The sequence below is a fragment of the Actinoplanes auranticolor genome (assembly GCF_018332655.1).
In the GTDB taxonomy this organism is placed as follows: Bacteria; Actinomycetota; Actinomycetes; order Mycobacteriales; family Micromonosporaceae; genus Actinoplanes; species Actinoplanes auranticolor.
The window spans coordinates 1-104,941 of sequence record NZ_BOQL01000072.1 but is presented as its reverse complement, the minus strand read 5'-3'; the positions used below and the strand labels follow the sequence as shown (position 1 = coordinate 104,941).

The 104,941-nt window shown below is 72.0% G+C and carries 85 protein-coding genes and 3 pseudogenes; 32 read left to right on the top strand and 56 right to left on the bottom strand.

Annotated elements, in window-relative coordinates; genetic code table 11:
- The coding region (locus tag Aau02nite_RS39705; RefSeq protein WP_212993805.1) for a cellulose binding domain-containing protein at positions 1-381 on the top strand (381 nt) is incomplete at its 5' end.
- A 49-nt stretch (positions 382-430) separates the two neighbouring features.
- Here the strand turns inward: Aau02nite_RS39705 and Aau02nite_RS39700 are convergent.
- From Aau02nite_RS39700 to Aau02nite_RS39670, 7 genes are all read right to left on the bottom strand, one after another.
- Positions 431-829 (bottom strand): SGNH/GDSL hydrolase family protein, encoded by a 399-nt coding sequence (locus tag Aau02nite_RS39700; protein WP_212993804.1) that lies wholly within the window; start codon positions 827-829, stop codon positions 431-433.
- Between the two features lie 3 nt (positions 830-832).
- The gene (locus Aau02nite_RS39695; protein ID WP_212993803.1) at positions 833-1,324 is read right to left on the bottom strand and encodes an SGNH/GDSL hydrolase family protein; all 492 of its coding nucleotides are present in this window, start codon (positions 1,322-1,324) and stop codon (positions 833-835) included.
- Positions 1,321-2,145 (bottom strand): carbohydrate ABC transporter permease, encoded by an 825-nt coding sequence (locus tag Aau02nite_RS39690; protein ID WP_212993802.1) that lies wholly within the window; start codon positions 2,143-2,145, stop codon positions 1,321-1,323. Before Aau02nite_RS39690 ends, Aau02nite_RS39695 begins: the two co-directional genes overlap by 4 nt.
- A complete protein-coding gene (locus tag Aau02nite_RS39685; protein WP_212993801.1) occupies positions 2,142-3,071 on the bottom strand; it encodes a carbohydrate ABC transporter permease in 930 nt (309 codons plus the stop codon). The genes Aau02nite_RS39690 and Aau02nite_RS39685 overlap by 4 nt, the downstream gene beginning before the upstream one ends.
- 4 nt (positions 3,072-3,075) lie before the next feature.
- The gene (locus Aau02nite_RS39680) at positions 3,076-4,446 is read right to left on the bottom strand and encodes an ABC transporter substrate-binding protein (protein ID WP_212993800.1); all 1,371 of its coding nucleotides are present in this window, start codon (positions 4,444-4,446) and stop codon (positions 3,076-3,078) included.
- Positions 4,447-4,467: 21 nt separating this feature from the next.
- Positions 4,468-5,421 carry an alpha/beta hydrolase gene (locus Aau02nite_RS39675; protein ID WP_212993799.1) on the bottom strand — a complete coding sequence of 318 codons (954 nt, stop codon included), beginning with the start codon at positions 5,419-5,421 and terminating at the stop codon, positions 4,468-4,470.
- 177 nt (positions 5,422-5,598) lie between these two features.
- Positions 5,599-6,588 carry a LacI family DNA-binding transcriptional regulator gene (locus tag Aau02nite_RS39670; RefSeq protein ID WP_212993798.1) on the bottom strand — a complete coding sequence of 330 codons (990 nt, stop codon included), beginning with the start codon at positions 6,586-6,588 and terminating at the stop codon, positions 5,599-5,601.
- Positions 6,589-6,895: 307 nt separating this feature from the next.
- Between Aau02nite_RS39670 and Aau02nite_RS39665 the strand changes: the two are divergent.
- Positions 6,896-8,167, top strand: a pseudogene (locus Aau02nite_RS39665) (cellulose binding domain-containing protein); the annotation flags it as partial.
- Between the two features lie 40 nt (positions 8,168-8,207).
- On the opposite strand, the gene Aau02nite_RS39660 reads toward Aau02nite_RS39665, so the two are convergent.
- The 3 genes from Aau02nite_RS39660 to Aau02nite_RS39650 all read right to left on the bottom strand — a co-directional run bounded on the left by Aau02nite_RS39660 (position 8,208) and on the right by Aau02nite_RS39650 (position 12,878).
- A complete protein-coding gene (locus Aau02nite_RS39660) occupies positions 8,208-9,197 on the bottom strand; it encodes a LysR family transcriptional regulator (RefSeq protein ID WP_212993797.1) in 990 nt (329 codons plus the stop codon).
- 13 nt (positions 9,198-9,210) lie between these two features.
- Positions 9,211-9,996 (bottom strand): AbfB domain-containing protein, encoded by a 786-nt coding sequence (locus Aau02nite_RS39655; RefSeq protein ID WP_212993796.1) that lies wholly within the window; start codon positions 9,994-9,996, stop codon positions 9,211-9,213.
- 914 nt (positions 9,997-10,910) lie between these two features.
- Positions 10,911-12,878 carry a right-handed parallel beta-helix repeat-containing protein gene (locus Aau02nite_RS39650; RefSeq protein WP_212993795.1) on the bottom strand — a complete coding sequence of 656 codons (1,968 nt, stop codon included), beginning with the start codon at positions 12,876-12,878 and terminating at the stop codon, positions 10,911-10,913.
- 404 nt (positions 12,879-13,282) lie between these two features.
- Here Aau02nite_RS39650 and Aau02nite_RS39645 point away from each other — a divergent pair, with 404 nt between their 5' ends.
- Both Aau02nite_RS39645 and Aau02nite_RS39640 read left to right on the top strand, forming a co-directional pair.
- Complete coding sequence (locus Aau02nite_RS39645; protein ID WP_212993794.1) at positions 13,283-14,692, top strand: NADP-dependent succinic semialdehyde dehydrogenase; 1,410 nt, start codon at positions 13,283-13,285, stop codon at positions 14,690-14,692.
- 26 nt (positions 14,693-14,718) lie between these two features.
- The gene (locus Aau02nite_RS39640; protein WP_212993793.1) at positions 14,719-15,330 is read left to right on the top strand and encodes a YdeI/OmpD-associated family protein; all 612 of its coding nucleotides are present in this window, start codon (positions 14,719-14,721) and stop codon (positions 15,328-15,330) included.
- 244 nt (positions 15,331-15,574) lie between these two features.
- Here Aau02nite_RS39640 and Aau02nite_RS39635 read toward each other — a convergent pair whose 3' ends face one another.
- Positions 15,575-16,231 (bottom strand): alpha/beta fold hydrolase, encoded by a 657-nt coding sequence (locus Aau02nite_RS39635; protein WP_212993792.1) that lies wholly within the window; start codon positions 16,229-16,231, stop codon positions 15,575-15,577.
- 107 nt (positions 16,232-16,338) lie between these two features.
- Entirely contained in the window at positions 16,339-16,740 is a 402-nt protein-coding gene (locus Aau02nite_RS39630; protein WP_212993791.1) for a hypothetical protein, read from the bottom strand.
- A 79-nt stretch (positions 16,741-16,819) separates the two neighbouring features.
- Between Aau02nite_RS39630 and Aau02nite_RS39625 the strand changes: the two genes are divergently transcribed.
- The 3 genes from Aau02nite_RS39625 (at position 16,820) to Aau02nite_RS39615 (ending at position 19,618) form a co-directional block, all read left to right on the top strand.
- On the top strand, positions 16,820-17,296 hold the full coding sequence (locus tag Aau02nite_RS39625) for a glycoside hydrolase family 9 protein (RefSeq protein ID WP_212993790.1): 477 nt from the start codon (positions 16,820-16,822) through the stop codon (positions 17,294-17,296).
- Positions 17,297-17,358: 62 nt separating this feature from the next.
- A complete protein-coding gene (locus Aau02nite_RS39620) occupies positions 17,359-18,642 on the top strand; it encodes an O-antigen ligase family protein (protein WP_246595799.1) in 1,284 nt (427 codons plus the stop codon).
- The gene (locus Aau02nite_RS39615) at positions 18,635-19,618 is read left to right on the top strand and encodes an aminoglycoside phosphotransferase family protein (protein ID WP_212993789.1); all 984 of its coding nucleotides are present in this window, start codon (positions 18,635-18,637) and stop codon (positions 19,616-19,618) included. The genes Aau02nite_RS39620 and Aau02nite_RS39615 overlap by 8 nt, the downstream gene beginning before the upstream one ends.
- On the opposite strand, the gene Aau02nite_RS39610 is transcribed toward Aau02nite_RS39615, so the two are convergent.
- The 3 genes and pseudogenes from Aau02nite_RS39610 to Aau02nite_RS39605 all read right to left on the bottom strand — a co-directional run bounded on the left by Aau02nite_RS39610 (position 19,597) and on the right by Aau02nite_RS39605 (position 20,640).
- On the bottom strand, positions 19,597-20,043 hold the full coding sequence (locus tag Aau02nite_RS39610; RefSeq protein ID WP_246595798.1) for a pyridoxal-phosphate dependent enzyme: 447 nt from the start codon (positions 20,041-20,043) through the stop codon (positions 19,597-19,599). The two genes, Aau02nite_RS39615 and Aau02nite_RS39610, sit on opposite strands and share 22 nt — an antisense overlap.
- A pseudogene (locus Aau02nite_RS47590) lies at positions 20,032-20,267 on the bottom strand (pyridoxal-phosphate dependent enzyme); the annotation flags it as partial. The gene Aau02nite_RS39610 and the pseudogene Aau02nite_RS47590, both read right to left, overlap by 12 nt.
- 94 nt (positions 20,268-20,361) lie before the next feature.
- Positions 20,362-20,640: a DUF4190 domain-containing protein gene (locus tag Aau02nite_RS39605; RefSeq protein ID WP_246595797.1), complete on the bottom strand. Its 279-nt coding sequence runs from the start codon at positions 20,638-20,640 to the stop codon at positions 20,362-20,364.
- A gap of 597 nt (positions 20,641-21,237) precedes the next feature.
- Between Aau02nite_RS39605 and Aau02nite_RS39600 the strand changes: the two genes are divergently transcribed.
- A complete protein-coding gene (locus Aau02nite_RS39600; RefSeq protein ID WP_212993817.1) occupies positions 21,238-21,993 on the top strand; it encodes a DUF4142 domain-containing protein in 756 nt (251 codons plus the stop codon).
- Positions 21,994-22,126: 133 nt separating this feature from the next.
- On the opposite strand, the gene Aau02nite_RS39595 is transcribed toward Aau02nite_RS39600, so the two are convergent.
- Entirely contained in the window at positions 22,127-22,606 is a 480-nt protein-coding gene (locus Aau02nite_RS39595; RefSeq protein ID WP_212993788.1) for an anthrone oxygenase family protein, read from the bottom strand.
- Positions 22,603-23,292, bottom strand: coding sequence for a hypothetical protein (locus Aau02nite_RS39590; RefSeq protein WP_212993787.1), 690 nt, complete (start codon positions 23,290-23,292; stop codon positions 22,603-22,605). The genes Aau02nite_RS39595 and Aau02nite_RS39590 overlap by 4 nt, the downstream gene beginning before the upstream one ends.
- A gap of 40 nt (positions 23,293-23,332) precedes the next feature.
- Here Aau02nite_RS39590 and Aau02nite_RS39585 point away from each other — a divergent pair, with 40 nt between their 5' ends.
- Positions 23,333-23,977, top strand: a complete 645-nt coding sequence (locus tag Aau02nite_RS39585; protein ID WP_212993786.1) for a TetR/AcrR family transcriptional regulator — start codon at positions 23,333-23,335, stop codon at positions 23,975-23,977.
- Positions 23,978-24,289: 312 nt separating this feature from the next.
- On the opposite strand, the gene Aau02nite_RS39580 is transcribed toward Aau02nite_RS39585, so the two are convergent.
- The gene (locus Aau02nite_RS39580; protein ID WP_246595796.1) at positions 24,290-25,654 is read right to left on the bottom strand and encodes an RICIN domain-containing protein; all 1,365 of its coding nucleotides are present in this window, start codon (positions 25,652-25,654) and stop codon (positions 24,290-24,292) included.
- 281 nt (positions 25,655-25,935) lie between these two features.
- On the opposite strand from Aau02nite_RS39580, the gene Aau02nite_RS46990 reads away from it, so the two are divergent.
- Positions 25,936-26,640 carry a GntR family transcriptional regulator gene (locus tag Aau02nite_RS46990; RefSeq protein ID WP_281421154.1) on the top strand — a complete coding sequence of 235 codons (705 nt, stop codon included), beginning with the start codon at positions 25,936-25,938 and terminating at the stop codon, positions 26,638-26,640.
- Between the two features lie 7 nt (positions 26,641-26,647).
- Here the strand turns inward: Aau02nite_RS46990 and Aau02nite_RS39570 are convergent, their stop codons facing one another.
- The 4 genes from Aau02nite_RS39570 to Aau02nite_RS39555 form a co-directional block, all read right to left on the bottom strand.
- Positions 26,648-27,193, bottom strand: a complete 546-nt coding sequence (locus Aau02nite_RS39570) for a hypothetical protein (protein ID WP_212993785.1) — start codon at positions 27,191-27,193, stop codon at positions 26,648-26,650.
- Positions 27,190-28,809, bottom strand: coding sequence for a serine/threonine-protein kinase (locus Aau02nite_RS39565; RefSeq protein WP_212993784.1), 1,620 nt, complete (start codon positions 28,807-28,809; stop codon positions 27,190-27,192). Before Aau02nite_RS39565 ends, Aau02nite_RS39570 begins: the two co-directional genes overlap by 4 nt.
- A 140-nt stretch (positions 28,810-28,949) precedes the next feature.
- Complete coding sequence (locus Aau02nite_RS39560) at positions 28,950-29,804, bottom strand: helix-turn-helix domain-containing protein (RefSeq protein ID WP_212993783.1); 855 nt, start codon at positions 29,802-29,804, stop codon at positions 28,950-28,952.
- 52 nt (positions 29,805-29,856) lie between these two features.
- Entirely contained in the window at positions 29,857-30,732 is an 876-nt protein-coding gene (locus Aau02nite_RS39555; RefSeq protein WP_212993782.1) for an oxidoreductase, read from the bottom strand.
- A gap of 92 nt (positions 30,733-30,824) precedes the next feature.
- On the opposite strand from Aau02nite_RS39555, the gene Aau02nite_RS39550 reads away from it, so the two are divergent.
- Positions 30,825-31,709: a fructosamine kinase family protein gene (locus tag Aau02nite_RS39550; RefSeq protein ID WP_212993781.1), complete on the top strand. Its 885-nt coding sequence runs from the start codon at positions 30,825-30,827 to the stop codon at positions 31,707-31,709.
- Between the two features lie 41 nt (positions 31,710-31,750).
- On the opposite strand, the gene Aau02nite_RS39545 is transcribed toward Aau02nite_RS39550, so the two are convergent.
- A complete protein-coding gene (locus tag Aau02nite_RS39545; RefSeq protein ID WP_246595795.1) occupies positions 31,751-32,692 on the bottom strand; it encodes a YihY/virulence factor BrkB family protein in 942 nt (313 codons plus the stop codon).
- A gap of 118 nt (positions 32,693-32,810) precedes the next feature.
- Here Aau02nite_RS39545 and Aau02nite_RS39540 point away from each other — a divergent pair, with 118 nt between their 5' ends.
- Complete coding sequence (locus Aau02nite_RS39540) at positions 32,811-34,349, top strand: DUF11 domain-containing protein (protein ID WP_212993780.1); 1,539 nt, start codon at positions 32,811-32,813, stop codon at positions 34,347-34,349.
- A gap of 55 nt (positions 34,350-34,404) precedes the next feature.
- Here Aau02nite_RS39540 and Aau02nite_RS39535 read toward each other — a convergent pair whose 3' ends face one another.
- The 7 genes from Aau02nite_RS39535 to Aau02nite_RS39505 form a co-directional block, all read right to left on the bottom strand.
- Positions 34,405-34,629, bottom strand: coding sequence for a DUF302 domain-containing protein (locus Aau02nite_RS39535; protein ID WP_212993779.1), 225 nt, complete (start codon positions 34,627-34,629; stop codon positions 34,405-34,407).
- 3 nt (positions 34,630-34,632) lie between these two features.
- Positions 34,633-35,250: a hypothetical protein gene (locus Aau02nite_RS39530; RefSeq protein WP_246595794.1), complete on the bottom strand. Its 618-nt coding sequence runs from the start codon at positions 35,248-35,250 to the stop codon at positions 34,633-34,635.
- Complete coding sequence (locus Aau02nite_RS39525) at positions 35,247-36,623, bottom strand: hypothetical protein (RefSeq protein WP_212993778.1); 1,377 nt, start codon at positions 36,621-36,623, stop codon at positions 35,247-35,249. Before Aau02nite_RS39525 ends, Aau02nite_RS39530 begins: the two co-directional genes overlap by 4 nt.
- Positions 36,620-37,414, bottom strand: a complete 795-nt coding sequence (locus tag Aau02nite_RS39520) for an ABC transporter ATP-binding protein (RefSeq protein WP_212993777.1) — start codon at positions 37,412-37,414, stop codon at positions 36,620-36,622. Before Aau02nite_RS39520 ends, Aau02nite_RS39525 begins: the two co-directional genes overlap by 4 nt.
- Positions 37,415-37,441: 27 nt before the next feature.
- Positions 37,442-38,242, bottom strand: a complete 801-nt coding sequence (locus tag Aau02nite_RS39515) for a cupin domain-containing protein (protein ID WP_212993776.1) — start codon at positions 38,240-38,242, stop codon at positions 37,442-37,444.
- Entirely contained in the window at positions 38,239-38,787 is a 549-nt protein-coding gene (locus Aau02nite_RS39510; protein ID WP_246595793.1) for an RNA polymerase sigma factor, read from the bottom strand. The genes Aau02nite_RS39515 and Aau02nite_RS39510 overlap by 4 nt, the downstream gene beginning before the upstream one ends.
- A gap of 67 nt (positions 38,788-38,854) precedes the next feature.
- Entirely contained in the window at positions 38,855-39,244 is a 390-nt protein-coding gene (locus tag Aau02nite_RS39505) for a winged helix-turn-helix transcriptional regulator (RefSeq protein WP_212993775.1), read from the bottom strand.
- Positions 39,245-39,369: 125 nt separating this feature from the next.
- On the opposite strand from Aau02nite_RS39505, the gene Aau02nite_RS39500 reads away from it, so the two are divergent.
- Positions 39,370-39,855: a nuclear transport factor 2 family protein gene (locus tag Aau02nite_RS39500; protein WP_212993774.1), complete on the top strand. Its 486-nt coding sequence runs from the start codon at positions 39,370-39,372 to the stop codon at positions 39,853-39,855.
- 82 nt (positions 39,856-39,937) lie between these two features.
- Here the strand turns inward: Aau02nite_RS39500 and Aau02nite_RS39495 are convergent, their stop codons facing one another.
- Complete coding sequence (locus tag Aau02nite_RS39495; protein ID WP_212993773.1) at positions 39,938-40,888, bottom strand: PaaX family transcriptional regulator; 951 nt, start codon at positions 40,886-40,888, stop codon at positions 39,938-39,940.
- A 247-nt stretch (positions 40,889-41,135) separates the two neighbouring features.
- On the opposite strand from Aau02nite_RS39495, the gene Aau02nite_RS39490 reads away from it, so the two are divergent.
- On the top strand, positions 41,136-42,479 hold the full coding sequence (locus Aau02nite_RS39490) for an extracellular catalytic domain type 1 short-chain-length polyhydroxyalkanoate depolymerase (protein WP_212993772.1): 1,344 nt from the start codon (positions 41,136-41,138) through the stop codon (positions 42,477-42,479).
- 34 nt (positions 42,480-42,513) lie between these two features.
- Positions 42,514-43,782 (top strand): CE1 family esterase, encoded by a 1,269-nt coding sequence (locus tag Aau02nite_RS39485; RefSeq protein WP_212993771.1) that lies wholly within the window; start codon positions 42,514-42,516, stop codon positions 43,780-43,782.
- A 38-nt stretch (positions 43,783-43,820) separates the two neighbouring features.
- Here Aau02nite_RS39485 and Aau02nite_RS39480 read toward each other — a convergent pair whose 3' ends face one another.
- From Aau02nite_RS39480 to Aau02nite_RS39465, 4 genes are all read right to left on the bottom strand, one after another.
- Positions 43,821-44,681: a carbohydrate ABC transporter permease gene (locus Aau02nite_RS39480; RefSeq protein WP_212993770.1), complete on the bottom strand. Its 861-nt coding sequence runs from the start codon at positions 44,679-44,681 to the stop codon at positions 43,821-43,823.
- Positions 44,678-45,646 (bottom strand): carbohydrate ABC transporter permease, encoded by a 969-nt coding sequence (locus tag Aau02nite_RS39475; RefSeq protein WP_212993769.1) that lies wholly within the window; start codon positions 45,644-45,646, stop codon positions 44,678-44,680. The genes Aau02nite_RS39480 and Aau02nite_RS39475 overlap by 4 nt, the downstream gene beginning before the upstream one ends.
- A 6-nt stretch (positions 45,647-45,652) precedes the next feature.
- Positions 45,653-46,948 carry an extracellular solute-binding protein gene (locus tag Aau02nite_RS39470; protein ID WP_246595792.1) on the bottom strand — a complete coding sequence of 432 codons (1,296 nt, stop codon included), beginning with the start codon at positions 46,946-46,948 and terminating at the stop codon, positions 45,653-45,655.
- A gap of 459 nt (positions 46,949-47,407) precedes the next feature.
- Positions 47,408-48,646, bottom strand: a complete 1,239-nt coding sequence (locus Aau02nite_RS39465; protein WP_212993768.1) for an alpha/beta fold hydrolase — start codon at positions 48,644-48,646, stop codon at positions 47,408-47,410.
- A 193-nt stretch (positions 48,647-48,839) separates the two neighbouring features.
- Between Aau02nite_RS39465 and Aau02nite_RS39460 the strand changes: the two genes are divergently transcribed.
- The 4 genes from Aau02nite_RS39460 (at position 48,840) to Aau02nite_RS39445 (ending at position 52,730) form a co-directional block, all read left to right on the top strand.
- A complete protein-coding gene (locus Aau02nite_RS39460) occupies positions 48,840-49,961 on the top strand; it encodes a glycoside hydrolase family 12 protein (protein WP_212993767.1) in 1,122 nt (373 codons plus the stop codon).
- Between the two features lie 55 nt (positions 49,962-50,016).
- The gene (locus Aau02nite_RS39455; protein WP_212993766.1) at positions 50,017-50,475 is read left to right on the top strand and encodes a hypothetical protein; all 459 of its coding nucleotides are present in this window, start codon (positions 50,017-50,019) and stop codon (positions 50,473-50,475) included.
- An 84-nt stretch (positions 50,476-50,559) separates the two neighbouring features.
- A complete protein-coding gene (locus Aau02nite_RS39450; RefSeq protein ID WP_212993811.1) occupies positions 50,560-51,771 on the top strand; it encodes an acyl-CoA dehydrogenase family protein in 1,212 nt (403 codons plus the stop codon).
- A gap of 329 nt (positions 51,772-52,100) precedes the next feature.
- On the top strand, positions 52,101-52,730 hold the full coding sequence (locus tag Aau02nite_RS39445) for a TetR/AcrR family transcriptional regulator (protein ID WP_212993765.1): 630 nt from the start codon (positions 52,101-52,103) through the stop codon (positions 52,728-52,730).
- 14 nt (positions 52,731-52,744) lie between these two features.
- On the opposite strand, the gene Aau02nite_RS39440 is transcribed toward Aau02nite_RS39445, so the two are convergent.
- Positions 52,745-53,341 carry a TetR/AcrR family transcriptional regulator gene (locus Aau02nite_RS39440; RefSeq protein WP_212993764.1) on the bottom strand — a complete coding sequence of 199 codons (597 nt, stop codon included), beginning with the start codon at positions 53,339-53,341 and terminating at the stop codon, positions 52,745-52,747.
- Between the two features lie 139 nt (positions 53,342-53,480).
- Here Aau02nite_RS39440 and Aau02nite_RS39435 point away from each other — a divergent pair, with 139 nt between their 5' ends.
- Both Aau02nite_RS39435 and Aau02nite_RS39430 read left to right on the top strand, forming a co-directional pair.
- Positions 53,481-54,038: a hypothetical protein gene (locus Aau02nite_RS39435; RefSeq protein WP_212993810.1), complete on the top strand. Its 558-nt coding sequence runs from the start codon at positions 53,481-53,483 to the stop codon at positions 54,036-54,038.
- A 1-nt stretch (position 54,039) separates the two neighbouring features.
- Positions 54,040-55,482 (top strand): dihydrolipoyl dehydrogenase family protein, encoded by a 1,443-nt coding sequence (locus Aau02nite_RS39430; protein ID WP_212993763.1) that lies wholly within the window; start codon positions 54,040-54,042, stop codon positions 55,480-55,482.
- Position 55,483: 1 nt separating this feature from the next.
- Here the strand turns inward: Aau02nite_RS39430 and Aau02nite_RS39425 are convergent, their stop codons facing one another.
- The 3 genes from Aau02nite_RS39425 to Aau02nite_RS39415 all read right to left on the bottom strand — a co-directional run bounded on the left by Aau02nite_RS39425 (position 55,484) and on the right by Aau02nite_RS39415 (position 65,811).
- Positions 55,484-56,335 carry a chorismate transformation FkbO/Hyg5 family protein gene (locus Aau02nite_RS39425; protein WP_212993762.1) on the bottom strand — a complete coding sequence of 284 codons (852 nt, stop codon included), beginning with the start codon at positions 56,333-56,335 and terminating at the stop codon, positions 55,484-55,486.
- A gap of 77 nt (positions 56,336-56,412) precedes the next feature.
- Positions 56,413-63,990 carry a type I polyketide synthase gene (locus Aau02nite_RS39420; RefSeq protein WP_212993761.1) on the bottom strand — a complete coding sequence of 2,526 codons (7,578 nt, stop codon included), beginning with the start codon at positions 63,988-63,990 and terminating at the stop codon, positions 56,413-56,415.
- Positions 63,991-64,119: 129 nt separating this feature from the next.
- Positions 64,120-65,811: a serine/threonine protein kinase gene (locus Aau02nite_RS39415; RefSeq protein WP_212993760.1), complete on the bottom strand. Its 1,692-nt coding sequence runs from the start codon at positions 65,809-65,811 to the stop codon at positions 64,120-64,122.
- 182 nt (positions 65,812-65,993) lie between these two features.
- Here Aau02nite_RS39415 and Aau02nite_RS39410 point away from each other — a divergent pair, with 182 nt between their 5' ends.
- Together Aau02nite_RS39410 and Aau02nite_RS39405 are read left to right on the top strand one after the other, a co-directional pair.
- Positions 65,994-69,902: a Pls/PosA family non-ribosomal peptide synthetase gene (locus Aau02nite_RS39410; RefSeq protein ID WP_438841221.1), complete on the top strand. Its 3,909-nt coding sequence runs from the start codon at positions 65,994-65,996 to the stop codon at positions 69,900-69,902.
- Positions 69,899-71,236 carry a M1 family metallopeptidase gene (locus tag Aau02nite_RS39405; protein ID WP_212993809.1) on the top strand — a complete coding sequence of 446 codons (1,338 nt, stop codon included), beginning with the start codon at positions 69,899-69,901 and terminating at the stop codon, positions 71,234-71,236. Before Aau02nite_RS39410 ends, Aau02nite_RS39405 begins: the two co-directional genes overlap by 4 nt.
- Before the next feature lie 27 nt (positions 71,237-71,263).
- Here Aau02nite_RS39405 and Aau02nite_RS39400 read toward each other — a convergent pair whose 3' ends face one another.
- The 4 genes from Aau02nite_RS39400 to Aau02nite_RS39385 form a co-directional block, all read right to left on the bottom strand.
- Positions 71,264-71,563 carry a hypothetical protein gene (locus Aau02nite_RS39400; protein ID WP_212993758.1) on the bottom strand — a complete coding sequence of 100 codons (300 nt, stop codon included), beginning with the start codon at positions 71,561-71,563 and terminating at the stop codon, positions 71,264-71,266.
- Positions 71,564-71,611: 48 nt separating this feature from the next.
- Complete coding sequence (locus Aau02nite_RS39395; RefSeq protein WP_212993757.1) at positions 71,612-72,064, bottom strand: hypothetical protein; 453 nt, start codon at positions 72,062-72,064, stop codon at positions 71,612-71,614.
- A gap of 126 nt (positions 72,065-72,190) precedes the next feature.
- Positions 72,191-73,390, bottom strand: coding sequence for a fumarylacetoacetase (gene fahA / locus Aau02nite_RS39390; RefSeq protein WP_246595791.1), 1,200 nt, complete (start codon positions 73,388-73,390; stop codon positions 72,191-72,193).
- Positions 73,387-74,220 (bottom strand): hypothetical protein, encoded by an 834-nt coding sequence (locus Aau02nite_RS39385; RefSeq protein ID WP_212993755.1) that lies wholly within the window; start codon positions 74,218-74,220, stop codon positions 73,387-73,389. Before Aau02nite_RS39385 ends, fahA begins: the two co-directional genes overlap by 4 nt.
- A 219-nt stretch (positions 74,221-74,439) precedes the next feature.
- On the opposite strand from Aau02nite_RS39385, the gene Aau02nite_RS39380 reads away from it, so the two are divergent.
- On the top strand, positions 74,440-75,189 hold the full coding sequence (locus tag Aau02nite_RS39380) for a FadR/GntR family transcriptional regulator (RefSeq protein ID WP_212993754.1): 750 nt from the start codon (positions 74,440-74,442) through the stop codon (positions 75,187-75,189).
- Here the strand turns inward: Aau02nite_RS39380 and Aau02nite_RS39375 are convergent.
- From Aau02nite_RS39375 to Aau02nite_RS39350, 6 genes are read right to left on the bottom strand one after another with little or no spacing between them, the layout of a single operon-like run.
- Positions 75,137-76,183, bottom strand: a complete 1,047-nt coding sequence (locus Aau02nite_RS39375; protein ID WP_212993753.1) for an aldo/keto reductase — start codon at positions 76,181-76,183, stop codon at positions 75,137-75,139. The genes Aau02nite_RS39380 and Aau02nite_RS39375 overlap by 53 nt on opposite strands.
- Complete coding sequence (locus Aau02nite_RS39370; RefSeq protein ID WP_212993752.1) at positions 76,180-77,001, bottom strand: amidohydrolase family protein; 822 nt, start codon at positions 76,999-77,001, stop codon at positions 76,180-76,182. The genes Aau02nite_RS39375 and Aau02nite_RS39370 overlap by 4 nt, the downstream gene beginning before the upstream one ends.
- Positions 76,998-78,161: a mandelate racemase/muconate lactonizing enzyme family protein gene (locus tag Aau02nite_RS39365; protein WP_212993751.1), complete on the bottom strand. Its 1,164-nt coding sequence runs from the start codon at positions 78,159-78,161 to the stop codon at positions 76,998-77,000. Before Aau02nite_RS39365 ends, Aau02nite_RS39370 begins: the two co-directional genes overlap by 4 nt.
- Before the next feature lie 28 nt (positions 78,162-78,189).
- Positions 78,190-79,101 carry a carbohydrate ABC transporter permease gene (locus Aau02nite_RS39360; protein ID WP_212993750.1) on the bottom strand — a complete coding sequence of 304 codons (912 nt, stop codon included), beginning with the start codon at positions 79,099-79,101 and terminating at the stop codon, positions 78,190-78,192.
- Positions 79,102-79,105: 4 nt separating this feature from the next.
- Positions 79,106-80,038, bottom strand: coding sequence for a carbohydrate ABC transporter permease (locus Aau02nite_RS39355; protein ID WP_212993749.1), 933 nt, complete (start codon positions 80,036-80,038; stop codon positions 79,106-79,108).
- Positions 80,035-81,399, bottom strand: coding sequence for an ABC transporter substrate-binding protein (locus Aau02nite_RS39350; RefSeq protein ID WP_212993748.1), 1,365 nt, complete (start codon positions 81,397-81,399; stop codon positions 80,035-80,037). Before Aau02nite_RS39350 ends, Aau02nite_RS39355 begins: the two co-directional genes overlap by 4 nt.
- Before the next feature lie 93 nt (positions 81,400-81,492).
- Between Aau02nite_RS39350 and Aau02nite_RS39345 the strand changes: the two genes are divergently transcribed.
- Genes Aau02nite_RS39345 through Aau02nite_RS39335 form a run of 3 tightly spaced genes read left to right on the top strand, consistent with a single transcriptional unit; the run spans position 81,493 to position 86,352 of the window.
- Positions 81,493-82,521, top strand: coding sequence for a zinc-dependent alcohol dehydrogenase (locus tag Aau02nite_RS39345; protein ID WP_246595790.1), 1,029 nt, complete (start codon positions 81,493-81,495; stop codon positions 82,519-82,521).
- Entirely contained in the window at positions 82,518-83,273 is a 756-nt protein-coding gene (locus Aau02nite_RS39340; RefSeq protein ID WP_212993747.1) for an SDR family oxidoreductase, read from the top strand. The genes Aau02nite_RS39345 and Aau02nite_RS39340 overlap by 4 nt, the downstream gene beginning before the upstream one ends.
- Positions 83,274-83,319: 46 nt before the next feature.
- Positions 83,320-86,352: a M14 family metallopeptidase gene (locus tag Aau02nite_RS39335; protein WP_281421151.1), complete on the top strand. Its 3,033-nt coding sequence runs from the start codon at positions 83,320-83,322 to the stop codon at positions 86,350-86,352.
- A gap of 48 nt (positions 86,353-86,400) precedes the next feature.
- Here Aau02nite_RS39335 and Aau02nite_RS39330 read toward each other — a convergent pair whose 3' ends face one another.
- Complete coding sequence (locus Aau02nite_RS39330; RefSeq protein ID WP_246595789.1) at positions 86,401-88,800, bottom strand: RICIN domain-containing protein; 2,400 nt, start codon at positions 88,798-88,800, stop codon at positions 86,401-86,403.
- A gap of 229 nt (positions 88,801-89,029) precedes the next feature.
- On the opposite strand from Aau02nite_RS39330, the gene Aau02nite_RS39325 reads away from it, so the two are divergent.
- Together Aau02nite_RS39325 and Aau02nite_RS39320 are read left to right on the top strand one after the other, a co-directional pair.
- A complete protein-coding gene (locus Aau02nite_RS39325) occupies positions 89,030-90,517 on the top strand; it encodes an arabinofuranosidase catalytic domain-containing protein (RefSeq protein WP_212993746.1) in 1,488 nt (495 codons plus the stop codon).
- Positions 90,518-90,789: 272 nt separating this feature from the next.
- Positions 90,790-92,427: a glycoside hydrolase family 27 protein gene (locus tag Aau02nite_RS39320; protein ID WP_212993745.1), complete on the top strand. Its 1,638-nt coding sequence runs from the start codon at positions 90,790-90,792 to the stop codon at positions 92,425-92,427.
- Positions 92,428-92,433: 6 nt separating this feature from the next.
- Here the strand turns inward: Aau02nite_RS39320 and Aau02nite_RS39315 are convergent, their stop codons facing one another.
- On the bottom strand, positions 92,434-93,075 hold the full coding sequence (locus tag Aau02nite_RS39315) for a DUF998 domain-containing protein (RefSeq protein WP_212993744.1): 642 nt from the start codon (positions 93,073-93,075) through the stop codon (positions 92,434-92,436).
- Between the two features lie 48 nt (positions 93,076-93,123).
- Between Aau02nite_RS39315 and Aau02nite_RS39310 the strand changes: the two genes are divergently transcribed.
- Both Aau02nite_RS39310 and Aau02nite_RS39305 read left to right on the top strand, forming a co-directional pair.
- On the top strand, positions 93,124-94,266 hold the full coding sequence (locus tag Aau02nite_RS39310) for a glycosyltransferase (protein WP_212993743.1): 1,143 nt from the start codon (positions 93,124-93,126) through the stop codon (positions 94,264-94,266).
- Between the two features lie 59 nt (positions 94,267-94,325).
- Positions 94,326-95,567, top strand: coding sequence for an SGNH/GDSL hydrolase family protein (locus tag Aau02nite_RS39305; protein ID WP_212993742.1), 1,242 nt, complete (start codon positions 94,326-94,328; stop codon positions 95,565-95,567).
- Between the two features lie 90 nt (positions 95,568-95,657).
- On the opposite strand, the gene Aau02nite_RS39300 is transcribed toward Aau02nite_RS39305, so the two are convergent.
- Complete coding sequence (locus tag Aau02nite_RS39300) at positions 95,658-97,031, bottom strand: CE1 family esterase (RefSeq protein WP_212993741.1); 1,374 nt, start codon at positions 97,029-97,031, stop codon at positions 95,658-95,660.
- 266 nt (positions 97,032-97,297) lie between these two features.
- Here Aau02nite_RS39300 and Aau02nite_RS39295 point away from each other — a divergent pair, with 266 nt between their 5' ends.
- Positions 97,298-99,013 (top strand): hypothetical protein, encoded by a 1,716-nt coding sequence (locus Aau02nite_RS39295; protein WP_246595788.1) that lies wholly within the window; start codon positions 97,298-97,300, stop codon positions 99,011-99,013.
- Between the two features lie 6 nt (positions 99,014-99,019).
- Here the strand turns inward: Aau02nite_RS39295 and Aau02nite_RS39290 are convergent, their stop codons facing one another.
- The 4 genes and pseudogenes from Aau02nite_RS39290 to Aau02nite_RS39275 all read right to left on the bottom strand — a co-directional run.
- Positions 99,020-100,447: a glycoside hydrolase family 10 protein gene (locus Aau02nite_RS39290; protein ID WP_212993739.1), complete on the bottom strand. Its 1,428-nt coding sequence runs from the start codon at positions 100,445-100,447 to the stop codon at positions 99,020-99,022.
- A 31-nt stretch (positions 100,448-100,478) separates the two neighbouring features.
- Complete coding sequence (locus Aau02nite_RS39285; RefSeq protein ID WP_212993738.1) at positions 100,479-102,818, bottom strand: beta-L-arabinofuranosidase domain-containing protein; 2,340 nt, start codon at positions 102,816-102,818, stop codon at positions 100,479-100,481.
- Between the two features lie 93 nt (positions 102,819-102,911).
- On the bottom strand, positions 102,912-104,414 hold the full coding sequence (locus tag Aau02nite_RS39280) for a non-reducing end alpha-L-arabinofuranosidase family hydrolase (protein ID WP_212993737.1): 1,503 nt from the start codon (positions 104,412-104,414) through the stop codon (positions 102,912-102,914).
- Between the two features lie 56 nt (positions 104,415-104,470).
- Positions 104,471-104,941, bottom strand: a pseudogene (locus tag Aau02nite_RS39275) (RICIN domain-containing protein); the annotation flags it as partial.

The window sequence follows — 104,941 nt, the reverse complement described above, 5'->3', positions numbered from 1 at the left end:
AACGCCCTCAACGCCGGCGGCAGCACCAATCCCACCACCCCGCCGCCGGTGACTCCGCCGGTCACCACGTCGCCCCCGCCGCAGACCGGCGCGGGCTGCACCGCCACGGTCTCGCTGAACAGCTGGACCGGCGGCTACGTCGCCACCGTGCGGGTCACGGCCGGCTCGTCGGCGGTCAACGGCTGGACCGTCAATGTGACGCTGCCGTCCGGTGGCGCTGTCACCGGCGCCTGGAGCGCCACCAACACCGGCACGACCGGGACGGTCAGCTTCCGGAGCGTCGACTACAACCGCCAGATCACCGCGGGTGGCAGCACCGAGTTCGGGTTCCAGGGCACCGGCACCGGTCCCGGCGCCACCCCCACCTGCACCGCAGGCTGAGTCAGCGATCCCTCCGCCGGCCCGGGTCTCCCGGGCCGGCGGAGCCTTTTCACCCGATCGCGCCGGACGAACGGGCCGGGCGGGACGAACGGGCCGGTTCGGCCGGGCGACCCGCGGCGCCGGCCAGGTGCTGCACGATGGTGGCGAGGATGAGCCGCTGACCGGCCGGGGTCGGGTGCACCCCGTCCGGCTCCAGCAGGCCCCCGGGCCCATGGGCCCGCGTGACGTCGTGCAGGCCGACGGACCGGGCGTCGATCCGGCCGATCCGGGCCGCGATGTCGGCCACCGTGGCCGGGTCCCAGCTCAACGGGAGGCCCGCGAAGAAGGTCCGGGCCGCCGGTCCGTCGACGGCCGGCGGGGTGATCAGGGTGACGCCGGCTCTCAGCTCGCGGGTGATGAGGTCGACCAGCGCACGCAGGTTGCGTTCGGTCTCGCGACCGGTGGCCATGGACTATCCGGGCGTCCGGCCGTGCCGCCGGGCGTCGTTGGTGCCCAGCATGAGCAGTACGTGGGTGGGCCGGGCCGCCTCCAGCAGGTCGAAGCGTTCCAGCACATCGGCGGTCGTGTTGCCGCTGAGCCCGAGATTGTGCAGGCCGTAGCGCCCCGGGCCGGCTGTCGCGACGGCCGCGGTGAGCACCTCGAACCAGCCGATCCGGTCGGCGGTGATCGAGTCGCCGACCGCCACGACCCGGTCTCCGGCCCGGAACGGCAGCGCCTCGATCGCCGCCCGCGTCCCGGCGTCGGCGAGCAGCTCCGCCGCGGCCCGCCCGGCCTCGGCCCGCAGGGCCTCGATCCCGGCCGCCACCTCCGCCGCGGGGACGGCCAGCATGCCGGCCAGCAGGTCGAGGTGGACGGTCGCGGCCACCGGGTGGCGGGCCAGCATCGGCCAGTTCTCGGTACGGGTGTAGCGCAGGAACTGCCGGCGGTCGTGGTCGGTGGTCATCCCTTGAGCGAGCCCTGCAACAGAGCGGCGACGAAGCGGCGCTGGAAGATCAGGAAGATCGCCAGAGTGGGCGTCAGGATGAGCAGCGAGCCGGCGCAGAGCAACGGGATGTCGGTGCCCCACTGACCCTGGAACGCGCCGAGCGCACCGGCCATCGTCCGTTTCGCCGGGTCGTCGACGAGCACGATGGCGAGCAGGAACTGGTTCCAGGTCCAGAGGAACAGCAGGATGCCCAGCGACGTCAGGGCCGGCCGGGCCAGCGGCACGTGCACCCGCCAGAACAGCTGCCAGGTGCTCGCCCCGTCGATGCGCGCGGCCTCGGAGAGTTCATCGGGCATGGTGATGAAGTGGGCCCGCATCCACAGCACCGAGAAGGGCATGAACAGGCCGATGAGCGGCAGGATGATGGCCCACCGGGTGTTCAGCAGGCCCATGTCGCGCACCTGGTAGTACAGCGGGGTGATCAGGCCCTCGAAGGGCAGGGTGAGCCCGAGGACGAAGACCAGGAAACCGATCCGGTGCCCCGGCATCCGCAGATGCCCGAAGGCGAAGCCGGCCATGGTGCCGAACAGGACCGAGACCGGTACGACGCCCAGCACGATCAGCGCGCTCGACAGCAGCAACCGCTCCATGTTCGCGGCCTGGAAGGCGTCGATGAAGTTGCCCCACTGCGGGCTGCTGGGCCAGGACAGCCCGTCGGGATAGGTCCCGGAGGGGTGCAGGGCGGTGACGAACAGGCTCACGAACGGCAGCACGGTCAGCACCATGAGCAGGACGAGCAGGATCCGTCCGGTCAGGGTCTCGCGACGGGTGACGATCATCGGGTGCCGTCCCTGGTGAGCCGCTGGATCGGAAGGACGCAGAGCAGGACCAGCACGGTGAGGGCGACGGCGAGCGCCGAGGCCATGCCGACCTCCCGCTCCGCGAAGGCCAGGTAGTAGATCTCCAGGCCGGGCACCATGGTGGCGTTGCCGGGGCCGCCCTGGGTGGAGACGTAGATGATGTCGAAGCTGGCCAGGGCCGAGATGACCGTGACCGTGACGCACACGCCGATCTCCTGGCGCAGGCCGGGCAGCGTGATCGAGCGGAACTCGCGCCACGGGCCGGCGCCGTCGAGCCGCGCCGCCTCGTACAGCGAGTTGTCGATCTTGCTCATGCCGGCCAGCAGCAACAGGGTGCAGAGGCCGATCTGGACCCAGGCGCCGATCACCCCGACCGCGGGGAGCGCCGTACCGAAGTCACCGAGCCAGGCCCGGGTCAGCGAGCCCAGGCCGATGCCGGAGAGCAGCTGGTTGATCAGGCCGGTGGTGGAGAGCAGCCAGGTCCACATGATGCCGGCGGCCACCAGCGGGATCACCTGGGGCAGGAACAGCACCGTCCGGGCGACCAGGGCCAGCCGGCTCTGAGCGATCTGCCGGATGGTCGCCGCGACCGCCAGTCCGAGCAGGACCGGCACGAAACTGAAGAACAGGATCAGCTCGAACGCGTGCAGGATCGTGCCGGACAGCTCGGGGTCGGTGACCAGCCGGACGTAGTTGTCCAAACCGGTCCAGGTGGCCGCGCCGATGCCGTTCCAGTCGTAGAACGAGTACTGGACGGTGAGCAGCAGCGGGCGGATGACGAAGGTCAGGTAGACGACGACGGCGGGCAGGGCGAAGAGCCACCCGAGCCGGGCCGGGCGGGGACGGCGCTTGCGCCGCTCCCGCCCGGTGACCGGCTCCACCGTCGCGGCGAGAGGTCCGGCCATCAGGTCAGCCCTTGACCTGACTCTCGTAATCCTTCTGCACCGCGGTGAGCAGTCCCTGCGGCGTCTGCTGACCGGCGGCCAGCTTCTGCAGCTGCGGCGTCCAGCTCTTGGCGTAGATGGCGCCGGTGGCGTTGGCAATGAAGTCCATGGCGCCGTTGTCCTTGCCGATCGTCGCCCCGGCGGCCAGGGTGCTCGCCGTGACGGTGTCCTTGCCGACCGCGGGCATGTACGCGTCGGTCGGGCCCATCGGGTGCGAGCCGCCGACCTGCACGCCGAGGTCGCGCGCCTTCTGGTCGGTGGCCACCCAGTTGAGGAAGAAGGCGGCGCAGTCGGCGTTCCTGGACTTCGCGCTGATGCCGTAGGTCAGCGGGGCCGACATGGCAGCCTGCTTGCCGCCCGCCTGCGCCGGTGGCATGAGGAGGAAGCCCGCGTTGCCGGCCATCTGCTTGTCGAGATTGCCGGATTCCCAGTCGCCGCTGAAGATGAACAGGTTCTTGCCGCCGATGAAGCGGCTCATCATCATCGCGTAGTCCTGCGAGTTGATGTCCGGGGCCAGATAGCCCGCCTTGATCCACTTCTCCAGGTGCTGGGTGGCCTGGAGGTTGCTGGGCGTGTTGATGGTGGCGCCCTGCTTGTTGAAGATCCAGTCGTTGATCGGGGCGGTCTCGCCGTACGCCGCCATCAGGTTCTGCAGCGGGAACGCGAGCCCACCGGTGGCGCCGCCGTTGAACTGGTTGATCGGGGTGATGCCGGCGTCCTTGGCCTTCTGCAGCACGGCGTCGAAGTCGGCCAGCGTCTGCGGCGGCTGGGCCATCCCGGCCTGGGCGGCGAGCTTCTTGTTGTAGAAGACGCCGGTCATGCTGAAGTTGAGGCCCATCGCGTAGAGCGGGCCGGCGCCGCGCTCGCCGTTGCTGCCGAACCGCATCTGCTCCAGTTGCGAGGCCGGCCACTTGTCCCAGCCGTACGCCGTGGCGTAGGTGTCCAGGTTCAGCAGCAGGTTGTCCTTGGCCAGCTCCGACATCTGCGGGATGCGCATGAGGTCCGGCGGGTCGTCGGACAGCACGCGCGGGGCGTTCTGGGTGATCACGGCGAACTGGTCCTCGCGAATGTCCCACTTGACGTTCGGGAACTGCGCGGTGAACGCGTCGGCCAGGGTCTTCGGCAGGGGGAAGCCGGTCTCGAAGTATCCCTTCAGGGTCACCGGCTCGGTGCCGCAGGTGGTCTTGACGGCGGCCGGGGCGCTGGTGCCGGTGGCCGGGGCGTCACCGCCGGGCGCGCTGCATGCCGCGGCGGCCAGCGCCCCGGAGAGAGCCAGCATCGCGAACAGGGGCCGGGAACGACCGGCTGGACGCCGGCCGGACGTGGTGCGGGTCATGAGCACTCCTCGGTGGACGGGTCAAGCGGTGAGCGGGAAAGAACGAGCTGAGGTGTGCAGGCGCCGGAGGGCGGTGACGACGTCCTGCTGCCAGGTCGCGGCGGGCGGCCAGGTGCCGGTCAACGCCAGCGATCCGTGCACCGCTCCCGGATAGATCTCGAACGACACCGGAACTCCGGCGTCGCGCAGCCGGTGGGCGTACCGTTCGCCCTCGAGCCGCAGCGGGTCGTGCTCGGCGCTCATGATCCGCGCGGGCGGCAGGCCGGTCAGGTCGGCCGCGAACAGGGGCGAGACGATCTCGTCGCGCCGATCGTGCGCCGGGCCGAGGTAGAGGTCGCCGCAGAGCCGCATGTCGTCGACCGTGATGCCGTAGTCGTCGGAGATGCCCGACCGGCGCATGGTGTCCAGAGTCAGGTCGAGCGGCGGCACCTCGAGCAGTTGCAGGGCGAGACGCGGGCCGCCGCGGGCCCGGGCGAGCAGCGTGACGGCGGCGGCCAGGTTCGCGCCCGCCGAGATTCCGCCGACGGCGACGCGTTCCGGGTCCGCGCCGAGCTCCTCCGCGTGCTGCACCGCCCAGCTCAGTCCCGCGTAGCAGTCCTCCAACGGCACCGGGAACGGGTGCTCAGGCGCCAGCCGGTAGTCGACCGCCACCACGACGCACTCCGCACGGCGGCTGCGGTCGTGACACATGGCGTCGTTGACCTGCTCGTCGACGGAGCCCAGCCAGAAACCGCCGCCGTGCAGGAAGACGTAGAGCGGAAACGGACCGGGGCCGGCCGGCCGGTAGACCCGGACCCGGCTGTCGCCGACGGGGAAGTCGCGGACCTCGACCGGGGCCACGGGCGCGCCGAACCGGGCGAAGAGCTCGTCCGAACCCCGGTGGATGGCCGCTCGCCGGTGCGCCACGGGCGCCTGGGGGTCACCGGAATCCGGCTTCGTCGCCAGGAAGATCTCGACCGCGTCGGCCAGTCCCATCGCCACTCCCTCGGTGCCGGGCGCCGCCGCCCGACGGGTTCGTCACACGAACGAAACATCAGCCGGTCAGCCGTGTCAAGAGTTTTTGTAAAAGCACTTTTATGGCGTCACCGCTGGTCAGGCGTTCCGGCGACCCCCGCGACCAGTTAACAGGCCGGGCCGGGACGGAACGGGGCTTCAGGTGGTGGAGCGTCCGACCAGGTGAACGTCGAGCACGGTCGCCGAGCGCAGCGCGGACCCGCCGATGTGCCCGAGCAGGACGCCGAACGCGGTGCTGCCCGACTCCTCGAACGGCTGGCGGATCGTGGTCAGATCCGCCGCCGCGGCCGCCTCCCCGTCGTCGAAACCCATGACGGCGACGTCCTGCGGCACCCGCAGGCCGCGGTCCCGGGCGGCCAGCAGCACACCGACGGCCAGCACGTCGTGGTGCGCCATGACGGCCGACGGCCGCTGGGCCGCATCCAGCAGCCCGGCAGCGGCCCGGCGGGCGTCGTCGACCGAGTTGCCGCTGGTCGCGACCACGACTTCGGCGCCGGCCCGGACGGCGGTGTCGCGGAACCCGGCCAGCCGCTTGACCGCCTGCGACTCGTAGTCGGAGACCTGCCGTTCCAGCAGATATCCCAGCCGGCGGTGGCCCCGCTCCAGCAGATGCCGCGCGGCGGTCCGGCCGCCCTCGTCGTCGTCGATCACGACCCGGCTGAACAGGTCGCTGTCGGCGTCGACCACGACAGTGGGCAGGCCGCGCTCCCGCAGCCGCCCGGCGATGCCCGGCTCGATCTGCAGACCCATGACGATCAGACCATCCAGCCGGCCGTGGATGGGCATGCTGGCCAGCGTGGGCGACGACGTCAGCGCCGCCGACTCGTGGTCGAAGACCAGCACGTCGGTCTCCAGCTCCGTCGCGGCGGTCAGCACCCCGGACAGCCGGCGCAGATAGGAGCTGTAGGAGGTGAAGGGGGCCATCACGCCGATGCGGCCGGTGCCCTGCCGGGCCAGACTGACCGCCTGGACCTTGGGGGTGAAGCCGAGCTCGTCGACGACGGCGAGCACCCGGGCCCGGGTGGCCGCCCGGACCTTGTCCGGCTTGTTGAGCACGTTCGACACCGTCGAGATGCTCACCTGGGCCCGCTCGGCCACCTCGTAGATCGTGACCCGATGTGCTGCCACCGCCGCCTGCTCCCGTCCCGTTCGGCGGGTCGTGGCGGCGCGAGCGCCAGCAGCTGCCGAAGCGCTTTGACGAAAGCAGTCTACAGACGGGCTCCGCGCCGGGCGGGGTGTCGGCGGCCCGCTCGGGCCCAGCCGCGACGGCGGTTGGGAAAGCTATTGAGAAACGACAATGCCCTTTTTCATTTTACGGTCGGCTAATCGTTACGGTGACCGATTTCAGCAAGTCACCGCCGCACCTTCTTGAGTGGCCGGAAAACGCCTGGCAGCATCCGTTTGGAAACGCTCCCACGAACGGGAAGGACCCTCGGTGCGACCATCGATAACCATCAAGGCGGGCCTGCTGTGCGCCGCCGTCGGCCTGGCCGCCGCCGGGGTGGCGGCCACCCTGCCGGCGCACGCGGCGGCGGCCGGATGTTCGGTCAGCTACACAGTCACATCGCAGTGGCAGGGTGGCTTCGGCGCCGCCGTGGCCGTCACGAACCTCGGTGACCCCGTCAACGGCTGGACGCTGGGCTGGTCCTACAGCGCCGGTCAGCAGGTCACCCAGGCCTGGAACGCCACCGTGACCCAGAGCGGCGCCCAGGTGACCGCCAGGAACGTGAGTTACAACAGCACCATCGCCACCGGCGCGACCGTCTCGTTCGGCTTCAACGGCTCGTCGACGGGCAGCAATCCCCCGCCGGCGAGCTACTCCCTCAACGGAGTGGTGTGCACGGGCGGCACCACCGACCCGACCACGCCGCCGCCCACCACCCCACCACCCACCACGCCTCCGCCCACTCCGGGGGCCAGTGCGGGATGCGGGCGGGCACCGGCGCTGACCACCGGCACGCACACGGTGCAGAGCGGCGGCAAGAACCGCAGCTTCATCCTGCGGGTCCCGGCCGGGTACGACCGGAACAACCCGTACCGGCTGATCTTCGCCTTCCACTGGCGCGGTGGCACCGCGACCGAGGTCAACTCGGGTGGCACCAGCGGCACCGCGTGGTCGTACTACGGCCAGCAGGAGCAGTCGAACAACAGCGCGATCCTGGTCGCGCCGCAGGGCCTCAACGGCGGCTGGGCCAATGCCGGCGGCGAGGACGTCACCTTCGTCGACGACATGATCCGGCGGATCGAGGGCGACCTCTGCGTCAACACCGGGCTGCGCTTCGCGACCGGCTTCAGCTACGGCGGCGGGATGAGCTACGCCCTGGCGTGCGGCCGGCCGAGCGTGTTCCGGGCGGTGGCGGTCTTCTCCGGTGCCCAGCTCAGCGGGTGCTCCGGCGGCAGCCAGCCGGTCGCCTATCTCGGCATCCACGGCATCAGCGACTCGGTTCTGTCGATCTCGCAGGGCCGCGCGCTGCGCGACAGGTTCGTCGCGAACAACGGGTGTGTCCGGCAGAGCCCGCGCGAACCGGCGGCGGGCAGCCGCACGCACATCACCACCGCGTACGCGGGCTGCCGGGCCGGCTATCCGGTGGTGTGGGCCGCCTTCGACGGTGGTCACCTGCCCGGCCACGTGGACGGATCCACGGTGGAGAGCGGCGTCACCACCTGGACCAAGGGTGAGGTCTGGCGGTTCTTCTCGCAGTTCCGGTGAGCCCGCGGTGAGGCGGCCGGCGGCGACGTCGACCGCCTCACTCGCCCTGGCTACGGCGCTTTCCCGGGGACAGGGTCCGCCCGGGCGGGCGGGCCCGGCACGACTGGGCGGCCTGGGCACCGCTGTCCGCCTCGCCGGTCAGGCCGCGGGCGGCGGTCACCACCAGGTCGCGCAGCCACCGGTGCGAAGGATCGTGGGTATGGGCGGGATCCCACCACAGGGTCTCGACCACCGGCGGCAGGTCGAACGGCACCTCGAGGATCCGCAGGTCCGCCCCGGCGACCCGGACGGCCAGCCGCTCCTGGATCAGGCAGACGTGATCGGTGCCCCGGACCAGCTCGGGGAGCAGATGGAACCCGCCGACGGAGAACCGCGCCTCGGGCGTCAGCCCGCGCGCCCGCAGATCGGTGAGCACCGGATGGTGCGCCCGCATGTCCTGGTGCACCACCCAGGGCAGCATCGCGAGCTTCTCGACGCTCAGCTCACCCCGGACGGCGGGATTGTCCGCCGCGGCCAGGCACACCCAGCGGTCGTGGAACAGCGTCGTCCCCGCCATGCCGGGCGGTGCCATGCTGCGGGGCAGGACCAGCCCGTCGGGTGCACGCGTACGGCTCGGCGTGCTCGCCGGCAGGTGATCGAGGCGCAGGCGGGCGACCGTCGAAGCCCTGCGCACCGCCCGCATCAGCGGCGGGCCCAGCACCGCGGCCGCATAGTCGGAGGCCAGCAGGACGAACTCGCGCTCGCACGCCTCGGGATCGAAGCCCTGCGCGGCGGTGAAGGTCCGCTCGACCAGTTGCATCGCCGCCGCCGAGGTCGCCCGCAGGCCCACGCCCAACGGGGTCAGCTCGTAGTTGTTGCCGACCCGCACGAGCAGCTGATCCCCGAAGTGCCGGCGCAGCCGGGCCAGCGCCTCGCTCATCGCGGGCTGGCTCAGGCCGAGCCGCCGGCCGGCCCGGGTGACGTTGCGCTCGGCCAGGAGAGCGTCGAGGGCCGCCAGCAGGTTCAGATCGATGCTCGCGGTTCTCATCCGCGGTCCGGGCTCAAAGGCCCGGCACGGCGCGGAACTTCTGCGCCGCCGCGGTGGCGGGCCGGCTCAGCAGCACGGACCGGCCGTCGGTGGTGAGGAGGCGGTCAGGGAAGTTGCTCGACCGCAGCACGAAGTCGCCGCCGGAACCGGCCCGGCGCGGGCAGAACGTGGCGTCGGCCGCGAAGACCTGCGACGACTCCCGGGGGTGCAGCACCGCCACGAAGTTGCGGTGGCGCACGAACCGGCCCGGGAAGTTGACCGATTCCAGCGACACACACCGGGCGTCGGCCAGGCCCCGGTGCAGGACGAAGGTGGCGTCCGCCCGGGCCGGGGCCGGGCTGCCGGGACCGATCGCGCTGAGCCGCATCCGGAAGTCCTGGTGCCGCAGCCGCAGGCCGGCCGGGCCGGTCGCCACGAGGCTGATCCGGCTCCCCGGCCCGGGCAGCAGCCGCGCGGGCGGGCGGGCGGCCGGGGGCGCGGACGAGGGGTGCCGGGCCACCGGCAGGGGCTTACCGGTGGCCGCGGCGGTCGGGGGTGGTGAGGGTGACGGCTTCAGGGACGGTGAGGCGGACTGCAGCGGAATGAGCGCCGGTGGCGGGCCGTCCACCGGCGGAGCGATCCACGCCCCGCTCGCCTCGCTCGGCAGGCTCCGGCTCTGCCGGCGCTCGATCACGATCACCAGTGTCATCGCCAGCACCGCGAGCACGGCCCCGGTGACGATGATGGCCGAGCCGCGGGGCGGGGCGGAGGACCGGCCCGCTCGCGGTCCGCGGCGGCCACGCGGCTGTGGATAGGACATGGGGTTGTCTGGTCTCCCGGATTACCGGCCGTCACCGCGGCGCGGCCAAATGGTGATGCCCGGCAATATTCGGCGATGGCGCGGCGGAAAGCAAGAGCGGGCGAACCGTTGTGAGCGCTATCAGAGGTGTCGATCCGGGACATCGGAAATGCCGATACCCGGGCCGTGAAAATCATCGATGAACGGCCGGATATCACGCCACGGCCTTGGTAGCATCGTCGCTCGCCTGCCGTACGGAGGTTCGGATGCGCCTGGCCCGCACGCCTGCGGCGGCGATCGCGCCCGCCCGGTGACCGGCCCGGACGTGCTGTCACTGACCGGCGCCGACAGCCACCGGCTGGTCCCCACCCCGGGCGTCGGCCGCCCCGCCATCGGCCCCGTGCGGCCCGGCCGGCCCCGGCCCGACCTCGTGGTCTTTCCCGCGCTGGCGGCGGCCCGGTCCGTGGACGTCAGCGTGGGTCCGATGTGGCAGCCGTTCGACTGCGCGAGCCTGCTGGAGTTCCCCGAGCTCCGGCGGCTCGCCCTGCACGGGCGGTTGGCCAACCTGCCGGCGCTGGCCGGCCTGCGGCACCTCACCGGTCTGCAGCTGCGCTTCAGCCCCGACCTGGCGGAGCTGCCGGCGCTGGCGACCTGGCCGCGGCTGGAGCACGTCATCGCCTGGAACGTCGACGCCGTCGCCGGGCGGCGCCTGCGCGGGCAACTGCGGCCGGAGTTCCGGGACAGTTCCGTCTCCAGGCTGCGGACGGCGCAGTGGTTCGCCACCGAGTACGGCCTGCCGTTCGCCGGGTGGCCGTCGCGGCCGGCGAGCACGCCGAGGCGGCCCAGGAGTGGTTCGATACCGAACGGGACTTCTGAGCCCGGTGGTCACGCGATCGGCGGGCCCGGCGCGAGGGCCGGACCCGCCGGATCACGCTCTACCAGATGCGTACCCGGGACGGGCCCGACGTCAGGGCGGCGACCGGTCCGGCCGCGGCCGTGTCGCCGGCCTTGCGCCGCTGACCGGTCAGATCCACGTCGATGACAGCCGGGCTGCCGTCCGGCTCCTCGAACTCCGCGTCGGCGAAGCGGACGCGCGGCAGGTCACGGCCGCCGACCACGCCGACGCGCGCCTGGTCGAACTCGGCCGGGAAGTTCGTCTCGAGGTAGACGGCGTCGCCGTCCTCGATGACCGACACGGTCGCGTCACCGAGCACCTGCGGGCCGGTCTCCCCGGCGAACGGGCGGGCGCCGGCGGCGTAGACGTTGTCGCGGGCGTAGACCGGCTGGACCACGTCGAGGTAGCGCTGGTGGTCGCCCGGGGGCTGCGCCTCGATGCGGGCCACGTACTCCTCGAAGGACGCCGGGTGGGCGTCGTAGCCCTCGAGGCCGTAGGCCGGGGCTTCTCCGCCCTGGCCGCCGTCGCCGTACGCGGCCGCGATGTCACCGCCGAGGAAGACGTTGCCGATGTAGCGGTCGTCACCGCCGCGGATGAACGCGTAGCCGGCGACCTGGGTGCTGTGCGGCCGGTGGTACGGCGTGGCCCGGTCCATCACCGCCTCGAGGCGCAGCGTCCCGGCGAACAGGTTGCCGACGAACGCGCCGCCCTGGCTGAACGACTCGAACGAGGCGCGGGAGCCGAACACGTTGTGGTCGACCAGGTAGGGGCCGTGGCTGACCTCGACGAACAGGTCCCGGTTGTTGCCGTAGTAGACGTTGCGGGAGACCCGGGTGCCCTGGGTCTGCCAGTCCAGCCAGGTGCCCATCGAGCAGTCGTGGATGCGGTTGTGCCGGATCACCACGTCGATGGCGGCGTGCAGCTTGATGCCGCCGATCTCGTAGCCGTAGAACTCGCGCTTGAGCGCGATGTTGTAGATGTGGTTGTCCTCGATGGTGGAGAACACGCAGCCCAGGTGGCCGACGATGCCGTTCTGTCCGCAGTCGTGAATGGTGTTGCGGCGCACGATGTGCGAGCCGATGTGCTCGCGGTCCCAGCCGATCTGCCGGGCGGCGAAGACCGACTCCAGCTGGTACTGGTAGCCGGGCTTGTCGCCGCGCTCGGTGGAGTAGTTGTGCCCGGTGGACCGCTCCTTGCCGAGGGAGATCGCCGAGCACTTGGCGTCGTGGATGTGGTTGTCCTCGATGATCCAGCCCTTGGCCCAGTTCGGGCCGATCAGACCGGGCTGGTCGGCGGTCGGCGGGGTCCAGGGGGTGGCCGCCTGGGCCAGCTCGAAGCCACGCACGGTGATGTAGTCCAGGTGCGGGACCAGCGGGTAGAACACCGACCGGCGCACGTTGACCTCGGTCAGCTCGGCGTTCGGGTCGGCGCCCTGGAAGTTCGCCCAGATGGTCGTCTGCTCGGCGCCGACCTGCGCGTACCAGACCAGGCGGGTCTGCTCCGGGTCGCGGACCCGGTCGGCCAGCCCGGTCCAGTCGTCCAGCACCTCGGTGCGCAGCGGCGGATCGTCGAGCTCGGCGCGGCCGGCCACCTCGTGGAAGCTGCGCCCGTTGAGGTAGACGTCGCCGAGGTGCTTGTGCGGCGCGCCCTCGGCGTAGACGACCCAGTCGCCGGTGACCTCCTCGGCGAACGGGTTGAAGTCGCCGAACAGCGTGTTGGGCACGTCCGCGCGCCACACCGTGCCGCCGTCGGGCACCCAGCCGGTGATCCGTTCCGAACCCTTGATGATCACGTGCTCACCGTCGGCCGCGGTGTAGGTGATGCGCCGGGTGTCGCTCAGGCCGCCGCGCGCCGGCGTCACCCATTCCCGGTATTCGCCGCCGTGCACGACGACGGTGTCGCCGGGACGGGCCGTGGCCGCCGCCCGGTTGATGGTGCGGAAGGGCTGCTCGGCGGAACCGTCGGCGTCATCGGAACCGGTGGTCGCCACGTGCAGGACAGAGGTCATCTTCGGCAAAGCCCTTCTGGCGTCCGGCCCCCAGGAGCCGTCGGCGGACGAGACCACGCCAACGTAATAGCGTGAAACATTCGGTGTCAACGCCGAAACATTCCGATAGTTTACCGGTTACTTCCGGTCGTGTGCCGGCTTCGTCCACTCCTGCGACCTTTCCGGCGGCGGCCCGCGACAGGTGGGTGAAGCGGCCGGCGAAGGGAGCGGGATACGGCCCGATCGACGAGCGGCGGCCGCGGTGGTCGCGGGGGCGCCCGGGTGACGTACCGCCGCACGCGGCCATGGTCGAGGCAGCCGACAACGGCACCGTCGAACGGGACGCGCTCACCGCGGCCGGCGGACCCGCGATTAGCGGGTCCGCCGGCGGGTAGGGCTCCCGGGGACCAGAAAGGGGCGCGACCATGCCGATCGCGACGACCAACCCGGTCACGGGTGAGCTGCTGAAGACCTTCGACGCGATGGCCGAGGACCGGATCGACCAGGCGATCGGCCGGTCCGTCGACGGCTTCCGCGCTCTGCGGCAGACCACGTTCGCGCAGCGCGCGGCGTGGATGCGGGCGGCCGCGGACCTGCTCGACGCCGACTCCGACGACGTGGCCGCCCTGATGACCCTGGAAATGGGCAAGACGCTCGCGGCGGCCAGGGCCGAGGTGGCCAAGTGCGCCACCGCCTGCCGCTACTACGCCGAGCACGCCGAGCGGTTCCTCGCCGACGAGCCGGCCGAGCCGTCCGAGGTCGGGGCGGTCCGTGCGTACGCCCGCTATCAGCCGCTGGGCCCGGTGCTGGCGGTGATGCCGTGGAACTTCCCGCTGTGGCAGGCGATGCGGTTCGCGGCGCCGGCGCTGATGGCCGGGAACACCGGGCTGCTCAAGCACGCGTCCAACGTCCCGCAGACCGCGCTGTACCTGGGTGAGCTGTTCGCCCGGGCCGGCTTCCCGGCCGGGGCCTTCCAGACCCTGCTGGTCGGCTCCGACGCGGTGGAGCGCATTCTCACCGATCCCCGGGTACGGGCGGCCACGCTGACCGGCAGCGAAGGGGCCGGCCGGTCGATCGCCGCCATCGCCGGGCGCGAGCTGAAGAAGACGGTGCTGGAGCTGGGTGGCAGTGACCCGTACGTCGTCCTGCCGACCGCCGACCTGGACCGGGCCGCCGAGGTCGCCGCCACCGCCCGCTGCCAGAACAACGGCCAGTCCTGCATCGCGGCGAAACGCTTCATCGTGCACACCGACGTCTACGACCAGTTCGTCGACGCGTTCGTGGCGCACATGTCCGCCCTCACCGTGGGTGACCCCATGATGGACACCACCGACGTCGGGCCGCTGGCCACCGAGCAGGGCCGCCGGGACGCCGAGGAGCAGGTCGCCGACGCGGTCGGCAAGGGCGCGACGGTACGGTGCGGCGGCCGGGCCCCGGAAGGCGCCGGCTGGTGGTACCCGCCGACCGTGGTCACCGGCATCACGCCGGACATGCGCATGTACGCCGAAGAGGTGTTCGCGCCGGTGGCCGGGGGGTACCGGGCCGCGTCCCTCGACGAGGCGATCGAGCTGGCCAACGCCACCTCGTACGGACTGGGCGCGAACGCCTGGACCGGCGACCCGGACGAGCAGCAGCGGCTGGTCACCGAGCTGGAGGCGGGTGCGGTCTTCATCAACGGGATGGTGACCTCGTACCCGCAGCTGCCGTTCGGCGGCATCAAGAACTCCGGGTACGGCCGCGAGCTGTCGGCCGCCGGCATCCGCGAGTTCTGCAACCTCAAGGCGGTCTGGGTGGGCGACGGCGGGAAGGCCGACGTGGACGCGGCCACCGAATGACGGCGATGCGGTACTAGCCTGCGGTGGTGGCCGGAACCGAACTGGACGAGTTGATCGTGGCTGACGGCGCGGCGCTGCGCGCGTGGCTGACGGAGAATCACACCACCTCTCCCGGCGTGTGGCTCGCCCTGACCAGAAAAGGCGGCTCGGTCACCACGCTGACCTGGCAGCAGGCGGTCGACGAGGCACTGTGTTTCGGCTGGATCGACGGGCAGGCCCGCAAGCGTGACGAGGAGAGTTCCTGGCGGCGGTTCACCCCGCGCCGGTCCCGCAGCATCTGGTCCCAGCGCAACGTCGCCAACGTGGCCCGGTTGGAGGCGGCCGGGCTGATGCTGCCGGCCGGCCGCGCCGCGGTGGACGCGGCCAAGGCCGACGGGCGGTGGACGGCCGCCTATGCACCGCCCTCGGAGATGGAGGTGCCGGCCGACCTGCGCGCCGCGATCGCCGCCGACCCGGCGGCCCAGGCGATGTTCGACGTGCTCACCCGGACCAACGTCTTCTCCCTGATCGGCCGGGTCAATGCGGTCAAGCGGGCCGAGACGCGCACCCGGAAGATCGCCGAGTACGTGGCGATGCTGGCCCGGCACGAGACGATCCACCCGCAGCGAGCCCGGCCGGCGGAACCGCCGACGTCGTGACCGGGTGTCGGTGGCGTCGGCGTACCGCCGCTGATCCAGACCGGGCAGGCCGGTGAGGGCGGCGAAGTAGCGGCCCGGGTTCGCGATGACCCCGACCACGGCGGCGGTGATCCCGGTCAGGGCGGCCGAGACCGCACGGTCCCCGCGCAGCTTCTCGACGTACGGGGCGCCGAAGGTCTGCAGGGAGATGGTGAACCAGGTGCGCACGGCCGCCCGGAACGGCACGACGTCTGCGATCATCGGGTCAGCGCAGGGCTCGCACGAGGGCGGCGAAGCTCGTCGCGTCACACAGGTGCGGGAACCGGCCACCCAGCCGGGCACCGGCCCCGCCCTGGGCACTGAGCTGCAGCGGCAGCGCCTCCGGCCGCGGCTCGCTGTGTGCCGGCCGCGCCAACCAGGACCGGTAGCCGTCGCGCAGAGCGTCGTCGTGCCGGGCGACGGCGAACTGACGGTAGAGCTCCGGTACGCCGCTCAGGTCACCCGGGGCCGGATCCCGCGCGGTCTCCGGCAGGTCGGCCGCCGGGTCCTCGAACGTCAGCACCGCCTGGGTGGCGTACGCGGCGGCGAACGCCTCGGCCAGGCGGGCCGACTCGGCGTGCCCGACGATCACCGGGGCCCGGTGCAACGCCAGCCCGTTGATCAGGATGGCGAGGTCGTCGGCCAGACGGGCGACGCCGTAGTCGTCCCGGGCCGCCGACTGGCCGTGACCCGGCAGGTCGACGGCGATGGCGGCACAGCTGTCGCCCAGTTCGGCGGCGACCGGCCACCACATGGTGCGGTCGTAGAACAGTCCGTGCAGCAGGACGACCGGCCGGCCGAAGCGGCCCCAGCGGTCGTAGACGAGGCGGTTCTTCGGGGTTCCGTAGGCGTGGGTGGTGCGGCGGGGCGGTTGCGGGTGCACAGGGAATCGTCTTCCTGGAGGGCTGCGGGACACGAAGGTGACGCCGCCGGTGCGTACCCCGGCGGGCCCGATGTGAAGCCTCGGTGCGGTGCGCGGAAAGCGCCCTTCTACACCCGCAGAACACCCAGCAGACTCAGACTCCCGTCGCGTGGCGCGACGTCGGCGGGCGTCGCCCGGACACCCGGGCACAGCGCTCCGGCGTGCCCGGTGACCGTGGCGGTGAACGTGGTGTGACCGGCCGGACGGGCCCGTGGTGACAGGTTCGGCGCCCGCTCGGCGCCGTGCTCGTGCCCGTGCGGGGACGTCTCGCCGGTATGCGCATGCGGGAGGCACGCCAGGTCGGCGGCGGTGACCCGGTGCCCGGCATCGGCGTCGTGCCCGTGCCGGTGATGGCCGCTGCCGGCGGAGAACAGCACGCCTGCGGCGAGCAGCAGCAGGACCAGGGCCGCGCCGGCGAACCGTCCCGGCCGCAGGCCGGGCCGGAGCATCCGGAACGGGTACGCGGCCACGTCAGTAGTTAACCAGCCGGGACGGCTCTCCGCCCGTTGTCACCCGGGCCGGGGCGGGTGGAACGCCGGGTTCCCGGCAGTGCACCGCATCGATCTGACCTCGCTGACCAGGCCGGGCACGTACCGCCTCCGCGTCCAGGGACCGGTCACCGCCGAATCCCCCGCTTTCCGGGTCGCACCCGCCACCGAGTTGTTCGCTCCGCTGGTGGGCAACGCGCCGGCCTACTTCCAGGCACACCGGGGTACGTCGCTGGTGGTGGCCGCGGGTACGACGGTCCCCCGCTGCCCGCACGACCAGATCGCCGGTCTCACCCCCGGCTCCCCCGCCCCCGGGATGACCGGTGCGGTGGTCAACGGGCCCAACCGGGCCGACCGGATCCGCGACCCGATCGAGAGCCGCGGGCGCAGCTCGTGCTCGACCGGCGCCTTCGCCGCGTTCGACCGCGAGGACACGCACTACACCGACGACGAGCGGGTCTCGGCCACCACCGAGCCGTCCCTCGACTTCACCGCCACGGGCATGCTGGCCTTCGCCCTCACCGCCCGGGGCCTCTGACCGGCGACGCGCGGGCGCCCTCGGCTGGTGCGGCAGGGCGCCGATGTTCATAGGATGTCGGGATGTCGCGGGCGGATCGAGGCGCTGCGCTGCCGCTCTGGCCGCTGTACGCCATGTTCGGCGCGATGCCGCTGTGGTGGGTCCTGGGTGGACTGCAGCTGTTCTGGCCGTTGTTCGGGCTGCTGCTGGCGGTGGTGCTGGTAGCCCGCGGGCGGATCAGTCTGCCGGCCGGGTCGGCGCTGTGGCTGGTGCTGCTGGCGCTCGTGCTGGTCAGCGTGACCCGGCTGGACCGGGCGAGCGGGTTGTTCATGTTCTCGCTGCGGCTCGGCTTCCTGGCCACGGCGTTCGTGGTCTACCTGTACGTCTACAACGCCGGCCGGGACGGCGCCCCGTGGCAGCGGCTGTTCGAACCGCTGTGCCTGTTCTGGCTGGGTATGGTCGCGCTGGGCTGGATCGGCGTGTTCAAGCCGACCTTCGCCCTCACGACGCCGGTGGAGATGCTGCTGCCGGACACGATGACCGGCAACCGGGGCATCCGCGCGCTGGTGCACAGCCACGCGACGGAGTACAACCCGTCGGGCCGCAACCCGTACTACCGGACCGCCGCGCCGTACCCGTACACCAACAACTGGGGCACCGGGTTCGCCGTCCTGGTGCCCTGTGTGGTCGCCTATCTCAGTTCCGTCCGTACCGGCGCCCTGCGGGTCGCGGTCCTGATCTCCCTGCCGTTCGCGCTGGTGCCGGCGTTCCTGACGCTCAACCGGGGCATGTTCATCGGGCTCGGCGCCGGGTTGCTCTACCTCGGCCTGCGCGCGCTGCTGCGCGGTGACGTGCGCCTGATCGCCTCCATCGGGGCGGTGGGCGCGCTGGCGTGGGTCGCCACGCTGGTCATTCCGGTCGGCGACCTGATCGCCAACCGGGTGGAGAACACCGATTCCACCCGGGACCGGGCCGACCTGTACGTGCAGACGGTCCAGGCGGTCCGGCAGTCGCCGTTGCTGGGCTACGGCGGGCCCCGGCTGGCCGACACGACGCACGCCGCCGAGCCGCTGGGCACGCAGGGACAGGTCTGGCTGCTGATGTACGGCCACGGCATCCCGGCGCTGCTCGTCTTCATCGCCTTCTTCCTGATGATGGTGTGGCGTACGGCCGCGGCGGTCAGCCCGCCGGGCCGGTGGCTGAGCGTGATCCCGGTGATCGCGCTGGTGATGACGCCGTTCTACGGCTTCACCGACATCAACCTGTCGGTGATGTTCTTCGGCATCGGGCTCGCCCTGGCCGCCATCGACGGCCCGGTCAACCGGGAGCCGGCGCTGAAGTCACCGGTGCCGGCAACCAGTGCGTGAAGGACAGCCCGCCGTCGGTGTGCCGGGGCCGGTCGCGCTGTCGCTGCGGGCGCTGGGGGCGGCCGGGGAGCGATGGCTGGCCGAGCTTCCCGGACTGCTCGCGGGCCTGGAGGCCGACTGGTCGATCACCGTCGGCGCCGGGCTGGACGGCGGTAGCGCCTCGTACGTCGCCGAGGCGGTGACCCATGACGGCACGCCGGTGGTCGTCAAGGTCTCGCTGCCGCCCGGGATGGCGGAGTTCGCCCCGTTCGAGCGGCAACTGGCTGCCTTGCGGCTGGCGGGTGGTGATCCGTACGTCGCTCTGCTCCGGCATGACGAGCCGCGCCGGGCTGTGCTGCTGGAGCGCCTCGGCCGGCCGATGGCGAGCCTGGGCTGGCCGGCCGCGCGGCAGCTGGACGCGTTGGCGCGTACCGCTGCGCGGGGTTGGCGCCGGGTGCCGGACGACGGCCGGTTCACCGGCTGGGTGGAGGCGGCCCGCTGGCACGCGGGCTTCGCCCCCTCGGCGTGGGAGGAGCTGTCCCGGCCGTGCCCGGAGGCGGTCATAGACCTCGCGGTCCGTTGTGCCGCCGCGCGGGAGGCCGCCTTCGACCCGGGCCGGGCGGTGCTCGTGCACGCCGACGTCCACAACCTCAACGCTCTGCGGGCACCGGGTACGGGCTTCCGGCTCGTGGACCCGGAGGGGCACGTCTCCGAACCCGCCCACGACCTCGGGGTGATCCAGGCCCGTGGCGTCCAGGGCTGGATCGACGAGCTCGCGACCCGGGACCCGCGGCACGTACGGGAGCTGGTGGCCCGCAGCTGCCGGCGCGCCGGCCGGCTGACCGGGGCCGACCCGGAAGCCGTGTGGCAGTGGGCGTTCGTCGAAATGGTGTCCACGGGTCTGTTCCTGCTGCGGCTCCGCCGCCACACCGAGGCGAGGACGTTGCTCGCCGTGGCCGGTAAGCTGGCGGGGGCTCAGGTGGTCCGGCGGGGATGAGTGACGCCCCGGGTCCAGCGGTGGTAGGCGTCCGGGTCGACGTTGCTGCCGCAGATGATGGTGGCCACGTGGCGGCCGGCGAAGCGGTCACGGTCCTCCAGGACGGCCGCGACGCCCAGGGCGGCTGAGGGCTCGACGACCAGGCCCGCCCGGTCCAGCAGCAACCGCATGCCCGCGACGATCGACGTCTCGTGGACCAGCGCGGCGTCGTCGGCCACCACGAGCAGGTCGTCCAGGACGTCCGGGATCGGATACCGGCCGGCGACGCCGTCGGCGATGGTGTCAGCTCCAGCTCCGCGCCGAGCGCGCGGATCCGATCGAGCTTGGCCGCGGGCGCCCGGTGTGACGCCACGACTGTCACGTCGAGGCCCCGGCGACGCCCCGACCAGGCGAGGGCCTGGCCGAGGTTGCCGGCGCTGGCGCACACCACGGCGTTGCGGCCCTGCCCGGTCAGCCGGCCGGCGACGAGTTCCGTGCCGCGGCCCTTGAAGCTGCGCACCGGGTTCGCCGTCTCCAGCTTGATGCTCACCATGCAGCCGAGCTCGGATCCCAGCGCGTCGCCCTCGTACAGCGGGGTGTCGAGGAAGACGGGGCTGATGTCCCGGCGCGCGGCGCGGATCCGGGCCAGATCGAGTCGCGTCGTGACCATGCCCGGCAACCTACCGCGACTCCGGGGCGATCTCGGTGCCGACGACACCGGCCGTGACGGCGACCGGTGTCGTCGGCGCCGAGGCGCGGGCCGGTCAGGTCGTGGTGGTCTGGGAAGCCGCCAGGATGAAGACGAAGGCGACCCAGAGCACACCCAGCACCGTGAAGACGATGCCGAGCCAGAATCCCGCCGTGGCCAGGCCGGTGCCCTGCTCGCCGGTCTGCCGGATCTGCCGTTTGGCGACGGCGCCGAGCACGATCGCCGCGGGCGCGAAGATGAAGGCGAACACCAGGGCGAGGATCGCCATGACGTTGGTGCCGGCCACCGTTCCGCCGGGGTGCTGGGCCGGGGTGTTCATGGGCTGCGCTGCCATTGTCCCTCCTCATTGTCCATTGCGGACCACGCATACCCAGCACCACCGTTTTTGAAGCCTGCGCGGTGGATTGTTCAGCCCGGAGCCTTGCGGCTGAGGTGCTCCCAGGCCCGGTACTCCTACGTGCGGGCCTGGTCCAGCTCCTGGACCAGGTCGTACGAGGCCGAGCCGACGATCAGCCGCGGCGGCGGCCGGCCCTCAGCGAGGGCGCCGACGGCGTGAGCCTGCCCGACACCGGTGACCTCAATGCCGATCTCCGCACCGTCATGCGGGCCACCGTCGCCGAGTTCGCCGACCCGGGCTTCGAGTCACCCGTCCGGGCGCTCAACCTGGAGATCATCGCCGGCCCGGACCAAGCCAAGAAGGATCGTCTGCGCAGTGCACAGCGGGCGGGTCACGGACGCCGACCTCGACCTCGTGCTCGAACCCTGACGTCGGACCGAACTCGGCCGGCGTTGATCCGAAGCGGGTCGCGCTACGTACCTCTGCTCACCAGGGACCGTTCCACGACCAGGGCTGGAGGTTGACGTGTTCGCCGTCGATCGGAAATCGCGGTGGCGTCGCCACTTGTCGTCCGCAGGTTTGGCCGCCGTGGCCATGGTTCTGCTCGACCCGCAGATGGCACGGGCCGAGCCGGGCGTACCGGAGCCGCCGAACGGCCTGCTGACCGACCGCGGCAAGGGGGCCGTCTCCGACGCCGACCGCGATTTCGCGGTCAAGGTCCGGCTGGCCGGGCTGTGGGAGATCCCGGCCGGCGAGATGGCCCAGGAGAAGTCGGACGACCGGCGGATCCGGTCCATCGGGCGCGACATCGCCGATCAGCACGTGGCGCTGGACAAACTCGTCCGCGACGCGGCGAAGAAGCTCGACGTGCCCCTGCCGAACAAGCCCAACGCGGACCAGCAGGGCTGGCTCGCGGAGATGCGCGAGGCCGAGGGCAAGGAGTTCGACCGGATCTACATCGACCGGCTCCGCGCGGCGCACGGCAAGATCTTCCCGGCCATCGCCACGATCCGGGCCAGCACCCGCAACGACACGATCCGCAAGCTGGCCCAGCGCACCAACCAGTTCGTGATGACACACATGACCCTGCTGGAGAGCAGCGGCATCGTCAATTTCGCCGCACTGCCGACGGCGCCACCGGTAGCCGCGGCGAGCGAACCGGCGAGTGCGATCCAGGCTCAGCCCGCCGGGTCCGCGACGTCGTTGTCGGTGGGCGGCACGCCGGTGCTGGCCTTCGTCGTGGTCGCCCTGGCCAGCGCGGGCGTCACGTTCTTCATCCTGCGCAACGTCATGCAGAACTCCCGGCGGTCGTCCTACCAACGACGGCGAGCCCGCTACTACGAGACCTGATCTGCCCGGAAGCACGAAGCCCGTCGGCGTCGCGAGTGAAGCGGCGCCGACGGTTGCGTCGAGCGAGCTGATCGACCAGGCGGCTGCCCAGGTCCTCATCGGTTTCGGCGAGGCCGCCCGGGAGTCCGGTGGATCAGGCGGCGAGGAAGCGGACGAGCGTCCACACCAGCAGAGCGCCGGCGGCGCCGACGGTCACCAGCCGTACGTGGTTCAGCCTCACCCAGCGTCGCGCCAGGACGGCCTGCCGGTCCGGCGGGACGTCGGGGGCGAGGAACAACCGCACGTTGACCCGGGTCACGATGAAGACGGTGACCGCCGCGCTGACGAGGCAGAGCACGACACTCAGCGCGAGAGGCAGGTGGCTCACCTCGGGGACCTGCCGGCCCGCCACCCCGGCGGCGACGGTCACCAGAGCGGTGAGCGGCGTGGCGGGTATGTAGTACCGGACCGGGCTGCCGGGAGCCAGGAAACCCCCGCCGAGCTGCAACGGCCGGCCGGCCATCGATGCCCAGCCCGGTGCGAGGACCGTCGCCTCGTAGAGATTGCCGAAGAACCAGTGGGCATGGCCGAGCACCGCGAGGGACGCCAGGACGACGAAGAGGCCGGGACTCATGCGGTGTGGCCGACGCGGAGCAGCGTGATGCCGTACGCGACCAGCCAGACCACCCACATCAGCCAGCCGGCCAGGCCGAGCAGAGGGGCCGGGCCGGCGCCGTCGACGGCCAGCGGGGCGAGGATGGCCGAACTGAACAGCAGCCCGGCGGCCACCAGCCCCCAGGCGCCGTGCCAGCCGCGCAGGAGGCCGCCGCGCCGGCCACCGATGGACAGGCCGAGGAGGGCGAGCGCCAGGAAGGTGCCGTTGAGGACGAACAGGCCGTCGTGCAGAGGCCACAGCACCGAGGCCGCGACCGGCCCCTGCGTGCTCGTCGAGGCGAGCGCGAGGCGGGTCGCCACGACGGCGGCGAAGGTCGTGTTCTGCAGCAGCAGCCCGGCCAGTCCGACCAGCGACCACGCCTCGCCCCGGTCTCGCTCGGACCGCCACAGGACACTGCAGACGCCGGCGCCGAACACCGTGGCCAGCACCCAGGCCGCGGGAGTGAGGGCGGACGCGATCGCGGCCTCCCGTCGCCGGTCACCGAAGAACGCGGTGACCTCGCCGAGGTCCGCACCGGTGGACGGCAGCCCGGCCGGCACGGCGATCAGGTTGCTGGTCATGATGAGGGCGGCGAAACCGAGGGCGGCGAAGCCACTGATCCGCGAGAAAGGGATCGCCCGTGACCCGGCAACCTTACGCGTCATATATTCATTATAAGAGGCGTAAACCACGAGAGGGCAAGTCATGACCGCGGAGACGGGTGGCCGGCGCTACGACTCCTTACGCCGTACGACGCAGGCTCTGCAGACGCGCGCCGAGATCGCCAGGGCCGCCCGCGGGCTGTTCGTCTCCCGGGGCTGGGCGCAGACCACCGTGCGGGACGTGGCGCGGGAGGCCGGGGTGTCCGTGCCGACCGTGTACGCCACGTACGGCAACAAGACCGGGCTGGTCCAGGCCCTGGCCGACGCGGCCGACCTGACCGCGGACGCGGCGCAGATGCTGGCGGAGCTCGAAGCCCCGGACGCGGGCCCCGGACGGCAACTCGCGGCGATGGCCGGTTACGACCGGCGGCTGTTCGAGCGCGCGGGCGACGTCATCGCCCTGGTGCGCGAGGCCGGTCGCACCGAACCCGAGCTGGCCACCGTCTACCGCGACGGCCGCCGGCGCGGCGACCAGACCCGGGAACAGGTGTTCTCGTCCTGGCCGGCGGGCGTGCTGCGGTCCGGCCTGGACGTGCCGACCGCCGTGGACATCTACGCCGCTGTCTGCACCATCGATGTCTTCACCACGCTCACCGGGGAACGCGGCTGGACACCCGGTCAGGTCGAGCGGTGGTGGGGCGAAGCCCTGGTCCGCGAGCTGCTCGAGCCCGGGGACCAGGGTCGCTGACCGGTCAGCAGGTGGCCTGGTAGGGCAGTTCGGGGATGTAGCGCTGCCAGCCCGGTCTGGTCCCGGAAGATCCACAGTGCCCCGCGCCGGTGCCACGGCTTCGCCAGCCGGTGCAGGCCACGCTGGACCGCGGGGGGCGAGCCGTCCGGCGGGGGCATAGCGGTAGGAGATGAACCCGTCGAACGGCATGACTGTCCCCGTCATCCTCGGCAAATGACGGGGACCGATTCTTCACGTCACCGGATCACCGGTGAACCGGCCGAAGGCCGGGCGTCGCAGGGACGCCCGGCCGTCACCGGTGGCGCGGACCGATCAGAGCTTGCCCCAGAGCTGGTTCGCGGTGGCGGCGCAGTCCCAGAGCTGGAGCGCGGCGCCGTTGCTGCCGACCCAGTCCTTGATGTCGACACACCGGCCGGAGGAGACGTTCACCAGGGTCCGGGCCGAGGTCAGGGTGAACCGCTGCACCGGGTTGGTGTTGCAGTCGGCCAGCTGGATGCGGGTGCCGTTGGCCAGCGCGCCACCGGCCGGGTCCATGCACTTGCCCATCGCCCGCACGGTGCCGTCGGACTGGAACGCCCACTTCTGGGCGTCGGTGCCGTTGCACTCCCAGGTCTGCAGGAGCGCACCGGTGGTCGCCACACCGCCCGGGATGTCGATGCAGCGGCCGCTGAAGGTCGACTGCAACATCGTGGCTCCGGTGGCCGGCGGCGTGGTGGTCGGCGGGTTGGTCGTCGGCGGCACGCCGGGGTCGCAGTCGTTGGTGCTGACGACGTTGTCAGAGTGCGTGGTGCCCGCGGACCGGAAGCCGCTGATCACCGCGTTTGCCTGCGCCGGGCTCAGCACCTGCTTCTTGGCGTGATACACGTAGTCGACGGACTGGAGCCAGGTGCTGGTGCCCCCGGCGTGCCCGGCCAGGTCGATGAACCACTGGTTGAAGTCGATCGACATGTTCTGCCGGGGGTAGACCTTGCCGGAGTGGTCACCGACCAGCGCGCCGTCGATGTAGTACTTGATGTGTCCACCGGAGACGGTCGCCATCACGTCGTGCCAGCCGTTGATGCTGCGCTGCTGCTGGCTGTGCTGGTTGTCGGCGTACCAGGGGTCGGCGACGTAGGTGTACCAGGAGGTCTGGTAGTTGATCGGTCCCGCCTCGCCCCAGCCGCCGTTCGGCAGGTACTCGGAGAAGTCCAGCTCGGAGTAGGTCGGGTCCATCGGCGCGGCCAGCGGGGAGATCGTGTAGAACGTCTGGTTGACGTGGTCGCCGTCGGTGCCGCTGGCCGGGGCGTCGGAGAACTTGATTCGGGCCAGGTACGTGCCCTCGAAGAACCGCCGGTTGCTCTGCGAGAACTCGGCGTGCGACGTGCCGGCGGCGGTGCCGTCGGTGACCGCCTTGAGCTGGGCGACCTTCTGCCCGTCGACGGTCGGGAAGGACACGTTGTCGGCGAGCCACCGGGCCCCGGCCACGCCCGGGCCGCCGGCGTTGCTCCGGATGCTCCAGCCGCGCTGGCCCAGCGCCGCGTCGGTGCGCGAGGAGTAGTTGAAGTCGTCGAAGAGGACGCCGCAGCCGGCGGCGGCACTGCTGCTCGGCGCGGCGGCGATGCCGATGCCGGTGAGGGCCGCGGCGGTCGCGGCGATGGTCGCACCGATGGCGACCTTGCGGGTTGACGTCAGACCCATGGGGGGTGGGCTCCTTCGGGTGAGAGGCGCCGGTGGGCCTGGGGGTGCCCGCCGGGATGGTGCGCGGCGTTCGACTCCCGCCGAACTGACCAGTGGTCAAGGAACCGACCGCCCGAACACCGTCGTCCATGCCAGAGGTCCACGTCAATACCTATTTGTAAGGTTTCCTTTTTTGCACGTCATGAAGGGCTCGACAGACCCGCCGGAGAACCGCGACACTGTCCAGGGCAGACCACTGGACAACTTCGGGCGACTCGCTCGCCGGGACGATCGGGGACGCGGTGCGGCGTGCTGAGGTACGGGACAAACTGCGCCAACTGATCGACACCCGCGCCCCCGGCGACCCGATGCCCTCGGAACGCTCCCTCTGCGAGCACCTCGGTGTCTCGCGGCCGACCGTACGGGCGGCCATCGACGACCTGGCCCGCGACGGCCTGCTCGTCCGCCAGCACGGGCGGGGCACGTTCACCAGTCCCCAGAAGATCTCGCAGGAGATCCCCGCGGCATCCGGCCTGCCCGTGCCACCGGCCGACGGCGACTGGCTCAGCGAGATCCTGGAATGCCGCACCGAGTCGGCGGGCGCGCGGCTCGGCCAGCGGCTGCACGTCTCCCCCGGCGACGACCTGCGCTATGTCAAGCGCCGGCGGATCGTGGACGGCGAGCCGATGGCCCTGGAGGAGATCCGGCTGCCCGCGGCGCTGGTCCCGGGCATCACCGCCGGGGACTTCGTCGCCGGCTCGCTGTACCGCCTGCTCCGCGAGCGCTACGGGGTCGATCCGACGGACGCGGTCCAGACGATCGCGCCGACGGTCACCGACGCGGGCGAGGCCCGGCTGCTGGGGGTGCCGCTGTACTCACCGGCTCTGCTCTTCGAACGCACCACCCGCGACGGGACGGGCCGGGTCATCGAGTTCACGCGCTCGATCTACCGCGGCGACCGCTACCAGATCACCAGCCACCTCAAGCTCGGACCGAATTCGGGCTGACCGGGCCTCAGGGGGTGTAGACGATGGCCATCCGGGTCAACTCACCGTTCTCGGTGGCCACAGCGACCATGGCCTGCTTGTTGAGCTTGAACCAGCCGGCGAACTCCCGCTGCGTCATCGGACAGGTGCCGCCCTTCTCGGGAGCGTCGATGCACACGTCACCGTTGGAGTCCTCCCACGTGTAGTACTTCACCTTCGCCGCGATCGGGACGGTGACCTTGGTGTGGCTCTCCTCCGTCACATACGCGTGATTGACGCACCGCCCGTCCGAGCGCTTGATCTTGAAGGCGCGGCAGTACGCGTCGCCGGTCATGAAGATGATCGGCTCGACGACGGTGGAGGCGTTCCGCGGGTCGTACCCGTGCAGCTTCACCACCGAGGTGGTGCTGCCCTGAGTGAGGTCCGCGAACCGGGGCTGCGGCACCGGCTTCCTGCTCGCCGGCGGCGCCGACGACACGGGCACCGGCACGGACGGGGCGGGGGCTTCCGGCGTACTGGTGCCGCACCCGCCGGCCACCAGCACCAGCACCACGGCCAGCAGTTTCCACTTCACAGTTTCACGACCTCCGCATGGGCGAACGCGGCCCGGGCGTCGCCGCTGATGACGTCGTCGATGACGCCGAACGTGACCCGGCCGGCGGCGAGGGACTCCTGGTCGAGCCGGGTGGTGAGCAGCGCCGCACCCGCCACCGAGACGGTTGCCTGCTCGTCCTGCACGACAACCTCCACCGGGCGGGCGCCGCCCAGCTCCGTACCGGTCAGCGGGGCTTTCACCTCGCCGGTGACGCCGTCCTCGGTGTCCACGCCCAGCCGGACCTCGGTCTCGCAGACCGACACCAGGTAGGCCCGCGCCCCGGCGGCGCGGAACCAGATCACCGCGCATGCCCCCGGGGTGAGGATCGCCGCGTCGACGGTGACCGCCTGGTCCCCGGTGAAGGACTCCGGTGGCCCTTCGCAGCGGTACACCGGCGACATCCCGGTGCGCGCCTCGAGCCGGCCCTCGGAGAAGACGCACCGCCCGTCGGCGTCGGTGCGCGTGTCCCGCCACTGGCCGGGCCGGTCCAGGCGGTCGACGATCGCCGGCCCGCCCGCGGCCCGCTGCCAGGACGGCGCCGGCACCGGACCTGCGCCGTCCGTCGCGCCGGTCTGCACGGTGGTGGCCAGACCCAGCCGGGGCAGCACCTGGGCGGTCACCAGACCCGCCACGGCCAGCACCAGCACGGCCGCACCGGCCAGCACCAGCCGCCGGGTCCGGCCCGGCCGCGGACCACCCCGCAGGATCCGATGGGTGCGCTGCGCGGCCGTGGCCACCTCCAGCAGCTCCGGGCGGATCAGCTCGGTCCGCTCGTCGGTGCCCAGGTCCAGCAACAGGTCGAGCAGCTCGTGCGCGGTGGGCCGTTCCACCGGGTCCTTGGCCAGCGTGCGGGCCACCACCCGGCGCAGCGGCTCCGGCAGCCCGGACAGCTCCGGCGGCTGGGTCAGGATCCGGGCCGCGGTCGCCGCGGCCGAATCCGCCCGGAAGGGGGTACGGCCGGTGCCGGCGTACGCGACGACGGCGCCCCAGGCGAACACGTCCGCGGCCGGGCCGACGACGCCCCGATGATCGGTGTCGAAGCGTTCCGGCGCCATGTAGGCGACGGTGCCGACCATCTGATCGGTACGCGTGTGCTGGCTCGTCGCCTCGAAGGCGCGCGCGATACCGAAGTCGATGACCTTGGGGGTGCCCAGCGCGAACAGCACGTTGGCCGGCTTGAGGTCGCGGTGGATCACCCCGGCACCGTGGATCGCGGCGAGTGCGGTGGCCACCCCGACCGCGACGCTGTGCAGGCTGCCGCCGGTGAGCGGGCCGTGCTCGGCGATCACCTGCGCCAGGCTCGGCCCGTCCACGTACTCGACCACCAGGTACGGGGTGGGATGGTCGGGGTCGGCGTCGAGCACCTCGGCCGTGCAGAACGGCGGCACCTGCCGGGCCCGGTTGACCTCGCTGCGGAACCGGCCGCGGAACTCGGTGTCGTCGGCGTACTCGGGCCGGATCATCTTGACGGCGACCAGCCGGCCGCCGGCGTCCCGCCCGAGGTAGACGGCACCCATGCCACCCTGGCCGAGCCGCCCGAGCAGCCGGTAGCCGCCCAGCTCGGCCGGATCCCCGGGCAGGAGTGGATCAGTCACGGGCAGGACGATACATCGAGAGCCTTCAGCCGCTCGCCGCGCCGGGCCTCACCCCTGCCTCAGCTCCGGGTAGGTTCGGCCGAGGGAAATCCGAGGGAGGTCGACGGCAAACTCGTCCTGGTCCGGTGAGGCGGGCAGGCTCAGCGCGGGCGCGCAGCGCGGGGCAGGTCGGCGGGCGTCAACGCCGCCGAGGCCAGCAGGGCCAGCTTGTCGGCGGCGTCGGTGCCCGCGTCCGGGTGGTAGATGACGAGCATCTGACCGGCGGTGCCGCTGATGCCGAGCTTCTCGCGGTTCAGGCGCAGCTCACCCACCTGCGGGTGGTCGAGGTGCATCGGGGCGCCTTCGCGGACCCGTACGTCGTGGCGTCCCCACAGCTGCCGGAAACGCGGGCTGGCCAGCGACACCTCGCCGACCAGCTCGATGAAGCGGGGGTCGTCGGTGTCGGTGCCGACGGATTCCCGGAAACCCGCGACCAGGCGTTCGGTGTCCGCGTCCCAGTCCGGGTAGAGCTCGCGCTCGGCCGGCTCCAGGAAGACGTCGCGCAGCCGGTTGCCGCCCACCACCAGGCGCGGCGACAGTGCGGTCGCCAGCGCGTTGGCCGCCAGGACGTCGAAGTACCGGCCCTCCACGAACGCGGGCAGCGACAGCGTGGCGACGAGCTTCGCGACGCCGGCCGGGACGTTCTCGCGCCTGGGGCGGCGCCGCGAGCGGCGGGGCTTCTCCGCCCCCAGACCGAGCAGGTACGCCGTCGCGTCGTCGTCCAGGTGCAGCACCCGGGCCAGCGCTTCCAGCACCTGCACGGACGGGTTGCGGTCGCGGCCCTGCTCCAGGCGCAGGTAGTAGTCGGCGCTGATCCCGGCGAGCATCGCGACCTCCTCCCGGCGCAGCCCGGGCACCCGCCGCAGGCCCAGCACGGGGATCCCGGCCTGCTCGGGGGTCACGAGCTCGCGGCGGGCACGCAGGTAGTCGCCCAGCGGGTTCGACTCGACGCTCATGGCTTCACGGTAGGCCGCGGCGCGCGCCGGTGCCTGGTCCTGCGACCCCCACTCACGCGGCGACGGCGTCGAGCTCGGCGATGCTCCCGGCGTCCAGGTCGAGGGTCGCGGCGGCGAGGTTCTCGTGCAGGTGCGCCACCGACGACGTACCCGGGATCAGCAGGATGTTGGGCGACCGGTGCAGCAGCCAGGCCAGGGCGACCGCCTTCGCCGGCTGCCCCAGCCGCGCCGCCACCGCGTCCAGCACCCCCGACTGCAGCGGATTGAACCCGCCCAGCGGCCAGAACGGCACGTAGGAGATGCCCTGGGCGTGCAGGTCGGCGATGATCGCCTCGTCGCCGCGGTGCGCGATGTTGTACCAGTTCTGCACGGTCACGATCGGCGCGATCGACCGGGCCTCGCGGATCTGCGCGGCGTCGGCGACCGACACCCCGAGATGCCGGATCTTGCCCTGCTCGCGCAGCTCGGCCAGCGCCCCGAACGGCTCCGCGATCGAGCCCGGCACCGGGGAATGCCCGTCCGCGCCGCCGCCCACGCGCAGGTTGACCACATCCAGCGCCTCGACGCCGAGGGTGCGCAGGTTCGACTCGACCTGCTCGCGCAGCTGCCGCGGCGAGCGGGCGTGCGGCCAGCCGCCGTCGTCGTCGCGCACCGAGCCGACCTTGGTGACGATGTGCAGGTCGTCACCGTACGGCGCCAGCGCCTCCCGGATGATCTCGTTGGTCACGTGCGGGCCGTAGAAGTCCGCGGTGTCGATGTGGTTGACGCCCGCCTCGACCGCCGACCGGAGCACCGCCACCGCCGCGGCGCGGTCCCGGGGCGGGCCCCAGACGCGCGGTCCGGCGAGCTGCATGGCGCCGTAGCCCATCCGTACCAGGGCCGGGCCGTTCTTGATCTCGAATACTCCACCGAGCGTGTTCACTGTCATAGCCTCAAGCGTGCGGCCCGGTCCGCACCGCAGGGAGACCTCCCGCGATCCTGGGAGTGACAGGGACAGTCAACCTCGGCAGAGGAGCTCTCGTGACGCACTCGGCGACGTTCCTCCTCGACTGCCTGCATCGGGCCGGGCTTCGCGATGTGGTCACGGTCGAGCCGGTGAGCGGTGGGCTGGCGGCGCTCGCGGGCATAGCAACCCGCCGGGACGCGCCGCCGGTGTTCGTCAAGGCCTTCGCCGATCCACCGGACGACGACGTCTTCACTGCGGAGGCCGAGGGGCTGACGGCTCTGCGGGAGCTCGGCGGCGTGGCGACACCCGACGTGATCCGGGCGGATCGGGAACTGCTCGTGTTGTCGGTGCTGCGACCGCGTCCGTCCAGCGCGGACTTCTGGGAGCAGTTCGCGCACACGCTGGCCCGCCTGCATCTGAGCACCGTCCACCAGCGTTTCGGGTGGCACCGCGACAACTGGCTGGGCCGTCGCCGGCAGAGCAACACCTGGAGCGCCGACGGTTTCGCCTTCTTCGCCGAGCATCGGCTGCTGCGGTGGCTCGGCGAACCCCGCGTCGAGGCGGCACTCGACGCGGGCGACCGGGCGGCCCTGGAACGGCTGTGTCACCGCCTGCCCGAGCTGCTGCCGGACCGGCCGCCCTGCCTGACCCACGGCGACCTGTGGACCCAGAACCTGCTGGCCACCCCGGACGGCCGGCCGGCGCTGATCGACCCGGCGGTGTCCTACATGTGGGCCGAGGTCGACCTCGCCCACGTGTGGTCCACCGTGCCGCCGCCGGAGGCGCAGCGGTTCTTCGCGCGCTACGCCGAGCTGACCTCACTCGGCGCCGGCTGGCCGGCCCGGATGCCGATCGTCCAGCTGCGACAGCACCTCGCCGTGCTGGCCCAGTTCGACGACGACTGGGGCGCGGCCGACCACATCCGGGCGACTCTGGCCCCGTTCCGGACCGCGGGCTGACCGCAGGTTCGGCCGGCCCGGGGCCGCCGCCGGGAGCGACCTCAGGCCGTGTCGTCGGCGGCCGGGCTCGCGTCATCGTCGGCCGCCGGGCTCGCGTCATCGTCGCCCGGCGTGGCGAGGTCGGCCGGACGGCCGGCTGTGCTGGTCGCCGTCAGCGCGGCGGCGAACAGGACCAGCTGGTTGACGGCGTTGAGGAAGACCAGCAGCCCGACCGAGCCGGCGACGAGGTGGTACGTCGGATTGGCCTCGGTGCGCTCCACGTACAGCCGGCCCAGGGTCTTGAGCAGTTCGAGCCCGACGGCGATCAGCAACGCCGGCCCCAGGACCCGGCGCACGGGCATCTTCACCCGGGGCAGGCCGGTGAGCATGCCGGCGGCCAGGACCATGTTCACGGCGAGGCCGAGCAGGAGACCGACCGTGGCCAGCAGCCACCGCGACGGGCCGGCGCCGGTGTCCGCCGCGTCGACCAGCCGGTTCGCGACCACGGTGGTCGCATAGGCCACCGACAGTGAGGCCGCCAGCAGGACGCCCAGCCCGACCAGCACGCCCAGGTCGACGAGGATCCGCAGGACGAGCCGGCCCGGATACTCGGGCAGATCCCAGATCCGGCGGATCGACGAGCGCAGCGCGTCGATCCAGAACCAGCCGGTGACCGGCAACCCGACGAACGCGACGACACCCGCGGTGTTCCGCGCGTTGCGCCACGCGTGTACATCGACGGTGGGCAGGTTCTCCTCCGCGTACCGTTCCACCGCGTGCAGCACGGCCGGATCTTCCAGGACGAAGCCGAAGACGGCGAACGCCAGCAGGCCCAGCGAGAACGTGGCGAAGAACGCGTAGTACGTCACCGCGGCGGCGAGCCGGCCACCGTCGGCCTCGTCGTAGCGCACCCCGGCCCGGACCACATGGTCCAGCCAGCCGATCCGGTCGCGCAGCCGCTGCCACACCACCGCGACCCGCCCGGCCGACCCCTGATCCGTCACGCGGCCCCGGTACCCCGGGGCCTCCCGGATTACGCCCCGGCGAGGTCAGCACGGCCGCGGTGACCGCCTGGCATCGATTGGCTAGGATTCCTCGCCGTACACCACGGGGAGGAACATCGTGTCATTTCTACGTGCCCGGCGGCTGCCGGCGCTGGCAGTCGTGCTCGCGGCAGCGGCGCTCGCGGTGCCCGGCGTCGCCCACGCCGCGCCGGCCGACCGGATCCAGCTCGAGGCGTCGGACGTGCTCGTGCCGACGAGTTCGACCGCCACGGGCATCGCCGTGCGGCTGCGCAACGACAGCGACACCGACGTCTTGCTGACCGGCGTCAAGGTGGTCATCGACGCCACCGGTCTGGCCGGGGTGGCGACCGTGGCGGATGCGCGCCCGACGTTCGGTGGTGACTGCGACACCGCGGGCCCGCGGACCACCTGCACGTACGACACGCTCAACGTCTCGATCATCGACGCGTACCCGGCGTTCCTGGATCTGAAGGCGGCTCCCGGCGCCGTCGCGGGCGCGACCGGCACGTACGCGGTCACCGTCGAGGCGGCCGGGCTGTCCCGCGCGGCGACCGGCGAGGTGACCGTGGCCGAGGCGGTGAACCTGGTGGCCGGGCCGGAGATCACTCTGGCCGGCGACGCCGGTTCGACGCTGGCGTTGTCCCCCACCGTCCGCAACGCCGGGTCCCGGGTCGTGCGGGGCGCGGTGCTGAGCTCCAGCAGCGGTTCCCGCAGCGCGTCGTACCGGCCGCAGTACAGCAACTGCGTCTACACCGACGTGGAGTTCTACTGCGTCTTCGACCGGGAGCTGGCCGCCGGCAAGCAGTACGCGCCGGCCGCACCCGTCTCGGTCCGGCTGGGCGCGGACGCGCCGGCACCGTCGACTTTCGACACGTACGCCGAATGGCAGACCCCCGACGACGCGGCCGACTCGATGGCGGCCATCCGCCGGCGCGGCGGCAAGCCGGGCACCGGCCCGGCGCTGCAGCTGGTGGAGAAGGCGTCGGCGGCCCGGCGGGCCGTCCCGCAGACGGAGGTTTCGGCCGTCGACAACTTCACCCACGTCGTGGTCGACGTGACCGGCCGGAACCTGCCCGACCTGGCCGCCATCGGTACGACCGTCCGCGGCGAGGCCGGCGAGACGGTCACCGCGACGATCGGGGTCAAGAACCTCGGCCCGGCCGTCATCGACGCGTGGGACCGGTTCCCCAGCGCCCACGTCGTGCTCCCGGCGGGCACCGCCGTCGCCGAGGCCGACCGCAACTGCGTCCCTGTCGACGGCAAGGCCGGCGAATACCGCTGCCTCAGCGGCGGACTCGCGGTCGGCGAGACCGCGACCTGGGCCCTGAAGATCACCATCAGCGGTACGGGCCGAGGCACCATCACCGCCCGCACCGAAACCGCCGAGGACGGCGTCTACGGGCCCGACCGCAACGCCGCCAACAACACCGCCGAGCTGCTGATCAACCCGCCCGCCGGCACCGGTGACGCGACCGGTGGCGGCGGCGAGGGTGGCGACACCGGTGGTGAGGGCGGCGGGCTACCGGTCACCGGCGTCAACGCGACCCTGGCGGCCGGCGCGGGCGTCGCGCTGCTGCTGGCCGGCGCGACTGCCGTCGTGGTAACCCGGCGCCGCCGCACCCGCTACCTCGCCTGAGCGACGACGGGGAGCCGCTCCGAGCGGCTCCCCGGTCCGTCCCAGCCGGTCGGCGTCAGCCGCTCACCTCGGCCACCAGGGCGTCCAGGACGCCGCGGAGCCGGTCCAGCGTCCCGGTCTGCTCCGCGAGCAGGAAACCTTCGGCCAGGGTCCGGGGATCACGGAACGCGACGCGGGTCTCGCCGTCCTGGGACCACACCAGGATCCGCAGCGGCAGGTCGATCCCGGCCCGCGGACCGGCCTGCATCAGTGGCGTGCCCGCGGCGGCGTTGCCGAACACCCGCTACCGGCTCATCGTGGCCTCGTTCGCTGCGGTGGGCGGGCTCGTGCGTACGGCGTAACCGATCACCCCGGCCAGCAGCAGCACCGCCGCGGTGAGCGCCGCCGGGACGCTGCCGGCCGGCTGGATCAGCCAGAACAGGGATTGCTGCCAGCCGGGTCCACCCGTCCCGGCCAGCATCGCCTGCAAAGCCGCCCACCCGATCGGGGCGGCCCAGGCGAGCCGGGGACCGAGCAGCGCGACGCCGAGCCCGATCAGCCCGGCCAGACCGGCGCTGTTGCGGATGATCTGCCCGGCCGGGCCGAAGTCGGCGCCGGCTGCCCGGGCCACCAGCAGCAGGGCCGCGACGAACGTACCGGCGGCGAGCAGGTGCAGGACCCGCCGCGGTGGCCAGGGCAGCGCCGTCGCGCCTTCCAGGGAGTCGTCGTCGCCGGTCAGGGTGGGGATCAGCGGGGCCAGCGCCAGCACGACCGTGAGGGCGGCCAGGCCGGGGCCCACCTCGGGCCCGTCGGCCGAGGTGGACCAGAGCAGCGTGACCGCGGCGACCGCGGCCAGGGACATCGGCGCGGCGAGCGGGACGCGGCGTGAGCGCAGGTAGAGCGGCAGCCAGCCGGTGATCATGCGACCGGTGCGCCGGTGAGGATGCTGCGCAGGTCTTCGGTGCGGCAGGCGTCGGCCGCGTCGCGCAGGGCGGTCACCCGGCGTACCTGTTCGCGCTCGGGGAGGTTCCGCAGGGCGCGGACGGTCGCCGCGATCTCAGCGCGGACGCCTTCGTCGTAGCTGAACTGGAGGTCGGTCACGGGCGGGACGTCGACGCCCATCAGCCAGGCGCCGGCCGCGCCCAGCGCCACCGTGTCGCCGAGGTGGCAGCCGTTCATGGTGGTACCGGCGCCGTTGACGATGTTCGCGGTCAGGGCCGTGGCGTCCAGCGCTCTCAGCCGGAACAGGTCACCCGTGCCGCCGAGGCGGTTGTCGGGGTCGACGCGGAACAGGACCGTGCCCGGTTCGGTCTTCGGCGTGGTGCCGCGGAACTGGGCGGGGTCGAAGGTGGAGGCGGCGTCGGCGCGCCACTGGACCGCCCGCGTCGGTGCGCCGGGCAGTTTGGCCAGCAGGGTGAGTGCTCGGCGCACCGCCGGGGTCACGGTCGGCAGTTCGTGGGCGTACCCGGCGGTGACACACACCTGTGGCGTGCCGTCGGCGCAGACCAGGCGTTGCGCGGCCGCGTCCACCCGGTACCGGGCGCCCAGACCGAGGGGCGTGATGACGACGGCGAGCACCATCCCCGCGGCCGCCGCAGCGAGGCCCGTGGCCCGCAGGAGCCGGGACGCGCCGACGCCGAGCAGCAGACCACCCAGGAGCAGGCCGGCGCCGAGCGCCAGCCGTCCCAGCAGCGCCTCGGTGGTGAAGGACTCCCAGGCGTTTCCCGGCGGCGGCAGGTTGAGCGTGAGGTTGCGCAGCCGGCTGTCCGCGGCGGTGAACTCCACGGCGACCTGGCCGACCAGGACCAGTGCGGCCAGCGCCGGGGGCAGCGCCGGTGTCGGCCAGGCCCGCGCGGCGGCGAAGCCCAGCCACCCGGCGCCGACGAGCACCGTGATGTCGACCAGGGCCGGCAACGCGCCGACGGCGTTGACCAGGCCGCCGGTCGCGCCGATCACCGTGGCGCCGATCGCCAGCGTCAGCAGATGAACGCCGGCCACGGCCACGGCCAGCGCCGCCGCCGGCGGGGTGACCTTCTGCCAGCGGGGACGGCCGGTGCTGCCCATCAGCTCGTCCGCCCCGGTACGCGCCTCGCGCCGACCGAGCATCGCGCCACCGGCCAGCGCCAGCGGTACGAGCAGCAGCAGAGCGCCCGCCTGCTGATAGGAGAAGAGCAGCCACTGCCGGTTCCACTGGTGCATCGACGCAGTGAGCACCAGCGCACTCGCCAGCAGCAGCAGGACGGTGAGCGTGATGGCGTTGGAGCGGCGCAGTTCGGTGCGGATGACGCGGATCATGCGGCGCTCCGGTGCTCGCGCAGCAGCACCGAGTAGCCGCGCTCGGCGGCGCTGTCCCCGACGCCGTCGCTCGCGCCGAGGCGGGCCAGCTCGCCGGGCAGGCCCCGGAAGACGAGCCTGCCCTCGTCGAGCAGCAGGACGTTGGTGCACGCGGCCACCACGTCCTCGACCAGGTGGGTGGAGACCAGCACGCAGGACCCGTCACCGAGGTCGCGCAGCAGCTCGCGGAACTCGACCCGTTGCCCGGGATCGAGGCCGACGGTCGGCTCGTCGAGCAGCAGCAGCTCGGGCTCGTTGACGATGGCCTGGGCGATGCCGGCCCGGCGCAGCATCCCGCCGGACAGCGACCGGAGCCGCGAGTCGGCGCGGCCGGTCAGCCCGACCCGGTCGATGGCGCGCTGGGTGGCGGCCGGGACCGCCGTGGTGGGCACCTCCCGCAGCCAGGCCATGTACTCGACGTAGTCGCGGACGGTGAACTTCGGGTAGAAGCCGAACTGCTGGGGCAGATAGCCGAGCCGGGAACGCAACGTCCGCAGCGTCTTGCGTTGCCGGACGTCACGACCGAGCAGCCGCAGCCGGCCGTCCTCGGGCCGGACCACGGTGGCCAGCGCCCGCATGAGGGTGGTCTTGCCGGCGCCGTTCGGACCGAGCAGCCCGTGGACGCCGGGCCCCAGGGTCAGGTCGAGCCCGTCGACGGCGAGCCGGGAGCCCGCCTTGACCCGCAGGCCGGTGGCCTGGACCGGCCAGGCCTCGGTCGAGGGGGCCAGTTCGTCAGCGCTGACCGCACGCATGGATGCTCCTAGTCGTTCGACGGGACGTCATTTCCAGCTGGTGTGGTGCCGGTGGTCTCCGGCCCGCAGCAGGGTGAGCAGGGCCAGCGCCACGGCGGCCACCGCCCACCCGGGCAGGCTCTGCGGCTGGACCAGCACCGGCTGACGGTCGGCGATGAGCGTGGGCAGGGCGACCGCCAGCATCCAGCCACCGCCCAGCAGCGCCGCCGCGCGGCTCATCCCGATCAGGCCGCCGAGCAGCAACGCCGCGGCGGTGAAGGCCAGGCACGGCAGCAGCCACAGGGCCGGATTCGTGCCGAGCCGCCAGCCCACCGCGGCGAGCAGCGGCAGGACGACGACGAGCACCACGACCGTACGGCGCAGCAACAGTTCGAGGCCGGCGCGGGCCGTACCGGAAACGGTCTCCCAGGCCGGGTCCGACCGCCGCGACCAGGCGACCGCCAGCCCGCCGAGGGGCGCCACCGGCGCCAGCATCAGCACCACCGACGAGCGCGCCGCGAAGGTTTCGTCGAGCAGGAACGCGGCGGCGACAGCCAGGAGGGTGACCAGCGCCCAGGGCAGCACCGACCACGAGGCCCACCGGTGCGACAGCCGGCGCAGACGGCGGCGCCGCACCGGTGGCGGGCCGTTGCGCGCCTGGGCCAGGACGGCCAGCCGGGCCTCGGCGACCATGTCGCGGACCGGCCCCGGCACCTCGTCGGCCAGCCGTTCCTGGCACTGCGGGCACGCCTCCAGGTGCGCCTCCACCGGCCAGGCCATGGCGTCGTCGGCACCGAGTTCGCCGGTGGCGTACGCCCTCAGCACCGCCGCCGAGATGTGCGCGGTCACGAGAGTGCCTCCCTCATCGCGGTGCGGGCCCGCCGCGCCCGGCTCTTCACGGTGCCCTCGGGCAGTCCCAGCAGGACCGACGTCTCGCGGACGGACAGCCCGTCCAGGACCATGGCGCGCAGGACCGCGCGTAGCTCCGGGGCGAGCTGGGCCAGGGCGGCGCCGAGTTCACCGCCGACCGTGCCGGCCAGCGCCTCGTCCTCGGCCGCCGGCATGCTGAGCACCGGCAGCGCCCCGGCGGGCGCCTCGAGCCGGCGGGCCTGCCGGCGCAGGGCGTCGACCAGCCGGCGCGCGGCGATCGTCCAGAGCCAGCCGGCCGCCCCGCCGCCGCGCGGCCGCAGATCGGCGAACGACCCGGCCGCGCGCCACACGGTGAGGTAGGTGTCCTGCAGGACCTCGGCGACGAGCCCGTCGTCGGCGCACCGGCGCCGCAGCCGGACCGCGACCGCCGGTGCGGTCCGGCGGTACAACTCGTCGAACGCGGCCAGGTCGCCCTGGGCGACCCGGCGCAGCAACCGCTCCGCGTCCGGCACGTTCGTACTCACACCCGGTTGATCGCTGCCGCGCCCGGCGACGGATCACCGGCTCCTATGAGCTGGGTCACAGCCGGCTTCACCGGCCGGTGGAGGTGGCCTTCTGCAGGTGGTCCTGGGCCCAGCGCGTCAGCTCGGCCAGGGCGGGGCGGATCGCCGCGCCGTGCTCGGTGAGCTCGTACCGCACCCGGATCGGCCGGTCGTCGACCACCGTCCGGGTGGCCAGGCCCAGGTCGACGAGCTCGACGAGGCGCTCGTTGAGGATCCGGTCGTTGATGCCGGGGATGCCGCGCTTGAGGTCGCTGAAGTAGACCGGCCCCTGCATGAGCGTGCTCCACACCACGCCGGTCCAGCGCTTCCCCAGCAGGGTCATGACCTGCGACAGCGGCTCGCTCAGGGTCTCGCAGGCGCCACCGGCGGCCGCCGGCCCGGACTCGGCGAACAGCGGCGGGGGGAGAGCGCTTGACATCACGATCATCTCAACTTACTTTTTCTAAGTAGCAACCTATTCGTAAGTTACCTACGTTCAAACACCATGGTGCCACACGGCGGGTCCTCCGCCGGCCACCGAGCACGACCGAGGACAGGAGCACCATGAGCACCGACAGCCTGGGAGCCAGGATCCAGCGGATCGAGGACCGCACCGCGATCATCGAGCTGGTCATCGCGTACGCCGTCGCGATCGACGAAGCCGACTGGAAAGGGTTCGCCGCGACCATGACCGACCCGGTCCACATCGACTTCTCCGAGGCGGGCCTGCCCGCAGCGGACTTCCCCCGGGACGAGTTCGTCGGCTTCGCGGCCGGCGCACTGGAGGGCTGGACCGCGCGGCAGCACATCAGCCCCAACCACCGCGTCGCCTTCGACGAGACCGACCCCGACAAGGCCACCTGCTATTCCTACATGTACGCCCAGCACTACAAGAAGGGCGCCCCGGGCGGCGACTTCTACCTGATGCGCGGGTCCTACGACAACAAGCTGGTCCGCACCGCGGACGGCTGGCGGATCACCGGCGTCACCCAGCACGTCAGCTGGCTCGAGGGCAACCCGGACGCCCTGCGGGAGCCCGTCCCGTCCTGACCGACACCGGTCCGGCCGAGAGCGGGCCGGCCCAGACCGAGACGCTCTGACCAGGACGCCCGCACCGGGGCGAGCTCAGTGACTACGCCGGCAGGCCGGCGGCCAGCTCGGCGACGGTGTGGGCGCCGATACCGCTCAGCGCTTCGCCGGTGTACGCCGCGGCGACAGCCCGCACGTGGTCCTGGGCGTTCGGCGCGAGCCCGTCGTAGATGGCGACGAACAGGTCGCGGGCGGGCTCGCGCAGCCATCCCGGCGGCAGCAGCCGGCTGGGCAGCCCCGGATCGAGGATCGGCAGGCGCCGGTAGGTGTCCATGATCCCGGTGCGGGCCCGGACGGCTTCGGGCCCGGGGATCCGGCCCGCGTGCAGGCGGGGAAGCACCGGCCGCCAGGTCGCGATGAAGGACTCGTACCGGCCGGCGATGGCCGCGGTGTCCCAGGCGTCGAGGGGTGAGCGGCCGGTCCCCGCCTCCGGCTCGAGGTGCCGGCCCCGGAAGACGGTCATGGTCGCACCGAACCCGGCCAGCTGTTCCCGGGCTTTCCCGGTGAACCGGCGCGGGGAGACCCAGAGACCGTCGTACAGCGGGGCGAACCCCATCCAGCGCAGCTGGGCGCGGAGAGCGCGCCGCTGCGCCGCCTGCTCGCGCGGGAACGAGAAGGCGAGCACCGTCCAGTTCTCGTCCCACGGTTCGGCGATGACGGGCGAGACGATCGCGCTGCCACCGACGGACAGGAAGCCGGCGGCGGCCGCGGTGAGCCGGTAGGAGCTGCGCCGGCCCTGCCGGCTGCCTTCCAGCACGCCACGGCGGGCCAGCCGGCTGATGGCGGTCCGGGCCCCGGCCTCGCTGACGCCGGCCTCGGCGAGCAGGGCGACGATGGCCGCCGACGGCAGCCAGGCCCGGTTGCGCAGGGTGTAGTCGGCCAGCAGGGTCACCGTCAGCCCCTGCGGGGAGCTGCCCGCCTGCCGGCGGGGCAACCGCACCGTCTCCGCGGCGTCATCCGGAAAGATCTCCTCGATGTCGTACGGACTTGTCACGCGGTGCTCCAGAGATCCGGGGTGCGGTCCCGCCGACTGTAACGGCAACCGGTGACATCGCCTGATTGACCAGCGTCGATTGACAGTTTGCGGTCCTGGGTGCACGCTAACTGCCATACGACGGGGTTCGCGCCGGGCCGCGCGACGCATGCCGTGACACAGGGCAGTCACGAGCAGACCCCGACGATGTCGCGCGCCGTGATGATCCGGCGTGCACCGGCTCTGCCTTCCCCAGGAGTGACAAGGCATGAAGATCAGACGTCATCTGTTGCTGGCCGTCGCCACCTCGCTGGCCCTCATCGGGCTCGCCGTCCCGGCCTCCCGCCCCGCCTACGCGGCCTCGTTGACCGAGGTGACCAGCTTCGGCAGCAACCCGGGCGGGATGCGCATGCACATCTACGTGCCCGACACGCGCCCGGCGAATCCGCCCATCGTGGTGGCCATGCACGGCTGCGGCGGCTCCGGTCCCGGCTTCTATTCGAGCAGTGAGTTCGCGTCGCTGGCCGACCGGTACGGCTACATCGTGATCTACCCGTCCGCCATGCAGGAAGCCGGCTTCGGCAAGTGCTTCGACACCTGGTCCGCGGCGGCCAAGCAACGCAACGGCGGCAGCGACCCGGTCTCGATCGCGTCCATGGTGGCCTATGCCGGGCGGCAGTACGGCGGCGACCAGAACCGGGTATACGCCACCGGCAGCTCGTCCGGCGGCATGATGACCCAGCACATGCTTGCCCTCTACCCCGACCTGTTCAAGGCCGGCGCGGCGTTCATGGGCGTACCTTTCAACTGCTTCGCCAACGCGGCCGACTACCCGCCCGGCGGCCAGTGCACGGGCGGCAACATGAACCGCACGCCGCAGCAGTGGGGGGACGCTGTCCGCCAGGCGTCAGCGAGCTACACCGGCGCTCGTCCCCGGGTGCAGCTGTGGCACGGCACGAACGACACGCTGGTGCCGTACTCCCTGCTGCAGGAGTCGATCGAGCAGTGGACCAACGTGTTCGGGCTCAGCCAGACACCGTCGTCCAGTGACACGCCGCAGGCGAACTGGAACCGCCGCCGCTACGCCGACGCCACGGGCACGGTGCAGGTCGAGGCGTACAGCATCCAGGGGGCCGGGCACAGCCTGCCCAGCGCCGGAATGGCCGCCGCCGCCCTCGCCTTCTTCGGTCTCACCACGCCGCCGGTCACGCCGCCGGTCACACCGCCCGTCACCCCGCCGACGTCCCCGCCCGTCACCCCACCGTCGAACCCGCCGTCAACGCCGCCCGCGACCGGGGCGTGCCGGGTCACCGACACGATCAGCGCCTGGAACACCGGCCTGACCGCGAACATCACCATCACCAACACCGGGGCCACCGCCGTCAACGGCTGGTCCCTGGTCTTCACCCTGCCGGGCGGCCAGGCCATCACCTCCGGATGGAACGCCACCTACTCCCCCGCCACCGGCCAGGTGACCGCCCGCAACGTCGGCCACAACGCGGCCGTCGCCCCCGGCGGGTCGGTCACCGTCGGGTTCCAGGCCACCCACACCGGCAACACCGCCGCGCCGGCCTCCTTCACCCTCAACGGCTCACCCTGCACCGTCGCCTGAACCGTCCGAGCACAACAGTCAAGAGGAGACTGCGATGACAGAAAGACCATGGCGCCGCTACCTGGGAGCGGCTGTCGCCGCCGGGACGATGCTGGTCGCCGCCGGGGTCGTGGGGCTGACCGGGGGAACCGCGTCGGCGGCCACCGCGGGATGCGGCAAGACGCCGACCCTGCGCGACGGGACCTACACCGTCCAGAGCGGCGGCCAGAACCGCTCGTACATCCTGCGGCTGCCGGCCAACTACTCCAGCAGCCGGGCGTACCGGCTCGTCGTCGGGCTGCACTGGCTCAACGGCAGCGCCAACGACGTGGTCGGCAACGGCTTCTACGGCCTGCAGCAGCGCGCCGAGAACAGCGCCATCTTCGTGGCGCCGCAGGGCCTCGACGCGGGGTGGGCCAACACCGGCGGCCGCGACGTCACCCTGGTCGACGACATCCTGCGCGTGGTCGAGAACGATCTGTGCGTCGACCCGGCCCAGCGGTTCGCGCTGGGCTTCAGCTACGGCGGCGCGATGAGCTACGCGCTGGCCTGCGCCCGGCCCACCGTCTTCCGGGCGGTCGCGCCGATCGCCGGCGCCCAGCTCAGCGGATGCGCCGGGGGCACCCAGCCGGTCGCCTACTTCGGGATCCACGGCACCCGGGACAGTGTCCTGAACATCTCGCAGGGCCGGTCGATCCGCGACACGTTCGTCCGCGCCAACGGCTGCACCGCGCAGAACCCACCGGAGCCGGCACAGAACAGCGGCACCCACATCACGACCGCGTACTCGGGCTGCCGGGCCGGATACCCGGTCCAGTGGGCCGCGCACGACGGTGACCACGTCCCGCTGCCGACCGACCGCAACGCCTCGACGTCCTGGGTCTCCGCCGAGGTGTGGCGGTTCTTCACCCAGTTCGGCAGCACCACCCCGCCGTCGAGCCCGACGCCCGGACCCTCGACACCCGGTCCTACGACGCCCGGACCGACCACCCCGGCGCCCGAGACCGGCGCCTGCCGGGCCACTGCCACCATCAACGCCTGGAACAACGGGCTGACGAGCAACATCACCGTCACGAACACCGGCAGCGCCGCCATCAACGGCTGGGCCCTGGCCTTCACCCTGCCGGCGGGACAGAGCATCACCGGCGGCTGGAACGCCACCTACTCGCCCACGTCCGGACGGGTCACGGCGACCAACGTCGGCTACAACGCCAACCTGGCCCCCGGAGCGTCGGTCAGCTTCGGGTTCCAGGCCACCCACAACGGCAACAGCGGAGCCCCGAGCACGTACGCGCTCAACGGCTCCGCCTGCACCACCGCCTGACGGGGAGCTGAGGTCCAGGGCGACCTGGACCTCAGCCCCTACTTACCGATCCCGCTCGTGAGGCCACTGATGAGTTGCCGCTCGGCGAACGCGTAGCACACCAGCGACGGCAGCATCGCCAGCGTCACGTAGGCGAGGATCCGTGCGGTGTCCGCCGAGTACTGCGACTGGAACTGCTGGACGCCCAGCGGCAGCGTCCACCAGCGCGAGTCGTTGAAGACGATCAGCGGCAGCAGGAAGTTGTTCCAGCTGCCGACCACCGCGAGCACGGAGACGGTGCCCAGGGCCGGCCGGGACATCGGCAGCAGGATGCGCCAGAAGAACCGGAACGGGCCACAGCCGTCGAGCACCGCCGACTCCTCGACCTCCGCCGGGATGGTGCGGAAGAAACTGCGCAGGATGACGATGGTGATCGGCAGGCCGAACGCCGCCTGGGGCAGGATGACGCCGAGCGGGTTGTTCAGCAGGTTCATCTCCCGCAGCAGGACGAACAGCGGCAGGATCGCCACGGCGAACGGGAACATCAGCCCGATGACGAACAGCATGAACATCACCTCCCGGCCCGGGAAGGCGTACCGGGCGAAGATGTACGCGGCCATCGCGCCGACCAGCACCACCAGCACCGTGCTGGCGATGGCGACGGTGACACTGTTGGTCGCCTGCATCCAGAACGCGCTCGACGACACGGCGTCGAGATAGTTGCCGGGCACCCACGGCTCCGGCAGGCCGAACGGGTTGGCGAACAGCTGGCCGTTGTCCTTGAAGCCGCCCAGGACACCGAAGATGATCGGCACCATCACCACCGCGCCCACGATGATGCTGACGACATGCAGCACGCCCGAGCGGACGGCACGACGGGGGTTGCGGGGCCTCCGCCCGGTGGCGGTGGTCGTGGTCATCGCTGGTCTCCGATCGTGGTGATCGCGCCCTCGAGGTCACGGCGCAGGACGAAGCGCTGGTACAGCAGCCCGAAGGTGAGGCTGATCAGGAAGATCGCCATGCTGATGGCGCTGGCGTAGCCGACGTGGTACCGCTTGAAGCCCTCCTGGAACATCGTCACCGCGAGGGTCTCCGAGGACCGGATCGGGCCGCCGCCGGTCAGCACCCAGACCATGTCGAACAGCTGGATCGTGCCGAGGATCGACAGGAACACGCTGATCCGGATGGTGGGACCCAGCAGCGGCAGGGTGATGCGCCGGAACGCCTGCCAGGGCCCGGCGCCGTCGATGGCCGCGGCGTCGTGCAGCTCCTGCGGGATCCCCTGGCGGCCGGCCAGGTAGAGGATCGTGTGGAAGCCGAAGTACTTCCACGAGATCACCAGGAACAGCGAGTACATCACGGTGTCGGGGTCGGCCAGCCAGGTGGCGCCCAGGTCACCGAGCCCGATCAGCTTGGTGATGTGGTTGGCCAGGCCCTGGTTGGGCGAGAAGATCATCGTGAACAGGACCGCGGTGACGACCTCGGACAACACGTACGGGGTGAAGAACAGCATCCGGTAGGCGCGCCGGCCCCGCAGCGGCTGGTTGAGCAGCATGGCCAGGGCCAGCGAGAACGGCAGCTGGATACCGAGGGAGAGCACCACCAGCAGCAGCGCCCGGCGCAGGTCGCCCGCGAAGACCTCGTCGGTCAGCAGCCGGCGGAAGTTCTCCAGGCCGACGAAGTTGCTGGGCGCCCCGAAACCGTTCCAGTCGAAGAAGCTGCCGTACGCGGCGATCGCGATCGGGGCGAGCACGAGCACCGCGAACAGCACCAGTGCGGGGCTCAGGAACAGCGCCACGGTGGCCCAGGGTCGCCGCCGCCGGGGAACGGGCCCGGCCGGCGGCTGCGGCGGAGCCGGCGCGGGCCGGCGTTCGTCGGTGAGCACCGCCGCTCAGCCCTGTTTCGCCGCGGTGCTGACGGCCTTGACCACCTGTTCCGGGGAGGACTTGCCGGCCAGCAGCTCGGCCACGCTGTCGTTGACCTGCTGGCCCACGGCCGGGGCGTAGGCCTGGTCCAGGTACAGCTGGAAACCGGTCGAGCGGGACAGCGTGTCCCCGACCAGCTTGAGGTTGGGATCGGTGACCGCGTCCCCGGCCGCCTTGACGACCGGCAGCACGCCGGCTGTCTTCGCCTCGATGCGCGCGTTCTCCGGCTGGGCGATGAACTTGAGGAACTCCACCGCTTCCGGCGGCGCGTCCTTGCCGACGGCGTAGCCGCCACCGCCGCCGAAGACGTCGGTGATCTTTCCCTTGCCGCCGTCGACCGCCGGGAAGGCGAAGAAGCCGAGGCGGTCGCCGAGGCCCTTCTTGCCGGCCGAGTTGTCGCGCTGGACCATGGGGGCCCACTGGCCCATGAGTTCCATGGCCGCCTTGCCGTTGCCGACCGTCGCGGCCTGCCCGTCCGCGGTGGCGTAACCCGCGGCCAGGTAACCGGTCTGGAAGGGTTGCAGCGCCACGAGTTCGGCCAGGCGCGCGCCCGCCGCGACGAAGTCGGGCTTGTTGAAGTCCTTGTCCACGGCGGCCTGCCGCAGAGCTTCCAGGCCACCGATCCGCATGGCCAGGTACGCCCAGTAGTAGTGGCCGGGCCACTTCTCCTTGCCGGCCAGGGCGATCGGCGTGACGGACGTGGCCTTGAGCTTGCGGACGGCCTCGAGGTAGTCCGCCCAGCTGGCCGGTGGCTCGCTCACGCCGGCCCGCTCGAAGAGCTCCTTGTTGTACCAGAAGCCGACCATGCCGGTGTCCACCGCGGACGCGTACGTCTTGCCCTCGATCGTGTACGCGTCCAGCGCGTTCGGGATCAGCGTGTCCCGCCACGTGCCGATCTCCGCGGAGATGTCCTTGACCATTCCCGCGTCGGCCTGCTGGGCGAGCACGCCGCCGCCCCAGGTGTGGAAGATGTCCGGCGGGTCACCGGCCTGGACGACGGTGGTCAGCTTGGTCTTGAAGGCTTCGTTCTCCAGCGGGGTGATCTCGAACTTGACCCCGGGGTGGGTGGCCTCGAACTGGCGGGCCATCTTGGCCCACTCCGACATCATCGGATCGGTGTTGGCGATGTGCCACCACCGGATCTTCTTGCTCGAGCCGGAGCCTCCCTCGTCGCCGCTGCATCCCGCCAGGACGGCGCCGGCCGAGGCCGCGGCGGCCAGGCCGAGGACGGATCTGCGGCTGAACCGCACCGAATCTCTCACGGTCAACTCCCCCTTCGGCGCCGTTGCCGGCGCACGGTGAACCGGCGGCCGGCCCGGCCAGCCGCGAAAGTTTCATACATTGATCGATATAAATCGGAAACTTATGCGGCACGTTACGAGTTCATATCCAGCCGGTCAAGAGCAGTTCCGCACCACGTTCGCGCCGACCGGCGGGCACCTCTCCGGCGTTTGCGATGCGTAATAACCGGCCTATCACCGAAACTTTCGACACTCGGTTGACCTGCTCAAAGGCCGCACCTCGGAGCCGCGCCCGGCGCTGCGCACATGCCGCGCGCCGTAAGCGGACTTGTGCGAATGACGCAATTCTCCGGCCGGAAGAATTCTTCGAATACGCGTTATGCCGAACCGGCGCGCTAAGTCGCAAGATCGCAAAGCATCTCCCCCGGACGCGCCGAGGGCGGCTCACCGGATCGGTGGCCGCCCTCGAGGTTGCGGGTGTCAGCGGTGCGCCTTGAGCCAGCCGCGGATCTCGGTCACGACCTGCTGGTCCGGCTCGCCGAACTGCGGGAGGAACTTCGGCGTGATGTTCATGGTGTGCGCCATACCCGGGTAGATGACGATCTTGTGGTCCTTGTTGCCGGCCGCGGCGACCGCGGCGTCGGCGACCAGGGCGGCGCGGGCCGGGGTCTGCAGATCGTTCTCGCCGTTGAGCATCAGCGTCGGGCCGTCGAACCCGGGCAGGGCCTGGGCCACCGTCGGGAAGCGGGCGATGTCGGTGAGGTAGTCGACGATCGGCTGGTCCAGACCGGGGACGTTCGGGTAGGCGTCGATGCCGGTGGACTTGCGCAGCACCGGGCCGGCCTCGGCGTCGATCGCCACCTGGCCGTCACGGTCGGTGTCGGTGCCGGCCGCCACCTTGTCCCCGTCGAGCAGGACCGGGCGGAACTGGTCGGCGACCTCCTTGGGCTGCGTGGTCAGGCCGTTGACCGCCTCGGTGGCCGTCAGCCGGCCGTCGGCGTCCACATCGAACTCGTCGTGCAGCTGCAGCAGCAGCCGGCCGTAGATCTGCAGGGTCAGCAGCTGCTTGATGTCCAGGCCGACGACGCCCATCTGGATCACGCCGGCCGGCTTCGGGATGCCGTACTTCTTCGGCTCGGCGGCCAGGTTGGCGGCCACGTTGGTCCCCTCACTGTGCCCGAGCAGGAAGATCCTGGACGGGTCGACCTTGGGCGACGCGGCGGCGAAACGGATCGCCGCGGACGCGTCGCGCTGGATCCGGTCGTACGGGTTCTTCGGGTTCAGCTGCGCGGGGTCGGTGCTCTCCACCGGGCCGATGTCCGTCACACCGCGCTTGTTGAAGCGCAGCGTCGCGAAGCCCTCGCGGCTCGCGGCCTGGGCGAGCGGGACGAACGTGGAGCCCTTGCCCTCCGGCATGGTCTGGTTCATGTCGTTGTGCCCGCTGCCGTGCAGCATCACGACCACCGGGAGCCGCCCCTTGGCGTTGCTCGGGTAGGTGAGCTCACCCTTGGTGACCCAGCCCTGGCCGAAGTCGATCTGCACCGCTTCCCGGGTGACGCCGCGCCAGCCGGACTGCTTCGTCGTCGTGACGGCTTGCGCGGAGTCACCGGTCAGCACACTCGGCGCCACTCCCGCCTCGGCGACACCCACACCCGCGGCCAGCACCGCGGCGGTACCGAGAGCGACCGTCACATTGCGGAACTTCTTCGTCGTCTTCATAGCACCAACGCTATTTTTCGGCGCCGCCGGCAACGATCCCAACAGCTACCCATCCTTGGTACCGCTAGCGGTACCAAGCCCCACGGTCCTACCATCACCTCGACACCGCATAGACAGTTGTCGACGTCTTGGGCCACCGTCGAAGCGCTTCGATAACTGCGGCGGTCCCCCTCCCCGTCAAGATGGGAAGCACATGAGCAGGCGTCACTTCGCGCTCTCCGTAGCCGCGGCGGCCGTGACCACAGCAGCGGGCGTCCTCACCGCCCTCCCCGCGTCCGCCGCCGCCGGCTGCAGCGTCGCCTACACGGTGAGCAGCTCCTGGCAGGGTGGCTTCGGCGCCGACGTCACGATCACCAACCTGGGCGACGCCCTCACCTCGTGGTCGCTGGTCTGGTCCTACCCGGCTGGTCAGACCGTCACCCAGGCGTGGAACACGACGCTGACCCAGAGCGGCTCCACGGTCACCGCCCGGAATGCCGGCTACAACGGCCCGGTGGCCACCAACGGCACCGTGTCGTTCGGCTTCAACGCCTCGTCGACCGGCAGCAACCCGGCCCCCACCGCCTTCACGCTGAACGGCACCGCGTGCACCGGCGGGGTGGCCCCGACCACCGGCCCGACGACCCCCACCCCGCCGCCGACGACACCCCCGCCGGTCACCGGCGTGCCGGCCGACGCGGCCTGGTCCGGCTCCGGCCAGTGGGACAACTGGACCACCAACGGCTACACGATCTACAACAACATCTGGGGATCGGGCGCCGGCACCCAGACCACCTGGGCCCGGTCCACGAGCAACTGGGGCGTGCTGGCCAACCACCCCCGCACCAGCGGCATCAAGTCCTACCCGAACGTCAGCTACCCGCTCAACCGCCGGCTGAGCTCGCTGCGCACGCTCACCAGCTCGTACAACGTGACGGTGCCGGCCGGCGGGGACTACGTGAGCTCCTACGACATCTGGGCGGACAACAACGCGTACGAGATCATGATCTGGACCAACAAGCAGGGCGCGGTGGGCCCGATCGCGGAGAAGTACGACGCGAACGGGGCCGTCCCGACCGCCGCCAACGTCACCGTCGGCGGCGCCACCTGGAACATCTACCGCGGTTCCAACGGCGCCAACGCGGTCTTCTCGTTCGTCCGCACGTCCAACAGCAACGCCGGCACGCTCAACGTGCTCGCGATGCTGAACTGGCTGCGCACCAACAACTGGTGGGGCGACGTCACCCTGGGCCAGTTCCAGTTCGGCTACGAGATCTCCGGCACGACCGGTCAGTCCGCGTTCACCACCAACAGCTACAACCTCATCTTCAGCTGATCACGCCGGGCGACGGGCCCGCCCATGACTGGAAGCCGGCGATTACGCTGCAGGCATGCTGATTGCGGAACGGATGGGCATGTGGCGGGGCCGCTACCGGCTGGTCGCGGACGGACAGCCCGTGGCCGAGTGGGACCCGTCGTGGTGGCGCACCGGCGGCGACTTCGAGGTGGACGGCCACCACTACCAGGTGCGGGCGAACGGCTGGGGCAGCAAGTACCGCATGGTCGACGAGCACGGGGCCGAGGTGGCGCTGGTCGAGCGGGCCGGCCGCAAGCACTGGACCGTGCAGGCCGGCGGGCGCACGTACGAGTTCCGCCGCGAGTCGATGTGGGGCAACCGGCAGGCGCTGTGGGCCGACGGGGTCAAGGTGGGCTCGATGCGCCGTACCAGTGCCTGGTCGGGTGCCGTCGAGGCGGACCTGCCGGGCATGCCGCTGCCGGTCCAGATCTGTGTGCTCGGCGTCCAGATCGCCCGGTGGCAGGCGGAGCAGTCCGCCGCGGCCGGCGCCTGACGCCGGGCCGTCTTGCCCGCCCAGTGACGGGTCCGTTACGTTACCGGCCAGTCGATTCCGTTGACGACCGGAGGCCTGGCTGCCGTGGAGTTCTGGCTCGATCTGAACGAGGAGCAGCGTGATCTGCGGGAGTGGGTGCACGGCTTCGCCGAAGGGGTCGTCCGCCCGGCCGCCGCCGAGTGGGACGAGCGTGAGCAGACACCCTGGCCGGTGATCCAGGAGGCGGCCAAAATCGGCCTCTACGGATTCGAATTCCTGGCCAACACGTGGTCCGACCCGACCGGGCTGTCGCTGCCGCTGGCCAACGAGGAACTGTTCTGGGGCGACGGCGGGATCGCCATGGCGATCTCCGGCACCTCGCTCGCGGTCGCCGCGATCTACGGCTCCGGCACACCCGAGCAGCTCGTCGAGTGGGTCCCGCAGTGCTTCGGCGACGCCGCCGACCCGAAGGTCGGCGCGTTCTGCACCACCGAGCCCGAAGCCGGCTCGGACGTCGCCGCGATACGCACCCGAGCCGTCTACGACCAAACCAAGGACCAGTGGGTCCTCAACGGACAGAAGGCATACGCCACCAACGGCGGCATCGCCAACATCCACGTGGTCACCGCCTCCGTCGACCCGGAGCTCGGCTCACGCGGCCAGGCCGCGTTCATCGTCCCGCCCGGCACGCCCGGCTTGGTCGGGACGAAGAAACTCAAGAAGCTCGGCCTGCGGGCCTCGCACACCGCGGACATCTTTCTGGACGACGTCCGGGTGCCCGGCAGCTGCCTGCTCGGCGGCAAGGAGGCCCTCGACGAGCGCCTGGCCCGCGCCCGCTCCGGACAACGGGCCAGCAAACAGGCCGCCATGCGCACGTTCGAGCTGTCCCGCCCAGCGGTCGGCGCCCAGGCGATCGGCATCGCCCGCGCCGCCTACGAGTACGCGCTCGGCTACGCCAAGGACCGCGTGCAGTTCGGCCGGCCGATCATCGAGAACCAGGCCATCGCGTTCGCCCTGGCCGACATGCGCACCGAGATCGACGCCGCCCGGCTGCTGGTCTGGCGGGCCGCCTGGATGGGCCGCAACAACCGGCCGTTCACCGCCGGAGAGGGCTCGATGTCCAAGCTGAAGGCCGGCGAGGTGGCCGTCGCCACGACCGAGAAGGCGGTGCAGATCCTCGGCGGCGCCGGCTACCTACGCGACCACCCGGTCGAACGGATGTACCGCGACGCCAAGATCTACACCATCTTCGAAGGCACCTCCGAGATCCAACGACTGGTCATCGCCCGCGCCATCTCCGGGATGCCGATCCGCTGACCCGGCCGGGCCTCAGGAGGCCGGGTGGTCGTCCGCGCCGACCAGCAGGCTCGTGACGACTGTGCTGCCGTCGCCGAAGGCCACCTCGTGGCGGCCCGCACCCAGGGCGACCACGCCACCGACCCGGCGGCCCCACTGGACGCTGCCGGCCGGAAGGGAGTCGAGCAGAATCCGGCGCAGGTCGCCGCGGAGGATCTCGGGGCGCGCGCCGGTGCCGTCATCGGGCAGGTCGGCCAGGACGGTCCCGTCCCGGTCGAGGAACCGGCTTGCCTGCCGGCCGGGCAGGACGTGGCTGCGAACTCCTCGAGAACGTCGAGGAGTCGCAGTCCATGCCGAACCGTGGAGACCGTGGCGGGTCCAGGACCCGGGCGCACATCGCCGAGGTCGCGACCGGGCTGTTCCTGGACCGGGGCTTCGACGACGTCACGATCGCCGAGGTCGCCGCCGCGGCCGGGGTGTCCAAGGTGACCGTGTTCTCGCACTTCGACCGCAAAGAGGACCTGCTGCTCGACCGGCTTCCCGACGTGGTCGAGATAGCGCGGGCCGCCGTGCGCGAGCGGGCGGACGACATCAGCCCGGTCGCCGCGCTCCGTCAGACCCTGCTCACCCTGGCCGAGGAACGGCACGGGCTGTCCGGCCTGGCGGAGGGGACCGAACCCTTCCTGCGGATCGCCCTGCAGGCTCCGACGGTGATCGCCCGGCTGCGCGTGTTCGAGCACGAGATCGAGGCGGCGCTGAGCGAGGAGCTCGTCTCCGACCCCCGCTTCTCCGGCGACAGCGCGCTGCTCGCCGCGCTCGTGGTCGCCGCGTACCGCATCGTCGCGACCGCGACCGTCCGGCGCCGGCTCGCCGGCGACGATCTCGCCGCCGTCACCGCGGACCATCGGCTGCGGCTGAAGCGCGCATTCGACGCGGTCGAGTACGGCACCTCAGCCCCGCCGCGGCCGCCGGCCGGGTAGGCCGGCCCCGGCGATCAGGCCGGGCGGCGGGCGGCGGGCGTCCGGACGAGGCCGTCGACGCCGCGCAGGAAGGTGTCGCAGATCAGGGTCGGGTCGAAGAGGCAGCCGGCCGCCATGGCGCCGTCGCGGAGCATGACGAAGTGCTGGGCGGCAGCCTCCGCCGAGGTCTCGTCGATGCGCGCCATCAGAGTGGTGATCGTGTCGAGGAACCATTGCCGGTGCGCGATGACCACCCGGTGGACCGGATGCCCGGGGTTGGGATACTCGGCCACCGCGTTCAGGAAGGCGCATCCGCGGAAGCCGGCGGACCGGATGCCCTCGACGATCGACGCGGCGACGGCGCGGACGGTGTCAGCCGGCGGCCCGCCGGCGGCGACGGCCACCTCGACCTGGCCGCGGATGGCCTGGTCGGCCCCTTGGAGATAGGCCAGGACGAGATCCTCCTTGCCCGGGAAGTGCCGGTAGAAGGTGGCCCGGGTGACCTTGGCCTCGGCGAGGATGCGGTCGACCCCGACCGAGTGGATGCCCTCGGCGTAGAAGATCCGGGACGCCGTGGTGAGCAGCCGGAGGCGGGCCTCGGAGGGCCGGGTGTCGGTTGCGCTGCTGGCCATGCCGCGATTCTAGCGACAGAACGTTCGGTCTCGCGGCCGCGATGGCACCGAGTGAGATAGAACGTTCTGTCTTGACAAGGAGGCGCGACACCACCCACTCTCGGTCGAGACAGAACGTTCGTTCTACTATGAGATCGTGATGACCACTCTTGCCGCCCCCGGCATCTCGACGACGGCAGCCGCCCTGCGTCGGCTGTACTTCGCCCGCTTCGCGTTCGCCGTCGTCTGGGCCCTCGTGATGTTCACGACCGCCGATCACCTCGGTCCGCTCGCCGCCACGCTGCTGGTGCTCTACCCGCTGGTCGACGTGGCCGCCGCCGTCGTCGACGCCCGGGCCACGCGAGCCACCGGATCCCCCGCCCTGCTGTACGCCAACATCGCGGTCAGCCTGATCGCCGCGGCCGGGCTGGTCGTGGCCGGCGCGTCCGGCATCCCGGCGGTGCTGCGCGTGTGGGGTGCCAGGGCGATCGTGGCCGGGCTGATCCAGCTGGTCGTGGGCATCACCCGGCGCGGGATGGGCGGTCAGTGGCCGATGATCATCAGCGGTGGCATCTCCGTGCTCGCCGGTGGGGCGTTCATCACGGGAGCCTCCGCGGACAACCCCACGCTGACCAACGCGATCGGCTACGCCATCCCCGGGGCGATCTTCTTCCTCATCTCGGCCATCCGTCTCGGCCGCGCGGCGAAGGGCAACTGACATGGCGAACGCGACGTACGACGTCGTCGTCATCGGCGCCGGGCCGGTCGGGGAGAACGTCGCCGACCGGGTCGTGCGGGGCGGCCTGACCGCCGCTGTCGTCGAGCGGGAGCTGGTCGGTGGGGAGTGCTCCTACTGGGCCTGCATGCCGACGAAGGCGTTGCTGCGCAGCGCGACCGCGCTGCGGGCGGCTCGTCAGGTGCCCGGCGCCCGGGAGGCGGTGACCGGCGAGCTGGACGTGGCAGCCGTGCTGCGGCGGCGGGACTCCTTCGCCTCCGACTGGACGGACGACGGTCAGGTCTCGTGGCTCGCCTCGGCGGGGATCACGTTGTACCGGGGGCAGGGCCGCGTCGGCGCCGACCGGCTCGTCGAGGTGACCCGCGCGGACGGCGCCACGATCTCCCTCACGGCACGGCATGCGGTCGTCGTCGCGACCGGGAGCAGCGCCCTGGTCCCGGACATCGCCGGGCTGCGCGAGGCGGTCCCGTGGACCGGCCGGGAGGCTGCCGCGGCGAGCGAGGTTCCGGGCCGGCTCGCGATCATCGGTGGCGGCGTGGTGGCGGCGGAGATGGCGACCGCTTACGCGGGCCTGGGATCGGCGGTGACGGTGCTGGCCCGTGACGGTGTGCTGCCGCAGGCGGAGCCGTTCGCCGGTGCACTCGTCACGGAGTCGTTGCGGGCGGCCGGGGTGTCGGTACGCCCCGGCGTCGAGGCGGCATCGGTGACCCGCGCCGGCGACGGCACCGTGCACCTGACGCTCACCGACGGCGGGACGGTCGAGGCCGACGAGCTCCTGGTCGCCGTCGGCCGTACGCCGAACACCCAGGACATCGGCCTCGACACGATCGGCCTGAAACCCGGCGCCTGGCTCACGGTCGACGACACGTTGCGCGTCGTCGGCGAGGGCGGTACGCCGGTCGGCGACGGATGGCTGTACGCCGCCGGCGACGTCAACCGGCGCGCGCTGCTCACCCACCAGGGCAAGTACCAGGCGCGGGCCGCGGGCGACGTCATCGTGGCGCGCGCGAAGGGTGCGGCGGTCGACGACGGCCGGTGGGGGCGGCACGTTGCCACGGCCGACGAGCGGGCCGTACCGCAGGTGGTCTTCACCGACCCCGAGGTCGCCTCGGTCGGGCTGACCGCGGCGGCCGCCGAGGCCGCCGGGCTGCGGATCCGCGTCGTCGACCAGGACCTGGCCGCCGTCACCGGATCGGCCCTGCACGCCGACGGTTACACCGGCCACGCCCGGATGGTCGTCGACGAGGACCGGCGGGTGCTCGTCGGCTGCACGCTGGCCGGCCCGGACGTCGCGGAACTGCTGCACGCCGCGACGATCGCCGTCGTCGGTGAGGTTCCGCTGGACCGGCTGTGGCACGCCGTTCCCGCGTTCCCCACCGTGAGCGAGGTCTGGCTGCGGCTGCTGGAGGCGTACGGCCGTTCATAACTCAGGCGCGGCCGGGCGCGATGCCCTCGATCTCCACGAGCAGGTCGGAGCGGCACAGGTCGGTGACGAAACAGGCGATCGGTTCCCGGAAGACCGCCGCGCACCGGCTGCGGACCTCGTCGAGATCGGCGGCGTGCCGGACGTACACCTTGACCGCCCGCAACGCGCTCAGGTCCGGGGCCAGCACCGCCAGATTGGCCAGGGTGGTCCGCAGCTGCGCGGTCGGGTCCCGCGCGTGCCGGGTCCGGTGGCCCAGGATGCTGGCCGTCCCGGAGATGAGGAGCGGGCCACCGGGCAGGCGGCTGGCGCGGGCGAAACTCGGTGGTCGGGGCCCGTACCGGTCCGGGTAGCGGTAGGCCGGCAGCTGCCGGGGATTCTCGACGGCGGTGTGCCCGGGTTCGCGCCGGGCCAGCAGGTAGAAGCCGATGCCGGGCGAGTGCGCGCCCACCCCGGTCGCGGCGGGCACCATGCCGGTGGGCGGCGGTACGGTCTCGAACGCCTCGGCCCGCCCACGGCAGAAGTCGCGGTAGATCTCAAGCCCCTCGGCGTTGCTGCCGTTGATGTCACCGATGAAGTTCCAGATCCGGAACACGTGCGGGTAGCCGAGGTCGGCGAGCGTCCCGAAGGCCCGCAGGTACGCCCGGCGGACCCCGGGCGCGTACCGGGGCGACGGTGGGACCCGGCCGGCGAGGAACGCATAGTCGCCGTCATGGCCGTAGGTCAGGTCGGCGGTGCCACCGGTGGTCACCGGCCGGCCCGTGGTCCACACCTCGGTGACCGGCGAGCCCAGGGCGACGTCCAGCGACGGCGTCCCGGCGCCGACCACGGGCGCCCCGGCGGCGGCGTATCCCACGGCTCCCAGCGGATGTGCCACCGCCGAGGGGTCACCGAAGACACACGTCAGTTCGTCCGGTGTCGTGAGCGTCGCTGTCACTTCGCCGCCAGGGCGTGCAGCCACTCGCGCATGGCGGAGGCGGTGGACCGGGCATCCTGGCTGAGCGTGGTGAAGTGATCGCCCGGGATGTCCACCGCTTCGTGCGGCAGCGGCCAGCGGGGGCGCCAGTCGCCGCCGGGGTCGGCGGCGAGCATCTCCCGGGTCGGTGCCGCCCGCAGCAGCAGTGTCGGTACGGCCGCCGGCCCGGGCTGCCAGGCGTCCAGCAGCCGCACGTAGGCGCCACCGGCGAGCAACATGGCATCGGACACCAGGCCGTCGAACATCTCCGCCGGACGGTGACTGTCCACTGTCGCCAGCGCCAGGGCCCGCTTGTCGTCCCATCCCGCGTCGCTGTGGTGCGAGTCGATGAGGATCAGTCCCGCGGGCGGATTGCCGGTCGCGGTGAGCCGTTCGCTCACCGCGTGCGCGATCCAGCCGCTGGTGCAGTAGCCCACCATCACCAGGGACCGGTCCCCGGCCAGGTCGCGAACGGTGTCGGCGTGCAGGTCGACGAGCGTGGCGACGGTGTCCGGGACCTCGCGGCGCTCGCCGAAGCCGGGGTTGGTGAGCAGCCGCAGGTCGTACTCGCCCGCCAGCTCCCGGCCCAGGTCGACCGGGGCCGGGTCGAGCAGGGTGAGGAAGTCGGGGATGAACGCCAGCACCGGGCGGGCGGCGTCACCCCGGGCGAGGGTCTGTGGCGGGACCGCGTGCCGGTCCCGCTCGTCGGTGCCGAAGGCCGGCAGCCCGTACGAGGCGAGATAGCGCAACGCCATCGCCTCGCGGGCGCCCTTCTCCCGGGCGACCCGGTGGTAGATCGCGGTGAATCGTTCCGTCCGGTCCGCACGCACGTCGCGCACCGCGGCCGGCGCAGGCGAGCCGGGCAGTTCTCCGGCGAGGGCGGCGTACACGTGCGCCGTCAGCTCGGCGAGCGTCGGATGATCCAGGGCCACCGTCGCTTCCAGCCGGACCCCGCTGCTCGCCCCGAGGCGGTTGCGGAGCTGGACCGCTGCCAGCGAGTCGAACCCCAGGTCGGTGAAGGGCCGGTCCACGGCCAGGGCCGTACCGTCCGGGAAGCCCAGCACCGCCGCGACCTCGGCCTGGACGAGGTTCTGCAGCGCCGGCCGGCGCTCCGCGGCCGGCAACGCGGCGAGGTGCGCACGCCACCCGCCGGGCTCGGCACCGCCGGCGCGGGCGCGAGGCGCGGACGCGGGCGCGAGGCCGGCGAGGACCGGTGGGACGCCGTCGCCGGCCAGGGCCCGGGTGTCGACGACGATCGGCACCAGCACCGGCTCGGCGGTACGCAACGCGCGGTCCAGCAGCGCCGTACCCTCGGTCGGCGTGATCGCCCGGATCCCGCCCCCGGTGAGATGCTGCCGGGACGCCACCCGCTGCGGCATCCCGCCGTCGGCGGTGTCCCACAGACCCCAGGCCAGCGATTGTGCGGGTAGACCACGCGCGGCCCGCAGGCCGGCCAGCGCGTCGAGGAACGAGTTCGCCGCCGCGTAGTTGGCCTGGCCGGGCCGGCCCAGAACACCGGAGGCTGAGGAGTACAGCACGAATGCGGCGAGATCGAGACCCTCGGTGGCCTCGTGCAGATACCAGGCGGCGTCGGCCTTGGCGGCGATGACGCGGGACATCCGCTCGGGTGTCATCGCGGTCAGCACCCCGTCGTCGAGGACACCGGCCAGGTGGAACACGGCGGTCAGGCTCGGCCGGCAGGAGGCCACCAGATCCGCCACGGCGGACCGGTCGCTGACGTCGCAGGCCGTGACCGTGACCCGCGCGGGCACATCCGCGGCCCAGGCCGGTACGGTGCCGCGCCGCCCGGCCAGCAGGAGGTGCCGGACCCCGTACTCGGCGACGAGGTGGCGGGCCAGGATCTCGCCGAGGGCGCCGGTGCCGCCGGTGATCAGCACAGTACGGCCGGGGTCGAGCACCGGCGGGGCCTCGTCGGCGGGTCCCGACGGCACCAGCCGGGGCGCGAGGACCGTGCCGGCGCGTACCGCGAGCCGGGGCTCGGCGAGGGCCGCCGCCCGGCTGAGCGCGGTCTCCGAGGCGTCCGCGCCGCACAGGTCGACCGCGGCGAACCGGCCGGGATGCTCGGACCGGGCACTGCCGAGGAGTCCCCACACCGCGGCGGCAGCCGGATCCGGCCCGGCCCCGGTGGCCCGCTCGGTCACCACCACCAGGCGCTCCGGCCGGTCGGCGGCGACCCATTCCCGCAGCCGGGCGAGCGTGGCATCGAGCAGGATCCGGGTGCGTGCCGGGACGTCGGCGTCGGCGGGTGCCCCGGGACGGAAGATCTCGTACGGGCCGTCGTGGCCCGCGTCCGGCGCCGCGACCCAGTCCAGGCGGTGCAGCCCCCGGGCCACGTTCCAGCCGGCGAGTTCCCTGGTCGTCAGCGAGTCGATCGTCAGCACGGGCCGGCCCGCCCGGTCGGTGACGCTGACCCGTACCTCGTCGGGGCTCACTCTGGTGATCGTCACGCGTGCTGTGGCGGCTCCCGGGGAGTGCAGTTCGACACCGCGCAGGGCGTGCGGCACCCGCATCGTGTCCGGCGGCTGGGCCAGCAGGCCGGCGTGCAGTGCTGCGTCGAGCAGCGCCGGATGCAGACCGTAGCGGCCGGCTCCGACGGCCTCGCCCGCGGGCAGATCCAGATCCGCGTAGATCTCGTCACCGTGGTGCCACACCGCGGTGACGGCCCGGAACGCCCCGCCGTAGTGGAATCCCGCGGCTTCGAGCCCTTCGTAGTCGACGGCGACGGGCTGCGAGCCCGGTGGCGGCCAGCTGGCCATCGGCGCGGGCGCCGCACCGGCCGGATCGGTGAGCACGGCGGTGGCGTGGCTGGTCCACGGTTGCGCCGAGTCCTGCGGGCGCGACCAGATGGTCAGCGGACGGTCGCCGGCACCGGTCCCGTCCACGACCACTTGGAGGTCGACGGGTCCGGTCAGGACCAGGGGTGCGCTGATCGTGAGCTCGGCCAGCCGTCCGGTCCCGCCGGCCGCCTGGAACGCGCACTCGATCAGGGCGGCGGCCGGCACCACCACGTCGTCGCCGATCACATGCCCGGCGAGCCAGGGCTGCCGGGTGGTGGACAGGACGCCCGAATGCCGTACCTGGGGCCCGTCGGCCGCGGGTTGCGCGACCCCGAGCAGCGGGTGCGGGCTGCCCGGGCCGGCCGTGGTGGCCTCGATCCAGTAGCGCTGCCGCTGGAAGGGGTACGTGGGCAGTGCGCACCGGCGGGCGCCGCTGTCCGCGTAGACGGCTCGCCAGTCCACGGCCACACCGTGTACGTGCAGGTCGGCCAGCACATCGAGAAGGGCGGCCGTCCCGGAGCGGACGCCCGGCGTGAAGACGGCGTCCGAGTCCGCTGCCACGCACCGCTCGGCCAGGACACTGAGCACGGCGCCCGGTCCGACCTCGACGAAGGCGGTCGTGCCGGCCCGGTCCAGCCAGTCCACCGCGTCGGCATAGCGGACGGTGTCGCGGGCGTGCCGCACCCAGTAGCCGGCGGTCGCCATGGCATCTGGCTCCGGCTGTCCGGTCAGGCCGGACACCACCGGCACCGCCGGCGGGTGGTAGGTCACCGACTCGGCCACGGCCCGGAAGCCGGCCAGCATCGGGTCGAGCAGCGGTGAATGGAAGGCGTGACTGACGGTCAACCGCTGAGCGGGCCGTCCCAGCCGCGTCACGAGCTCCTGCACCGCTTCCTCGGTGCCGGAGACGACGACGGACCGCGGGCCGTTGACCGCGGCCAGGGCGATCGGCCCGGTGCTGTCGGCGAGGAGCTTCTCCACCTCGTCCGCGGACGCCGGGACGCCGGCCATCGCGCCGCCCGGGGGCAGCGCCGCCATCAGCCGTCCCCGCGCGGCCACCAGCCGGACGGCGTCGCTCAGCGAGAGCACCCCGGCCACGTGCGCCGCGACCAGCTCACCGACGGAATGGCCGGCCAGGTGGGCCGGCCGTACCCCGCAGGACTCGTAGAGGGCGTGCAGCGCCACCTCGAAGGCGAACAGCGCCGCCTGGGCGTAGTCCGTGCGGTGCAGCTGGCGGTCGTCCGCGTCGTCGATCACCTCGCGCAGCGGCCGGTCGAGGTACGGCGTGAAGGCGGCGCACACCGCCGCATGGGCGCGCGCGAACGGCGGGAAGGCGGCCGCCAGTTCCCGGCCCATGCCGGACCGTTGCGCGCCCTGCCCGGTGAACAGGAACGCCACCTGCGGTTCGCGCCGGGCGGTCGCCTGCCGGACGCCGGCCCGGGGTACGCCCAGCGCCAGGTCCCGCAAGGCACCGAGGTCGCCGCCCCGCACCGCCGCCCGGATTCCCAGCGCCGCCCGGCCGGTGGCCAGCGAGTACGCGACGTCGGCCGGCGGCGCTGCGGGCACGGCATCGGCGAGCCGCCCGGCGTACGCGCGCAGCCCGGCCTCGTCCGCCGCACTGAGCAGCCAGGGGGCCTGGTCGAAGTCCGGGCTCCGCACGGGCTCCGGACCGGCCGGCGGCTCCTCGATGATCACGTGCGCGTTGGTGCCGCCGATGCCGAACGACGAGACCGCCGCCCGCCGGGGACGGGCACCGGCCGGCCAGGGCTGGGCGGTGTCCAGCAGCCGCACCGCGCCCGCGGACCAGTCGACGTGCGGCGACGGGTCGCCGGCGTAGAGCGAGCGGGGCAGCTCCTGGTGCCGCATCGCCTCGATCACCTTGATCACGCCGGCGATGCCGGCCGCCGCCTGGGTGTGCCCGAGGTTGGACTTCACCGACCCCAGCCAGACGGGCCGGTCCCGGTCCTGCCCGTACGTGGCCAGGACCGCGGTCGCCTCGATCGGGTCGCCGAGCCGGGTGGCCGTGCCGTGTCCCTCCACCACGTCGATGTCGGCTCCGCGCAGGCCGGCGTCGGCGAGCGCGAGCCGGATGAGGTCCCGCTGCGCTTCGCCGTTGGGCGCGGTGAGCCCGTTGGAGGCGCCGTCGGAGTTGACCGCGGATCCGCGCAGGACGGCCAGGACCGGGTGGCCGTTGCGCCGGGCGTCGTCCAGGCGCTCCAGCAGCACGAGGCCGGCCCCCTCGGCCCACGCGGTGCCGTCGGCGCCGGCCGAGAAGGACCGGCACCGGCCGTCCGGGGAGAGTCCGCGCTGCCGGCTGAACGCGAGGAAGGGCCCCGGCGTCGACATCACCGTGACCCCGCCGGCGATGGCCAGCGAGCACTCCCCCGCGCGCAGCGACCGGGCGGCGAGGTCCATGGCGACCAGCGACGACGAACAGGCCGTGTCGATGGTCAGCGCCGGGCCGCGCAGGCCCAGCACGTACGCGATGCGGCCGGAGGCCAGGCTGCCCGCCGACCCGACGCCCAGGTGGGATTCCAGCTCGTGGGTGGACAGCCGGCTGGCGTAGTCGCTGTGCATGAGCCCGACGAACACGCCGGTGTCGCTGTCCCGCAGCTCGGGCGCGGGTATGCCGGCGCGTTCGAACACCTCCCAGGCGACCTCCAGCAGCAGGCGCTGCTGGGGGTCCGTGGCGAGCGCCTCCCGCGGGGAGATGCCGAAGAACGCCGGATCGAAGTCGGCCGCTTCGTGCAGGAATCCGCCGCGCCGGGTGTAGGACGTGCCGATCCGGTCCGGATCGGTGTCGTAGAGCGCCTCGACGTCCCAGCCGCGGTCGGACGGGAACTCGCTGGTGGCGTCCACCCCCTCGGCGACGACCCGCCAGAGGTCCTCCGGTGAGCTCACCCCGCCGGGATAGCGGCAGCCGACCGCGACGATCGCGACCGGGTCGGTCCCGGCTCCGGGCCGCTCGGTCACGGCGGTACGCGCACCGCCGGGCAGCCGGCTCTCCAGGTACGCGACCAGCGCCGCGGGGCTCGGGTGGTCCCACATGACGGTGGCCGGCAGCCGCAGGCCGGTCCGCAGGCTGAGCCGGTGCCACACCGTCATCGCCGCCATCGAGGTCACCCCGAGGTCGGCGAACGCCGTGGTCAGCGACTCGACCGGTCCACAGACCGCCGACAGCTCGGCCCGGACCAGCTCGGTGAGGGCACTGCGGCGGGCACCGGCGGGCAGCCCGGAGAACCGGGTGGTGTCCGCCGTCGGCGCGACCGCCAGCGACTCCCGGAGGAGGGCGTGGCGCGGCTTGCCGGACCGGGTGCGCGGGATCACCGGCGCGAAGATGACCTCCTCCGGCACTTTGTGCGCGGACAGCACCTGCGCGCAGGCCCGCAGCAGCCCGGCCTCGTCGACCGTCTCGTCCGTGCGCACGACGAAGGCCACCGGGACCTCGCCGAGCAGCGGGTGGGCCCGGGCGACGACGGCCGCCTCCCGGACGCCGGCGAGGCCCTCGAGGACCCGCTCGATCTCGGCGGGGTCCACGTTGGTGCCGCCGCGGATGATGCGGTCGCTGACCCGTCCGACGACGCTCAGGTGCCCGGCCTCGTCGAGCTCGCCCAGGTCACCGGTGCGGTACCAGCCCTGCTGCAACGCCCGCGCGGTCGCCGCCGGCTTCCGGTGGTAACCCAGCATGAGGTTGGGCCCGCGCACCCAGATCTCTCCCCGGGCGCCCGGCTCCGCCGCAGTCGCGGTGGCGGGATCGACCAGGCGCACCTCGACGCCGGGAGCGGGCGGCCCGCTCGTACCGCGGCGCCGGGGCGCTCCGGCCGGCTCCACGGCGATCATGCCGCAGGTCTCGGTGCTGCCGTAACAGTCGAGCAGCGGGGCCCCGAGCAGCGCCTCGACGGACGTGCGCAGCGCCGGGTCGCTGGCCGCGCCGGCCACCAGCGCGATCCGCAGCGACGCCGTGACCGGCCGGCCGGCGTCGAGAAGCCGGCGGTAGGTGGCCGGCACGCCGGCGAGGACGGTCGGCGCCTCGTCCGCGATGAGCCGGAGGACCGTCGCCGGGTCGGGCTCGCTCACGATGCGGGCGCTCGCCCCGGCCGCCGTCACACCGAGCACGCAGAGCGAATGGGCGAAGCTGTGCGCCATGGGCAGCGGCCACAGCAGGTGGTCGTCCGAGGTCAGTCCGAGCAGGGGGCCGTAGCACGTGACGGCCGACCACAGTGCGGCCCGCTGAGTCGAGATCGCGCCCTTGGGGACCCCGCCGGTGCCCGAGGTGTAGAGCATGAAGGCGGGCTCGTCCAGGCCGAGGTCGTCCGGCGGCGGGGCGGTCGCGCCGTCCTGGAGCCCGTCGTGGTGGACCACCACCCGTACCCCGGCCGCTGCGGTCACCTGAGCGAGATGAGCCTCGTCGGTCACCAGCACGGCCGGCTCGCAGTCGGCGATCAGGGCGGCCAGCTCGGCACCGGTGGCGTACGGGCTGAGCGGGACACCGACGGCGCCGGCCCGGACCGCCGCCAGGAGCACCTCGACCAGGTCCACCCCGTTGCCGAGGCAGAAGGCGACCCGGTCGCCCCGTTCCACCCCCAGCGCACCGGCGAGCCGCGCGGTACGCCGTTCGAGTTCACTCCAGGTCACCCGCCGGACGTCGTCGGCGAAGGCTGTCCGGTCACCGAGCCGCCGGGCGTTCGCCTGCAGCAGTTGCGGTACCGAGCGCATCGGCTCCGGCCGGTCGGGTGCGTGCCGCTCGTGATCGGACATGGAGGAGATCGTGGCAGTCCCGGGCCACCGCCACGTCCGCTGTGGATCTTCACGGCCCGGAAATCCGGGGATCAGAGCACTTCGGGCACCAAGCCGCCGCAGCGTTGCCGGGTCCGCGGGTGTGGTGGCCTACCAGGCGACGACGCCCTGGGTGCTCGGCTGGATGGTGCCGAGCTTCAGGGACTTCATGGTGATGAGGCTGCGGGCGGGGTCGGGGAAGTTCTCCTGGGCCATGACCACGCCGCGCTTCGATGAGGTGAGGCTGCCGCGCAGCGTGTTGCCGGTCGGGCAGTCCGAGTCGGCGCGGTCGCACGCCTCCCATTTGATGCCCTGGAACGCTCCCGTGCCCGGCCGCAGCAGGATGTCGACGGACTCCCCCGGCTCGTCGACGGCGGTCGTCGGCAGTTGCACGCGTTCGTCGGCGGCGTTGTAGAGGCCGACGAACACGCGACCGTCGACCCGGCAGGCGGCGTCGGAGTTGTTGGCGATCGAGACGAGGCCGCGCTGGGCCCCCACCGCGGTCGGGTTGTCGCTCTGTGCGGTGACGCTGATCTCGAGGTCGCCGTCGCGGCACAGCCGGGCCTGCGGCGTCTTGCTGATCGGCGGCGCCACGCGCGGCTCCTCGGCGGGCTCGGGGTCGTCGGCGTCGACCGGGCCGGGGGCCGGACCGGGGGCCCGCGTGGGGCCGGCACTGGGCGGGAGGTCCCCGCCGTACGGCGCGCTGCTGCTCGGGGCGGGCAGCGTTGCCGTATCCGGGAAGACAGCCGTGGACTGGCCACCCGCCGAGCCCTCCGACCCCTGACCGGGCAGGAGCTGACGGACCGGAGTGAGGCTCAGGACGCCGAGCGCGACGACGGCCGCCGCTGCCAGCGCCGGAGCCGCGCGCCGCCACCGCCGTACCGATGTGCCGTTGTCCCGGCCGGCGACCGGACGCCGGGCCGTCTGCCGGGCCGCCTGGGCGGCTTGCTGCAGCTCGGGCCGGCCGGCCAGGTTGACGGTCGTCGGCGCACCGACCGCGACCAGTTCGTCGAGCAGGTCGAAGGCCGTCGGCCGCAGCTGCGGCTCCTTCTCGAGGGTCCGGGCGACCAGGTCGCGCAGCGGCGCGGGCAGACCGTCCAGGCGGGGCGGCCGGGTGAGGATCGCCCCGGCCGTCGCGGCCGCGCTGTCGCCGCCGAAGGGGGTACGGCCGGTGCCCGCGTACGTGATGACCACGCCCCACGCGAAGACGTCCGCGGCCGGCCCGATCCGCGCCGAGTCGTTGTCGAACCGCTCGGGCGCCATGTAGGCGACCGTGCCGACCATCTGATCGGTGCCCGTGTGCCGGCTGGTGGCCTCGAAGGCCCGGGCGATGCCGAAGTCGATCACCTTGGGGGTGCCCAGCGCGAACAGCACGTTGGCCGGCTTGAGGTCGCGGTGGATCACGCCGGCGCCGTGGATGGCCGCCAGCGCGGTGGCCACGCCGACCGCCACGCTGTACAGGCTGCCGCCGGTCAGCGGCCCCTGTTCGTCGACCACCTCGGCCAGGCTGGGACCGTCCACGTACTCGACCACGAGGTAGGGGGTCTCGTGGTCGGCGTCGGCGTCGAGGAGCTCGGCGGTGCAGAACGGCGGCACCTGCCGGGCCCGGTTGACCTCGCTGCGGAAGCGGGCGCGGAACTCCTCCTCGTACGCGAGCTCGGGCTTGACGACCTTGATGGCCACCAGCCGCTCGTGCTGGTCCTCGGCGAGGTAGACGGTGCCCATGCCGCCCTGCCCGAGCCGGCTGAGCAGGCGGTAACCACCGAGGAACTCCGGGTCACTTGGTCGCAGCGGCGCCTTCATCGCGGTGGACGATACCCCGCGATCCCGGCCGGGGCAGATGTGGCGGTGACCACGGATCCGCTCATGTGGCGTCATTTCGCGGCGCTGCGACGTAGCGTTGAGGGCTGCCCAGGGCGGGTCCGTATGCCGCACGCCTGGTTGACGCCGACCCTCGAGGTGAAGATGGTGCACGCCCGGTGACCGTGACGACCGGACCGCAGCTGGTCCCGCTCCCTCCGCTCGTCGTCGCACCGGTGCCCCCGGCGGTGTTCCGCTCCCCGTCGGCGCCGGCCACCCGCACCCTGGTCGACGTCTTCGACGACACCGTGCGCGCGCACCCGGGCGCCCGCGCGCTCGACAACGGCACCACCGCGCTGACGTACCGCGAACTCAGCGATGAGGTCGAAGCCGTCCGGATGACGCTGGCCGGGCACGGGATCGGCGCCGGCGACCGGGTGGGCGTCCGGATCTCGTCCGGCACGGCCGAGCTGTACCTGGCGATCCTCGGCGTGCTCGCGGCCGGCGCCGCCTACGTGCCGGTCGACGCCGACGATCCGGCGGAACGCGCCGAGCTCGTCTTCGGCGAGGCGGGCGTCTGCGCGGTGCTCGGTGACGGGCTGAGCGTCTCGCTGCGCCGTACCCCGCAGGGCCGGTCCGGCCGGCCCGGACCGGCCGACGACGCCTGGATCATCTTCACCTCCGGCTCGACCGGCACCCCGAAGGGGGTCGCGGTCAGCCACGGCGCCGCGGCGGCCTTCGTGGATGCGGAGGCGGGCCTGTTCCTCGCCGGCGAGGCCAGTGAGGCGATCGGCCCGCAGGACCGGGTGCTGGCCGGGTTGTCGGTGGCGTTCGACGCGTCCTGCGAGGAGATGTGGCTGGCCTGGCGCCACGGCGCCTGCCTGGTGCCGGCCGAGCGGTCGCTGGTGCGCAGCGGTGTCGACCTCGGCCCGTGGCTCGCCGAGCAGCGCATCACCGTCGTGTCCACCGTGCCGACCCTGGCCGCGCTGTGGCCGGTCGAGGCGCTGGAGGAGGTACGGCTGCTGATCTTCGGCGGGGAGGCCTGCCCGCCCGAGCTCGCGCAGCGGCTGGCCGTCGAGGGTCGCGAGGTCTGGAACACCTACGGGCCGACCGAGGCGACCGTGGTGGCCTGCGCGGCCCGGATGACCGGCGACGGACCGGTGCGCATCGGGCTGCCGCTGGCCGGCTGGGACCTCGCGGTGGTCGACTCCGCCGGCGACCCGGTGGCGATGGGCGAGACCGGCGAGCTGGTCATCGGTGGTGTGGGTCTGGCCCGCTACCTGGACGCCGCCAAGGACGCCGAGAAGTTCGCGTCCCTGCCGTCGCTGGGCTGGGAGCGGGCGTACCGCAGCGGGGACATCGTCCGGGCGGAGCCCGCCGGGCTGCTGTTCGTCGGCCGCGGCGACGAGCAGGTCAAGCTGGGCGGGCGCCGGATCGAGCTCGGTGAGGTCGACGCCGCGCTGCAGGCGCTGCCCGGGGTCGCCGGGGCGGCCGCGGCGGTGCAGCGGACCGCCGCGGGCAATCAGCTGCTGGTCGGGTACGTGGTGCCGGCCGACAGTGTCGCCTTCGATGCTGCCGCGGCGGCCCTGCGGATCCGTGAGCAGCTGCCGGCCGCGCTCGTACCGCTGCTGGCCGTGGTGGGCGCGTTGCCGACCCGCACGTCCGGCAAGGTGGACCGGGCGGCGCTGCCCTGGCCGCTGGCGACCGCCGGGGACTCCGCGGACGACCTGACCGCGACCGAGCAGTGGCTCGCCGGTGGCTGGGCCGAGATCCTCGGCGTACGCCCCACCGAGGCCGACGCCGACTTCTTCAACCACGGCGGCGGCAGCCTGAACGCGGCGCAGCTGGTGGCCTGGATCCGCCGGCAGTACCCGCAGGTCTCGGTGGCCGACATCTACCTGCACCCGAGGCTGTCACGGCTGGCCGCGGTGCTGGACGCGCTCGGCACCACCGCGACGACCCGCCGCGAGGTCCGGCCGACCCCGCGGCGCGCCGGGCTGGTCCAGGCCGTGCTGATGGTCCCGATGCTCGCGCTGGTCGGGCTGCGCTGGCTGACCGTGCTGGCCGCCCTCGGCAACGTCCTGGCCCTGCCGGCCCGGGCGTCCTGGACGCCGGTCGTGTCCTGGTGGTGGGTGGCGCTGGGCTGGGCGCTGCTGTTCAGCCCGCTCGGCCGGATCGCCGTGGCCGCCGCGGGAGCCCGGCTGCTGCTGCGCGGCGTGGGCCCGGGCAGCTACCCGCGCGGTGGCCGCGTGCACCTGCGGCTGTGGGCCGCCGAACGGCTCGCGGAGCTGTCCGGCGCCACCAGCGTGGCCGGGGCGTCCTGGATGGTCACCTACGCCCGGGCGCTCGGCGCGCAGCTCGGTCCCGACGTCGACCTGCACTCCGCGCCGCCGGTCACCGGGCTGCTGAAGCTCGGCCGGGGCGCGGCGATCGAGCCGGAGGTCGACCTGTCGGGCCACTGGATCGACGGCGACGTCGTCCACATCGGCAAGGTGCGCGTGGGCGCGGGCGCCCGGGTCGGATCCCGCAGCACCCTGATGCCCGGCGCGCGGATCGGCAAGGGCGCGCGGATCGCGGCCGGCTCGACCGTGGCCGGCGCCGTGCCGGCCGGCCAGCGCTGGGCCGGCTCGCCGGCGGCACCCGCCGCCAAGGACCCGGCCGCCTGGCCGGCGCAGCGTCCGCCGCACTCCCGGGTGGGATCTCGTTTCTGGACCGCCGCGTACGGCATCACGGCGCAGTTGCTGGGGCTCGTGCCGGTGGTGGCGGCCCTGCCGGCGCTCGTCGCGCTCGGGTGGACGCTGACCGTCCGGCCGGCCGTCGGCACGGTGCTGGCCGCCGTCGCGGTGGGCACGGTGGCCTACGTCGTCGGCTATGCGCTGCTGGTGCTCGCCGCCGTCCGGGCGCTCAGCATCGGTCTGCGCGAGGGGTACCACCCCGTGCAGGGCCGGGTGGCGTGGCAGGTGTGGACGACCGAGCGGCTGATGGGGATGGCCCGGGTGGGGTTGTTCCCGCTGTACGCCAGCCTGTTCACGCCGGTGTGGCTGCGGCTGCTGGGCGCGAAGGTGGGGCGCGGCGTGGAGGCCTCCACCGTGCTCGCCCTGCCGGCGATGACCACGGTCGCCGACGGGGCCTTCCTGGCCGACGACACCATGGTGGCCACGTACGAGCTGAGCCACGGGTGGCTGCGGGTCGCCCCGGCCCGGATCGGCAAGCAGGCGTTCCTCGGCAACTCCGGGATGGCCGCACCCGGCCGTTCGGTGCCCAAACGGGGACTCGTCGGCGTGCTGTCGTCGGCCCCACGCAAGGCCAAGAAGGGCACGTCGTGGCTCGGTGCGCCGCCGATGCCGTTGCGCCGTACCGTCGAGGCGGCCGACACCAGCCGCACCTTCGACCCGCCGGCCCGGCTCAAGCTGGCCCGGGCGGCGATCGAGCTGTGCCGCGTCATCCCGGTGATGTGCGCGGCCGCCCTGGCGACCGGCGTCCTGGCGGCGCTCGCATTCGTCTGGCAGAGCTATGGCCTGTGGGTCGCCGCGCTCGCCGCCGGGCCGGTGCTGCTGGCCGCGGCGATCGTCGCCGCCGCGACCGCGACGGCCGCGAAGTGGCTGCTGGTGGGGCGGTTCCGGGTCGCCGAGCGCGCCCTGTGGACCTCCTTCGTCTGGCGCAACGAGCTCGCTGACACGTTCGTCGAGGTCCTCGCGGCGCCGTGGCTGGTCCGCTTCGCGACCGGCACGCCGCTGCTCACCGCGTGGCTGCGCACGCTCGGGGCGCGGATCGGCCGCGGCGTGTGGCTGGAGACCTACTGGCTGCCCGAGTACGACCTGGTCACCCTGGGCGACGGCGCCACGGTCAACCGCGGCTGTGTCGTGCAGACCCACCTGTTCCATGATCGGGTGATGAGCATGGACGAGGTGACCCTGGGCGCGGGGGCGGCGCTGGGCCCGCACGGCATCGTGCTGCCCGGCGCGAGCATCGGCGCCCGGACCACCATCGGCCCCGGCTCGCTGGTGACCCGCGGCGACGCGGTGCCGGACGACAGCCGGTGGCGGGGCAACCCGATCGCGACCTGGCCGGCCCCGGCCGCCCGCCGGCCGTGACCCCGTCGCCGCTGTCCCGTGGTGCCACGCCCGGCGCCGACCGCTCCCGCGACTCGTACCTGCCCGGGCACGGCAACGGCGGCTACAAGGTCCTGCATTACGACCTCGACCTCGACTACCGGGTGGTGTCGAACCGGCTCGCCGGCCGGGCCGTCGTCACCGCGATCGCCGAGCACCCGTTGTCGCGGTTCACCCTCGACCTCGGCCCGCTCCAGGTGCAGGACGTGCGGGTCGACGGCCGCCGGGTCAAGTACACCCACCGGCCGGACAAGCTGCAGATCAAGCCCGAGCGCCCGCTCGGCGCCGGGGACACCTTCCGGGTGGACATCCGGTACGCGGGCAAGCCGGTGCCGGTCTCCGGCCGCTGGGGTGACCTCGGGTGGGACGAGCTCACCGACGGGGTGCTCGTGGCGAGCCAGCCGAACGGCTCGCCGTCCTGGTTCCCGTGCGACGACCAGCCCAGCGCCAAGGCGAGCTTCCGGGTGGCGATCACGGCTCCCTCGCCGTACACGGTGCTGGTGACCGGCGATCCCGTGTCCCGGCGGCGCGGCGCGGGCAGCACCACGTGGGTGTACGAGCGGTCCGAGCCGACCTCGCCGTACCTGATGAGCGTCCAGATCGGCCGCTACGAGCTGGTCGAGCTGGCGGCCGGCGACGTGGTGCAGCGCGCCGCGATCCCGCCCACGCTGCGCGCGAACGCCGCCCATGACCTGGGCCGGCACGGCGAGATCATGACGGCGATGCAGCGGCTGTTCGGGCCGTACCCGTTCCGCGAGTACGTCGTCGTGGTGGCCGACGACGACCTCGACGACCCGGTCGAGGCGCAGGGCATGGCGATCTTCGGCCGCAACCACCTCGACGGGCGGCGCACGCACGAGCGGCTCGTCGCGCACGAGCTGGCCCATCAGTGGTTCGGCAACAGCCTCACGGTGGCGGACTGGCGCCACATCTGGCTCAACGAGGGCTTCGCCACGTACGCGGAATGGCTGTGGTCCGGCGTCAGCGGCGACTGGCCGGCCGAGGCCCTGGCGGCGCAGTGGTACCAGCGGATCGCGGCCCGCCCGCGGGACGTCATCGTCGCCGACCCCGGCGTCGACCGGATGTTCGACCCGCTGGTCTACAAGCGCGGCGCACTGACGGTGCATGCCCTGCGCAAGCGGATCGGCGAGGAGCCGTTCTTCGCGATGCTGCGGGCCTGGGTCGCAGAGCACCGGCACGCGACTGTGACGACCGAGCAGTTCCGGGCGCACGCCCAGCGCTTCGCCCGCGAGCCGTTGGATGGCCTGTTCGCCGCATGGCTCGACAGCCGGGCGCTGCCGCCTTTCCCCCGGTGACGGCCGCGCCGGCCGCCACCGGAAGGGTCACCGCACCGGAAGGTCGACCCGGCGGCCCATCCCGAACTGCGGGGCGTCGGTGTCGGTCACCATCGCGAAAGCGCCGGCCGGCACACCCCCGCGGGTCGCCACCCGGGAGGCCGCGGCCAGGAGCGTCTTCTCGCTCGCGCCGGCGATGAAGAAGATGTAGACCTCGCCGAACTCCTCGCCGTCGTCGTACTCCTCCAGGCCCAGCTCCTCCTCGAGGTCGATCATGAAGTCACCGACGTCGTCGATCCATTCAGCGTCGGCGGTCATCGGAACGTGGATCTCCACCAGCACAGCCATGCCCATGATGATCCGGTACTGCCCCCGCGGCCCCGACAGCGGTGGTCCTCAGTGCGTGCGGCTCTTCAGGACGGGAAGCGTCAGGCGGAAGGTCTCGGCCTGCTCGACCGCCTTCCTGCCGCAGTCGGTGTAGGTGATCGTCGCCGCCAGCGGCACGAACACGCGTTTGCGGTGACGCGCGGTCACCTGGATCGCCGTGTGGTCCACGCGCTGGGACCTGAGGTCGGTGGTCTGCGAGAACGAACTGTGGTCGCCGGTGTTGGACGGGTAGCGCACGTCCACCTTGGGGGCCCGCACCGTCACCCGCACGTCGCAGATCTTCCTGCCGGTCGTCCAGAAGACGTTCACCCAGGCCGGTTCGCCCGGCTCGACCGCGGCGAGCCAGGTCGTGACCGGCTCGGGGCCGTTCACCGAGGCCAGGGCCGGGGCCGGCGCCACCGCCGCGCCGCCGGCAACCGCCGCCGCGAGCAGGCAGGCGGCCAGCTGTCGGGGAATCCTCATGCGCTTCCTTCGACGAGTCGCGCGGGCCACCCACCGAAAGGGGGCCCTCTCCCAGGACGGTAAACCGCGGTGGCCGGACCCGTTCGCGGAATCGGCCGATTGCCCGTCGGGGGAAGCGCGCGGCCGTCAGATCGCGGGGCGGATGCGGCCGCGGACCTCGCCGAGCCCGATGACGACACCGTCGGCGCCGGGCGCGCTCGCGCTGATCACGATCTCGTCGCCGTCGTCGAGGAAGGTGCGGGTCGTCCCGTCCGGGAGCCGCAGGGGTTCCGTGCCGCCCCACGACAGTTCGATGAGCGAGCCGCGCTCGCCGGGGCGTTCGCCGCTGATGGTGCCGGAGGCATAGAGGTCGCCGGTACGCAGCGACGCGCCGTTGGCGGTCAGGTGGGCCAGCATCTGCGCGCCGGTCCAGTACATGCCGTCGGACCTGGGGCGCGAGACGACGTGGCCGTTGAGCCGGACCTCGAGCCGGACGTCGAGCCCCCACGGCGGCGCCTGCGAGTCGTCGAGGTACGGCAGCAGCGGCACGGTCCGCGCCGGTGGTGGCACCCGGGCGGACCCGAGGGCGGCCAGCGGCACGACCCACGGCGAGATCGAGGTGGCGAAGGACTTGCCGAGGAACGGGCCGAGCGGCACGTACTCCCACGCCTGGATGTCGCGGGCGGACCAGTCGTTGACCAGGCAGACCCCGAACACGTGCCGCTCGAAGCCGGCCAGGTCGACGGGCCGGCCCAGCGGGGACGGGGTGCCGACGACGAAGCCCAGCTCGGCCTCGATGTCGAGGCGCTGGGACGGTCCGAAGGTGATGTCACCGTCGGTGCCGCGGCGCTGGCCGCAGGGCCGCACGATGTCGGTGCCCGAGGCGACGACGGTGCCGGCGCGCCCGTGGTAGCCGATCGGCAGGTGCTTCCAGTTGGGCGTCAGCGGGTCCTGACCGGGCCGGAACATCTTGCCCAGGTTGGTGGCGTGCTGCTCGGAGGCGTAGAAGTCGACGTAGTCGGCGACGGTGAACGGCAGGTGCAGGACGGCGTCCCGCGCCGGCACGAGATGCGGGCCGAGACGCTCGCTGACGGTGCCGTCGGCGAGCCAGCCGGTCAGCAGGGCGCGCACCTGTGACCAGGTCTGCGGTCCGGCGGCCAGCAGGGTGTCCAGCGACGGGCCGGCCACGGCCGGGGCCAGCGCCGGCGCGAGGAGCTGCACGGCGGGGGCCAGGTCCAGGATCAGGTCGTCGATCGCGACACCCACCCGGGCGCGCTGGTCCGACGCCGTGCTGAACACCCCGTAGGGCAGGGTCGCGACGCCGAACGGGGTGGAGACGGTGCTCAACGCGGGTCCTCCGGGAGAAGTCCGTGGCGCAGCAGGCCGTCGACCGGCTCGGTGATGCTGCATGTGCCGAAACTGATGAAGTGCTGCCGGATCCGTCCGGCCAGGGGGTCGTCGAGGCCGGCGATCGCGGTGGCCACCCGTACGCCGTCCTGGTCGGCCAGCGCCTCGGCGACATCGGCCCCCCGCAGGGCGTGGCCGGTCGCGAGCAGCACGTTCAGGTAGCCGTGGTGCTCGAAGCCGGTGGTGGGATCCCGGTGCCGGACCGGGTCGTGCAGGCCGGCGGTGAGTTTGAAGGCGAGGCCGCCCCGGACGGCCGTGTCCAGGACCGCGGCCAGCTGCCGCTCGCCCGGGAAGGCCGCCGGGACCGCACCACCGGTACGGATCTTGAGTCGCAGACCGGCGGCGACGAGGGTGGCCACCGTGGCCGCGGTGACGTCGGCCCACGGCAGCTCGACGTAGGTGCGTACCGCCGGGGGCACGTGCCGGTCGACCGCGGTGACCAGCTCGGACAGCCCGGCCGCGGAGGCCGGCACCTCCAGCGCCACCAGTTCCACCCGGGGCTCGTCCTGCGCCCGGGCGACCGCGGCGGGAATGTCCGCCACGCCGCCGGGCAGGGTGAGCGAGACCGGCAACGGCGAGCCGGCGGTCAGTGCCGTCGCGAGTTCCGCCCAGCGCGGCAGGGCACAGATGAACGGGCCGAGCAGCGGCGCCGTCGGTGACGACCGGCGATCCCGGTGCGCCCGTACGGCCTCCGGGAGGGGCACGTTGCCGGGCGGGAAGATGGCCGCGTCGTCGAGCAGGCCGAGGAACAGCCGGGGCGGTGCGGTCACTCTTACCTCCGTCGGGGTCGCTGCGCCGGTTCAGCTTTGGGCAAGGGGTCAGGGTGCACAACGCGCCCAGCGCGGGGCGAGCAGTCTGTCCAGATCTGCGGGCCGAGGCCGCTCACCACTGAACAACCTGTACAGGGCCGCCGCATCAGCGTGACCGGAGCGCCCGGTGGCCCGGCCGGGCCGGTCAGCGGCCGGGGGCCCGCCCCGTATATTGCGGTCATGGCAGCCCAGCCCGACACCTCGGCCTTCCCGCCCCGCCGCCGCCCGGCCCGGCTGGGTGTGGCGGTGACCAGTGAGCTCGTCGAGCTCATCGTCACGGGTGAGATCCCCGAGGGCGGCCTGCTGCCCCCCGAGGGGCCGCTCAGCGACCACTTCGGCGTGAGCCGCACCGTCATCCGCGAGTCGGTCAAGCGGCTGGAGGAGAAGGGGCTGGTCGTCGTCGCCCAGGGCCGGGGCACCCAGGTGGCCCGGTCCGGTTCCTGGAACATGCTGGATCCGATCGTGCTGTCCGCCCTGATCGACAGCGACGAGTCGCTGGGCATCCTCGACGAGCTCACCATCGTGCGGGGCAACCTGGAGTCGGCCATGGCCGGCGCGGTCGCCGCGCAGCACACCAAAGAGGAACTGGCGCGCATCGAGCACGTCCTGGACGCCATGCGGGAGATGCGGCAGGAGAGCGACGCGTTCCGGCAGGAGGACGTCGTCTTCCACTTCACGGTCATGGAGATCTCGCGGAACCGGCTGGCGGAGAACATCACCAAACGCCTCTACCGGCGCGCGCTGGAGAGCGACCGCTATCAGGGGCTCCGGTACGAGGGCGCGTTCACCTCGACCATCGAGGAGCACAGCAAGGTGGTCGAGGCGATCGCCCGGCACGACGTCGAGGGCGCGGAGCGGGCGATGCGTGACCACATCGTCAGCTCCTGGCAGCGGCGCCGCCCGGCGGCCCTTCCGGAGAGTGACTCGTAGGTCCCGCAGGCACCGCGCCCGCGGGGAGGAAGCCGGCCGCGACCAGGTCCCGCCAGAGACCGGCGGGGATGTCCGTGGCGAACCGCTCGATGTCCTCGTCCACCTCCCGGGGCGAACGCATGCCGATGGCCACCGCGGCGACGGCGGGATGCAGCAGCGGGAAGGCCAGCGCCGCCGCCGGCAGCGGGACACCGTGATCCGCGCAGATCTCCGCGATCCGCCGGGCCCGCTGCACCACCGCGGCGTCGGCCGGGCGGTACTCGTACGTGGCGCCGGGGCTGGGCTGCGCGGTCGAGAGCAGGCCGGTGGCGAAGACTCCGGCGGCGACGACCGCGACTCCGGCGTCCCGGGCCGGCGCGAGCACGGACTCCAGCGCACTGTGGTCCAGCAGCGAGTACCGGTTGGCCAGCATGATCACGTCGAGCAGTCCCTCGCGGATCAGCGGTGCGAGGCCGGCGGTCACGTTCGTCCCGATGCCGATGGCCGACACGACGCCCGCCGTCTTGAGGTGCGCCAGCGAGGCCAGAGCCTCCCGGGCCGCGCCGTCCCAGGCCTGGTCCGGGTCGTGGGCGAGAAGAATGTCGATCCGGTCGAGCCCGAGGCGTTCGAGGCTCTCCCGCAGGGAACGCTCGACTCCTCCTATGGAGAAATCCCAGCGTCGCGCCAGGTCACCCGGCACCACGAAACCGTCGTCGTCGCGGTCGAGCGGCCGGGCGCGCGGGACGAGCAGCCGGCCGGCCTTGGTGGAGATCACGAACTCGTCGCGTGGCCGGTGGCGCAGTTCGACACCGAGGCGCCGCTCGGAGAGCCCGAGTCCGTAGTGCGGCGCGGTGTCGAAGTACCGGACTCCTCGCTCCCAGGCCCGGCGCAGCGTACGGCCGGCCTGCTCGTCGTCCATGGCGGCGGCGAAGTTGCCCACCGGCGCGCCGCCGAAGCCGAGGACTCCGTACGGACCCCGGGCCCGGGCGAGCAGCTGCTCGACGACGCTGGTCACGCGCCGAGCCCGTAACACGCCGACGCGGTTCCCGACATGATCGCGTGGCGCTCCGCCGTGCTCAGGTCGCCGATCAGATCGTCCACCGCCGTCCGCCAGTCGACCGGTCCGGCGCCCAGGCACGCCACCGGCCAGTCGGAGCCGTACATGAGCCGCTGCGGTCCGAAGGCCTCGACCGCCACACCGACCACCCGGCGCAGCCGCTCCTCGTCGGTCACGATACCGGCCAGCCCGGAGACCTTGGCGTAGACGTTCGGCCGGGCGGCGAGCGAGCGCAGACCGCGTTCCCAGCCGTCCTCGTCGGCGGTATCGGCGATGCCACCGAGATGGTCGAGCACGAAGCGCAGGCCGGGATGCTCCCCGGCAACGGTCGCGGCCAGCGGTTGCTGCCACGAGCGGACGACCAGGTCGAAGCAGAGGCCGCGGGTCCCGAGGACGTCGAGGGCCACGCCGACATCGCCGCGGTGCAGCCAGGCCGGGTCCGGGTCCAGGTGGACCAGGTGGCGGAGGCCGACCAGCCGCCGCGCGCCGGTACCGAGCGTCTCCAGCTGGGCGCCGGCGTCGCCGGTGAGATCGATCCAGCCGACCACGCCGGCCGTTCGTGGCCCGGATCCCGCCAGCAGCCGGCGCGTCTCGGCGATGCTGTTGCCGGCCTGGACGACCACCGCCGTGTCGCTGCCGGTCTCGTCGAGCATCCGCGCGAGGTCGCCGGGGCCGAAGTCGCGGTCGATCGCCGCCATCGTCGCCGGGTCGATCCAGGGCTGCGGATCGGTGGCCCGGTTCCACAGGTGGACGTGCGCGTCGATCACCCCGCTCATGACAGATGCCGCAGGTCGCGCCGGGACTCGGGAACCAGCCGCAGGCCGGCCCGCCGGGGACGCACGTGCGGGCCGGAGATCCCGGCCACCGGGTTGGCCGCCCGGACCTCGTTGATCTGCTCCTCGTCGACCCGGATGCCGATGCCCGGTTCGTCACCGAGGACGATGCCGCCGTCCATGAGCTCCTGATCGATCCGCAGGCCGATCGGCGCTTCGAGGTGCTGGACCTCGAAGGACAGGTGGTTGGGCACCGCGGCGGCGGCGTGGGCCACCGGGTTGGTGTGATAGGACACCGGGCTCACCGGCAGGTCGTGGCTGTGCGCGACCGCGGCCACCCGCAGGAAGTGGGTGATCCCCCAGACGTTGCCGACCTGGACGATGTCGACGGCCCCGGCGTCCAGCAGCGGCCGGTACTGCTCCAGGCCGGTAAGGTTCTCGCCGGTCGCCACGGCCGCGCGCACGTGCTGGCGCACCGAGGCGAGACCGGCCGCGTCCCACCGGCGCACCGGTTCCTCGATCCAGGCCAGGTCGACGGCCCGCTCCAGCTCGCTGACGAAACGGACCGCCTGGGTACGGTTCCACGCCTCGTTGGCGTCGAGCATGAGCGCCGGATGCGTCGAATTGCGGTGCAGCACGTCGCGGACCGCGAGCAGCCGGCGCAGGTCGTGCGTGACGTCGAGGCCGCCCTTGAGCTTGGCCGAGCTGAAACCGCGGTCGGCGTAGCGCTCGTACAGGCGCACGAGGGCCTCGTCGTCGAGCGCGATGTCGAGGCCGGAGGCGTACCCCGGCACGAACCGGTCCAGGGCGCCGAGGGTGCGCCAGAGCGGCTCACCCGCCGCCTTGGCCTTGAGATCCCACAGGGCCATGTCGATCGCGCCGACCGCCCCGAACGTCGCTCCCGCGTGGCCGGTCTTGAACACCCAGCTCAGCATGCGGTCGTAGAGCGCGGTGACCGCCCGCGGGTCCTCACCCTCGACGGCACCGAAGACCCGGTCGATGTCGCCGTGAGGGCCGACGCCGACGCCTTCGAGCCCGTCGTCGGTCTCGAGGATCAGCACGTGGACGTCGGTGCGCGGCCCGGGCATCACGCCGTTGGCGTCACCGGTCAGCCGCCCCCAATCGTGCTTGGTCAACAGGCTGCGGTAACCGGTGACTTTCATGGTGACTCCTGGTCGGCAGACATTCGGCTCACTCCTTGGTCCCACCGGCCGTCATGCCGGCGACCAGGAAGCGTTGTGACACGAGGAAGACGATGAGCACCGGCAGCACTGAGACGACGGTGGCCAGGGCGAGCGTCGGCAGCTGCACGGACTGCCCGCCGGCGGAACTGGGATTGAACGCCGGGGTCGAGGCGAGCAGGGAGGTCAGTCCGACCTGCACCGGATAACCGTCGCTGGAGGGCAGCATCACGAAGGGCAGGAAGAAGTTGTTCCAGTTCTGCACGAAGCTGAAGAAGGCCACCAGGGCGACGATCGGCGCGGCCAGCGGCAGGGCGATCCGGGTGAAGACCTGGATCTCGCGGCACCCGTCGATCCGGGCCGCGGCGAGCAGGTCACGCGGGATGCTGGTGGAGAAGTAGATGTAGGTCAGGTACACCCCGAACGGGAAGAACGACATCGGCAGGATCACCGACAGCGGGCTGCCGATCAGGCCCACCGCGTTGAGCTCCAGGAAGATGGGCAGCACCAGCGCGGTGTTGGGGATCAGCATGACGACCAGGGTCAGCACCAGCAGCAGCCGCCGGAACCGGAACCGGGTCAGGGCCAGCGCGTAACCGGCCGGGATGCTCACGATCAGGGTGATGACCAGCGCGCCCACGGCGTACAGGGCCGAATTGGTCATCCAGGTGGTGACCGCGCCGTCCTGGAACCCGAACAGCCGGCTCCAGTTGGTGGACAGCTCGCCGAAGCTGCCGAAGGCGAACGGGTTGCCGACGCTCAGGCCGCGCGCGGACTTGGTGGTGGCCAGCAGCAGCCAGACGATGGGGACGGCGAAGAACAGCACGAACACGGCCACCATGACCGCGACGATCGTCCGGCCGCTCCAGCCGCTGACGCCGGGCCGGTACGCCGGCGAGGAGCCGGTGGGCACAGAGTTCATGGGTTCACTCCCGCTCGAACAGGCCGCCGCGCGTCACGAAGACGGCCGACAGCGCGAGGGCGACGACGAGCAGCAGCAGGGAGATCGCCGCCGCTCCGTTGAAGTCGTTCTGCTGGAACGCGTACTGGTAGGCGAGCTGGTTGAGCGAGTAGTCGTTCGGCACGACGGCGTTGCTGGCCTGCGAGAGCAGCTGCGGCTCGACGAAGAGCTGGGTGCCGGCGGCGAGCGACATGATGCCCATGTAGGAGATCCACTTGCGCAGCATCGGCAGCTGGATGCGCCAGGCGATCTGGACGGCGTTCGCACCGTCCACCCGGGCCGCCTCGATGACCTCGGCGCTGATGTTGTTCAGGGCGCCGTACATGATGACGATCCACCCGCCGGCACCGGTCCAGAAGGCGATGACGGCGAAGATGACGGGCAGGTTGCCCGGCACGATGACCTGCACGAAGCTCTCGAAGCCGAGCAGCCGCAGCAGGCCGCCCACCGGGCTGGCCGTCGGGTCGAGGACGAACAGCCACAGCAGCACGCTCGACGCGCCGGCCAGCGCACCCGGCAGGTAGAAGACGAACCGCAGGGTCCGGCTGAGCCAGCGGACCCTGATCGCGTGCACGACGACCGCCAGCACGGTCACCAGCGCCACCAGGGCGACCAGCCAGATGACCAGGTACAACGCCACGTGCGAGACGGCCGGCCAGAACCGGAAGTCGCCGACCACCTTGGAGAAGTTCGCCAGCCCCGCGAAACCGCCGGTGGCGTCGGTGAATGCGAGGTACACGGCGTACAGGGCCGGCAGCAGCCCGAAGGACAGCGTGAGCACCGCGTAGCCGGAGATCAGGCCGTAGCTCAGCACGTTGTCGCGGGTGGCGGGCGGCCGGCCGGCCGCCCGCCCCGTCACCGCGGCCGCCGCCTGGGCGGTCCGGTCGACGACCGTCATTTGACCGTGTATCCGTTGACCTGCGCCTGGTTCTTGATCGCCGTCTGCCACTCCGGCAGCAGCGTGACGAGGCTCTTGCCGTCGGCGATCGCCGGCGTCATCGTCTTGGCCCAGACGGCCTCCTGGCTGAAGATGCCCGAGCCCCAGCCCGGCCAGATCGACGTGCCGGCGGTGACGATGGCCCGCAGATCGGTGGCGTAGTAGCCGCTCGACTCCTGCTTCTTCACCCACTTCTCGGCGGCCGGCCCGTACGCGGGATAGCCGGGGGCGACCGCCACCTGGTAGTCGTCGGCGGTCGTGACGAACTCGGCGAACTTCTCGGCGGCCTTGAGGTTCTTCGAGTGGCTGCTGACGAACCAGGTGCCGCCGCCGACGTTGCCGGTCACCGCTTCCTCACCCTGCCAGGCCAGCGGCGGGGCGACCCCGAGCTGACCGGCCGGGACCTTGAGGGACTGCGGGTTGTTGAAGATGGCGCCGGCGTACCAGGCCGGTCCGGGCATCATGAGTACCTTGCCGGAGTACTTCTTGACGAACTCCGGCGTGAAGACGCTGACGTTCGGCGTGGTGCCGTTCTTGATCAGCGTGTCGAGCATCGTGGCGGCGCGCTGGCACTGCGGGGTCGTGGTGTTCACCGTGACGGTCTTGGGCCCGGTGATCTCGTTCGCCTGGCACTTGCTGCCCCAGAAGAAGACCTCCGGGGTCCAGGCGTCGCCCACGGTGCCGACGATGTGGCCGGGGTGTTCCTGCGCGACCTTCTCACCGAGGGCCTGGTACTCCTGCCAGGTGGCCGGGACCTGGTAGCCGAACTGGTCGAACAGCGCCTTGTTGTACCAGAGCACGACCTGGGCCAGGTCGTTACGCAGGCAGTAGACCTTGCCCTCGACGGTGCACGGGTTCAGCGCGCCCGGGGTGAACTTGTCGAGGGTGTCCTTGGGAACCAGCCCACCGTTGAGCACGGCGGCGAAGGCCTGCTTGCCGTTGCTCGGCTGGCTGGCCCAGGCCGCGTCGTTGTTCTGGGTGGAGAACACGACGTCGGGCCAGCCGCTCTGGGTGCGGTCGAAGAGCTGGATCTTGGTGCGGAACGAGTTGGAGCCGTTGGCCGAGCCGTCGTAGGTCACGACCTGGATCGGCACTTCGGGGTGGGCCTTCTTGAAGGCGTCAGCCGCCTTGGTGCGATCGGCGTCCACCCACACCGTGATGGGGGCTTTGTCGTCCTGGGTGACCTGAGGAAATCCATAAGAGCCGGCGGTGGAACCACCGTCGTCGTCGCCGCAGCCGGCGAGGGCGACTGTGAGAACCGCGACGCCGCCGAGGGTTGTCAGGAGGGAGCGGATGGAGCGGGCACGCCTGGAACGGACCATAGTCGGTGTCCTTTTCTGATCTTCCGTATTGACGCCGCGTTCATCGGCCCGAAATATAAGGGCATACGTATGATGTTTGCAAGGGAGGGTCGCATGAAGGGCACGACGTACGAGGGCTCAGGCCGGTTGCGGACGGTGTCCGTGGACGTGGCACCACCGGGACCGGGCGAGCTGCAGATCGCCGTCGCCTTCTGCGGTCTGTGCGGGACCGACCTGCACATCGTGCACGGCAACATGGACGCCCGGGTGCGGACGCCACTGGTGTTCGGCCACGAGGCCTCGGGCACCGTGGCCGCGGTCGGCGCCGGCGTGCGGGGCTGGGCGGCCGGCGATCCGCTGACCGTGATGCCGCTGATCTGGGACGGCACCTGCGCCGCCTGCCTGGCCGGCCATCAGCACATCTGCCAGAACCTGGTCTTCGTCGGCATCGACTCCCCCGGTGCGCTGCAGCAACGCTGGAACGTACCGGCGTCGATCGCCGTGCCGTTGCCCGGCGACCTGGACCTGCGTACGGCGGCGCTGGTCGAGCCCGCGGCCGTGGCCGTGCACGACGTCCGCCGTTCCGGGTTGCAGGTCGGCGACCGGGTCGTCGTGCTGGGCGGCGGCCCGATCGGGGTGCTCATCGCCTGCGTGGCCCGCGAAGCCGGGGCGCAGGTCCTGGTCGCGGAGATCGACGAGTCCCGCCGCGGCCGCGTCTCGGAGCTCGGCTTCGAGGTCCGGGACCCGGCCGGCACCGACCTCACTGCCGAGGTCGAGAGTTGGACCGGCGGCGTCGGCGCCGACGTGGTGTTCGAGGTGTCGGGCGCCGCCGCGGCGGCCCGGGCCACCACCGCGCTGGCCAGGGTCCGGGGCACGATCGTCGTGGTCGCCATCCACGCCGCCGCCCGCGAGATCGACCTGCAGCGGGTCTTCTGGCGGGAGCTGCGCCTGCTGGGGGCGCGGGTCTACCAGCGGGCCGACTTCGAGCGTGCGATCGAGCTGCTGCGCCGGGGTGTCCTGCCCGCGGCGGCGCTGATCTCCGGCGTCGTGCCGCTGGAGGAGACGGCCACCGCGGTCGCGGACCTGTCGGCCGGCCGGGCCATGAAGATCCTGGTCGACGTGGCCGGGGAGGCCCGGGCATGAGCGGACTGTTCGACCTGGACGGGCGGCTCGCCGTGGTCACCGGCGCCCGCCGCGGCATCGGCCGGGCGATGGCCGAAGCCCTGGCCCAGGCCGGCGCGGACATCATCGGGGTCAGCGCCCGGCTGCGCCCCGACGACGAGGTCGCCGAGACGGTCCGCGGCTTCGGCCGCGCCTTCGAGGCCCACGCCGTCGACTTCGCCGACCGCGACGCGGTGCTCGCGCTGGGCACCGAGCTGGCCGGGCGGGCGCCGGACATCCTCGTCAACAACGCCGGCACGATCGAGCGGGCACCCGCAGCAGAGCACCCGCTGTCCTGGTGGGACCGGGTCATCGAGGTCGACCTGTCCAGCCAGTTCGCCCTGACCCAGCTGGTCGCCGCGCCGATGCTGGAACGCGGCAGCGGCAAGATCATCTTCACCGCGAGTCTGCTGAGCTTCCAGGGCGGCATCAACGTCCCCGGGTACACCGCCGCCAAGTCCGGGATCGCCGGGCTCACCCGGGCGCTGGCCAACGAGTGGGCCGGCCGGGGCGTCAACGTCAACGCCATCGCACCGGGCTACATCGCCACCGACAACACCGCGGCGCTGCGCGAGGACGCCGACCGCTCCCGGTCGATCCTGGAACGGATCCCGGCCGGACGCTGGGGCCACAGCGCCGACCTCGCGGGCGCGGCGGTCTTCCTCAGCTCGGCGGCCTCGGACTATGTCTCCGGCACGATCCTCCCGGTGGACGGCGGATGGCTGGGCCGATGACCTGAGCCTCGGGGTGGCATTGACAAGACATCGATACTTGCCACTCATGAGGCGCTTACAACGGACAGCCATGGCGGTGGCCGTGCTCATCACCACCACCGCCGCCGCCGTCACCGCGATCCCGGCGCAGGCCGGGGCGGTACCGTCCACTAAGGACCGGCTCGACGTCTACGTCGGCACGCTCGACCACCGCCAGTGGGAAACGTTGCGCGCCGCGGGCCTGGCCGCGAACGAGCTCGGCCGCGCGCCGGTTCCCGGCCGCAAGGTTGCGGTCGAGGTGATCCTCGGCCGGGCCCAGGCGGACCGGCTCGGGAAAGCCGGCGTTCCGCTGTCCCGCAAGCCGGAGCCGGCATCGATGCGCTCCCGCAAGGCCGCCGGACCCACGGTCTTCCGGCCCTACCACACGCCCGGCGGCATCCGCGAGGAACTGACCGCCACCGCCGCGCGCTTCCCGAAGCTGGCGAAGCTCGAGACGATCGGCACGACGGTCCGCGGGGTCCCGATCCAGGCGGTCAAGGTCACCCGCAACGCCCGGGCCGTGCCCGACGGCCGCCGCCCGGCCGTGCTCTACCTCGGCGGGCAGCACGCCCGGGAGTGGATCACCCCGGAGATGACCCGGCGACTGATGCACCACGTCCTCGACAGCTACGGCACCGACCCCACGATCACCGGCCTGGTGAACACCACCGAGCTGTGGTTCCTGCCGGTGGCCAATCCCGACGGCTACGACCTCACCTTCACCTCCGACGAATACCGGTACTGGCGCAAGAACATGCGCGACAACAACGGCGACGGCCGGTACGGGCCCGAGGACGGCATCGACCTCAACCGCAACTTCGCCGAGAGGTGGGGATACGACAACGAAGGCTCGTCACCGGAACCGGACGACGAGACCTATCGGGGTCCCGCGCCGCAGTCGGAGCCGGAGACCCGGGCGATGGACGCCCTGTTCCGCCGGGTCGGCTTCGAGTTCCTGGTCAACTACCACTCGGCCGCCCAGCTCATCCTCTGGGGCGCCGGCTGGCAGGTCGAGACGGTCAGCCCGGACGATCAGATCGCGATGGCGCTGGCCGGCGACGATGCGCACCCGGCCGTACCCGGATACGACCCGGACATCTCCGCCGAGCTCTACGTCACCAACGGCGACACCAATCACCACGCCCAGGTCCGGACCGGAACCATCGGTTTCGCCCCCGAGATGTCGACGTGCCGGGCCGCCGCGGAGTCCGATCCGGACGACGCCTGGCGACCCGAGGACTGCCGTACCGATTTCGATTTCCCCGACGACGAGAAGCTGATCCAGGCCGAGGTGGCCAAGAACATCCCGTTCGCGCTCTCGCTGGCCCGGTCGGCGCGGAACCCGGCCGATCCGGTCTCCGTGGTCGGCCGGTCGACCAGGGACTTCGTCCCCGACACCTTCCCTGCTTCCTTCGGCACCACCCAGCAGGTGGCCGTGGTCGCCAAACGCTCGCTACGCAACGTGCGACTGCACGCCAGGATCAACGGCAGAGAGCGTACGGCCGCGGTCACCGAGTGGCAGGGCGGCAAGAGGTACGGCGGCAGCGCCGACAAGTACTTCGCGGAGCTGCGCGGCACCGTTACCGGGCAGAAGCCGGGCGACCGGGTGACCGTCTGGTTCACCGCCGCGGGCGGCAAGCGGAGCGCACCCTTCACCTACCCGGTCAACCGGCAGGTCGGCGGCGACGTGCTGGTGCTGGCCACCGAGGACGTCACCGGCATCGAACCGGCGAACACCGACGGCGCCACCACGGCACGGTACGCGGGCTCGTACGTCGACGCCCTGGAGCGGGCCGGTCACACCGCCGACGTCTACGACATGGACGCGCACGGCCGGCAGGCCCCGCACCCGCTCGGTGTCCTGTCGCACTACCGGGCGGTGGTCTGGGAGACCGGCGACGACATCGTCCCGCGCAACCCGGGCCAGCCCGAGTGGGCCACCACCCGGGCCGCCTTCGAGACCGATCTGGCCGTCCGGGACTACCTCAACGAGGGCGGCAAGCTGCTGCACGCCGGCCAGTACGCCCAGTACGCCGCGCTCGGTTTCGCCTACAAGCCGCAGGGACCGGGAGAATGCGGCGACGGCGGCGACGACGGGGACTGCCAGCCGTTGAGCGACGACTTCCGGCAGTACTGGCTCGGCGCGGGCGAGTACGTCGACAACGGCGGCACCGCGGCTCTGGCCGGCACCGCCGGCGCGCTGGCAGGCTTCTCCGCACCGGCCGGACCGCAGCAGCACACGGCGGCGTTCCTGAGCACGTCGAGCAACCTGCCGGTGGCTCAGTTCCCGCAGTTCACCAGCACCGTGCCGATGGTCTGGCAGCAGGACGGCCCGGGACCGTACGACCCGGTCGACGGTGACCAGTACCTGTGGAGCGGGCGCTCGGACTCCTCCTACAAGCGGCTGACCAGGACTGTCGACCTGACGACCGCGCGGGACGCGCACCTGCGGTTCAAGACCTCGTTCGACACGGATCAGGGGGCCGACTTCCTCATCGTGGAGGCGCACGAGGCCGGCACCGGCAACTGGACCACGCTGCCCGACACCGGCGGCCTGACCAGTACGGACGTCGGGTGGACCTGCGAGTGGGAACGCCTCGACCCGCACCCGTTCCTGGCGCACTACTGGGCCGAGGACTGCACGCCGCACGGCTCCACCGGCGACTGGAACGCCGCGACCGGCAACAGCGGCGGGTGGAAGGACTTCCACGCCGACCTGTCCGCGTACGCGGGCAAGCGGGTCGAGATCTCCATCAGCGCCACGTCCGACTGGTTCGTCCAGGGCTACGGCGTCTTCCTCGACGACGTACGCCTGGACGTGGACGGCGCGACCGTCGCCCGGACGTCCTTCGAGACGGATCTGGGCGGCTGGACCGTGGCCGGGCCGCCGCCGGGCTCCGCGCCCAACCCGACCGACTGGACCCGGGCCGGGCACGTCTACGACTTCGGCGCCGCGACCGCCACCCCGGCCACGCTCTACTTCGGTTTCGGACCGGAGAAGCTGACGGCGGCGGACCGCACCCAGCTGTTGTCCCGGTCGATGCGGCAACTCCTGAAGTGAACGGGACGGGCCCACGCCGTGGTGGCGTGGGCCCGTCCGGTCAGCCGGTCAGGAGGGGCGGGTCCACTGCTGGTTGGTGCCGCCGTGGCAGGACCAGAGGTTGATCCTGGTGCCGTTGGCGGTACCCGCGCCGGTCGCGTCCAGGCACAGTCCGGAGGCCACCCCGGTGATGGTGCCGCCGGCGTTGAGATTCCACTGCTGGTTGGGCTGGCCGTTGCAGTCCCAGATGATGACGGCGGTGCCGTTGCTGGTGCCCTGCCCGCTGGCGTCCAGGCACTTGTTGCCGTAGACCATGAGCTGCTTCGACGCGGTGTAGGTCCAGGTCTGACCGCCGGCTCCGGTGCAGTCCCCCAGCTGCGTCTGGGCGCCGTTGGCGGTCGCGGCGCCCGCCACCTCGATGCACCGGCCCGACTGCACCCCGACGATCCGGGTGGTCTGCGGGCTGGTGCCGGTCTGCGGTCCGGCCGCCGCCACCACGGCCTGCGCGGCGGCGGGCCAGTTGCCGTTGGTGACGATGGTGTTGTTGTTGACGACGTTGCCGCGGTCGCCGTTGGTGATGTTGGTGCTGCTGTTGCTGGTCCAGTTGCCGGTGACGGTGAAGTTGCCCATGTTCTCGCCGCCCCAGTAGTTGGCGGTGGCCCAGGTGCCGACGTTGGAGAAGACGTTGCCGCTGGCGGTGTAGTACTTGGAGCCCTCGTCGAAGTAGAGCCCGAACCAGCCGTTGATCCGCAGGCAGTGGTTCCCGTCGATCCGCGCGCCCGGGTTCCAGGACAGCGTGTAGATGCATCCGCCGTCGGTCATCTGCTGCATCACGTCGTGGATGTAGTTGCCGATGAGCCGGTTGTTCGAGGCGGTCGTCGCCGTGGTGTACCGCGGCTGGTAGTTGTACAGGCCCCGGTTGGCGTACTGGGTGCTGCCGCCCGGCTCGTTGGCGCCCCAGCCGAACCCGATCGACATCCCGGAGTACGGCATGTTGTAGACCTCGTTGTGCGACATGGTGGCGTTGGTGACGTAGGTCGTCAGGGCCGACACGTTGCCGCGGTACTCCACCCCGAGGTCGTGGATGCGGTTGTTGCTGATCGTGATGTCGCGATTGACCATCCGCGGGTCGCTGGGGTGGTGTGCGTCGGCGCGGACGCCGCCGACCACGATGCCGCCGGCCGAGCTGCGGGCGATCTCCGACCCGGTGACCGTGATGTTGCTGGCGCCCAGGCCGACGCCGCTGGCGTGGGCGTTGGCGTCGTTGCCGATGCCGATGGCCATCTGGCCGAGGTTGACGAACTGCGAGCCGGTGAAGGTGATGGTGTTGGCCGCGGAGACCTGCACGGCGGCGGGCATCTGGTTCCAGTGCGGCCGGGTGGCCTCGAACTGGCTGCACCCCTCCTGGCAGACGCTCAACGCCGGCCAGTTCCAGTTGCCGGTCATGTAGGCGCCGGTCTGCTGGTCCGCGTAGCCCTGGTTGCTGCTGGCCCCGAGCCAGCTCGTGCCGGTGAAGGTGATCCCCTTGAACGTGACGTGGTGGGCAGGGGCGTCGTAGGTGCCGCCGATGTTCACCAGCGACTGCAACGCCGGGAGCTCCACGCTGAGGTTGGTCATGCTCTGGCCGGCCGGTGGTGCGTAGTACAACGTGCCGGTCCCGGAGTTGAGATACCACTCGTTCGGCGAGTCCAGGAACTCGTACGCGTTGGTGAGGTACAGCGGACCGGCCCGGTGCGGGGTGGTGAAGGTGTCGTACCCGAAGGTGTTGTTGTTCCAGCCGGGCTGCTGCATCGTGAGGAAGTTGCCGCTGATGCTCTGCACCGACACGTACCGGTCGGTGAACGAGGCGACGCTCTCCATCTGGATCCGGTTCTGGTTGGCCAGATTGTTGAGGTAACCCAGCGCGCCGTTGCTGAACCGCAGGCCGGTGCTGGTGGCGGTGAAGTCCGACCGGTTCACCTGGGTGCGGGCCCGGGTGGCGATGGCGCCGTTGACGTAGAGCTGCCGGCTGTCGGTCCCGGCGCCCACATTGGCCTGCCAGATGTTGCGGCCGGCGTCGGCCAGGGTCCAGCCGGTGACCGCCCGCGCCCCGCTGATCACCGGCCGGGCCGAAGGCGCGGCCTGCCACACCACGGTGCGGCCGTTGGTGCCGGAGTCCTCGGCGGTGAACCGCAGCGGCGCCGACAGGCGGTACACACCATCGGCCAGCTGCACCACGATGTCGTCGGACATCGCGTCGTTCAGCGACCGCACGGCGGCCTGCGCGCCGGACAGCGAGCACGGCTGGGCGCTGGAACACGCAGTGCCGGAACCGGAGGGAGAAGCGTAGAGGGTGGTGGGCGCGGCCAGGGCGGGGCCGGCCCAGGCGACGGTCACCACCGCGGCGGCCACACCCGCCGCGGCGAATCCGGCCAGCAGTTTCCTGCGCAGCGTGGACGGCACGGGCATCTCCTCGAGATCGGTGATCATCGCGACGCCATCGGCAGACGGAGCCGTAGCGTATGACGTATGACGTTTGCTCCGCCGACGTTAAGGCGGCGTTTCCACGGTGTCAAGGACACTTGTCGATGCGTAAATTCGGCCCCGATCAGAAACTCCGGGCCCGAAATGTGTAACGACCTCCGGCCCGATGAAGTCGCATTGACATTCACCGATTTTTGTATCCATGCTGGCGGACCCATACCTCGGGAGGCCGTTCATGGTCGTTTCGAAACGGCGGCGCCGCCACTTCCGGCAACTGCTCGCGGCGGGCGCCACCCTCGTTCTCACCCTCGTCGTCGCCGGCCCCGCGGCCGCCGCGACCATCCAGCCGGGACAGACCGCCCCGATCGTGGGCAGCCAGTCCGGACGCTGCCTGACCGTCGCCGGCTCCGGCAACGGCACCCAGGCACAGCTGCGGGACTGCACCGGCGCCGCCGGCCAGACCTGGACCTACACCGCGGCGAGGCAGCTGACGGTCCACGGCACCAAGTGCCTGGACGCCTCCGGACGGGGCACCGCCAACGCCACCCCGGTCATCATCTGGGACTGCAACGGACAGGCCAACCAGCAGTGGACCGTCACCTCGAGCGGCGCCATCAGCGGCGTGCCCTCCGGCCGCTGCCTGGACGCCAACGGGCAGGGCACGGCCAACGGCACCGGCATCATCCTTTGGGACTGCCACGGGCAGAGCAACCAGCAGTGGGACTCGCCGGCCGGCCCGGACCCGGAGCCGCCGGCCGGCGCCGGCCCGTGCGATCTCTACGCCTCCGGAGGCACGCCGTGCGTCGCCGCCCACAGCACGGTCCGCGCGCTCTACGGCTCGTACGGCGGCCACCTCTACCAGGTACGGCGCTCCTCCGACAACACGACCCGCAACGTCGGCCTGCGCAGCGCGGGAGGCACCGCCGACGCCACCGCCCAGGATGCGTTCTGCGGCGGGACCACGTGCGTCATCACCGTCGTCTACGACCAGTCCGGCCGGGGGAACGACCTCTGGTACCAGGGTTCGAGCGTCGTGCCGGGCTCGACCCAGAGCCGCCCCGCCATCGCGACATCCGAGTCGCTGACGATCGGCGGCGCCAAGGCGTACTCGCTGTTCATCAACCCCGGCAACAGCTACTGGCGCGACGGCCACCTGACCGGAGTCCCGACCGGCAGCGCCCCCGAGGGAATGTACGCGGTGCTCAGCGGCACCCACGTCAACAACGGCTGCTGCTTCGACTACGGCAACAGCGAGACCACGCGGGCCGCCGACGCGGCCGGAGCCATGGACGCCATCAACTTCAGTACGCAGTGCTGGTTCGGCGGATGCTCCGGCACCGGCCCCTGGGTCCAGGCCGACCTCGAGTGGGGACTGTTCCCCGGCGGCAGCCAGTCCTGGAACCCGAACCAGCGGTCCTTCACCAGCAAGTTCGTCACGGCGACGCTGAAGAACAACGGGACCTCGCGCTTCGCCATCAAGGGCAGCAACGCGCAGTCCGGCAGCCTTTACACGCTCTGGGACGGCGCTCTGCCACCCGGCTACAGCCCGATGAAGAAGCAGGGCGCCATCATCCTGGGCAGCGGCGGCGACTGCTGCAAGCCCGGGGGCGGCGCCAACCTCAGCGCCGGCACCTTCTACGAGGGCGCCATGGTCGCCGGCTACCCGTCGGACGCCACCGAGAACGCGGTCCAGGCCAACGTCATCGCCGCCGGATACCGCTGACCCGCCCATCCCCGCGAGGAACCGCAGCTTCATCCTGCGGATCCCCGACAACTACGACAGCAACCGTCCGCGGCCGGCACCCGGGTGCAGATCTGGGACTGCAACGGGGGCGCCGACCAGCGCTGGACCCGCGCGTAATTGTGTTATGCGCGGCGGCTCCGAAAAGTCGCCGCGCACCGGATGACATTCTCACTCTTGAATGCCACGAAACATTCTGGCAACCTTGTGAATCCGGATGTTAACGTTCACTATCCTGGACAGGTCGGTATTCCATGAAAGCTCTGAAAACTCTGCTCGCCGCCGGGCTCCTGGTGCTGTCGGGCACGGCGTTCGTCGCTTCCGCGGCGACGCCGGCGCAGGCGCTGGACAACGGGGTGGGCCGCACGCCGCCGATGGGATGGAACAGCTGGAACACGTTCTTCTGCAACATCAACGAATCGTTGATCCGCGGGATGGCCGACAGCATCGTCAGCTCCGGCATGCGCGAGGCCGGCTACGAGTACGTGGTGGTCGACGACTGCTGGATGAACCCGAACCGCGACTCGAGCGGCAACCTGCAGGGTGACCCGACCCGCTTCCCCAGCGGTATGAAGGCGCTCGGCGACTACATCCACAGCAAGGGCCTCAAGTTCGGGATCTACCAGGCGCCGCTCGACCGGACGTGTGCGCAGTACTTCGGCTCGTACCCGGGGGCGACCGGCAGCCAGGGCCACGAGGTCCAGGACGCCCGGCAGTTCGCCGCCTGGGGTGTGGACTACCTGAAGTACGACTGGTGCTCCCCCGCCGGCACCATCAACGACCAGGTCGCCACGTTCGCGAAGATGCGGGACGCGCTGGCCGCGACCGGGCGGCCGATCCTGTACAGCATCAACTCGAACAGCATCCACTCCAAGACCGGGCCGCAGCGCAACTGGGGTGATGTGGCGAACATCTGGCGCACCACCGAGGACATCCAGCTGGTCTGGAAAACCGACCAGGTCAACGACTACCCGATGGGCGTCCAGAACATCATCGACGTGAACGTGCCGCTGGCCGGATACGCCAGGCCGGGCGGCTTCAACGACCCGGACATGATGGAGGTCGGCCGGGGCACGCTGACCGACACCGAGCAGCGTTCCCACTTCGCCATGTGGGCGATCATGGCCGCGCCGCTGATCGCCGGCAACGACCTGCGCAACATGAGCACCGCGACCCAGACGATCCTGAAGAACCCCCGGCTCATCGCCATCAACCAGGACACCCTCGGCCTGCAGGGCGTCCAGGTCGCGGGCGACAGCAACCAGCGCGTGCTGGCCAAGCGGCTGGCCAACGGCGACGTCGCGGTGGCCCTGTTCAACCAGAGCGGCGCCACCCGGACGATCTCCACCACGGCCGCGGCGGTCGGCAAGACCGGAGCGTCGTCGTACAACCTGGTCGACGCCTGGAGCGGTGCGACGACGAGCACCACCGGCACGATCAGCGCGAGCGTGCCCGCACACGGGACGGTCGTCTACCGGGTCAGCGGCGGCACCAGCGGCGAACCGCCGGTGCCGGCCTCGACCAGCCTGGTCAGCACGTCGTCCGGGCGCTGCCTGGACGTGCCGAACAGCAACTCCGCCAACGGCACCCAGCCGGTCATCTGGGACTGCAACGGGGCCGCCAACCAGAAGTGGACGGTGTCCGGTCAGGCCCTGCAGTCGCTGGGCAAGTGCCTGGACGCCCCGACCGGCGCCACCGCGGGCACCAAGGCGCAGCTCTGGGACTGCAACGGCGGCACCAACCAGCAATGGACCTTCCAGACCAACGGCACCGTCCGTAACAACCAGGCCGGCCTCTGCCTCGACGTCAACAACAACCAGACCGCGAACGGCACCCTGACCCTGCTGTGGACCTGCACCGGGGCCACCAACCAGCAGTGGACCCGGCGCTGACCGCGGTCAGCTGCTGACGTCACCACCAGCACAGTGGGCGGCGGGCACCCCGGTGCCCGCCGCTTGCCGGCCGCCGGCCAGGCCGATCCAGCCGAGCCCGGCGAACAACGCGAGCCGTTCCAGCACCCCGCTCGGATTGCCCGGCAGCACTTCAGCGTCATCGAGCAGCACGAGCACACTGGCCGCCACGAACGACACCGCCATCACCGCCGCGACCACCCGCGCGGCCCGCCGCGGTCCGACGCCGGCCACCGCGGCGATCCCCGCGAGGCCCAGCGTGAGGGCGATCAGCTTGTGGATCAGCCCGCGCACCGTGTGCTCCTCGGGCACCCCCGGCGGGAAGCCCAGGCCGGCGTCGGTCCGGACGACGGCGAGGGCCACGAAACAGAGCCCGCACCACAGGATCAGGGCCACCGCCCGTCCGGCGGCCCGCCGGTGCAGCCCGGCGGCGCCCAGGATCAGCCAGAGGCCGCAGGTGGCGAGGTTGACCGTGCCGTACCAGCCGTTCGGCCCGAGCGACAGCTGACTGATCCAGTTGCGGGTCTCGTCGTAGCCGGGCCGGGTGAGGCCGTCCCATGTGCTCACGACGATCATCTGCACCGCGGCGAGCGCCCCGAAAGCCGGCAGCAGCCTCTGGCCCCGGTTCATCGAGTGAGCCTACGGGCAAGATGTCGGCATGGGGACGCGGGCCGAGCCGTGAGGATCGCCCACTTCTGCGACAGCCACGCCGGGCGGCCGGACGGCGTCGCCCGGTCGGCCGAGCTGACCGTACGGCTGCTGCGCGCAGCCGGCCACGAGGTCGACTTCTACCGTCCCGGACCGCTGCTGAGGCGCGGCGTCCGCTCGGTGCCGGTACCGGTGCGGCAGGTCCGCGTCGGACTGCCCTTCACCGCCCGGCCGGCCGAGGTGGTCCACGTGCACAGCACCGGGCCGATCGGGATGGCCGGGTTCCGCGCGGCCGCGGACTGGGGTGTGCCGCTGGTGATGACCTGGCACACCGACCTGCTGGCCTACGCCGACCTGTTCGCCGAGATCCCGGTCGGTGCCGCCTGGTGTGCCCTCCGGCTGGATCTGGGCTGGTCGCCGCGGGAGTTCCTGGAGCTGACCCGGCCCGGTGCGGTCCGCCGCCGCCGGTTGATCGCGCTGGGCCGGGCGATGTTCGCGCGGATGGCGGTGGCGATCGCACCCTCGGCCAAGGCGGCGGCCGGGTTCGCCGCGTTCGAGCCGGCCGCCGAGATCTGTGTGCTGCCCACGCCGGTGGCGTCCGTCGCGCCCCGGCCGGCCCGTCACCACGGGAACGTCGTGCTGTCGGTCGGCCGGGCGACCCCCGAGAAGAACCCGGAGTTGCTGCTGCGGGCGTTCGCCCGGGTGCGGGCGGCCCGGCCGGACGCCCGGCTGGTCATGCTCGGGGTGTCGCAGCAGGGCCGGCGCCTGGCTCGCCGGATCGCCGCGCTCGGGCTGGACGGCCATGTCCAGGTGCACCCGCCCGTGCCGCACGAGGCGGTCGCCGGTTTCTACCGCGCTGCCGATGTGCTCGCGTTCCCCTCCACCACCGACACCCAGAGCCTGGTGCTGGCCGAGGCCGAGGCGACCGGGCTACCGGTGGTGGTGGCCGACCCGGAACTCGCCGTCCGGCCGGGTGCCACCGAGGCCGGGCGTTTCGCCTGCGCACCGACGCCGCCGGCCTTCGCCGCCGCCCTGCTGCGCATGCTGGACGACGACGCCCTGCGGGCCCGGGCGGCGCGGGAGGGCAGGGCGGCCGTGGCGGCGTACCCGCCGGAGGTGTTCGTGCGCCGGCTGGCGGAGATCTACGACCGGGCCGGCCGGCGCCGCTCTTGACACATCGACGGCGCACGATGTGCAATGCGCCGACAACGATGTCAACGGCAGGGAGCCCGATGATTCTCCGGCGTCTGACCATGGCCGTCCTGCTGGCGGCGGCAACGGGAGCCACCGGAGCCGCGGCACCGGCTCTGGCCGCCGACCCGGTGCGCATCATGCCGCTGGGGGCGTCCATCACCTGGGGCACCTCGTCCACCGACGGCAACGGCTACCGCGAGGAGCTGCGCAGGCATCTGGCCGGCGAGGCCGGAGTCGCGATCGACTTCGTCGGCTCACAGCAGTCGGGCACCATGGCGGACCGCGACAACGAGGGCCACCCGGGTCTGCGCATCGATCAGATCGCGGCGAACGTGGACGCCTGGCTGGCCGCCGCCCGGCCCGACGTGGTGCTGCTCAACGTCGGCACGAACGACACCCTGCAGAACCACGACCTGCCGAACGCCCCGGCGCGGCTGGCGGGCCTGCTCGACCGGATCGTCGCCGCCCGCCCCACGGCCGCGGTGGTGTTCTCCACGCTGGTCCCCTCGGGTAACGCCACCAACGACAGCCGGGCGCGGACCTTCAACGCCGCCCTGCCCGAGGTCGCCGCGGCGCAGGTGGCGGCCGGGCACGACGTCCGGCTCGTCGACCTCACCAGCACCCTGACGGCGGCCGACATCGGCCCGGACACCATCCACCCCACCGACGGCGGATATGTCAAGATCGCCAACCTCTGGCACACCGCCCTGCGGCCCGTGCTGGGCACCGGCCGGCCCTGGCCGCTGTTCCGCGCCGATTTCGCGGCCACCGCCCAGCCCACCTGGACCGACAGCGTCCACGCGAGCGTGAACGTCGGCGGTTTCTGCTGCGGTCTGACCGCCATGGAGTCCGCCCGCCGGGCCGAGACCGCGCACGGCGGCACGTACGCCCTGATGTACTCCGGCAACGACACCAGCGCGACGCAGTCGTACTCGTACAACAAGATCTTCGACGTCCATGCCCCGATCGCCGCGGACACGACGCTGTCGTACTGGATCCATCCGCAGTATCCGGCCACGTCCGTCGCGCTCGACCTGTTCCTCACCGACGGCCGGAGCCTGCGCGACTCCGGGGCGACCGACCAGAACGGCGTCCGGGCCCACCCCCGCTTCCAGGGCCAGGACGGGCAGCTCGAGCTCAACAAGTGGAACCTCGTGCGGATCCCGCTGGGTGCCCTGGCCGGCGGCACCGTCGACCAGATCTGGATCGGCTACGACCAGCCCGGCACCACCGGCCTCTTCCGCGGCTACGTCGACGACATCGCCCTGGTCAGCGGCTGACCGGCGCCCGCACGCGCCCGATGCGAACGCGCTGCGGCTTGCGCGGCCCACAGCACGTCCGCATCGGACATTCCCCGGATGAGTGCGGTCTCAACTGGTGGCGCAGGGAACTCCACCGAGGGTGAAGGCGGTCGGTGCGGCACTGTTGCCGGTGTGCCCGGCCTGGAAGCCGAAGCTGACAGACCCACCGGCGGCGATGGCACCGTTGTAGCCGACGTTGCGGGCCGTCACCTGGCCGGCGGCCGGCGCGTAGGTGGCGTTCCAGCCGGCCGTGATGGTCTGCCCCGCGGCCAGGGTGAAGGTCAGCGCCCAGCCGTCGACGGCGGCCGGGCCGGTGTTGGTGAGGGTGATGTCGGCGGTCAGCCCGGAGTTCCAGGCGTTGACCTTGCTGGACACCCGGCAGGCCGGATCGCTGGGCTCGCTCGGCCCGGGGCTGCTGGGTCCCGGGGTGCTGGGTCCCGGGGTGCTGGGCACGGGATCGCTGGGCACCGGGCCCGAGGGCGTAGGGCTCGAGGGCGTCGGCACTGCGGGCGAGGTCGCCGGTCCGAACTGGCTCAGGAAGCGCCAGACCTCGCCGGTCGTCCACGTGGTCGCGGTGTTGTTGGCGCCGCCGTCGGCGGGCTCCGGCGTGTGGTCGCCGTCGAAGGCGGCCCACTGCACCGGATACCCGGCCCGGCACCCGGCGTACGCGGTCGTGATGTGCCGCAGGCTGCCGTTCGGGGGCTCCGGCGGGTTCTGGGCGGTGCAGCCGTTGACCCGCACGAAGGTGTCGCGGATCTGCCGTCCGCGGCTGACGCTCAGCACGCTGTCGCGGGTGCCGTGGATGCCGAAGTAGGCCACCGGCTGCGTGCCGCCGGCGCAGCCGCTCAGCTGGGCGCCGGAGTACGCCACGACCGCACGGAAGACGGCCGGCCGGGCACAGGCCAGGGCGTAGCTCATCGAGCCGCCGTAGCTCCAGCCGAGCGCGAAACGCTGGGTGGTGTCGACGCAGAGGTCGTTCTCGACCACCCGCAGGATGTCGTCGACCAGCGTCACGTCGCGGCCGTTGGTGTTGGCCCACCCGGCGTCCAGGCCCTGCGGGGCGATGAAGATCGCGCCGTTGCCGGAGGCCCGCTGCTGGCCGTAGAACGCCCACCCGGCGCCGGCGGCACCGCCCCCGGCGGCGACGTTCTGGGCCGAGCCGTTGAGCCAGTGCAGCCCGACGAACAGGCGGTACTTCAGGGTCGGCTGGTAGTTGTCCGGAATACGCAGGATGTAGGTGCGCGACTGGCCGCCGCTCTGGATCGTGTACGTCCCGCTGCGCAGCGTCGGCGTCTTGCCGCACCCTGCCGTCGCCGCCAGCACGGAGGGCCCGCCGGCCGCGACGGTGCCGGCCGAGGCCGCTACCACGCCGGCACCGACCAGGAGCGCGGCGGCAGCCAGGACCACGCCCGCCAGCGACGAGATCCGTTGTCTGCTGACCATCGCGGCACTCCCCGGCTGATGAAACACGAATATGGACGCAGGCTACCGGGAGCGCTCCCATGCATTCAAGAACTTCACTATGGAATAGTTATCGACCTCCGCGACGCGTTCTCATAACAGTTTTCCGCCGGTGAGATTCTCCGTATTCGCCAACCGCGCTATGGCTGCACGGCAAGTCGTGTTAACTTCCTCGCGCTTACCGGGATCTCTGCGTACGGGGGTACGTCTTGTCCGAAGTGGTCACTGCGAGCGCGGCGAGGTCACCGGTGACCCGGCTGCTGCGGCACGAATGGACCGTCGCCACGGTCGGCTCGGTGCTGCTCGCGATCGTCATGGTGTGGCTGCTCCCGCCGTACGCGAGCCGGGTGGTCACCGGCGGCGTCAAGAAGGAGACCATCGCCAACCCGGCGGGCAGCATCATCGGTGACACCGGCGACCCGACGGCCCAGGCCTGGCTGGTCGCCTGGAACGGTCAGGCCCTGCGGCACGGCCTGCGCGGGCTGTGGCACACCAACGCCTTCTACCCCGACAGGTTCGGCCTGGCCTACACCGACACGCTGTTCGGCTACGGCCCGGCCGGGCTGATCGGCGACGGCGTGACGGCCGCCGTGCTGCGCTACAACATCCTGTTCGTGCTGACGTTCGCCCTGGCGTTCCTCGGCGGATACGCGCTGCTGCGCCAGCTGGGCGCCCAGTGGACGGCCGCCGCCCTGGCCGGCGCGGCCCTGGCCTACGCGCCCTGGCGGTACGACCACGCCGGTCACCTGAACATCATGTCCACCGGCGGCATCACCCTCGCTGTCGCGATGCTGGCCCGCGGCCACGGCTGGTCGCTGACCCGGGGTCACCGCGGCGACCGGATCCGGCCCGGCTGGGCCGTGGCCGGCTGGCTGGTCGCGGCCTGGCAGGTGAGCCTCGGTTTCGGCATCGGGCTCGGCTTCGTCTACCTGCTCGCGCTGGCCTGCGTGGGTGCGGCGATCGGCTGGCTGGTCCGCGGGCGCCCGCCGCTGGGCCGGCGGCTGATCCTCGCCGACCTCATCGGCGGGCTGATCTTCACCGCGGTCACGGCCTTCTTCGCGTACGGCTACCAGCAGGTCCGCGAGCTGTACCCGTACGTGACCCGGTCCTGGGACTACGTCGCCGTGTTCTCCCCGACACCGCGGGGGCTGTTCGTCGCACCGCAGTACTCCCTGCCGTGGGGCACCCTGCACAACGACGCGCGGGCCGCGCTCGGCAACGCCGCCAACGAAAAGGCACTGCTGTGCGGGTACGCGCTGTACCTGCTGGCCTTCGGCGGGCTGCTGCTGTCGTCGTGGACGGTGCGGCAGCGGCTGTACCTGCTCGCCGGCACGGTTCTCGGGATCCTGTTCGCGTTGGGCACCAACGGGCCCACGTACCGCCTGCTGTACGAGTACGTGCCCGGTTTCGACGGCAGCCGTACCCCCGGCCGGTTGATCCTGTGGCCGACGATCTGCCTGGCCGTGCTCGCCGCCGGCCTGCTCACCAGGCTCGCTCAACTGGCCCGGGAGGCGACTCTGCCGCAGTGGTGGAAGGTCGCCGTCCGGGTGCTGACCATTCCCCCGCTGCTGCTGGTGCTGGCCGAGGGCATGCCGGACATGGACCACCCGGACACCCCGGCCCCACCGGCCGCGTTCACCCAGGCCTCGGCCCCGTTGATGGTGCTGCCCTCCGACGAGAACGTCGACACCAACGTCCTGCTCTGGTCGACCGACGGCTTCCCGCTGATGGTGAACGGGGCGTCCGGCTACATCCCGCCGGACCATCAGGGGCTCCGCGACCTGATGCAGACGTTCCCGAGCGAGCCCAGCCTGGATCGGCTACGCCAGCTCGGCATCCGCAGCGTGGTCGTGGTCCGTGACCGCATTCCCGGCACGCCGTACGAGGCGGTGCTGTTCGCACCGACCCCGCCCGGCGTCATCCGGCAGGACATCGGACCGGACATCCTCTACACCATCAGCTGACCCCGGTCACGGGCTGGTGCACGTGAGGGAGCCGGGGGCCGTACCGGTGCTGCCGTTGACCAGGAAACCGAAGCTGGTCGAGGCGTTCGCGCCGACAGAGCCGTTGTACGCGGCGTTGCGGACACTGATCGTGCCGCTGGTGCCGGTATTGATGCCGTTCCAGACGTTGGCGACGGTCTGCCCGCCGGCCAGCGTCAGCTGCACGGTCCAGCCGGTGAGGGCGGCGGAGCCGTTGTTGGCCACGGTCACCTCACCCTGGTAGCCACCGTTCCAGGTGCTGGCCGTGCGGTAGGTCGCCGTGCAGGCGCCGGGCTGCCCGGTGACGGGCGGAGTGCTCGGCGGCGTGCTGGGCGGAGTGCTCGGCGGGGTGCTGGGCGGGGTGCTCGGGGGTGTGCTCGTCCCGGGCACCGTGGTGGAGGCGGCGTTGAGAGCGTTGAGGACCGAGGTGTACGCGGGCTTGGGGTTGCTGTTGCGGTCGAACAGCAGCGGGTTCTCGTTGCCCCGCCAGGAGTCGCTGTCCCTGATCCCCCACGTCGTGATGCCGACGCAGCGGGGGACGTTCATGCACGCCTGGGTCAGCCCTTGGTACTGGCTGCTCGACGCGTTGGTCACGTCGGCCTCGGTCAGGGCCACGTCCACACCCAACGCGGCGAAGCTCGACAGCGTCTGCTGGAAGTTGCCCGGCAGCGAGCTACCCCCGGTGAAGTGGGTCTGCAGGCCGACACAGTCGATCGGGACCCCGCGGGCCTTGAAGTCGCGGATCATGTTGTAGACGCCCTGCGTCTTGGCGTACGTCCAGTTCTCGATGTTGTAGTCGTTGTAACAGAGCTGCACGCCCGGATCGGCGGCCCGCGCAGCCCGGAACGCCGCCTCGATCCAGTCGTTGCCGGTGGCCTGCAGGTTCGACGAGCGCCGGCTGCCGTTCTCGGCGAAGGCCTCGTTGACCACGTCCCAGGCGTAGAGCTTGCCCTTGTAGTGGGCCATCACGCCGTTGATGTGGTCGATCATCGCCTGGCGCAGAGCGCTGCCGCTGAGGCTGCCCCAGAATCGCGGCTGCTGGGCGTGCCAGGCCAGGGTGTGGCCGCGGAACCGCATGCCGCGCTGGGTGGCCCAGTTGTAGATCGCGTCACCGGCCCGGAAGTCGAACTGGCCCCGGTTGGGCTCGGTGGCGTCGGGCTTCATCTCGTTGACGGCGGTCATCATGTCGAATTCGCGGTTCGCGATGGTCAGGAAGCCGTTGTCGGTGAGGCGGTCCCTGCCCATCGCGGCGCCGAAGTACCGGCCGCTGCGCTCGGCGGCGGCCTTCAGGGTGGTTCCGGGCGGACCGGTGAGATCGGCGTGGGCCAGGGTGGCCACGGCCACCGAGGACACGGCGATCACCACGGCACAGGCAGCGCCGAGCAGCAGTCGGGCGCGAGCGGCAATGACGGTCATCTGTACGGTTCCTCCTCGTGCACGGGCCCGGTCAGGCGAGCTTGACCAGGCGCCAGACGTTGTCGGCGGAGCCGTTGTCGGAGTCCTGGACGGCCTGGGCGCCATAGGTGTTGGCGCCGTTGAGGATGGCCAGCAGCTTCCCGCTGTTGACGTTGCGGATCTTGTAGGTGCCGTTGCCGAGGTCGACCAGCGTCCAGCGGTGGTCGGCGGTGCCGGTGTCCCCCCACTGCAGGACCCGGGCGTTGTCGGCCGTCGACATGTTCTCGACGCCGAGCACTTTGCCGCTGTTGACGTTGCGGAACCGGACGGCGTTGCCGTCGGTGATCCTGACCCAGTTGTGGTCGGCCGTACCGGTGTCACCCCACACCACGGCGAGCCCGCCGTCGGCGGTGGACATGTCCTTCACGCCCAGGACCAGGCCGGTTGCGACGTTGACCAGCTTGTAGGTCTCACCGCCGCCGGGGATGCTGCCGTTGGCGTTCCAGTAGACGGTGTAGTTGAAGCCGTGCGCGTCGTGGAACGGCCCGATGGGCACGGCCGTGCCGTTGGCCGTCGCGGTGAAGGCCAGGCTCGACGTGCTGGTCCGGGCGATGGACGAGACGGTCAGCGACGGCGGCGAGGACAACGCGGTGTTGCCGTAGTTGCCGCAGAGCACCGCCGGCCCGTAGGTGATCGCCTGGACGTTGGCGTTGTCGTTGGCGGCCACCATGACCACCCGCATCGGCAGCTTGACCGTCAGCGTGTCCCCCGCGGCCCAGGTCCGGGTGATGGTCGCGTAGCTGCCCGGCGTCGCGGTGACGGCCTGGGTGGTTCCGTTGACGGCGATGACCGGGTTCTGCGTCCAGGACGGGATCCGTACCCGGATGCTCCAGCTGCCGCTCATGGTGCCGGACAGGGTCAGGGTGGTGGTGTCACTGACCGGGTACGTCGTGGACTGGGTGACCGTGATGCCGCGCTGCGACCAGTTCAGCGTCGAGGGCACGAACAGGTTGACGGTCAGGGTGGTGCCGGCGAAGAAGTAGATGGAGTCCATCAGCTTGGTGTTGGTCTCGATGCCGGTGCCCTGGCAGCACCAGAACGAGTTGTAGTCGGTCGAGTAGGTGCCGCCGCCCCAGGCCGGGCCCACCCCGCGACGCCCGCCCGGCCTGAGCGGGGTGAAGTAGGTGACGCCGCCGTGGCTGTCGGCCGGGTTCTGCGCACCGATCAGGTGGTTGAGCAGGGCCCGCTCGTAGTAGTCGAAGTAGCCGGCGTTGTTCGGGTCGAGCAGCCACAGCTCCCGGGTGAGCTTGAGCATGTTGTGGGTGTTGCAGTGCTCGCAGGTGTCGTTGCTCAGGTAGCCGGCGATCGCGTTCGGGGGCCGGAAGTGCTCGGCCTGGCTGTTGCCGCCGATCACGTACGTGTGGGCCCGGGTGGTGATCGCCCAGGCGTTGGCGGCGATGTCGCGGTAGCGGGTCGTGCCGGTCGCCTTGTACTCGCGGGCCGCGCCGATCCACTTGGGTACCTGGGTGTTGGCGTGCTTGCCGTTGAGCTCGTCGACGTTGGCGGCGAGCGGGTTGAACACGGCCTGGTGGTCGAAGCGCTGGGCGACGGTCAGCCAGCGGGTGTCGCCGGTCTGCTGGTAGATGTCGGCCAGCACCTCGTTCATGCCACCGAACTCGGTGCCCAGCATCGCCTGCATCTGGCTCGCGCTCAGCCGCGCGGTACGGGTGTCGACCCAGCCGGCCAGCGCGAGCAGCACCGTACGGGCCTGGTCGTTGCCGATGTAGCGCCAGACGTCGAGCAGGCCGGCCAGGGTCTTGTGGATGCAGTAGTAGGGCACGTTGCCGTTCGACAGCGTGCGCGCCTCGAGCGCGGTGAAGTCGGACTCCGGGAAGCCCGACAGGTAACCTGCGCTGAACCCGGCCGCGCCGTTGTTGGCCTGGCACCGGGCCAGCTCGGCGACCATGGAGTTGGCCTTGTCCCGGCACGTGGTGTCGCCGAGCACCGCGTAGGCCTGGGCCCAGGCGGTCAGGAAGTGCCCCTGCATGTGGGACCGGAAGGGGAAGGACGGGGCGTCCCAGCCGCCGTTGGTCGCCGCGCCGTTGGTCGACAGCCGGTGGTTGGACCGGAAGACGTAGAGCATCCGGTTGACGTCGACGAACCTCAGGTAGTTCAGGGTCCGGCTCTGGTTCTCCATGAACCGGCCGGCGGTCAGCCGCACCTCACCCGGCTTGAAGGCGAACGCCGCCGCGCCGATGTCCGGGCGGACCGGGGGCACGATTGCGGCCGCGGCGGGCCGGGCGTCCAGGACGCTCGCACCGGCGGTGGTGACCAGGGCGGCGGCACCGGTGGCCTGCAGCAGGCGGCGGCGGCTGAATGCGGAGGACGACATGCGGGGACTCCTGTCGGGGGCGATCAGAGAGCGGGTGATCAGGTGGAAGCGGAGATGGGTGGGCAGGCCCGGGCGGGCCTGCCCACCACACGGTCAGCGCTGTCGGGTCAGCAGACCCGGGCGGTACGGCAGCAGCCCGTAGTCGCCGCCGGAGCTCGGCGAGCGGCCCTGGTAGAGCAGCTGCAGGTTGCACGGATCGATGGTCATGGTCTGGTCCGCACTGGTACGGATCAGCTCACCGTGGCTGATGTCGTTGGTCCACGTCGCGCCGCTGTTGGCCTTGCCCGCGAACGGGTTGCTCTCGGTGGCGGCGTTCGGCGTCCACGAGCCGTTGAGGCTGGTCGCGGTGAACGAGCGGAAGTAGCGGCCGTTCGCGCCGATCGCCTCGACGATCATCAGGTACTGGTTCTGGCCCTGCACCTTGTAGACCTGCGGCGCCTCGAACAGGTTGTTCGTGGTGTCGCTCATGATGGTGGTGTAGGAGGAACCGAAGTTGCCGGGGAAGTTGCCGATCGGCATGCTGGCCCGGTAGATCTTGCCGTTGTCGCCGGCGAAGAACAGGTACATGTTCTGCCCGTCACCGATGATCGTCTGGTCGATCGGCCCGGTCCCCGATCCGGTGATGCTGCCGGTGAACAGGGCCTGCGGGGCCGACCAGCCGTTCGGGTTGGTGGGGTCGTTGGACGTGCGGTAGATGAACGGCCAGGAACCCCACTGGTAGGTCAGGACCCAGATGTTCTTCGGGGCGAAGTAGAACAGCGACGGCGCGACCGTGGCCGACGACATCGTGTTCTGGCTGGCCGAGCCGAGCTCGGAGAAGTTGTTGACCAGGCTGAAGTTCATCGAGCCCCAGCCGCTGGTCGACGTGGTGCCGTGCGTGGTGGCGTAGACCAGGTGCTTGCCGTTGTACGGCGCGGTGGTGAAGTCCTTCAGCGAGGCCCAGCCCGCCTTCGGGGTGGCCAGCTGACCGGTCGAGGTCCAGCGGTAGCTCGTCGGCAGGGTGCAGGAGCCGCCGGGCGGTGGCGTCGTCGGCGTGGTGGGAGTGGTGCCACCCACGCGGACCAGCTGCCACTGCTGGTTGGTGCCGTTCCAGTCGGCGTACTGCACGACGTTGCCGCCGTCGGCCGTGGAGGCGCCCTGCACCTCGATGGCCTTGTTGCTGTTGCGGTTGATCAGCTGGATGTAACCCTCGATGTCCTGGATGCTGAACTGCTGGTTGGTGGAGTTGTTGTCGGTCCACTGCACGATCGCGCCGCCGTCGGCGGTGGAGAAGTTGTGGACGTCCAGCACCTTGCCGGAAAGCCGCGACTTGAGCCGGTAGAAGCCGCCACCGGAGTCGACGAACTGCCACTGCTGCTGGCTACCGTCGTTGCGCGCCCACTGGGTGATCCGGGCGCCGTCGGTGGTGGCCAGGTTGTAGACGTCGAGGGCCTTACCGCTGTTGCGGTTGACCAGGATGTACGACGCGTTGGTGTCGATGGTCGCAGCCGAGGCGGCCGGCGCGTTCACGACCGTGAACACTCCGGCGGCCAGCGTGGTCAGCGCCGCGGCTGTGGCCACCAGCCATCGGCGGCGCCGGTTCGGGGATGTCGTCACAAGTGTCCTCCGGGTTCAGTGACTGACGGGGAAATCGGGGAACAGCAGTGCTAGCCGATCCGATTCAGCTGCCATTGCTGGTTGGTGCCGTTCCAGTCGGCGTACTGCACGACGTTGCCGCCGTCGGCGGTCGAGGCGCCCTGCACCTCGACGGCCTTACCGCTGTTGCGGTTGATCAACTGGATGTATCCGTCGATGGTCTGGATGCTGAACTGCTGGTTGGCGGCGTTGTTGTCCGACCACTGCACGATCGTGCCGCCGTCCGCGGTGGACGCGCCGGAGACGTCCAGCACCTTGCCGGAAAGCCGCGACTTGAGCCGGTAGAAGCCACCACCGGAGTCGACGAACTGCCACTGCTGCTGGTTGCCGTTGTTCCGGCTCCACTGGGTGATCCGGGCGCCGTCGGTGGTGGCCAGGTTGTACACGTCGATGGCCCGGTTGCTGTTGCGGTTGACCAGCACGTACCAGGCTCCGGGCTCCACCGTCGAGCCGCCGCCTCCCCCGTTGCCGGCGTTGAGGGCGTTGAG

Coding starts and splice junctions, on each gene's coding strand:
- Aau02nite_RS39525 (WP_212993778.1), bottom strand. CDS start 36,623: ATGATCCGCGTCATCCGCACCGAACTGCGCCGCTCCAACGCCATCACG.
- Aau02nite_RS39430 (WP_212993763.1), top strand. CDS start 54,040: ATGGCGAACGCGACGTACGACGTCGTCGTCATCGGCGCCGGGCCGGTC.
- Aau02nite_RS39415 (WP_212993760.1), bottom strand. CDS start 65,811: ATGAAGGCGCCGCTGCGACCAAGTGACCCGGAGTTCCTCGGTGGTTAC.
- Aau02nite_RS39580 (WP_246595796.1), bottom strand. CDS start 25,654: ATGGGTCTGACGTCAACCCGCAAGGTCGCCATCGGTGCGACCATCGCC.
- Aau02nite_RS39505 (WP_212993775.1), bottom strand. CDS start 39,244: ATGTCAAGCGCTCTCCCCCCGCCGCTGTTCGCCGAGTCCGGGCCGGCG.
- Aau02nite_RS39490 (WP_212993772.1), top strand. CDS start 41,136: ATGAAGATCAGACGTCATCTGTTGCTGGCCGTCGCCACCTCGCTGGCC.
- Aau02nite_RS39370 (WP_212993752.1), bottom strand. CDS start 77,001: ATGAGCGGGGTGATCGACGCGCACGTCCACCTGTGGAACCGGGCCACC.
- Aau02nite_RS39435 (WP_212993810.1), top strand. CDS start 53,481: ATGACCACTCTTGCCGCCCCCGGCATCTCGACGACGGCAGCCGCCCTG.
- Aau02nite_RS39605 (WP_246595797.1), bottom strand. CDS start 20,640: ATGGCAGCGCAGCCCATGAACACCCCGGCCCAGCACCCCGGCGGAACG.
- Aau02nite_RS39530 (WP_246595794.1), bottom strand. CDS start 35,250: ATGATCACCGGCTGGCTGCCGCTCTACCTGCGCTCACGCCGCGTCCCG.
- Aau02nite_RS39485 (WP_212993771.1), top strand. CDS start 42,514: ATGACAGAAAGACCATGGCGCCGCTACCTGGGAGCGGCTGTCGCCGCC.
- Aau02nite_RS39465 (WP_212993768.1), bottom strand. CDS start 48,646: ATGAAGACGACGAAGAAGTTCCGCAATGTGACGGTCGCTCTCGGTACC.
- Aau02nite_RS39500 (WP_212993774.1), top strand. CDS start 39,370: ATGAGCACCGACAGCCTGGGAGCCAGGATCCAGCGGATCGAGGACCGC.
- Aau02nite_RS39695 (WP_212993803.1), bottom strand. CDS start 1,324: ATGACCACCGACCACGACCGCCGGCAGTTCCTGCGCTACACCCGTACC.
- Aau02nite_RS39290 (WP_212993739.1), bottom strand. CDS start 100,447: ATGACCGTCATTGCCGCTCGCGCCCGACTGCTGCTCGGCGCTGCCTGT.
- Aau02nite_RS39445 (WP_212993765.1), top strand. CDS start 52,101: ATGCCGAACCGTGGAGACCGTGGCGGGTCCAGGACCCGGGCGCACATC.
- Aau02nite_RS39555 (WP_212993782.1), bottom strand. CDS start 30,732: ATGACAGTGAACACGCTCGGTGGAGTATTCGAGATCAAGAACGGCCCG.
- Aau02nite_RS39380 (WP_212993754.1), top strand. CDS start 74,440: ATGGCAGCCCAGCCCGACACCTCGGCCTTCCCGCCCCGCCGCCGCCCG.
- Aau02nite_RS39590 (WP_212993787.1), bottom strand. CDS start 23,292: ATGACGCGTAAGGTTGCCGGGTCACGGGCGATCCCTTTCTCGCGGATC.
- Aau02nite_RS39620 (WP_246595799.1), top strand. CDS start 17,359: ATGTCGCGGGCGGATCGAGGCGCTGCGCTGCCGCTCTGGCCGCTGTAC.
- Aau02nite_RS39345 (WP_246595790.1), top strand. CDS start 81,493: ATGAAGGGCACGACGTACGAGGGCTCAGGCCGGTTGCGGACGGTGTCC.
- Aau02nite_RS39330 (WP_246595789.1), bottom strand. CDS start 88,800: ATGATCACCGATCTCGAGGAGATGCCCGTGCCGTCCACGCTGCGCAGG.
- Aau02nite_RS39560 (WP_212993783.1), bottom strand. CDS start 29,804: ATGAGCGTCGAGTCGAACCCGCTGGGCGACTACCTGCGTGCCCGCCGC.
- Aau02nite_RS39660 (WP_212993797.1), bottom strand. CDS start 9,197: ATGAGAACCGCGAGCATCGATCTGAACCTGCTGGCGGCCCTCGACGCT.
- Aau02nite_RS39335 (WP_281421151.1), top strand. CDS start 83,320: ATGAGGCGCTTACAACGGACAGCCATGGCGGTGGCCGTGCTCATCACC.
- Aau02nite_RS39365 (WP_212993751.1), bottom strand. CDS start 78,161: ATGAAAGTCACCGGTTACCGCAGCCTGTTGACCAAGCACGATTGGGGG.
- Aau02nite_RS39325 (WP_212993746.1), top strand. CDS start 89,030: ATGGTCGTTTCGAAACGGCGGCGCCGCCACTTCCGGCAACTGCTCGCG.
- Aau02nite_RS39700 (WP_212993804.1), bottom strand. CDS start 829: ATGGCCACCGGTCGCGAGACCGAACGCAACCTGCGTGCGCTGGTCGAC.
- Aau02nite_RS39320 (WP_212993745.1), top strand. CDS start 90,790: ATGAAAGCTCTGAAAACTCTGCTCGCCGCCGGGCTCCTGGTGCTGTCG.
- Aau02nite_RS39305 (WP_212993742.1), top strand. CDS start 94,326: ATGATTCTCCGGCGTCTGACCATGGCCGTCCTGCTGGCGGCGGCAACG.
- Aau02nite_RS39595 (WP_212993788.1), bottom strand. CDS start 22,606: ATGAGTCCCGGCCTCTTCGTCGTCCTGGCGTCCCTCGCGGTGCTCGGC.
- Aau02nite_RS39685 (WP_212993801.1), bottom strand. CDS start 3,071: ATGGCCGGACCTCTCGCCGCGACGGTGGAGCCGGTCACCGGGCGGGAG.
- Aau02nite_RS39360 (WP_212993750.1), bottom strand. CDS start 79,101: ATGAACTCTGTGCCCACCGGCTCCTCGCCGGCGTACCGGCCCGGCGTC.
- Aau02nite_RS39400 (WP_212993758.1), bottom strand. CDS start 71,563: ATGGCTGTGCTGGTGGAGATCCACGTTCCGATGACCGCCGACGCTGAA.
- Aau02nite_RS39690 (WP_212993802.1), bottom strand. CDS start 2,145: ATGATCGTCACCCGTCGCGAGACCCTGACCGGACGGATCCTGCTCGTC.
- Aau02nite_RS39455 (WP_212993766.1), top strand. CDS start 50,017: ATGCTGATTGCGGAACGGATGGGCATGTGGCGGGGCCGCTACCGGCTG.
- Aau02nite_RS39395 (WP_212993757.1), bottom strand. CDS start 72,064: ATGAGGATTCCCCGACAGCTGGCCGCCTGCCTGCTCGCGGCGGCGGTT.
- Aau02nite_RS39420 (WP_212993761.1), bottom strand. CDS start 63,990: ATGTCCGATCACGAGCGGCACGCACCCGACCGGCCGGAGCCGATGCGC.
- Aau02nite_RS39440 (WP_212993764.1), bottom strand. CDS start 53,341: ATGGCCAGCAGCGCAACCGACACCCGGCCCTCCGAGGCCCGCCTCCGG.
- Aau02nite_RS39350 (WP_212993748.1), bottom strand. CDS start 81,399: ATGGTCCGTTCCAGGCGTGCCCGCTCCATCCGCTCCCTCCTGACAACC.
- Aau02nite_RS39585 (WP_212993786.1), top strand. CDS start 23,333: ATGACCGCGGAGACGGGTGGCCGGCGCTACGACTCCTTACGCCGTACG.
- Aau02nite_RS39285 (WP_212993738.1), bottom strand. CDS start 102,818: ATGTCGTCCTCCGCATTCAGCCGCCGCCGCCTGCTGCAGGCCACCGGT.
- Aau02nite_RS39480 (WP_212993770.1), bottom strand. CDS start 44,681: ATGACCACGACCACCGCCACCGGGCGGAGGCCCCGCAACCCCCGTCGT.
- Aau02nite_RS39300 (WP_212993741.1), bottom strand. CDS start 97,031: ATGGTCAGCAGACAACGGATCTCGTCGCTGGCGGGCGTGGTCCTGGCT.
- Aau02nite_RS39645 (WP_212993794.1), top strand. CDS start 13,283: ATGCCGATCGCGACGACCAACCCGGTCACGGGTGAGCTGCTGAAGACC.
- Aau02nite_RS39460 (WP_212993767.1), top strand. CDS start 48,840: ATGAGCAGGCGTCACTTCGCGCTCTCCGTAGCCGCGGCGGCCGTGACC.
- Aau02nite_RS39340 (WP_212993747.1), top strand. CDS start 82,518: ATGAGCGGACTGTTCGACCTGGACGGGCGGCTCGCCGTGGTCACCGGC.
- Aau02nite_RS39600 (WP_212993817.1), top strand. CDS start 21,238: ATGGTTCTGCTCGACCCGCAGATGGCACGGGCCGAGCCGGGCGTACCG.
- Aau02nite_RS39680 (WP_212993800.1), bottom strand. CDS start 4,446: ATGACCCGCACCACGTCCGGCCGGCGTCCAGCCGGTCGTTCCCGGCCC.
- Aau02nite_RS39675 (WP_212993799.1), bottom strand. CDS start 5,421: ATGGGACTGGCCGACGCGGTCGAGATCTTCCTGGCGACGAAGCCGGAT.
- Aau02nite_RS39655 (WP_212993796.1), bottom strand. CDS start 9,996: ATGTCCTATCCACAGCCGCGTGGCCGCCGCGGACCGCGAGCGGGCCGG.
- Aau02nite_RS39315 (WP_212993744.1), bottom strand. CDS start 93,075: ATGAACCGGGGCCAGAGGCTGCTGCCGGCTTTCGGGGCGCTCGCCGCG.
- Aau02nite_RS39520 (WP_212993777.1), bottom strand. CDS start 37,414: ATGCGTGCGGTCAGCGCTGACGAACTGGCCCCCTCGACCGAGGCCTGG.
- Aau02nite_RS39650 (WP_212993795.1), bottom strand. CDS start 12,878: ATGACCTCTGTCCTGCACGTGGCGACCACCGGTTCCGATGACGCCGAC.
- Aau02nite_RS39355 (WP_212993749.1), bottom strand. CDS start 80,038: ATGACGGTCGTCGACCGGACCGCCCAGGCGGCGGCCGCGGTGACGGGG.